This is a genomic window from Enterobacter sp. BWH52 (assembly GCF_001037565.1).
Classification (GTDB): Bacteria; Pseudomonadota; Gammaproteobacteria; order Enterobacterales; family Enterobacteriaceae; genus Enterobacter; species Enterobacter hormaechei_C.
Genome location: NZ_KQ089854.1, coordinates 2,572,643 through 2,687,985, shown reverse-complemented (window position 1 = coordinate 2,687,985; position 115,343 = coordinate 2,572,643). Strand labels below are relative to the sequence as shown.

97 protein-coding genes and 6 pseudogenes (2 of these 103 running past the window's edge) are annotated in these 115,343 nt (G+C 54.8%); 73 read left to right on the top strand and 30 right to left on the bottom strand.

What is annotated here, in order from left to right:
* The 5 genes from SK47_RS12660 to SK47_RS12640 all read left to right on the top strand — a co-directional run.
* Positions 1–618: the final stretch of a host specificity factor TipJ family phage tail protein gene (locus SK47_RS12660; RefSeq protein WP_048244351.1), read on the top strand. The gene continues 1,860 nt to the left of window position 1, outside the view; only the last 618 of its 2,478 coding nucleotides appear in the window; the start codon falls outside the window, past its left edge; the stop codon is at positions 616–618.
* A 58-nt stretch (positions 619–676) separates the two neighbouring features.
* Positions 677–2,734, top strand: coding sequence for a tail fiber/spike domain-containing protein (locus SK47_RS24345; RefSeq protein WP_048244349.1), 2,058 nt, complete (start codon positions 677–679; stop codon positions 2,732–2,734).
* Between the two features lie 121 nt (positions 2,735–2,855).
* The gene (locus tag SK47_RS12650; RefSeq protein WP_048244347.1) at positions 2,856–4,148 is read left to right on the top strand and encodes a WzyE family oligosaccharide polymerase; all 1,293 of its coding nucleotides are present in this window, start codon (positions 2,856–2,858) and stop codon (positions 4,146–4,148) included.
* A gap of 367 nt (positions 4,149–4,515) precedes the next feature.
* A complete protein-coding gene (locus tag SK47_RS12645) occupies positions 4,516–4,821 on the top strand; it encodes a hypothetical protein (protein ID WP_045328603.1) in 306 nt (101 codons plus the stop codon).
* On the top strand, positions 4,821–6,089 hold the full coding sequence (locus tag SK47_RS12640) for a Y-family DNA polymerase (RefSeq protein ID WP_045288351.1): 1,269 nt from the start codon (positions 4,821–4,823) through the stop codon (positions 6,087–6,089). Before SK47_RS12645 ends, SK47_RS12640 begins: the two co-directional genes overlap by 1 nt.
* Before the next feature lie 429 nt (positions 6,090–6,518).
* Here SK47_RS12640 and SK47_RS12635 read toward each other — a convergent pair whose 3' ends face one another.
* Entirely contained in the window at positions 6,519–7,499 is a 981-nt protein-coding gene (locus SK47_RS12635) for a VirK/YbjX family protein (protein WP_003859879.1), read from the bottom strand.
* Positions 7,500–7,666: 167 nt separating this feature from the next.
* On the opposite strand from SK47_RS12635, the gene pphA reads away from it, so the two are divergent.
* Positions 7,667–8,311 carry a protein-serine/threonine phosphatase gene (pphA, locus tag SK47_RS12630; RefSeq protein WP_045337547.1) on the top strand — a complete coding sequence of 215 codons (645 nt, stop codon included), beginning with the start codon at positions 7,667–7,669 and terminating at the stop codon, positions 8,309–8,311.
* 34 nt (positions 8,312–8,345) lie between these two features.
* On the opposite strand, the gene SK47_RS12625 is transcribed toward pphA, so the two are convergent.
* The 4 genes from SK47_RS12625 to yebS form a co-directional block, all read right to left on the bottom strand.
* The gene (locus tag SK47_RS12625; RefSeq protein ID WP_003859885.1) at positions 8,346–8,585 is read right to left on the bottom strand and encodes a YebV family protein; all 240 of its coding nucleotides are present in this window, start codon (positions 8,583–8,585) and stop codon (positions 8,346–8,348) included.
* A 106-nt stretch (positions 8,586–8,691) separates the two neighbouring features.
* Entirely contained in the window at positions 8,692–10,155 is a 1,464-nt protein-coding gene (gene rsmF / locus SK47_RS12620; protein WP_045347138.1) for a 16S rRNA (cytosine(1407)-C(5))-methyltransferase RsmF, read from the bottom strand.
* A 56-nt stretch (positions 10,156–10,211) separates the two neighbouring features.
* Positions 10,212–12,845, bottom strand: a complete 2,634-nt coding sequence (locus tag SK47_RS12615) for a PqiB family protein (RefSeq protein WP_048244344.1) — start codon at positions 12,843–12,845, stop codon at positions 10,212–10,214.
* Positions 12,814–14,097: a membrane integrity lipid transport subunit YebS gene (yebS, locus tag SK47_RS12610; protein ID WP_003859890.1), complete on the bottom strand. Its 1,284-nt coding sequence runs from the start codon at positions 14,095–14,097 to the stop codon at positions 12,814–12,816. Before yebS ends, SK47_RS12615 begins: the two co-directional genes overlap by 32 nt.
* A 132-nt stretch (positions 14,098–14,229) precedes the next feature.
* On the opposite strand from yebS, the gene SK47_RS12605 reads away from it, so the two are divergent.
* The 4 genes from SK47_RS12605 (at position 14,230) to htpX (ending at position 18,653) form a co-directional block, all read left to right on the top strand.
* Entirely contained in the window at positions 14,230–14,727 is a 498-nt protein-coding gene (locus tag SK47_RS12605; protein WP_006811006.1) for a GAF domain-containing protein, read from the top strand.
* A gap of 96 nt (positions 14,728–14,823) precedes the next feature.
* Complete coding sequence (gene proQ, locus SK47_RS12600) at positions 14,824–15,510, top strand: RNA chaperone ProQ (RefSeq protein ID WP_003859895.1); 687 nt, start codon at positions 14,824–14,826, stop codon at positions 15,508–15,510.
* A gap of 19 nt (positions 15,511–15,529) precedes the next feature.
* Complete coding sequence (gene prc / locus SK47_RS12595) at positions 15,530–17,578, top strand: carboxy terminal-processing peptidase (RefSeq protein ID WP_003859896.1); 2,049 nt, start codon at positions 15,530–15,532, stop codon at positions 17,576–17,578.
* A gap of 193 nt (positions 17,579–17,771) precedes the next feature.
* Positions 17,772–18,653 carry a protease HtpX gene (htpX, locus tag SK47_RS12590; protein ID WP_048244343.1) on the top strand — a complete coding sequence of 294 codons (882 nt, stop codon included), beginning with the start codon at positions 17,772–17,774 and terminating at the stop codon, positions 18,651–18,653.
* A 51-nt stretch (positions 18,654–18,704) separates the two neighbouring features.
* On the opposite strand, the gene SK47_RS12585 is transcribed toward htpX, so the two are convergent.
* Complete coding sequence (locus tag SK47_RS12585) at positions 18,705–20,078, bottom strand: MFS transporter (protein ID WP_023314330.1); 1,374 nt, start codon at positions 20,076–20,078, stop codon at positions 18,705–18,707.
* Positions 20,079–20,256: 178 nt separating this feature from the next.
* Between SK47_RS12585 and kdgR the strand changes: the two genes are divergently transcribed.
* Positions 20,257–21,048 (top strand): DNA-binding transcriptional regulator KdgR, encoded by a 792-nt coding sequence (kdgR, locus tag SK47_RS12580; RefSeq protein ID WP_003859903.1) that lies wholly within the window; start codon positions 20,257–20,259, stop codon positions 21,046–21,048.
* A gap of 63 nt (positions 21,049–21,111) precedes the next feature.
* On the opposite strand, the gene SK47_RS12575 is transcribed toward kdgR, so the two are convergent.
* Positions 21,112–21,351, bottom strand: coding sequence for a YobH family protein (locus SK47_RS12575; RefSeq protein ID WP_003859905.1), 240 nt, complete (start codon positions 21,349–21,351; stop codon positions 21,112–21,114).
* Positions 21,352–21,511: 160 nt separating this feature from the next.
* On the opposite strand from SK47_RS12575, the gene mgrB reads away from it, so the two are divergent.
* The 6 genes and pseudogenes from mgrB (at position 21,512) to rlmA (ending at position 25,869) form a co-directional block, all read left to right on the top strand.
* Positions 21,512–21,655, top strand: coding sequence for a PhoP/PhoQ regulatory lipoprotein MgrB (gene mgrB / locus SK47_RS12570; RefSeq protein ID WP_003859906.1), 144 nt, complete (start codon positions 21,512–21,514; stop codon positions 21,653–21,655).
* Between the two features lie 74 nt (positions 21,656–21,729).
* A complete protein-coding gene (locus SK47_RS12565; protein WP_003859907.1) occupies positions 21,730–22,017 on the top strand; it encodes a YebO family protein in 288 nt (95 codons plus the stop codon).
* Positions 22,018–22,685: 668 nt separating this feature from the next.
* A pseudogene (locus tag SK47_RS12560) lies at positions 22,686–22,830 on the top strand (DUF2627 domain-containing protein).
* Between the two features lie 12 nt (positions 22,831–22,842).
* The gene (gene cspE, locus SK47_RS12555) at positions 22,843–23,052 is read left to right on the top strand and encodes a transcription antiterminator/RNA stability regulator CspE (RefSeq protein WP_001062678.1); all 210 of its coding nucleotides are present in this window, start codon (positions 22,843–22,845) and stop codon (positions 23,050–23,052) included.
* A gap of 216 nt (positions 23,053–23,268) precedes the next feature.
* A complete protein-coding gene (gene ftsI / locus SK47_RS12550; protein ID WP_003859909.1) occupies positions 23,269–25,014 on the top strand; it encodes a peptidoglycan glycosyltransferase FtsI in 1,746 nt (581 codons plus the stop codon).
* A gap of 39 nt (positions 25,015–25,053) precedes the next feature.
* Positions 25,054–25,869, top strand: a complete 816-nt coding sequence (gene rlmA, locus SK47_RS12545; protein ID WP_045329821.1) for a 23S rRNA (guanine(745)-N(1))-methyltransferase — start codon at positions 25,054–25,056, stop codon at positions 25,867–25,869.
* Here rlmA and mntP read toward each other — a convergent pair.
* The 5 genes from mntP to manX all read right to left on the bottom strand — a co-directional run bounded on the left by mntP (position 25,866) and on the right by manX (position 30,021).
* Positions 25,866–26,432, bottom strand: coding sequence for a manganese efflux pump MntP (gene mntP, locus SK47_RS12540; RefSeq protein WP_003859911.1), 567 nt, complete (start codon positions 26,430–26,432; stop codon positions 25,866–25,868). The genes rlmA and mntP overlap by 4 nt on opposite strands.
* 401 nt (positions 26,433–26,833) lie before the next feature.
* On the bottom strand, positions 26,834–27,292 hold the full coding sequence (locus tag SK47_RS12535; RefSeq protein WP_003859912.1) for a DUF986 family protein: 459 nt from the start codon (positions 27,290–27,292) through the stop codon (positions 26,834–26,836).
* 54 nt (positions 27,293–27,346) lie between these two features.
* On the bottom strand, positions 27,347–28,198 hold the full coding sequence (locus SK47_RS12530; RefSeq protein ID WP_006810994.1) for a PTS mannose transporter subunit IID: 852 nt from the start codon (positions 28,196–28,198) through the stop codon (positions 27,347–27,349).
* Between the two features lie 12 nt (positions 28,199–28,210).
* Entirely contained in the window at positions 28,211–29,011 is an 801-nt protein-coding gene (gene manY, locus SK47_RS12525) for a PTS mannose transporter subunit IIC (protein WP_003859914.1), read from the bottom strand.
* Between the two features lie 47 nt (positions 29,012–29,058).
* Positions 29,059–30,021, bottom strand: a complete 963-nt coding sequence (gene manX / locus SK47_RS12520) for a PTS mannose transporter subunit IIAB (protein ID WP_022651434.1) — start codon at positions 30,019–30,021, stop codon at positions 29,059–29,061.
* A 463-nt stretch (positions 30,022–30,484) separates the two neighbouring features.
* On the opposite strand from manX, the gene yoaE reads away from it, so the two are divergent.
* The gene (gene yoaE, locus SK47_RS12515) at positions 30,485–32,044 is read left to right on the top strand and encodes a CNNM family cation transport protein YoaE (protein ID WP_003859916.1); all 1,560 of its coding nucleotides are present in this window, start codon (positions 30,485–30,487) and stop codon (positions 32,042–32,044) included.
* Between the two features lie 6 nt (positions 32,045–32,050).
* On the opposite strand, the gene SK47_RS12510 is transcribed toward yoaE, so the two are convergent.
* The 4 genes from SK47_RS12510 to pabB form a co-directional block, all read right to left on the bottom strand.
* Positions 32,051–33,649, bottom strand: a complete 1,599-nt coding sequence (locus tag SK47_RS12510) for an EAL domain-containing protein (RefSeq protein ID WP_048244341.1) — start codon at positions 33,647–33,649, stop codon at positions 32,051–32,053.
* 129 nt (positions 33,650–33,778) lie between these two features.
* On the bottom strand, positions 33,779–35,143 hold the full coding sequence (gene sdaA, locus SK47_RS12505) for an L-serine ammonia-lyase (RefSeq protein ID WP_003859920.1): 1,365 nt from the start codon (positions 35,141–35,143) through the stop codon (positions 33,779–33,781).
* 184 nt (positions 35,144–35,327) lie between these two features.
* On the bottom strand, positions 35,328–35,906 hold the full coding sequence (locus SK47_RS12500) for a CoA pyrophosphatase (protein WP_003859921.1): 579 nt from the start codon (positions 35,904–35,906) through the stop codon (positions 35,328–35,330).
* Positions 35,903–37,237, bottom strand: a complete 1,335-nt coding sequence (gene pabB / locus SK47_RS12495) for an aminodeoxychorismate synthase component 1 (protein ID WP_048244339.1) — start codon at positions 37,235–37,237, stop codon at positions 35,903–35,905. Before pabB ends, SK47_RS12500 begins: the two co-directional genes overlap by 4 nt.
* Before the next feature lie 61 nt (positions 37,238–37,298).
* Between pabB and SK47_RS12490 the strand changes: the two genes are divergently transcribed.
* Positions 37,299–37,481 carry a YoaH family protein gene (locus tag SK47_RS12490; protein WP_003859925.1) on the top strand — a complete coding sequence of 61 codons (183 nt, stop codon included), beginning with the start codon at positions 37,299–37,301 and terminating at the stop codon, positions 37,479–37,481.
* Positions 37,482–37,486: 5 nt separating this feature from the next.
* Here the strand turns inward: SK47_RS12490 and SK47_RS12485 are convergent, their stop codons facing one another.
* Positions 37,487–37,831, bottom strand: coding sequence for a RidA family protein (locus SK47_RS12485; protein ID WP_003859927.1), 345 nt, complete (start codon positions 37,829–37,831; stop codon positions 37,487–37,489).
* 133 nt (positions 37,832–37,964) lie between these two features.
* Here SK47_RS12485 and SK47_RS12480 point away from each other — a divergent pair, with 133 nt between their 5' ends.
* From SK47_RS12480 to rnd, 5 genes are all read left to right on the top strand, one after another.
* Positions 37,965–39,875 (top strand): ATP-dependent DNA helicase, encoded by a 1,911-nt coding sequence (locus SK47_RS12480; RefSeq protein WP_048244337.1) that lies wholly within the window; start codon positions 37,965–37,967, stop codon positions 39,873–39,875.
* Between the two features lie 66 nt (positions 39,876–39,941).
* The gene (gene tsaB / locus SK47_RS12475) at positions 39,942–40,637 is read left to right on the top strand and encodes a tRNA (adenosine(37)-N6)-threonylcarbamoyltransferase complex dimerization subunit type 1 TsaB (protein ID WP_032609494.1); all 696 of its coding nucleotides are present in this window, start codon (positions 39,942–39,944) and stop codon (positions 40,635–40,637) included.
* A gap of 37 nt (positions 40,638–40,674) precedes the next feature.
* Positions 40,675–41,256 (top strand): Slp family lipoprotein, encoded by a 582-nt coding sequence (locus tag SK47_RS12470; protein ID WP_015570309.1) that lies wholly within the window; start codon positions 40,675–40,677, stop codon positions 41,254–41,256.
* 203 nt (positions 41,257–41,459) lie between these two features.
* Complete coding sequence (gene fadD / locus SK47_RS12465) at positions 41,460–43,145, top strand: long-chain-fatty-acid--CoA ligase FadD (protein WP_003859933.1); 1,686 nt, start codon at positions 41,460–41,462, stop codon at positions 43,143–43,145.
* An 83-nt stretch (positions 43,146–43,228) separates the two neighbouring features.
* A complete protein-coding gene (rnd, locus tag SK47_RS12460) occupies positions 43,229–44,344 on the top strand; it encodes a ribonuclease D (protein ID WP_122959317.1) in 1,116 nt (371 codons plus the stop codon).
* Between the two features lie 86 nt (positions 44,345–44,430).
* Here rnd and minE read toward each other — a convergent pair whose 3' ends face one another.
* Genes minE through minC form a run of 3 tightly spaced genes read right to left on the bottom strand, consistent with a single transcriptional unit; the run spans position 44,431 to position 46,243 of the window.
* Positions 44,431–44,697, bottom strand: coding sequence for a cell division topological specificity factor MinE (gene minE, locus SK47_RS12455; RefSeq protein WP_003859937.1), 267 nt, complete (start codon positions 44,695–44,697; stop codon positions 44,431–44,433).
* 3 nt (positions 44,698–44,700) lie between these two features.
* Positions 44,701–45,513: a septum site-determining protein MinD gene (minD, locus tag SK47_RS12450; RefSeq protein ID WP_003859938.1), complete on the bottom strand. Its 813-nt coding sequence runs from the start codon at positions 45,511–45,513 to the stop codon at positions 44,701–44,703.
* Positions 45,514–45,535: 22 nt separating this feature from the next.
* Positions 45,536–46,243, bottom strand: coding sequence for a septum site-determining protein MinC (gene minC / locus SK47_RS12445; RefSeq protein ID WP_022651428.1), 708 nt, complete (start codon positions 46,241–46,243; stop codon positions 45,536–45,538).
* A 123-nt stretch (positions 46,244–46,366) separates the two neighbouring features.
* Here minC and SK47_RS12440 point away from each other — a divergent pair, with 123 nt between their 5' ends.
* From SK47_RS12440 to SK47_RS12430, 3 genes are all read left to right on the top strand, one after another.
* Complete coding sequence (locus tag SK47_RS12440; protein WP_006810982.1) at positions 46,367–46,642, top strand: YcgL domain-containing protein; 276 nt, start codon at positions 46,367–46,369, stop codon at positions 46,640–46,642.
* Between the two features lie 46 nt (positions 46,643–46,688).
* On the top strand, positions 46,689–47,348 hold the full coding sequence (locus SK47_RS12435) for a fumarylacetoacetate hydrolase family protein (protein WP_003859945.1): 660 nt from the start codon (positions 46,689–46,691) through the stop codon (positions 47,346–47,348).
* A gap of 93 nt (positions 47,349–47,441) precedes the next feature.
* Positions 47,442–47,882 (top strand): YcgN family cysteine cluster protein, encoded by a 441-nt coding sequence (locus tag SK47_RS12430; protein ID WP_015570314.1) that lies wholly within the window; start codon positions 47,442–47,444, stop codon positions 47,880–47,882.
* Positions 47,883–47,981: 99 nt separating this feature from the next.
* Here SK47_RS12430 and dsbB read toward each other — a convergent pair whose 3' ends face one another.
* Positions 47,982–48,512, bottom strand: a complete 531-nt coding sequence (gene dsbB / locus SK47_RS12425) for a disulfide bond formation protein DsbB (protein ID WP_017693268.1) — start codon at positions 48,510–48,512, stop codon at positions 47,982–47,984.
* A 46-nt stretch (positions 48,513–48,558) separates the two neighbouring features.
* Entirely contained in the window at positions 48,559–50,097 is a 1,539-nt protein-coding gene (nhaB, locus tag SK47_RS12420) for a Na(+)/H(+) antiporter NhaB (protein ID WP_023314322.1), read from the bottom strand.
* A 201-nt stretch (positions 50,098–50,298) separates the two neighbouring features.
* Between nhaB and fadR the strand changes: the two genes are divergently transcribed.
* On the top strand, positions 50,299–51,018 hold the full coding sequence (gene fadR, locus SK47_RS12415; RefSeq protein WP_003859951.1) for a fatty acid metabolism transcriptional regulator FadR: 720 nt from the start codon (positions 50,299–50,301) through the stop codon (positions 51,016–51,018).
* Between the two features lie 114 nt (positions 51,019–51,132).
* Here the strand turns inward: fadR and SK47_RS12410 are convergent, their stop codons facing one another.
* Complete coding sequence (locus SK47_RS12410) at positions 51,133–52,665, bottom strand: SpoVR family protein (protein ID WP_045350789.1); 1,533 nt, start codon at positions 52,663–52,665, stop codon at positions 51,133–51,135.
* A 321-nt stretch (positions 52,666–52,986) separates the two neighbouring features.
* Here SK47_RS12410 and SK47_RS12400 point away from each other — a divergent pair, with 321 nt between their 5' ends.
* The 3 genes and pseudogenes from SK47_RS12400 to SK47_RS24340 all read left to right on the top strand — a co-directional run.
* Positions 52,987–54,285, top strand: a complete 1,299-nt coding sequence (locus SK47_RS12400) for a D-amino acid dehydrogenase (protein WP_015570317.1) — start codon at positions 52,987–52,989, stop codon at positions 54,283–54,285.
* Between the two features lie 9 nt (positions 54,286–54,294).
* The gene (dadX, locus tag SK47_RS12395; RefSeq protein WP_032658963.1) at positions 54,295–55,365 is read left to right on the top strand and encodes a catabolic alanine racemase DadX; all 1,071 of its coding nucleotides are present in this window, start codon (positions 54,295–54,297) and stop codon (positions 55,363–55,365) included.
* Between the two features lie 105 nt (positions 55,366–55,470).
* Positions 55,471–55,575 (top strand): annotated as a pseudogene (locus SK47_RS24340) (hypothetical protein); the annotation flags it as partial.
* Here SK47_RS24340 and SK47_RS12390 read toward each other — a convergent pair.
* Together SK47_RS12390 and ldcA are read right to left on the bottom strand one after the other, a co-directional pair.
* Positions 55,528–57,195 (bottom strand): annotated as a pseudogene (locus tag SK47_RS12390) (potassium/proton antiporter); the annotation flags it as partial. The pseudogenes SK47_RS24340 and SK47_RS12390 overlap by 48 nt on opposite strands.
* Before the next feature lie 97 nt (positions 57,196–57,292).
* Positions 57,293–58,207 carry a muramoyltetrapeptide carboxypeptidase gene (gene ldcA, locus SK47_RS12385; RefSeq protein ID WP_045332140.1) on the bottom strand — a complete coding sequence of 305 codons (915 nt, stop codon included), beginning with the start codon at positions 58,205–58,207 and terminating at the stop codon, positions 57,293–57,295.
* Between the two features lie 107 nt (positions 58,208–58,314).
* Between ldcA and emtA the strand changes: the two genes are divergently transcribed.
* Positions 58,315–58,926 carry a membrane-bound lytic murein transglycosylase EmtA gene (gene emtA / locus SK47_RS12380; protein WP_017384310.1) on the top strand — a complete coding sequence of 204 codons (612 nt, stop codon included), beginning with the start codon at positions 58,315–58,317 and terminating at the stop codon, positions 58,924–58,926.
* Positions 58,927–58,963: 37 nt separating this feature from the next.
* Here emtA and SK47_RS12375 read toward each other — a convergent pair whose 3' ends face one another.
* Positions 58,964–59,695, bottom strand: a complete 732-nt coding sequence (locus SK47_RS12375; RefSeq protein ID WP_023314318.1) for a flagellar brake protein YcgR — start codon at positions 59,693–59,695, stop codon at positions 58,964–58,966.
* A 160-nt stretch (positions 59,696–59,855) separates the two neighbouring features.
* On the opposite strand from SK47_RS12375, the gene SK47_RS12370 reads away from it, so the two are divergent.
* Entirely contained in the window at positions 59,856–61,958 is a 2,103-nt protein-coding gene (locus SK47_RS12370) for a TonB-dependent siderophore receptor (protein WP_048244335.1), read from the top strand.
* 85 nt (positions 61,959–62,043) lie between these two features.
* Here SK47_RS12370 and SK47_RS12365 read toward each other — a convergent pair whose 3' ends face one another.
* The 3 genes from SK47_RS12365 to SK47_RS12355 all read right to left on the bottom strand — a co-directional run bounded on the left by SK47_RS12365 (position 62,044) and on the right by SK47_RS12355 (position 66,009).
* The gene (locus SK47_RS12365; protein ID WP_045332135.1) at positions 62,044–63,726 is read right to left on the bottom strand and encodes an alpha,alpha-trehalase; all 1,683 of its coding nucleotides are present in this window, start codon (positions 63,724–63,726) and stop codon (positions 62,044–62,046) included.
* Positions 63,727–63,939: 213 nt separating this feature from the next.
* On the bottom strand, positions 63,940–64,950 hold the full coding sequence (gap, locus tag SK47_RS12360; protein WP_023314315.1) for a type I glyceraldehyde-3-phosphate dehydrogenase: 1,011 nt from the start codon (positions 64,948–64,950) through the stop codon (positions 63,940–63,942).
* A gap of 78 nt (positions 64,951–65,028) precedes the next feature.
* The gene (locus SK47_RS12355; RefSeq protein WP_023314314.1) at positions 65,029–66,009 is read right to left on the bottom strand and encodes a GlxA family transcriptional regulator; all 981 of its coding nucleotides are present in this window, start codon (positions 66,007–66,009) and stop codon (positions 65,029–65,031) included.
* A gap of 848 nt (positions 66,010–66,857) precedes the next feature.
* Here SK47_RS12355 and SK47_RS12350 point away from each other — a divergent pair.
* The 37 genes and pseudogenes from SK47_RS12350 (at position 66,858) to SK47_RS12165 (ending at position 112,534) form a co-directional block, all read left to right on the top strand.
* Positions 66,858–67,352, top strand: a complete 495-nt coding sequence (locus tag SK47_RS12350) for a hypothetical protein (RefSeq protein ID WP_006810964.1) — start codon at positions 66,858–66,860, stop codon at positions 67,350–67,352.
* A 23-nt stretch (positions 67,353–67,375) separates the two neighbouring features.
* Positions 67,376–67,879 carry a type VI secretion system lipoprotein TssJ gene (tssJ, locus tag SK47_RS12345; protein ID WP_015570327.1) on the top strand — a complete coding sequence of 168 codons (504 nt, stop codon included), beginning with the start codon at positions 67,376–67,378 and terminating at the stop codon, positions 67,877–67,879.
* A 28-nt stretch (positions 67,880–67,907) separates the two neighbouring features.
* Complete coding sequence (gene tssK / locus SK47_RS12340) at positions 67,908–69,251, top strand: type VI secretion system baseplate subunit TssK (protein WP_022651416.1); 1,344 nt, start codon at positions 67,908–67,910, stop codon at positions 69,249–69,251.
* Positions 69,252–69,268: 17 nt separating this feature from the next.
* Positions 69,269–70,507 (top strand): DotU family type VI secretion system protein, encoded by a 1,239-nt coding sequence (locus SK47_RS12335; protein WP_003859963.1) that lies wholly within the window; start codon positions 69,269–69,271, stop codon positions 70,505–70,507.
* Positions 70,508–70,509: 2 nt separating this feature from the next.
* Positions 70,510–74,130: a type VI secretion system membrane subunit TssM gene (gene tssM, locus SK47_RS12330; RefSeq protein WP_048244332.1), complete on the top strand. Its 3,621-nt coding sequence runs from the start codon at positions 70,510–70,512 to the stop codon at positions 74,128–74,130.
* Positions 74,131–74,146: 16 nt separating this feature from the next.
* Complete coding sequence (gene tagF / locus SK47_RS12325; RefSeq protein ID WP_006810959.1) at positions 74,147–74,863, top strand: type VI secretion system-associated protein TagF; 717 nt, start codon at positions 74,147–74,149, stop codon at positions 74,861–74,863.
* An 11-nt stretch (positions 74,864–74,874) separates the two neighbouring features.
* Positions 74,875–75,891: a type VI secretion system protein TssA gene (tssA, locus tag SK47_RS12320; RefSeq protein ID WP_003859964.1), complete on the top strand. Its 1,017-nt coding sequence runs from the start codon at positions 74,875–74,877 to the stop codon at positions 75,889–75,891.
* 75 nt (positions 75,892–75,966) lie between these two features.
* A complete protein-coding gene (tssB, locus tag SK47_RS12315; RefSeq protein WP_008502644.1) occupies positions 75,967–76,491 on the top strand; it encodes a type VI secretion system contractile sheath small subunit in 525 nt (174 codons plus the stop codon).
* Between the two features lie 3 nt (positions 76,492–76,494).
* A complete protein-coding gene (tssC, locus tag SK47_RS12310; protein WP_006810956.1) occupies positions 76,495–77,994 on the top strand; it encodes a type VI secretion system contractile sheath large subunit in 1,500 nt (499 codons plus the stop codon).
* 374 nt (positions 77,995–78,368) lie between these two features.
* Positions 78,369–78,851, top strand: a complete 483-nt coding sequence (locus SK47_RS12305) for an Hcp family type VI secretion system effector (protein ID WP_014884229.1) — start codon at positions 78,369–78,371, stop codon at positions 78,849–78,851.
* A gap of 58 nt (positions 78,852–78,909) precedes the next feature.
* The gene (locus SK47_RS12300) at positions 78,910–79,392 is read left to right on the top strand and encodes a type VI secretion system amidase effector protein Tae4 (RefSeq protein WP_048244330.1); all 483 of its coding nucleotides are present in this window, start codon (positions 78,910–78,912) and stop codon (positions 79,390–79,392) included.
* Complete coding sequence (locus tag SK47_RS12295) at positions 79,389–79,742, top strand: T6SS amidase immunity protein Tai4 family protein (RefSeq protein WP_032658941.1); 354 nt, start codon at positions 79,389–79,391, stop codon at positions 79,740–79,742. Before SK47_RS12300 ends, SK47_RS12295 begins: the two co-directional genes overlap by 4 nt.
* A gap of 42 nt (positions 79,743–79,784) precedes the next feature.
* Positions 79,785–80,774, top strand: a complete 990-nt coding sequence (locus SK47_RS12290) for a hypothetical protein (RefSeq protein WP_006810951.1) — start codon at positions 79,785–79,787, stop codon at positions 80,772–80,774.
* Between the two features lies 1 nt (position 80,775).
* On the top strand, positions 80,776–81,174 hold the full coding sequence (locus tag SK47_RS12285; protein WP_045332127.1) for a hypothetical protein: 399 nt from the start codon (positions 80,776–80,778) through the stop codon (positions 81,172–81,174).
* A 112-nt stretch (positions 81,175–81,286) separates the two neighbouring features.
* Entirely contained in the window at positions 81,287–83,062 is a 1,776-nt protein-coding gene (gene tagH, locus SK47_RS12280; RefSeq protein ID WP_022651410.1) for a type VI secretion system-associated FHA domain protein TagH, read from the top strand.
* Positions 83,059–83,856, top strand: a complete 798-nt coding sequence (locus SK47_RS12275; RefSeq protein WP_003859969.1) for a PP2C family protein-serine/threonine phosphatase — start codon at positions 83,059–83,061, stop codon at positions 83,854–83,856. Before tagH ends, SK47_RS12275 begins: the two co-directional genes overlap by 4 nt.
* 16 nt (positions 83,857–83,872) lie before the next feature.
* Positions 83,873–84,859: a hypothetical protein gene (locus SK47_RS12270; protein ID WP_022651409.1), complete on the top strand. Its 987-nt coding sequence runs from the start codon at positions 83,873–83,875 to the stop codon at positions 84,857–84,859.
* A gap of 11 nt (positions 84,860–84,870) precedes the next feature.
* Positions 84,871–85,683, top strand: coding sequence for a type VI secretion system accessory protein TagJ (locus tag SK47_RS12265; protein WP_048244328.1), 813 nt, complete (start codon positions 84,871–84,873; stop codon positions 85,681–85,683).
* Positions 85,676–86,239: a type VI secretion system baseplate subunit TssE gene (gene tssE / locus SK47_RS12260; protein WP_015570336.1), complete on the top strand. Its 564-nt coding sequence runs from the start codon at positions 85,676–85,678 to the stop codon at positions 86,237–86,239. Before SK47_RS12265 ends, tssE begins: the two co-directional genes overlap by 8 nt.
* 2 nt (positions 86,240–86,241) lie before the next feature.
* Positions 86,242–88,113: a type VI secretion system baseplate subunit TssF gene (gene tssF, locus SK47_RS12255; RefSeq protein ID WP_032628408.1), complete on the top strand. Its 1,872-nt coding sequence runs from the start codon at positions 86,242–86,244 to the stop codon at positions 88,111–88,113.
* Positions 88,110–89,153 carry a type VI secretion system baseplate subunit TssG gene (gene tssG, locus SK47_RS12250; RefSeq protein ID WP_048208542.1) on the top strand — a complete coding sequence of 348 codons (1,044 nt, stop codon included), beginning with the start codon at positions 88,110–88,112 and terminating at the stop codon, positions 89,151–89,153. Before tssF ends, tssG begins: the two co-directional genes overlap by 4 nt.
* 38 nt (positions 89,154–89,191) lie before the next feature.
* On the top strand, positions 89,192–91,807 hold the full coding sequence (gene tssH / locus SK47_RS12245) for a type VI secretion system ATPase TssH (RefSeq protein WP_048244326.1): 2,616 nt from the start codon (positions 89,192–89,194) through the stop codon (positions 91,805–91,807).
* A gap of 24 nt (positions 91,808–91,831) precedes the next feature.
* Positions 91,832–93,265, top strand: a complete 1,434-nt coding sequence (locus tag SK47_RS12240) for a serine/threonine protein kinase (protein WP_022651404.1) — start codon at positions 91,832–91,834, stop codon at positions 93,263–93,265.
* Positions 93,266–93,290: 25 nt separating this feature from the next.
* Positions 93,291–94,757, top strand: a complete 1,467-nt coding sequence (locus SK47_RS12235) for a hypothetical protein (RefSeq protein ID WP_032609467.1) — start codon at positions 93,291–93,293, stop codon at positions 94,755–94,757.
* 11 nt (positions 94,758–94,768) lie between these two features.
* Complete coding sequence (locus SK47_RS12230; protein WP_048245075.1) at positions 94,769–95,515, top strand: ankyrin repeat domain-containing protein; 747 nt, start codon at positions 94,769–94,771, stop codon at positions 95,513–95,515.
* Between the two features lie 197 nt (positions 95,516–95,712).
* Positions 95,713–97,671: a type VI secretion system Vgr family protein gene (locus SK47_RS12225; RefSeq protein WP_048244324.1), complete on the top strand. Its 1,959-nt coding sequence runs from the start codon at positions 95,713–95,715 to the stop codon at positions 97,669–97,671.
* 21 nt (positions 97,672–97,692) lie between these two features.
* The gene (locus tag SK47_RS12220; RefSeq protein WP_048244322.1) at positions 97,693–98,763 is read left to right on the top strand and encodes a PAAR domain-containing protein; all 1,071 of its coding nucleotides are present in this window, start codon (positions 97,693–97,695) and stop codon (positions 98,761–98,763) included.
* Positions 98,764–98,787: 24 nt separating this feature from the next.
* Positions 98,788–99,234: a hypothetical protein gene (locus SK47_RS12215; protein WP_023314298.1), complete on the top strand. Its 447-nt coding sequence runs from the start codon at positions 98,788–98,790 to the stop codon at positions 99,232–99,234.
* 14 nt (positions 99,235–99,248) lie between these two features.
* A complete protein-coding gene (locus tag SK47_RS12210; RefSeq protein ID WP_023314297.1) occupies positions 99,249–100,322 on the top strand; it encodes a hypothetical protein in 1,074 nt (357 codons plus the stop codon).
* Positions 100,323–100,804: 482 nt separating this feature from the next.
* Entirely contained in the window at positions 100,805–100,888 is an 84-nt protein-coding gene (locus tag SK47_RS24415) for a hypothetical protein (protein WP_230246519.1), read from the top strand.
* A gap of 209 nt (positions 100,889–101,097) precedes the next feature.
* Positions 101,098–102,167: pseudogene (gene tri1 / locus SK47_RS23730) on the top strand (ADP-ribosylarginine hydrolase Tri1).
* A gap of 159 nt (positions 102,168–102,326) precedes the next feature.
* Positions 102,327–104,909 carry a type VI secretion system Vgr family protein gene (locus SK47_RS23725; protein WP_048244320.1) on the top strand — a complete coding sequence of 861 codons (2,583 nt, stop codon included), beginning with the start codon at positions 102,327–102,329 and terminating at the stop codon, positions 104,907–104,909.
* A complete protein-coding gene (locus SK47_RS12190; RefSeq protein WP_022651393.1) occupies positions 104,899–105,417 on the top strand; it encodes a hypothetical protein in 519 nt (172 codons plus the stop codon). Before SK47_RS23725 ends, SK47_RS12190 begins: the two co-directional genes overlap by 11 nt.
* 208 nt (positions 105,418–105,625) lie before the next feature.
* Positions 105,626–106,066, top strand: coding sequence for a DcrB-related protein (locus tag SK47_RS12185; RefSeq protein ID WP_048244319.1), 441 nt, complete (start codon positions 105,626–105,628; stop codon positions 106,064–106,066).
* Positions 106,067–106,069: 3 nt separating this feature from the next.
* Positions 106,070–110,494, top strand: coding sequence for an RHS repeat-associated core domain-containing protein (locus SK47_RS12180; RefSeq protein ID WP_156172557.1), 4,425 nt, complete (start codon positions 106,070–106,072; stop codon positions 110,492–110,494).
* Between the two features lie 8 nt (positions 110,495–110,502).
* Positions 110,503–111,066 (top strand): hypothetical protein, encoded by a 564-nt coding sequence (locus tag SK47_RS12175; RefSeq protein WP_017384278.1) that lies wholly within the window; start codon positions 110,503–110,505, stop codon positions 111,064–111,066.
* Between the two features lie 949 nt (positions 111,067–112,015).
* Complete coding sequence (locus tag SK47_RS12165) at positions 112,016–112,534, top strand: hypothetical protein (protein ID WP_023314290.1); 519 nt, start codon at positions 112,016–112,018, stop codon at positions 112,532–112,534.
* A 648-nt stretch (positions 112,535–113,182) separates the two neighbouring features.
* Here SK47_RS12165 and SK47_RS24335 read toward each other — a convergent pair.
* Positions 113,183–113,359 (bottom strand): annotated as a pseudogene (locus SK47_RS24335) (hypothetical protein); the annotation flags it as partial.
* On the opposite strand from SK47_RS24335, the pseudogene SK47_RS12155 reads away from it, so the two are divergent.
* The 3 genes and pseudogenes from SK47_RS12155 to SK47_RS23715 all read left to right on the top strand — a co-directional run.
* Positions 113,318–114,541 (top strand): annotated as a pseudogene (locus SK47_RS12155) (RHS repeat domain-containing protein); the annotation flags it as partial. The pseudogenes SK47_RS24335 and SK47_RS12155 sit on opposite strands and share 42 nt — an antisense overlap.
* 1 nt (position 114,542) lies before the next feature.
* The gene (locus SK47_RS12150; protein WP_032628402.1) at positions 114,543–115,019 is read left to right on the top strand and encodes a hypothetical protein; all 477 of its coding nucleotides are present in this window, start codon (positions 114,543–114,545) and stop codon (positions 115,017–115,019) included.
* A 71-nt stretch (positions 115,020–115,090) separates the two neighbouring features.
* Positions 115,091–115,343 carry the start of a hypothetical protein gene (locus SK47_RS23715; RefSeq protein ID WP_232926983.1) on the top strand. Its footprint extends 299 nt past the window's final position, so 253 of the gene's 552 nt are visible here — the first part of the coding sequence; its start codon is at positions 115,091–115,093; its stop codon lies beyond the right edge, outside the window.

Below are 115,343 nucleotides of genomic sequence, written 5' to 3'. Positions count from 1 at the left end.
GTGCAGGTGTCATACGTCCACCCGACCACGAACAACAAGACGTACATCAACTACCGCGTGCTGAACGGCGCCATCGTCGAGCAGGAAGCGGAGAATCCGAACAAGCTTGAAATAGTCGGCTTCCGTAATGAGTATCAGGCCCGGGATCGCGCATTACGCGAAACCAAGCGCCTGATCTACTCGCGCGTGAAGATGAACGCCAAAGTGTTTGAGGACGGAATTATCCAGGTTGGAAGCGTCATTCAGATGCCTGACATCTACGATAGCAACCAGCAACAGGGTTACATCACCGGGCGTGCCGGTAATAACTTTGATACCAGTGAGCCGATCACGTTTACCGGTTCGATGTATGTGCTGGTGACAGACAGCCTAGGTAACCCGACGCTGCGCTATCCAGCGGCGGCGCGTGGCGACACGAAGTACGGATTCACCGCGGCTATCCCTAACATTCAGCTCAACATATGGAACGGAGACACTGTGCAGCTTCCGTCGCGCTACCTCATTGCGACCGTGGAGGAACTGGACAGTCAGCTATGGACGGTCAATAGCATCAAACCGAACACAGATAACACGGTATCTCTGACCGTCGCAGAATACAGCGACGCCATCTACCAATAAGAACCGTCCCCGATCAACCATACCCGGCCACCGCGCCGGGTTTTTTTATGGAATCAATATGGCTACCACACCTACTCAGAAACCGGTCCCGAGCGAATCACCGATTGATCTGAAATACAACGCCGGGAAAATTGACGAGTTCGTTACCTCGATGGGATGGACTTACATTGACCGTTTCGGCAATAAGCATTATACGATCGAGGGCCTGCGCTGGCTGGCACAGCAGGCCATCTCCCAGTTCGGGTATATCACCCTGGACAGCTTTGAAGACGGAAATACGCTTACGCTTCCAAACCAGGTTCTGCGACTTGAAGCGACCGGCGAATATTATCGCTGGGACGGTCCTTTCCCGAAGGTGGTGTCTCCTGACTCCACTCCAGAATCTACAGGCGGCATAGGTCCTGGAGCATGGTTAAGTGTTGGTGACGCATCTCTTAGAACACAATTAGGGAATACTGATGGGTTCAGATTGCTTGGTGAGTGTCCAGATTTATCCACCCTCCGTGAAACTGAACCAAAGAGCATTGGCCAGTTAATCCGGGTACAAAATTATTACTCAGACAAATTTGGTGGTGGGGGATTCTTCCGCAGTGTTAATCCCGGATCGCTGGTAGACGATGGCGGTCTTTATATCAAAACGTCCGGCGGAGCTGTGTGGCGTCGGTGCGTCAAAAATAAACAGGTCAGCACAGAAGAATATGGATGCTGGGATGGGAATACAGGATCTGACAACTCTGCACGCCTGTTGAAAGCATGCGCCTCTGGTCTTGACGTGAAAATGATGGGGGAGAATTATAATGTCGTTAGCATCCCTTCAAGTCGCTTCAGCCTGACCGGTAGAATGAAAGCCTCTACTACTGATTTTTCCACAGCATACGGTCGTACGCTCCTGACATTGACCGGAGCGAATGTAACTTATGATATCGATATCGACATGCAGAATTTCGGCGCTGGTGGTTTTATCAACCAGGGTACAGACACTGTTGGTCGCATCAAGGTTTCGAATATCTATGGTGCTAACAGAACGACTTATGGCCTCCAGAACGCAGTAACGGATGAAGGAACAAGAAACACCATTTCTGCCATTATTCGTAATATTCAGAAGGGGGAAACTGGTGTTGATCCGCAGCCTGCTGCATTCACCGTAGGTGCTACAGCTCAGCGAGGAAACTACCCAGATGTTAACATCTATGACAGTCAAGGTGGGGTAATCGTTGCAGCCACCACTGAAACGGTATTCGGTGTTATCACTGCCAGGTTGATCCACGATAATGGAATTTACTGCCTTGATGGTAGTCGCGTTTCGATCTCTGAAATGGTTGTTGATAACGGATTAGGCGAGCCCGTTGTAAATGCTGGCGGGATAGTAAACATAGGGGTTCTGCGTATCAGAGAGTGCTCTGGATATGGCATTACATACTCGTATAGTGGAACAATGCGCATCGATGCCCTGTATATCGACAACACCCTAAGTTCATCTATTATGCCAATTCTTCGTAGCAGGCCTGATAATGTTAGCAGCACAATCCGGATAGGCCGAATCGAGGGAACATGCGTTCTTGCTGGAGTTACTGCTAGCATTCTTCATTCTATGTTCTCTATAACGCAGGGTGTGACAGATTTGTTCATTGGCGATGTAAACCTGCGAGTGAATTATGTAACCGGATCATATCTTGGCATGGCAGATTTCTCGGGTTGCTCAAGGATCCAGTTAGGTAACTGGACGATAGATTTCAACGACACCACAGGCACACTCACATCAGCAAGCATCGCTTACTTCGCTCTACCTTCGACAGCTCAGCTCGCCGGTTCTCAGGTTGGGTATCAGAACTACAGATCAACCACAGCCACAGTGCGAATGACTAATGTCGGCAACGACACAATAGATTTTGCTGTAGGTCAGGCGCTACAGGTAAATGCAGGACCCTACATCAGTAGCGCTGTTACAGCCAACTGTCGCATATTTCACGCGGCGGCAGTACCAACAGCAGGCAAGTGGTATAGTGGAGATAAGATATTTATCATCACTCCGGGTACAGCAGTGAAACTTGGCTGGGTTTGCACGCAAACTGGAGACTTCTCAGGCACTGCGCCGACATTCCAGTTGATGGTGTAAAAGAAAAGGCGGCTAATGCCGCCTGTCTTTCGATGCGAAGAGGACATGCTTTGACTAGATTTGGCTTTACTTGCAATCGGCATGGGATACAATGCGGTGATTTGCTGTCTGGTGCTTGCAAATGTCAGATTACACATCGATATTTACGTACATATTTCCGATCATATACTTTACTATACTTTTCTTTCTTGCTGCTCATTCTTTCATCAGGAACGGGATCAGATTCAAATCTGTAGGTCTGATGTTCCTTGTGATAACTCATTTCGTTGGCTACGCGTCTTTACCTTTCCGTGTTGATGCGCTTGTTCCCGCTGAAGTATATATGCCAGTAGAGTATATAAATGATGTTTCACTAAAATCATTCATCGGAATCATAATATTTTATCTGTCATCTCATTTACTATCGCCTAAGCCAAGAGGAATGGCGAGAGGGAAGATATTTTTCGGATCTGCAAACCTATTTGTAGCAATATCATTGTCGGTATCTATCCTTGCAATGATCATCTTCTACATAACCAAAGGTTCATCATTCGACTCAGATAACTACGCATCTAAATTAGGGGAAAATGCGGGAAGCGGGCTTTTGCTTATGCCTATGTCAGCTTTTGTTCCCGCCGTTATTGTCTATAGCTTCACATCTAAATCAAAATATGCATTTGCCAAGTCATGTGGCATTTCTATCTTGTTTGGTGTTGCGTTTTATATACTGATAGGTGGTTCAAGAAACGTAATGTTCTCAGCGTTATTAATGGCAACCTTGATATGCTTCGTAACAGGAAAGATAAATAAATTTAAGTTTCTGATTATTGGATGCATAGGTCTTTTCCTTGTGGCGGCACTCGGGATGCTTCGCTACTCAAACTCCATGTCCAGTTCCGGTGCCGCGCTAAGTCTAGCTATACAGTACCTCACTGACAGCCTCTCGCCAATAAACTACCAGTACGAGGCGGTAAAATACTACGACAATACAACTAATCCTGACGCTGTTGGCGGCATATATTACATGTTTAGTCAGTTTTCGGGGTTCGTGCCGCGCTTCCTTTGGGAGGAGAAGCCAATCGTTACAATGAATAGCTCATACTATTTTACGACGAACATACTGGGTATGAGTAGCGGATTGAACATGGCCTCGACATTGCTAGGGTCATCACTTGTTCTGTTCGGCGGATATTTTTATTGGCTGGCTTATGCGTTATCAGGTCTGGTTGTAAGGACGTTGGATATAATAATAAACAGTAATAAACTTACAGTCATGTCAATAGCAGGTTTCGTAACGGTGCCTTTCACTTTCTTTATGGCACGAGAAAGCCTTGAGCTATTTATGTTCATCTACTTTAAAAACCTAATTGTCGTAAGCTTTGTCTACCTTTTATTCAAAGTGGCCTCATCTATTATCCCAAAGAAAGCCGCTTGACCTATTAATTCACCCCTCAAATATCGAGGGGTGCATCTAACCCTTCATCTTATTAGTTACTTCAAGCGCCAGCCAGGCCGCTATAAGCAGCAAGAATATGGCAACAACCCACTTGTTATCTACAGAGCCGGTGACAAGCAAGCAAACCATTGAGACGCCCAACACTCTGGGTAGGTTTATCCCGTCCTTCATATATCAGTACCTGGCAGCGCAAAGACGAACAGCACAACAGCCATGATGAGTAGCCACTCCATCTTTTTCTCCTTTAAAAAAATCAGTTTACCACATGGCTGAGAATGATCACTTGATCAGTTCTTCTGAATGATAATACTGTATTAATATACAGTTGTGTTTTAAGGGGTGGGAAATGGAGGCAAAAGCACAGAGATACAGGCTTGAACAGTTATGTGGGGTTAACCGCTACTCATGCCTGGTTGAAACGTCAGGCGGTTATGCGCTTTTTCAGCCTGATCTTGTGCCATCCAACGGAACACGCGTGCTGGTGCATGCGTTCGGACAGCTACAGTTCGCGGTCGTTATGGGCGGTGCGCTCATCACAGAAGACGGTGAAAGCATAGAAGGCGATGGTTTAGATGAAGTTGAAGTCATGGGAGTGGTGACCTTCTTTATAAACGGCGCTGCGGCGTTCACAGACGACAATCCGGTGATGTGATGTTTGCCCTGGTCGATGTGAACTCATTTTATGCCAGTTGCGAGACGGTATTCAGACCAGACCTGCGCGGGCGGCCTGTTGTCGTTCTGTCGAATAATGACGGCTGCGTAATAGCACGTAGCGCCGAGGCAAAGGCAGCCGGGATAGCGATGGGTGAGCCGTTCTTCAAGCAAAAGGAGTTGTTCCGGCGCGCTGGTGTTGTTTGCTTCAGCAGCAACTACGAGCTCTATGCAGACATGTCCAGCCGGGTAATGACTACGCTGGAAGAAATGAGCCCACGCGTGGAAATTTACAGCATAGACGAAGCATTCTGCGATCTGACCGGCGTAAGAAACTGCCGGGACCTGACTGAATTTGGGAAAGAGATACGCGCGACTATTTTACAGCGGACGCATCTTACAGTCGGCGTCGGGATAGCCCAGACCAAGACGCTGGCGAAGCTGGCTAACCATGCTGCGAAAAAATGGCAGCGGCAGACGGGAGGAGTGGTCGATCTCTCAAACGTCGACCGGCAGCGCAGGTTAATGGCACTGGTTCCGGTAGAGGATGTCTGGGGCGTTGGTCGTCGCATTAGCAAAAAGCTGAACGCCATGGGCATCAAAACCGCACTGGACCTCTCAGAGCAGAGCACGTGGATTATCCGTAAACACTTCAACGTTGTGCTGGAGCGAACCGTCCGGGAGCTGCGCGGCGAGCCATGTCTGGATCTGGAGGAGTTCGCGCCGGTAAAGCAGGAAATTGTATGCAGCCGATCGTTTGGCGAACGCATTACAGACTATGAGCAGATGAGGCAGGCTATTTGCAGCTATGCGGCCCGTGGTGCTGAGAAGCTGCGCGGCGAGCACCAGTATTGCCGTTTTATATCAGCCTTCGTTAAGACCTCTCCATTTGCCCTTAATGAGCCGTACTACGGAAACAGTGCATCGGTAAGGCTGCTCACGCCAACGCAGGACAGCAGAGACATCATCAACGCCGCGGTAAAGTGTCTGGACAAAATATGGAAGGACGGTCACCGGTACCAGAAAGCGGGCGTCATGCTGGGTGACTTCTTCAGCCAGGGCGTGGCCCAACTAAACCTGTTCGATGACAGTGCTCCCCGAGCTGGTAGTGAGAAGTTAATGGAGGTACTGGATCACCTGAATGCAAAGGACGGAAAGGGCACGCTCTATTTTGCCGGGCAGGGTATACAGCAGCAGTGGCAGATGAAGCGTGAAATGCTGTCACCTCGATACACTACGAGATTTTCAGATTTGCTTGTTGTCCGATAAAAGAGGTGCGCACCTGATAAATCTTACAATCGGATCGGTGGTGATTATGCTGATGGCAGAGGTAGGCGTAAAGCTGCATGTTGCGAAACTGGAAGGAGCTACGCAAAGTTGGGGAGATTTCGGATCGAAGCGATCCCGAAGTTCACTCGTCGCCCACTCGAAAAAGATGGCAACGGTTTGATCTTGAATGGATGTATTGGTAAGCATTGAAACCCGTTTTTAACGGGTTTCTGATATGTAAGTGTTTGAATAAATTCAAAAAGGACTGGTTGAAGCGGAAACAGGAATCGTATTCGGTCTCTTTTTATCCGCATGAAAATAAACGATAAAATCCGGTTTTCGTCTCAGCAGAAGGTTCACTTCCTGTGCGCCTGCCTCAAACATACCACAACCCGGCAGGCGTAAGTCCAGTCCTTTTTGGCTGTTTTGTTAAATTTTTGTTTGTATTTTGCCTGAGACGACTGCGGGATCAATGCGCGCCTGTACGGAAGCCGCAATATCATCAAGTAACGCAAAGCGGCGACGGTATTCGGCGCGTTTTTTGCTGGCAATCTCCTCCAGTGCTTTACGCTCCATCTGGAGCGGCAACTGCCAGCAGAAGGGGGAGAGTTTCTTTCCGTTCAGGCCTTCCCAGAACTCGTCGTAGCTGGCGTGAAAATGACGGCCTTTGCTCAGACGGTAGCGCAGCGCGCGGAAAACATGGCCTTCATCGCTGACGGCAAAAATCGCGCTGATGTTCGAGCGTGAGGCAAGCTGGAAGATCACCTCCATCAGCACGCGTTTCGGGAAAAGACCATGGCAGGCACGGGTAGCCTGCTTAATCACCTCCCGTGAAACATGACGACGTGGACCCTGAAGGCCGCCGATCACCAGCACCGTACGGCCGTTACTGCGTGCGACACAGAACGTCAGGCTGGCAAGCAGCGTATTGTCATTGTCGTGCAGCCAAAGCGTGCTTTCGCCTTCGCGTTCGGCCTTACCTGCGGACGAGGCGTGGACGGTATAGATTTCGCCGTTTTTTGCCTCGAACCGGACAACCGGCACCTCTTGCGGGCTGGTCAGCGCGTGGGCGAGGGCGATGTTTTTCAGACTATCAATCCACTGATAGTGGCTGACGATAGCATCGGCCCGGTCGTTTGAGTTCAGGCCGCGCATCAGATACTGGCGGTGAGTTTTGCTCGGCAAGGTAATTTGAGAGGTGAGCAGCCTGTCGAAATCATCGCGCCCGGACAGGGCCTCCAGCATGCGATGGGTGGAGGACCAGAATAAAAGCGAGCGCAGAAGGAACTTTAACCGGTAATCACGTTTGTGCCAGATTGGGCCGGGAACGCGTTTTCCTCTCACCAGTTCAGAAATAATATTTGTGCGATGCGGATAAAAAACATCGTTTTGCAGGTGTATGTTTGACACGTGAAAATCCCTCTTTTTATTCCGCTCTATTTTAAAGGCCAGGGAATAAGGGATTAATAGCGCAGCGATCTTTATTTCCGGCTGGTTTATGGTTTGTTTGGATTCGCGAAATCCGACGCCAGTTCATGACATTTTCTGTGGCAGCTATACTTCTTACAGGAGGCGTTATGTATCAGAAAATAGAGGGAGAACACTGGCGTCATGTCTGGGTTGTCAGCGATATTCATGGTTGCTATCAGTGGCTTATGGATGAGCTGAAACGACGACATTTTAATCCTGATACGGATCTGCTGATCTCGGTGGGGGATATTATCGACCGCGGGCCTGACAGCGTAAAATGTTTACAGCTGATGCAGGAAAACTGGTTTTATGCGGTACGCGGTAATCACGAGCAAATGGCGTTAGATGCGCTTAAAAATAATGATTTTAGTCTCTGGTCGATAAATGGTGGTAACTGGTTTACCGGGCTTAAGGACGCTCAACAAAAACAGGTGAAGGGTTTACTCAACGCGTGTCGGGACTTACCGCACATTATTGAAATAACCTGCAAAAACGGTCTCAACGTGATTGCTCATGCGGATTATCCCTCCGCCGAATATGGCTGGCATAAGCCGGTGGATGCCCAGCGCGTGCTGTGGGATCGCGACCGGTTAATGGGCTTTATGGTGGGCAAAGGGCAGGGCATTAGCGGCGCGGATCACTTCTGGTTTGGACATACGCCTGTGGACAAACGCTACGATTTTAACAATCTGCACTACATTGATACGGGGGCAGTATTCGGGGGCTTTCTGACGCTGGCGCAGCTTCAGTAATAAATAACCCGCCTTCGGGCGGGTTCTCTTTGGGTCAGGCAAGACGCAAGACCCAGGCATCGGTTTTACTGTCGTAATGCTCACGGTACAGAACGGAATGTTCCCCATCAAGGATTGCCGGGACGCTGGTATCTGCATCCCAGGCGTCCAGCTGCATGCACAAATCCGGATCGGATTTGCAGGGAATACTTAACGTTCGTTCGCCTTGTGATTCGCCGCGCAATTCAGCGTCGTCGATTTCAAAAGCGCCAATGCGTACGCTGGTTTTCGTCATAATGCTCTCCGGTTTGTTGCCCAAAATCTGGTATGACCAGTGCAGTCACCCATTTTTGATCCTAGACAAGGAGAGCGAAATCGCCAGTAAAAAAATGCGCTTTTTTTCAGGCGCTGCGGTTGTTACCGGTAAACAGGCGGCCATCGCGTACCAGTTCGCGCGGATAGCTGTTTTTCAGCCGCGAGCCGACTTTTTTCGCCAGCCCCAGCGGATAGCCCTGATACGTCACGATGACTTCATCCTGTAACGGGCCGTCTTCCGGGTAAACGTCACGACCGCGATACCACTCTTCCGCTTCCTGATGCGTCAGGGCAAAGGTGTTCTCACTGCCGGCCAGCGCAATGACCGCTTCGTGCTGCCAGCGATAGCCTTTGTTGTGGATCTCCGCCAGGCGAATACCGAGGCGGGAGAAACGCACCTTACCAATCAGCGGTTCGATGTTGACCGGGAACAGCCACAGCTCTTTGTCACGCATCCAGAGGCGCAGGCTCTCATCCCAGTGCAGGCCGACTTTGCTCGCAGCCGCTTGCGCCTGTGCCGCCTCACGGCCTTTGACCGGCGCGAACGGGAAGTTGCCGACCTTAAACTTAGGGGCAGGCAAGGGATCGACGGCGCGGGTTTTACGCAGACGGGCAACAAAGAAGCCTTCGCAATCGTAAATCTGCGGGAAGACATGCAGGAAGCCTTCAGGCGTGGCCGCATGGCTGGCCGAGTCGAAGAGGGTGTCCAGCGGCAGAAACTCGACGGCATCCACATAGCGTTGCTTGAGCCACAGGCAGACGTCCTCGTTTTCATCGCGATTCAGCGTGCAGGTAGAGTAAACCAGCGTCCCGCCTGGGCGCAGGGCATGAAACGCGCTGTCGATCAGTTCGCGCTGCGTGGCGGCGATCTGCAGGTTGCTTTCAACGGACCAGTTTTTTAACGCATCAGGATCTTTACGCACCACGCCTTCGCCGGAGCAGGGCGCGTCGAGCAGGATGGCATCAAAGGCTTCCGGCAGGGCAGCGCCAAACACGCGACCGTCGAAGTGCGTTAACGCGACGTTGTGGATCCCGCAGCGGCTGATATTGGCGTGCAGGACTTTGACGCGGCTGGCGGAAAATTCGTTGGCGAGGATCGCGCCGCGGTTGTTCATCCGGGCGGCAATCTGCGTGGTTTTAGAGCCCGGCGCCGCCGCGACATCCATAACCCGCTCAGGCTGGTTCCCGTCGGCAAACAGCGCAGCAACCGGCAGCATGGAGCTGGCTTCCTGAATATAAAACAGCCCGCTCAGGTGCTCGGCGGTGCTGCCGAGCGGCAGGCTCTCCTCTTCATCCCGTTCGATCCAGAAACCCTCTTCACACCACGGCACTGGCGTTAATTGCCAGCCGTAGGGGGAGACGAGATCCAGAAACGCCCCGACGCTGATTTTCAGCGTATTGACGCGAATACTCCGGCGCAAAGGGCGCTGGCATGCGGCGACGAAATCGTCGAAAGAGAGATGAGCTGGAAGCGCCTCGCGCATCTGTGCGAGGAATTGTTCGGGAAGAAATACGGAGTTTTGAGCCACGGGCACACCACAGGGAAACATTCAGGTGCGCAGTGTAACATAAAGGCTCCGGCGCGTTGACACCGGAGCCTGCGAGATTAACGCGGCAGCGCCGTTCCCCATTCGCGCCACTCTTTCGGTTCACTTTCCAGCAGCAGGAAGTGTTTACCTGCCTGCGCCTTAGGCGCCAGAGGCGTGCCAGGCGGCGTCGCGAAGGCAATGCCGCCGCGAATGAACTGATTAAAGGTCCCCGTTTTGACCACGCCACCGGTCAGGCCGAAGTCCAGCGAGTAGCCTGAAGCGAGCCAGAACACCGAGTTGTTGCGAACCAGATGCTGATAACGCTGGCTGATGCGCAGGCCGACCATCACGCGATCGGACAGATTACCCAGCGTCAGGCTTGTTACTGTCCCCACTTCAATGCCGCGGAACAGGACCGGCGTACCGATGCCCAGCGAACCGGCTTCCGGCACTTCAACCACAATGCTCAGACCGTCCAGATAACGGGAGTCGGTGATGGTTGCCTCCTGCAACTCAAATTCACGACGCGCGTTGCCGCGACCCGGTTCAACGTTTATGTACGGCTGAAGTATGGTGTCGAGATGCTCAACCCCTGCGGCAGAAATTTGCGGCGTAACCACCGAGAAGCGCGAGCCTGCCCGGGCGAACGTCTGCACATATTCCGGATAAAGCACGGCGGTCGCCTGAACTTCGTTGCGCGCGGTGATCAGCGTCAGCTTCTGGATCTGCCCGATATCAATGCCGAGATAGCGGATGGGCATGCCTTCAGCCAGTTTACCGGCATCAAAGGTGTGCAGGGTAATCTGCCCCCCGACTGCGCGCGCCGCGGTTTCGGACGGGAAGAGGATCCGCTTGTCACCTTTACGCATGTTGCCGCCCGCGCCGCTCAGGTTATCGAAGCTGATCGCACCGCGCAGGGCACGGGAGAGGGGAGACGCCTGTACGGTCAGCCCGCTGCCGTTGAGCTGCACTTTCGCGCCGCCTTCAGCCCAGAACACGCTGTTTGGCGTGAGCAGCTTGCGGTACTCCGGCTTGATATGCAGTTCGATATCAAACGCGTCTGCACGAGGACGAACGGTGATCACTTCCCCGACTTCAAACTTACGATAAAGCACGACGGAGCCTGCCTGGACGTCCGGCAGCGTTTCAGCGCTTAAGGTCAGCGTGGTGGTCGGCAGGTCGCCGAGGCTGTTTTCAATGGCTTTGTCCAGATTGGCGAACAGCGGATAACTCTCGCGCAGCGCACCTTTGCTGCCCGGCAGAATGCGGATCCCGCCGTTAACCCACTCGCTGGCGCTGGCGCCGAGGAACTCAACGCCGTCCAGACCCACCTTCACGTCGACCCGGCTGTTAACCACAAATTTACTGTCGCCGTGAACCAGATTGCTGTACTGCGGATCGATGGCGGCGGAGAAGGAGACCCCTTTTTCTGTCAGCTTACGTTCGAGGACCTGGCCCACCTGCACACCGTGCAGGATCAGCGGTTGCCCGGCTTCGATACCGTAGCTTTCCGGCGCATTCAGCGTAACCGTCAACACGCCCGGTTTTTGCAGCAGGGCTTTATCCGCCGGGGCGATAACAAAGTTTTTGTTCGGCGCGCCTTCACCGGGGATCAGCTCAAAGGTGCTTCCCGTCAGCAGGGAACTGATGCTGGCGTCGCTGAGGGAGAGCTTCGGATTACGCAGTTCAATGCGCGTTTTTTCCCGCAGGAGATCCACCACGCTCGGATCCACCGTCATTTCGCCGGTAACGGAGCCGCCCGCATTGAGGGTTAATTTTGTCAGTTGCCCGACCTCTAAACCCTGGTACATCAGCGGGGTCGAACCGGCTTTCAGGCCTTTGGCATCCGGCAGGGTCAGCTTGACGATGACGCCGCGCTGGCTGTGCGCCAGGTCGGCGTACAGGCCAAAGGTATCTTCTGCGGCGGCAGGGCTGGAGTCAGCAGGTGAGTCGAAGGCGATAGCGCCATTCACCAGCGCCGCCAGGCTCTCAAGCTTCACTTTCGCACCGCTTAAGCTCAGGTCGGCATCGACGCCGGAGACGTTCCAGAAGCGACTGCCTTTTTTCACCAGGTTGGTAAAACGGCGCTCGATGAGTACATCAATGGTCACGCCATCTTTGTTCGGGTTAATGGCGTAGTCGTAAACGCGACCAACCGGAATTTTGCGGAAATAGACCAGAGAACCACTGTTCAGCGAGCCCAAATCCGGCGCACGGAGGTGGATCATCAAATCGCCGTTATTCAGCCGATATTTCGGCTGGGTGTCCAGCGCAACAAAGTGATCCTGTGGTTCGCCTTTGCCGGGCATCATGCCGATATAGTTACCGCCCACAAGCGCATCCAGCCCGGAAACGCCGGCCAGGGAGGCTTTAGGCGTGACCAGCCAGAACTGCGTTTCGGCGCGCAGGGCATCCTGCATATCAGACTTAATGCTCGCCCGGACCTGAATTTTGTTCAGCCCTTTGCCGAGGGAAATATCCTGCACGGTACCCACTTCCACCCCCTGGAAGCGAACGGGGGTACGTCCGGCGACAATGCCGTCCGCAGACTGGAAATCAATCGTGATGGTACTTCCGCGATCTTCATAGCTCGTCCAGATAAGCCAGCCTGCGATCATCAGCGCGATGACAGGTAGCAACCAGAATGGCGAAATGCGGCGTTTTGTTTTAATTCTCGCTTCAGTCGGCGAAGCGGGCGTTTCCTGACTCATGTGCGTCCCAAAGTAAGCGGCTGTCCAGCCATTCCACTGCAAGAATAGTCAATATCACCGCAGAGCCGAAATAAAAAGCTGCGGGTCCCATGGTAAAAGCAAGTAACTGATCGCGATTGATGAGCGACATCATCAGCGAAATCACGAACAGATCCAACATCGACCAGCGACCAATCCAGGTCACGAATCGCAGAAGCAGGATGCGGGTGCGTAGTCCTTGTTCGCATTTAAAGTGAATGCTGATAAGCAGCGTAAACATCACCACCACTTTGGTAAAGGGCACCAGAATACTGGCGATGAAAACAATGGCGGCGACCCCCACGTTACTGTGCGCCAGAGAGATAATCCCTGAAAGGATAGTATCTTCCTGACGGGCGCCGTTCACATAAATTACGGAGATCGGCAGCATGTTGGCCGGGAACAAAAATACCAGGGAGGCGATAAGCGCCGCCCAGCATTTTTGCAGGCTGTTGTTGCGTCGCAATCTTAACGGAATGTGGCAGCGCGGACATCTCCCGCGTTTATCCGGAAAACCGGTGTAATGGCACCCCAGGCAGACGCGCAGGTTGTCATCAGGCCGGGTCGCGGGACGCTGCGGGTAAAATCGCTCCCAAAGCTGTTCAACATTGAGATGAATCAGGGTCAGAATACTCAGCAGGACCAGTGAAATAAACGCAAAAAGGCCAATGCCAGGTTGTAAAAATGCATAATCCTGCACCTTGATAGACGCCACGCCGACGCCCACCAGATAGATGTCCAGCATCACCCACTCCTTGAGCTTTTCCAGCATGAGCAGGACGGGGCGCAGGTTCATCCCCAGTATGTTGCCAAACCACAGGTAGGCAATTGCCGCGACCAGCACCAACGGCGCGCCGACGACGCAGAACAGCACCATGGCGGCCGTAAGCGGATCGCCCTGGCGCGTCATCTGCCAGATCCCCTGCAACACGTTAGCGTCAATACGCACGCCAAGCAGGTAGAGCTTTAACAGCGGCTCGGTCCAGGCGAAGGGCATCAGCAGCAGCATGGTGACCGCCATTGCCGCCAGACGCGTCAATGACCAGTCCCGGCCATCGCGAATTTTGGCATCGCAGCATGGACAAAAAGCACTTTGGTGCGATTTCATCTTCGGCAACATAAAAAGCGTATCGCACTGGGGACAACGCTGATAATGTGCACGGGGCAGAGCCTGGCTTACCGTACGGACAACGATCTTTCGTGTCGGCGTAATTTGGGGTGTTTTTAGGGCCATCAGTCGCAAACAGATTAGTATTGTTGAAAGTTATAATAACTCATGAACGGATTCATCTTGAGCATGAGCGCATTTAATGCTTATTTTAATAGGCTATGCGGTAACTATGTAAGATAACTAAGTGATTGAATAATGAACAAAACAGAATTCTACGCGGATCTGAATCGCGATTTTAAGGCATTAATGGCAGGGGAAACCAGTTTCTTAGCCACTCTGGCAAATACCAGTGCGTTACTGTTCGAACGCCTTTCTGACGTGAACTGGGCGGGCTTTTATCTGCTGGAAGGCGACACGCTGGTACTGGGGCCTTTCCAGGGGAAACTCGCCTGCGTGCGTATCCCGGTAGGTCGCGGCGTGTGCGGTACCGCAGTGGCGACCCGTCAGGTTCAGCGTGTCGAAGATGTTCATGCGTTTGACGGCCACATCGCCTGCGATGCCAGCAGCAATTCTGAAATCGTACTGCCGCTGGTGGTTAAAAATCAGATTATTGGCGTTCTGGATATCGACAGCACGGTCTTCAGTCGCTTTACTGCCGAGGATGAGCAGGGGCTGCGCGCGCTGGCCGCAAACCTGGAAAATGTTCTGGCAGAGACCGATTATCATAAATTCTTTGCGAGCGTCGCAGGATAATCAACGGATAACGTAGCATTTACTGATAGCGTCATTATAATGTCGCCTGTTCATGCCTGCGCTTGTTGGCAACGTCCGTTGTAATCAGGAAATTTCATGGAAAATCAACCTAAGTTGAATAGCAGTAAAGAAGTTATCGCATTTCTGGCCGAGCGTTTCCCGCAGTGCTTCAGCGCTGAAGGTGAAGCGCGTCCTCTGAAAGTCGGTATCTTTCAGGATTTGGTCGCGCGCGTTGAGGGGGAGATGAACCTCAGCAAAACGCAGCTTCGTTCTGCCTTGCGCCTTTATACCTCGAGCTGGCGTTACCTGTACGGTATCAAGCCGGGTGCGACCCGTGTCGACCTTGACGGCAACCCGTGCGGTGAGCTGGACGAGCAGCACGTAGAACATGCGCGTAAGCAGCTTGAAGAAGCCAAAGCTCGCGTGCAGGCACAGCGTGCGGAACAGCAGGCGAAAAAACGCGAAGCCGCAGCGGCAAACGGTCAGGAAGACGCCCCTCGTCGCGAGCGTAAACCGCGCCCGGCACCGCGTCGTACTGAAAATAACGATCGCAAACCGCGTGCTGACAAACCAGCAGCTAAAGCCCCACGTGCGCCGCGCGAAGAGCCGCGCCACACCCCGGTTTCTGACATCAATGCGCTGAGCGTAGGTCAGTCTCTGAAGGTGAAAGCGGGTAACAACGCGATGGACGCCACCGTACTGGAAATCACCAAAGATGGCGTTCGTGTACAGCTGACTTCTGGTATGTCAATGATTGTACGCGCAGAACACTTGTTGTTCTGAAACGGAGGCCGAGCCTGGCATGAACACTTTTTTTAAGCTCACCGCGCTGGCTGGCCTGTTTGCTATAACAGGCCACGCTTTCGCTGTGGACGATATTACGCGTGTTGATCAAATTCCGGTTCTCAAGGAAGAGACTCAGCACGCGACGGTGAGTGAGCGCGTGACGTCGCGCTTTACTCGTTCGCACTATCGTCAGTTCGATCTCGATCAGGCCTTTTCGGCCAAAATCTTTGACCGTTATCTGAACTTGCTGGATTACAGCCATAACGTACTGCTGGCCAGCGATGTCGAACAGTTCGCTAAACGCAAATCCGAAGTGGGTGATGAGCTGCGCTCCGGAAAACTCGATCTGTTCTACGATCTGTACAACTTATCGCAAAAGCGCCGTTTTGAGCGTTATCAATACGCGCTGAAAGTGCTGGAACGTCCTATGGACTTCACCGGCAACGACACCTTTAATCTGGACCGCAGCAAAGCGCCATGGCCGAAAGACGAGGCTGAACTGAATGCGCTGTGGGATGGAAAAGTCAAATATGACGAACTGAGCCTCAAGCTCACAGGCAAAGACGAGAAAGAGATCCGTGAGACGTTAAACCGTCGCTACAAGTTCGCTATTCGCCGTCTGGCGCAGACCAACAGTGAAGATGTTTTCTCGCTGGCGATGACCGCGTTTGCGCACGAAATTGATCCGCACACTAATTATCTCTCTCCACGTAACACCGAACAGTTCAATACCGAAATGAGCCTGTCTCTGGAAGGTATCGGTGCTGTGCTTCAGATGGACGATGACTACACCGTAATCAACTCCATGGTGGCCGGTGGCCCTGCATCGAAAAGCAAAGCGATCAGCGTAGGCGACCGTATTGTCGGTGTGGGCCAAACCGGAAAGAGCATGGTGGACGTGATTGGCTGGCGTCTTGATGACGTAGTTGCGCTGATCAAAGGGCCGAAGGGCAGCAAAGTTCGCCTGGAGATCCTGCCAGCCGGTAAGGGGACCAAAACCCGTATCGTTACTCTGACCCGTGAGCGTATCCGTCTGGAAGATCGCGCGGTGAAAATGTCGGTGAAAACCGTGGGTAAAGAGAAGGTTGGCGTTCTGGATATCCCTGGTTTCTACGTCGGCCTGACCGATGATGTGAAAGTGCAGCTTCAGAAGCTTGAAAAGCAGAATGTCAGCAGCGTGATCATTGACCTGCGCAGCAACGGCGGCGGGGCATTGACCGAGGCCGTCTCGCTGTCCGGGCTGTTTATCCCGTCTGGCCCGGTGGTACAGGTGCGCGATAACAACGGTAAAGTGCGTGAAGATGCGGATACCGATGGTGTGGTCTACTATAAGGGGCCGCTGGTGGTGCTTGTCGATCGCTTCAGCGCCTCTGCATCGGAAATCTTCGCTGCTGCCATGCAGGATTACGGCCGGGCGTTAATCGTCGGCGAACCGACGTTTGGCAAGGGCACCGTTCAGCAGTACCGCTCTCTGAACCGTATTTACGACCAGATGCTGCGCCCTGAATGGCCGGCGCTGGGCTCAGTACAGTACACCATTCAGAAGTTTTACCGCGTCAACGGCGGCAGCACGCAGCGCAAAGGCGTGACGCCGGATATTATGATGCCGACAGGTACCGAAGAGACGGAAACGGGCGAGAAGTTTGAAGATAACGCGCTGCCGTGGGATAGCATTGATGCCGCGACATTCGTGAAATCGGGTGATATGAAACAGTTCGGACCGGAACTGCTGAAAAATCACAACGATCGCATCGGGAAGGATCCGGAATTCCAGTACATCATGAAGGACATCGCGCGTTTCAACGCCCTGAAAGCAAAACGGAACATTGTGTCTCTGAACTACGCTCAGCGTGAGAAAGAGAACAATGAAGATGACGCGACACGTCTGGCGCGTATCAACGATCGCTTCAAACGTGAAGGCAAGCCTCTGCTCAAAAAACTGGACGATCTGCCTAAGGATTACCAGGAGCCCGATCCGTATCTGGACGAGACGGTGCATATCGCGCTTGATCTCGCGAAGCTGGAAAAAGAGAAACCTGCTGTGCAACCTGCTCCGACAAAATAATCCCCCAACAGGCACAAGCAATTGTGCCTGTTTCTTTTTGTTCCTCATCCTTCCGTCAGGCAGATTTCCAATTGTGTAAAGTTGTGTCTTTCTGGTGACTTACGCCGTCTGGATGCTTGAAAATAGCCGTAATACCCATACGATGTGGGTAATCGCATAGTGCGTTTTGTTAAACTGAGGTTAAAAGAATATTATGATGCGAATCGCGCTCTTCCTGCTCACCAACCTGGCGGTGATGGTGGTATTCGGGCTGGTGCTAAGCCTGACGGGAATTCAGTCGAGCAGCGTTCAGGGTCTGTTGATTATGGCGCTGCTGTTTGGTTTCGGTGGCTCTTTCATTTCACTGCTAATGTCGAAGTGGATGGCACTGAAATCCGTGGGCGGTGAAGTTATTGAGCAACCGCGTAACGATATGGAGCAGTGGCTGATGAGCACGGTTGCTCAGCAGTCAAAGCAGGCGGGCATTGCCATGCCGCAGGTAGCCATCTACCACGCGCCGGATATCAACGCGTTTGCTACCGGTGCGCGTCGTGACGCGTCCCTGGTGGCCGTCAGCACCGGTCTGCTGCAAAACATGAGCCGTGACGAAGCGGAAGCGGTTATTGCTCACGAGATCAGCCACATCGCCAACGGCGATATGGTCACCATGACCCTGATCCAGGGCGTGGTGAACACCTTCGTTATCTTTATTTCCCGTATTCTGGCGCAGATTGCTGCCGGGTTTATGGGTGGCAACCGTGATGAGGTTGAAGAGAGCAACGGCAACCCGCTGATCTATTTTGCTGTTTCAATGGTGCTGGAGCTGGTGTTCGGTATCCTGGCAAGCATTATTACCATGTGGTTCTCCCGTCATCGTGAGTTCCATGCGGATGCCGGTTCCGCGAAACTGGTGGGTCGTGAAAAGATGATTGCTGCGCTGCAACGTCTTAAAACCAGCTACGAGCCGCAGGAAGCAAACAGCATGATGGCCTTCTGCATCAACGGCAAGTCAAAGTCGCTGAGCGAGCTGTTTATGTCTCACCCGCCGCTGGATAAACGTATTGAAGCGCTGCGTAGCGGCGAATATCTGAAGTAACGTAATCGGGTTGAAAACAACCGGGCAGGAGTCCTTCTCCGCCCGGTTTTTTTATGCCTGCGCCTTTGGCTGGGTGACACGAAGACCGCTAATGACAGCCGCGAGGGTCGCCAGTGTCCCTGCGGTAATCAGCGCAACGTGTGTCGCATTCTGCCCGGCCAGGTTAAACATCAAGGCTACCAGTGCGGCCCCGGTGCTTTGCCCTAACAGTCTTGCCGTGCCCAGCATCCCGCTGGCGCCACCGCTGCGATGACGTGGGGCAGAGGTGATAATCGTGTGGTTATTAGGGGACTGGAACAGACCAAAACCGGCCCCGCACAGGATCATGCGCCAGATAATATCCAGATCCCCTGGCGAGGCGGGCAGGAGCGCCAGTGCAAACAGTCCCACCGCCATGACAACCAGCCCAATCGCCCCCAGAAGCCCGGCATGAACGCGCTCAATAAGGTAACCGGCCAGCGGGGCCATCACCATGGTTGCCAGAGGCCAGGGCGTGAGCAGCAAGCCTGTTTCCACTTCCGAACGGCCAATCACGCTCTGCAAAAAGAACGGCAGCGCAACCAGCGCCAGCATCTGTGCGCAGAATGAGCAAATGGAGGTACAAATGGATAGCGAAAACAGCGGAATACGCAGCAAATCCACCGGCAGTAACGGCACGGGCAGCGCCAGCTGACGTCGTACGAAGAAAAATCCGATGATAAGCATGGCAACGATTTCTGCGGCAATGAGCGACAGAGACTGCCCCTGAGCAAATCCGCTCAGCGCGGTAATCAGCAGGCCAAAGGTCAGCGCGTTCATCACGGCGCTGGGCAGGTCAAAACGCGGCATGGTGTTTTTCGGACCATTTTCCGGAAGATAGCGCAGGGCGAAGAAGATCGCCACAATACCCAGCGGCACATTAATGGCAAACAGCCACTGCCACGAGGCAACGGACAGAATGGCGGCGGCAATCGTCGGCCCGGCAGCGGACGACACGGCCACAATAAAGGAATTAATGCCCATGCCGCGCCCCAGGTGGCGGTGAGGATAGATAAGCCGTATGAGGGCCGTGTTCACGCTCATTAGCGCCGCGCCGCCAAAGCCCTGCGCGATACGCGCCAGGGTGAGGGTGTGCAGTGAATCGGAAAGGGCACAGAAGAGCGAGGTGAGGGTAAAGACCACCAGCCCGCACTGGTAAACCCGGCGATAGCCAAACATATCGCCCAGGAAAGAGAGTGACAGGAGGGAAATCACAATTGCTATCTGGTACGCGTTCACAATCCAGATAGAGCTTGCGGGAGAAGCATTAAGGTCTTTTGCAATGGTAGGAAGAGCAACGTTGGCAATCGCACCGTCAAGGACAGCCATCGAAATACCGATGACAATAGTGGCAATTGCCCCGTACCGCTGCGGTAAGGGCAGGCCATCAGAAACGTTTTTTTGCATGGGAAAAGAATGACTCAGCGTGAAATTATTTTCAGAGTAACTATTTTAGCATCGTTATTTCGGTTTTATGTCGCAGATTTGTAACGAAGTAAACCCAGATAGATTGCAGCACGCATCACACGAATTTATAATAAAAACCGGTTCTGATTTTTATAAAACACTCTCCATGAGGTGATAAATGGCAATCGCAGATTTGGATAAGCAGCCAGATTCTGTTTCTTCCGTGCTGAAGGTGTTTGGCATCTTGCAGGCGCTCGGAGAAGAGCGTGAAATTGGTATTACAGAGTTGTCGCAGCGTGTGATGATGTCGAAAAGCACCGTTTATCGCTTTTTGCAGACGATGAAATCATTGGGTTATGTCGCGCAGGAAGGAGAATCAGAAAAATATTCTCTGACGCTGAAACTGTTTGAACTGGGCGCCCGCGCCTTGCAGAACGTGGATCTGATCCGCAGCGCTGACATTCAGATGCGTGAACTTTCACGACTGACGAAAGAGACAATTCACCTCGGTGCGCTGGATGAAGACAGCATTGTTTACATCCACAAAATTGACTCCATGTACAACCTGCGCATGTATTCACGCATCGGTCGTCGTAACCCGCTCTACAGCACCGCAATTGGTAAAGTACTGCTGGCCTGGCGCGATCGCGAAGAGGTGAAGCAGATCCTTGACGGGGTGGAGTACAAACGCAGCACCGACCGCACCATTACCAGTACGGATGAACTGCTGAGCGTGCTGGATAACGTGCGTGAGCAGGGTTACGGGGAAGATAACGAAGAGCAGGAAGAGGGGCTGCGTTGCATCGGTGTGCCGGTATTTGACCGCTTCGGCGTTGTCATTGCGGGCCTGAGCATTTCGTTCCCAACGCTGCGTTTCTCTGAAGAGCGTCTTCATGAATATGTGGCGATCCTGCATACCGCAGCGCGCAAAATTTCAGAGCAGATGGGATATAACGATTATCCGTTCTGATCGACGCTTTCAATAAAAACGCCGCAACAGTGCGGCGTTCTTGTAAGCGAAATTCAACGCTGATTAACCGTTATCAATCACATCAGATGATTTACGCAGCACAGGACAGTTGGTTAACCCGATGATCCCGCTGTCGGAATGAATGTACTGCGCCGTGCTTACCCCCCGGGCGGTAAGATATTTACACTGGATACCCAGACCCGCGGCATTTTCTTTGCTTCCCATTAATACGCCGTACCCACTTAATAACAGGCCGATCCACACAATGGCCAGTACAATTACTGTACGAATAAGTAAACGCATCGTTGCCTCTTTTTTCTTTGTTGTCATGGAGTAAGCGTAACGGGTTTACGCAGTGAAACAAGTGCACGATTCCGAAAAGCGTCTGTTGAAGGTACAGTTAGCCCCTGTTTAAGATAACCGTGATAACCTGGCTGCATCAGGTCATAAGACGGAGTGTGGAGTGAAAAAAATACGCTGGGTAATTCTGATTATAGTGTTGATAGCTTGTGTGGTGCTGTGGACGCAGACTATCAATGTGATGTGCGATCAGGATGTACAATTCTTTAGCGGCATTTGTTCAATCAATAAGTTTATCCCCTGGTAGAGGCCATTTTTACGCTGAGTGATGTCCTTACGTGGCGGCAGTGGTAAAATGACTGTTTTTACTGAGGTGGTGAAATGGGTGAGTTACTGAATTCGGGGCTGCTGAGCATTGCATCCCTGGTAATGTCTTTGGTGGTGCTGGTCGTTGGGCTGGTACTGTGGTTCTTCGTTAACCGCGCCAGCTCCCGCACAAACGAGCAGATTGAACTGCTGGAAGCATTGCTCGATCAGCAGAAACGGCAGAATGCGTTGCTGCGTCGTCTGTGCGAAGCCAACGAGCCGGAGGAGAAAGCGGTACCTAAGGACGCTGTTGCTCAACAACAGGACGAGGAAGACTTCATTCGCCTGGTAGCCGAACGATAGTTTGCCCGGAAAGGGAGGTGGCCTGACGTACGGCGTAAATCCCCTCCCTTATCAAATGTGATCCACAACATCCCAACATATAATTAAGCAGCAGTTAAGTATTGTTTCAGCATACTGAAAACTGGTGAATATTTATCCTTATTCGATAATTACCGTTTCGTTGAATAAATTGTGTGTTTTATCTTTCCCGAAGTGTTTTATTTTTATCGAAACGTTTTGCTTGCCTTGTTTTGAGGCAGAGTCATAAAAATTTCATTATTTTGGTGCAGAATAACGCTAATTAAATGGTGGATTTTAATACAATTAGCAAAATGTAATTAACATCGTATATTCCCTGACACATGTCGGTGCGTTGCAATGTTTTCAGCATAACTTTTCACAAAATGTTCTAACTCAGTCATTCTTTTAAAGAAAATCAGGGATTGGGATGGACGCTTTGAAATGATTGAGCTATGTTTAAAAAGTCTTTGATTACAGGGCGCGTCAACGCACCCTGCGGGCAGTGAGGTCAGGTAGCGCTTCATTTGACAATTCGCATAACTGTGCAGATTGTTATGGAGTAACACCTGAATTTGTGCGGCGGATCGAGACATGTTTAAAAATGGCTTGCCATATTAAACGTTGTGTGTGATAACACGTTTTGGGTCAAACGAGGTACAGTTCTGTTTATGTGTGGCATTTTCAGTAAAGAAGTCCTGAGTAAACACGTTGTCGTTGAATACCGCTTCTCTGCCGAACCTTATATTAGTGCCTCAAGCAGTAATGTCTCAGTTTTATCTAAGTCAAAGCCTGCGGGCTAAGAAAACACTCTAAGGAATTTTGCAAATGGCAAAGATTAAAGGTCAAGTTAAGTGGTTCAACGAGTCTAAAGGTTTTGGTTTCATTACTCCTGCTGACGGCAGCAAAGATGTGTTCGTACACTTCTCTGCAATCCAGGGTAACGGCTTCAAAACTCTGGCTGAAGGCCAGAACGTTGAGTTCGAAATTCAGGATGGCCAGAAAGGCCCAGCTGCGGTTAACGTAACTGCTATCTGATCGAATCACTGCTGACTGAAGTGCTCAGCGCTTCGATCCCAGACATAAGCCTCGCCGATGCGGGGCTTTTTTATTCGCTTATTTTTCAAAATATTACGTAATCCTCCGCTGTTATTATCTTGTTGCAAACCCTCGAGATTATTAGCATTGTTTTCCCGCCTTCTTATCCGCTTTTCCCGTTAAATCAGGGCGTTGATCAACAGCCCTGGGGTTAAGGTGAAAAAAAAGACAATAACGACCACCGGAAACTTTACTCCGGCACGTTTTGCACTTCTGTGTCTCGCTATCTTTTGTAGTCTTGCGTTTCTGCTGGGCCGCGTGGCGTGGCTGCAAATTATCAAACCGGATAATCTGGTTAAGCAGGAGGATATGCGCTCCCTGCGCGAAGTGGCGATAGACGCCCCGCGGGGGATGATTGTGGACCGTGAAGGACGACCCCTTGCGGTGAGCGTACCTGTCCAGGCCGTCTGGGCCGATCCCAAAACAGTGCTGGAAAAAGGGGGGATCGGTTATGATTCGCGCTGGCAGGCCCTGGCAAATGCCTTACACCTTTCTCTGAGCACGCTCGCATCGCGAATCAACAGTAACCCGCACGGGCGATTTATTTACCTTGCCCGTCAGGTTGATCCCTCCCAGGCAAAGTGGATCGATAAGCTGCGTCTTCCGGGTATCAACCTTCGCGATGAGTCCCGCCGCTTTTATCCTGCCGGGCACGTGGCGGCGAACCTGATTGGCTTCACCAATATTGATGGTCAGGGCATTGAGGGTGTCGAGAAAAGCTTCAACACGCAGCTTACCGGGAAGGCAGGCGTGCGGCTGGTCAGGAAAGATCGCTACGGACATGTGGTGGAGAACCTCACGGAGGTGGCTCCCGTACCTGCACATAATATCCAGCTTAGTATCGATGAACGCCTGCAAACTATCACCGAAGACGCGCTGGATAATGCCGTGGCGTGGAACAAAGCTGAGTCAGGCGCGTCGGTGCTAATTAATATCCAGACGGGCGAAATTCTGGCGATGGCGAGCTTCCCCGACTTCAACCCCAACAACCGGGAAGGGGCAACGCTGGATGATTTTCGCAATCGCGCGATCAGCGACACCTTTGAACCTGGCTCGACCGTTAAGCCTCTGGTGCTGATGACGGCGCTACAGCAGGGGCTGGTACAGCCTGACAGCGTCATAGACACGCATCCCTACACCATTGATGGCCATCGTATCCGCGACGTGGGCTACTACCCCGAGCTGACGATGACCGGCATCCTGCAAAAATCCAGTGACACGGGCGTGTCCCGTCTTTCGCTGGCGATGCCTGTGCAACGGTTACTGGATACCTATAAACACTTTGGCTTTGGCGAGAGTACCGGGCTTGGCTTAACGGGAGAAAGCGCAGGTTTACTGCCGCAGCGGAAATTCTGGAGCCAGTTAGACCGGGCGACCTTTGCCTTTGGATATGGCCTGATGGTAACCCCCCTCCAGCTGGCGCATGTGTATGCCACCATCGGCAGCTATGGCATTGAACGGCCTCTGTCCATCACCCGAATCGATCCGCCGGTGATTGGCAAGCGGGTGATGCCCGAGGAAATTGTTCACGAGGTGGAGCACATGATGGAGAGCGTCGCGTTACCCGGCGGTGGTGGAATCAAAGCGGCGGTGCGTAACTATCGCGTGGCGATAAAAACCGGGACGGCCAAAAAAATCGATGAACACGGTAAGTATGTGGATAAATACGTCGCCTATACCGCAGGCGTTGCGCCTGCCAGCGATCCCCGTTTTGCGCTGGTGGTGGTGATTAACGATCCGCAAAACGGTGCCTATTACGGCGGGGCCGTTTCCGCGCCCGTTTTCAGCGAAATCATGGGGAACGTTCTGCGTCTGGAAAACGTAAAGCCTGACGGGCTGCCGGCAGATTCTGACCATCTGATCGTGATGCATCACCCAGCCGTTTATAACCCTGGCGAATAGCGGTACACTTCGCCTTTTGGTTTACGCCCTGGAGCTGTCATGTCTTTCAGTTGTCCCCTTTGCCACGCGCCGCTGACGCGCGCGGAGAAAACGTTTATCTGTCCACAGGGACATCAGTTTGACCGGGCGAAAGAGGGCTATGTAAATCTTCTGCCGGTACAGCACAAGCGCTCCCGGGACCCGGGTGACAGCGCGGAGATGATGCAGGCGCGCCGGGCGTTTCTCGATGCCGGGCATTATCAACCGCTCAGGGATGCCGTTGTCGCCTTACTCCGTGAATATCTGACAGAAGGCGCATCCGCCATGCTGGATATCGGCTGCGGCGAAGGTTACTACACCGCCACGTTTGCTGACGTGGCGGCTGAGAAGGGCGCCGAAACGTACGGGCTGGACGTATCTAAAGTGGCTATCCGTGCGGCAGCCAAACGCTACTCAGCGGTAACGTTCTGCGTGGCCTCCAGCCACCGCCTGCCGTTTGAGGAAGCGAGTATGGACGCCGTGGTGCGTATCTATGCGCCGTGCAAGGCTGAGGAGCTGGCGCGCGTCGTTAAGCCCGGTGGCTGGGTTATCACCGTCACGCCAGGGCCGCGTCATCTGCTGGAGCTAAAAGGGCTGATCTATGATGAAGTTCACCTGCATGCGCCTCACTCTGAACAGCTGGCAGGCTTTGCGTTAAAGCAGGCGCAGTCGGTAGCGTATGAAATGATGTTGCAGGGAAGTGAAGCGGTGGCGTTACTGCAAATGACGCCGTTTGCGTGGCGGGCAAAACCAGAGGTGTGGGAAACGCTGGCAGCGCAGACAGAATTTCGCTGCCAGACGGATTTCAGCATCCATTGCTGGCAGCGCGAAGGTTAACCCGCGAAGTGTGCCCAAAGGATTTGGGCACCAATCCCGATCAACACGATACCGCCCAGAATTTCGGCGCGTTTGCCTAACAGCGGGCCAATGAACCGACCCACCATCATCCCCAGCGTTGACATGATCAGCGTGGCGCAGCCAATCGCCAGCGCGGTGGCGATAATATTGACCTGCAAAAACGCCAGACCGACACCCACGGCCATTGCATCCAGGCTGGTTGCGATGGCGGTTGTCACCAGAAGCCAGAAGCCGTGGCGTTGCAGCGGCGCATCATCTTCATCGCCGTTGCCACGAAAACCTTCAATCACCATACGTCCGCCGAGGAACACCAGCAGCACGAAAGCAATCCAGTGATTCCACTCCAGCACAAACTGGCTGGCGAGCATCCCCAGTCCCCAGCCGATAAGCGGCGTCAGCGTTTCGATAGCGCCAAAGATGAGACCGGTACGCAGGGCTTCGGAAAATTTAGGTTTATGGAGAGTGGCACCTTTGCCGATAGAGGCGGCAAATGCGTCCATGGACATGCCAAAAGCCAGAAGGATCGTAGCGGAGATATTCATAAGAGCGTCCAGACCGGGGATATCCATATGACACATCACTGCCCCCAGTAAACAGCAGTTGATGTATCTATGGTCTCGCCTGATCGCTTCTGGCACAGTAATTGTGCTTAAAAACGATCCGTACGCGCCACGTTTTTCAACGAGTATGTTGACACGTACATTTCCCGCAGGCAGGAAATCGGCTACTCCCCAACGACGGGCGCAACCTTAACATATTTTGAGAATATAAAACAACAACGAAGATGGCTTTATATAGCCACTATGTTGATAACGATTTTCATTTAGATTTATGCGTGAAAATATCGTTAATAAATATAAGTCAATTAACAGTGGAGATATAGCACCGGCTATATTGCTGGTTCAAGAATAATGCAATATATAGCCGATGCTATAATGATAACTCATTGAGTTTTAACAAGTAATTTGTATATCTTTTCCAGGTCATCAATATTTCTGACCCGGATGAGCAGGCGGCGTTGTTCTAATTGCATCACCAGAACCCCGTCTTCGGATAAATTCATCTCTTTAATACGGTTATATTCTATCCAGACATTGGCGAAGAAGAATCCGTGTTTTTTAAAAATGAGTTTTGGCGAGCGGATCCAGAACAGGTAAATCGCCATTAATGCCAGCGCACATAATAACCATGTGGTTAATATTGCGCCGTGGCTGGTCACATTATTGTAAATGAGGATGACTACCAGACCGGCGAAGATAAACGCATCAATACGTCCACGGCGTAAGAGGGGAAGGGTCAGCAGCGTCTCGCCGTGGCGGCGAGGCATAATAAACTCGTCATAGATCGCGTAAGCCAGAAGGGCAACAATAAATAAAACCAGTACGGTGTCCGTGACAGTCATTCATCCTCCAGATAAAAAGACCGGGGGCAAGCCCCCGGTCAGTAACGCATTTTATTACAGACCCAGCAGGCCGACAGCGTAGCCCGCGATACCGATGACGAAGAAGCCAACGATGATCCAAAGCGGGTTCACTTTCTTACGCAGCAGCCACATACAGGCGAAGGTTAACAGCAGCGGTACCAGGCCCGGCATCAGCTGGTCCAGAATGGTCTGCACGGTGGTAACGCGCGTCTGACCATCCTGACCGGTGATCGTTGATACCACCAGCGGGATGTTTACGTGCGTCCACTTGTTAACCAGCGCCCCCATTACAAACAGGCCGAGAATTGACGCCCCCTCAGTCAGTTTTTGCAGGAAGCCGCCGCCCATATCCTTAACGATATCCACACCTTTACGATAGCCGTACGCCACGCCGTAGTAACGGGTCAGCAGACGCACCGCGTTGAACAGGATGAAGAACAGCAGAGGACCGAGCAGGCTGCCGCTCATGGCGATCCCGGCGCCCAGCGCCGCAAAGACCGGACGCACGGTACCCCAGAAAATCGGGTCGCCCACGCCTGCCAGCGGCCCCATCAGACCAACTTTGATACCGTTGATGGCACCATCGTCGATTTCAGCCCCGTTCGCACGCTGCTCTTCCATCGCCAGCGTCACGCCCAGAACCGGCGCCGCAACATAAGGATGGGTGTTGAAGAATTCCAGATGACGCTTAATTGCCTGACGGCGTGCTTCGTTGTTTTCCGGATACAGGCGTTTGATGGCCGGCACCATGGAGAAGCAGAAGCCGAGCGCCTGCATACGTTCGAAGTTCCATGAACCCTGAAACAGGTTAGAACGGATGAACACGCCACGAATATCACCCGGAGTGAGTTTTTTCTCAGTGGTAGTTTTTGTCATATCAACCATTTCGCTCACCTGTTAGTCCAGTTCGTTATCGAGATCGTTGTTACCAGCAGCCTGCGCAGGGGCACCCGCGACACGGTTGTATTTCGGGCTGAGCTGGATATAAAGAATCGCCATCACCGCACCAATCACACCCAGCGCAACCAGGTTGAAGTTGGTGAACGCAGCGGTAACGAAGCCGAGGTAGAAGAATGGCATCAGGTAGCCCGCGCGCATCATGTTGATGACCATCGCATAACCGACCACCACGATCATACCCCCGGCGATATTCAGACCGCTGGTGACCACTTCAGGGATCGCATTCAGCATGCCCTGAACTTCGCTGGTACCGACAGAAATCGCCACGATAACTGCAGGGATCGCGATACGCATCGCTTGCAGGAACAGGGAAGAAACGTGGATCCAGGAGAGCGCGGTGAGGTTGCCGTTTTCGGCCGCCTTATCCGCCGCGTGCTGGAAGGCCACGGTAATAGTACGGACAATAATGGTCAGCACCTGACCCGCTGCGGCCAGCGGGATGGCCAGCGCGATACCGGCACCAATACTCTGATGACCGGCGATAACCAGAACGGTCGAAATAATGGACGCCAGCGCGGCATCTGGCGCAACTGCCGCACCGATGTTCATCCAGCCGAGGGCGATCATTTCCAGGGTACCACCGATGATGATACCGGTTTTCATGTCACCGAGAACGGCGCCAATCAACGTACAGGCCACCAGAGGGCGGTGGAACTGAAATTCATCAAGTACGGACTCCATACCCGCAATACACGCGACGATGAACACCAGCACAATCTGAAGAGTAGTAATCTCCATTGCACTTCTCCTATTACATAAGCTCTATATGAAAAACCGGCCCGGGCTTATTTCCCCACTTTGCCGATCAAATCCATCATTTTCAGTTTCTGATCCGTGGAAACCTTACGGGCTTCCAGCTCGATACCGCGTGCATTCAGCTTGTTGAAGGCCTCGATATCTTTCGCATCCACTGAAATCGCGTTGTTGACCTGCGTTTTGCCCTGACGGAAAGCCATACCGCCAATGTTAACGGAGGTGATTTTCACGCCGCCTTCAACAATGCGTTCGACGTCTGTCGGGTTGGTGAAGAGAAGCATCACGCGCTCACCCGCATATTTCGGGTTGTTGTAAACGCGGATCATCTTGGCGACATCCACGACGTGCGCGGTGACGCCCGGCGGTGCAACCTGGGTAAGAAGGGTTTTACGGACAGTGTCGGCGGCCACTTCGTCACTGACCACGATGATGCGTTGTACGTTGGTCTCTTTGGTCCAGCGCGTCGCCACCTGACCGTGGATTAGACGGTCATCAATACGCGCAAGGCCGATAACCATGTAATCGTTCGGACCCATTGGCTTCGCCGGTGCAGCGGCTTTTGGTGCAGCAGGGGCAGGGGCAGGTTTTTCAACCGGCTGCGCTTTCAGCGCCTTCACCCCTTCGCGACCGGTTTCCACCGCCAGCGCCACCAGCTCGTCAAAGCCTGGGTTGTCGTCACGCGCCATGAAGGTTTCCACCAACATCGGGATATTCACCCCGGCGACGACTTCATAATGTTCTTTATCGACGACAATGCGGCTGGCAGCGTTGAACGGGCTGCCGCCCCATGTATCCACGAGAAACAGCACGCCTTTGCTGGTATCCAGTTTCTCAAGCTGAGCAGTGTATTTTTCAATCAGCGTCTCGGCATTTTCACCGGGAACGAAATCGATCCAGCCGACGTTTTCCTGCTCGCCCAACAGCATTTCTGCCGTTTTGAGTAACTGCTCCGCAGCCCAACCATGTGTGCCTATGACAATAGCAATGGTCACTTGCTACCTCCTTTTATTATCATTTATACGTCTGCCAGGCAGGCGTACTGAGAATCGTATTGGCGAACCGAATCGATTCAGATAAGGGTTAGAGTTCAAAAAAACTAAGACTTCCGCGAATTATTTTAGATAGTGAAAAAATAATTTATGTGATGAAGATCCGTAATTTAGCTACGCCTTACAGATTTTTCTCTAAGATAATCCGCGTGTGTTACAGAAGTTTGCAAAGGAACGTAAATCTTTGCTAAAAACCAATTGTCTCTGATATGTTTAGCGTCCGTTTAATTATTCAGGAGTATAGGGCTACAGCCCACTATATGGACCGTCACCGACGTCAGTCATCTTCCAGGCCATTCCGCGCCTTAATCACCGGCGATCTTCGCCACGCATCGACTCTCATTCCCTTTGAAATGCCCGACATTAGCGGGGCACCGTTTTGTCATTCCTTTAGCAGGAGCGTGTCATGGAATTCTTAATGGACCCGTCAATCTGGGTAGGCTTGCTTACGCTGGTCGTGCTGGAGATCGTTCTCGGTATTGATAACCTGGTGTTTATCGCCATCCTCGCAGATAAACTGCCGCCGAAACAGCGTGATAAAGCCCGTCTGATCGGCCTCTCACTGGCGCTGATCATGCGTCTGGGCTTACTGTCTGTTATCTCGTGGATGGTCACCCTGACGAAGCCCCTGTTCACCGTCATGGATTTCACCTTCTCCGGCCGCGATTTAATTATGCTGGTAGGGGGACTGTTCCTGCTGTTCAAAGCCACAACAGAGCTGCATGAACGGCTGGAGAACCGGCAGCACGATGATGGCCACGGTAAGGGTTATGCCAGCTTCTGGGTGGTTGTTCTCCAGATTGTGGTGCTTGATGCGGTCTTCTCACTGGATGCGGTGATTACGGCGGTCGGCATGGTGAACCATCTGCCGGTGATGATGGCGGCGGTGGTGATTGCGATGGCGGTAATGCTGCTGGCGTCGAAACCGCTGACGCGTTTCGTCAACCAGCATCCGACGGTCGTTGTGCTGTGTCTGAGCTTCCTGCTGATGATTGGTCTGAGCCTGGTGGCAGAAGGGTTTGGCTTCCATATTCCGAAAGGCTACCTGTACGCCGCGATTGGCTTCTCGATTCTGATCGAGCTGTTTAACCAGATTGCGCGCCGTAACTTTATTAAGCAGCAGTCGAATCAGCCGCTGCGAGCCCGTACCGCAGATGCGATTCTGCGACTGATGGGCGGGCGTCGTCAGGTGAACGTGCAGGCTGATAACGAGAACCGCAACCCGGTTCCGGTGCCGGAAGGCGCGTTTGTGGAAGAAGAACGCTACATGATCAATGGCGTGCTTTCGCTGGCTTCCCGCTCCCTGCGCGGTATTATGACGCCGCGCGGCGAAATCAGCTGGGTGGACGCCAACCTGAGCGTCGACGAAATTCGTCAGCAGCTGCTCTCCTCGCCGCACAGCCTGTTCCCGGTCTGCCGGGGTGAGCTGGATGAGATCATCGGTGTGGTACGCGCGAAAGAGATGCTGGTGGCGCTGGAAGAGGGCGTTAACGTCGAGGCCGTAGCGGCCGCGTCGCCCGCAATCGTGGTGCCTGAAACGCTGGATCCGATCAACCTGCTGGGCGTATTGCGTCGTGCTCGCGGGAGCTTTGTTATCGTCACCAACGAATTTGGTGTGGTACAGGGCCTGGTGACGCCGTTGGACGTGCTGGAAGCCATTGCCGGTGAATTCCCTGATGCGGATGAAACCCCGGAAATCGTTGCCGACGGTGACGGCTGGCTGGTGAAAGGCACCACCGACCTGCACGCGCTCTCGCACACGCTGGGCGTCGAAAACGTGGTCAATGATGATGAAGACATTGCCACCGTGGCGGGGCTGGTGATCTCCGTTAACGGGCAGATCCCGCGTATCGGTGATGTGCTGGAGCTGCCGCCGCTGCAAATTACCATCGTCGAAGCCAACGACTATCGCGTTGATATGGTGCGTATTGTTAAAGAGCACTCTGCGCACGACGAAGAAGAGTAACGTTATCTAGCGTAACGGCAGTAAGGGCACGATGTGTCCGTTGTGACGGGCTGGCGGAGAGTGGCTTTCCGCCAGCCATTTCGGAAACTCGCGCAGCGGCATTGGCCGCGCATACAAGTACCCCTGCAAAATATGTACGCTGTGACGGCGCAGGTAGCGTGACTGCTCCTCGGTTTCCACCCCTTCCGCAACCAGTTCAATATTCAGTCGCTGGCCAAGCGCAATAATAATATCTGTTACCGTTGAGTTCACGGCGTCGGTGCCGATCGCGGTGGTGAAGGATTTATCAATTTTCAGCACATCCGGATGCAGTTTTTCTAGCCATGAAAGTGAGCTGTTGCCGGTACCAAAATCATCAATCGCAAGTTTCACCCCTTTGCGGTGCAGCTCCCGCACGATGCGGTAATCCACATCCAGCAACGCATCGCGTTCGGTTAACTCCACGATCAACTGTTGAACAGGGCTGGCGTTAAACCAGATGCGGTTGAGATCCTGGATAAGCGCAGCGCGGCGAAAATGGCTGGCGGCCACGTTAATGCCGATATGGAAATCGCGCGAGGCAGGGAAATAGCCTATCTGCCGCACCGTTTCGCTGATGACGTAGCGGGTAAGCGGAACAATCAGGTTATGTTCTTCGGCCAGAGGGATAAAGACATCGGGCGAAATCCATCCCTGACGCGGGTTGTTCCAGCGCAGGAGGATCTCGACGCCGGCGCATTCCCGGGTGCGGGCATTCACCAGCGGCTGGCAGAAGAGTTCAAACTCCCGGGCCGCAATTCCCATGTTGATTTCCCAGGTGAAACTGATTCGCCGCGCCGTGGCGAGCCAGGCGATATAGCCCATCAGTAAGCTGAGCATCAACGCCAGCGGCAGCTGGGTGGGCAGATTTTTTAACGCCATTTCGCCAGGCCCGGGGCCGCTCACCGTGACGCTGAAAGGGTAATGTTGTGACGACTGTTCCAGCAGGGAGGCGTTTTCATCGAAGGTCGGCGTAGTCGTCACCTGTTGCCCGTCGCGGAGGAAGTTATCTCCTACTCTCAGGACAACGTCGGTGATCTGCGGCCGCTGCGGCTCGAGAATCATTTTAGTGATGAGATCGATATTCACCACCTCCATCACCCCGTCGTTGCCGTCGCCCGCAACGGGAGACCACTGAATCAGTACCGGGCTGCCTTTTACCAGCCACCGGTCAGTCGACAGCAGCAGCCTGGATTCACTGACTGGAAGCTCCGGCACAAACTCACTGACGAGCACATTACGGCTGCCAAAGACGCTTGAGCAATACAGTATTCCGTCTTGAATGAGGGCGATGGAGCGTACGGTCTGGAGGATCGCCGCCTGTTTTCGCAGGATCAGATTTGCTTCGGAACAGGGTATGCCAACCAGTGAAAGTAGCGTTTCACGCTGGGCCTCTAACGAGAGAAGCACCTTATCAAGCGCACGCACGGTGTGTTGGGTAAAGTCGTGGATCCGATCCTGATTTATGTTGCGCTGTGAAATAAAGCGAATGCCCAGCGTCAGGACGAGCGTAACGAGCGCAACCGTGACACAGACGATAACGCGTTTTCGGCGATAGTCTTTAATGATCGTTTGTGCAGTTTGCATGAACGGTCGCCTGTTAAGCACCGGCCAGAAAAGCCAGACGCAACAGTGACAGTGTAGTGGGGAATACGTGAAGCGACGAGACGAGAGGGGAAAATTCGCCCATCCGTTGCAGATGGGCGAAAGGAAGGCTTAGTCGCACTGCACCTTAATGGCCAGACCGCCGCGCGAGGTCTCACGGTACTTCGCGTTCATGTCCTTGCCGGTTTCGTACATGGTTTCAATAACCTTATCCAGCGACACGCGTGGCTCGCTGGTACGGCGCATCGCCATACGCGAGGCGTTGATCGCTTTGACGGAGGCGATGGCGTTACGCTCAATGCACGGCACCTGCACCTGACCGGCAACCGGGTCACAGGTCAGACCGAGGTTGTGCTCCATACCGATTTCCGCCGCCACGCACACCTGCTCAGGGCTGGCGCCCAACAGTTCCGCCAGACCCGCTGCCGCCATAGAGCAGGCCACGCCCACTTCACCCTGACAGCCTACTTCGGCACCAGAGATGGACGCATTCATTTTGTACAGCGCGCCGATAGCGCCTGCCGCGAGGAAATAACGGATATAGATATCCGGTGTCACGGGCTCAATAAAGTGATCGTAATAGGCCAGCACCGCCGGAACGATACCGCACGCGCCGTTGGTCGGCGCCGTCACCACGCGACCACCCGCTGCGTTCTCTTCGTTAACCGCGAGGGCAAACATGTTCACCCAGTCGACCACGTTCATTGGGTCATTGGAGAACTTGTCGGTGGTGACCAGCATGCGGCGCAGCGCAGAGGCACGACGCGGTACGCGCAGAGGCCCAGGCAGAACACCCTCGGTGTTCATCCCGCGGTCAATACAGGCGCGCATGGTTTGCCACACGTTAGCAAAATAGTCTTCGATCTCTTTCTTGCTGTGCAGCGCCAGTTCGTTCTGCATCACCATGCCGGACAGGGACAGTCCGGTCTCTTTGCAGTAGCCCAGCATCTCGGTGGCCGATTTAAACGGATAGGGCACATTGACGTCGCCCGCGCTCTCTTTACCAAAGTGTTCTTCGTCAACGATAAAGCCGCCGCCGATGGAGTAGTAGGTTTTACTGTAGATCTCTTTTTCGCCGCTCCAGGCGTGGATGGTCATGCCGTTTTCATGCAGCGGCAGGTTGTCGCTACGAAAACGCATCCCGTCATCCTGCGGGAAGTCCACTTCGTGCTGACCGTTAGCCAGCAGTAAGCGTCCGCGCGTTTCCACGTCGCGGATAAATGCCGGAATGGCATCAATATCAACAGTGTCCGGCATATTGCCTGCCAGACCCATAATAATGGCGATATCGGTGTGGTGGCCTTTACCCGTTAATGACAGTGAACCGTAAACGTCTACGGCGACACGGGTAACGCTTTCCAGTAATCCTTTTTCGACCAGATCATCGACGAACTGTTTACCGGCCTTCATCGGCCCTACAGTGTGGGAAGAGGAAGGACCAATCCCCACTTTGAACATGTCGAATATACTAATCACTTTCACACTCCTGACAGGGTTACTGGGGTTCCAGTAACGATGTTATAACTGCGCATAGTGTAAGAGGGAACACCAACCTCGGCTTAACTATTCACATGAATTAAACTAATGGTTAACGATGGTTTTGCTAATAGCGCGACGCCGATCGCAAACCTGCCAGAAAAGGGTGGAATGTAAAGTATAGTCAAGGCTTCAGGCCGATTTGCAGGGCCAGCTCACGAATGATGCCTGCCGTCATGCCCCAGACAAAATAATGCTGATACCACGACAGCCAGACCCGATGATCGTGTCCGCGGCGGTGAATATCCAGTGGGTGATAGCGGCCCAGACGAAGGGCCTCTTCCAGCGGCATTTCGAACACCGCTGAAACTTCATCGACGCTGGCGTGATACTGAAGATCGGGCGGAATAATGCCAACGACCGGCGTGACCTGAAAACCGGTTACGCTGTCCACTGGCGGCAGCACGCCGATCACCTCGACTGTCTCCGGGGGGATCGCCACTTCCTCATGCGCTTCACGCAGTGCGGCGGCAATCAGGGATGCATCGGTGCTGTCCACCGCGCCGCCCGGAAACGCAACCTGACCGGCGTGTTTTCGCATATGCGGTGAGCGCTGGGTAAGCAACAGACCCGGCTGCTCACGGCGCACGACCGGGATCAGCACCGCCGCCTGACGTTGATTCAGCGTGGCGCGGCTAACCTGGGGCCGCAGAAGCTGAAAGCGCGACAGAAAATCATCCAGCGTCAGGTTGTCTTTCTTCACCGTAAATTCTCCAGTTGTTTCAGGATACGATTCACTTTATCAAAGGTTTCCTGATATTCCGCCTCGACCTGGCTATCGGCCACAATGCCACCGCCTGCGGAACAGTACAGGTTACCGTCGCACGCCGTCAGGGTGCGAATAGTGATGCTGGTATCCATGGTGCCGCACAGACTCACATAGCCGATGCTGCCGCACCAGGCGTTGCGGCGATGTGGTTCCAGTTCGTCGATGATCTCCATCGCCCGGACCTTCGGCGCGCCGGTGATGGAGCCGCCCGGAAACGCGGCGCGGAGCAGATCGCAGGCGGTTCGCGAGGCCGGCAGGCGTGCGGTGATGGTGCTGACCAGATGATGCACCGCCGGGAATGGCTCCACGACGAACAGCTCCGGCACGCGCACGCTGCCCGGCTCGGCGACGCGACCAATATCATTGCGCATCAGATCGACAATCATCAGGTTTTCAGCGCGATCTTTGGGAGAGGCCGCCAGCGTCTCCGCCTGCTGGCGGTCGGCGTCGGCGTTGGCAAGGCGCGGCAGTGTGCCCTTTATCGGGCGGGTCTGAATCATACCGTCAGCCAGGTGAATAAAACGCTCAGGCGAAAGGCTGAGGATGGCGCCGTGTTCAAGGCGTAAAAATGCACTGAACGGGGCCTTATTGCTGGCATTGAGGCGGGTAAACGCCTGCCATTCGTCTCCCTTGTACGCCGCCTGGAAACGCTGGGCAAGGTTGACCTGATAACAGTCGCCACTGTGAAGATACGCCTGCACACGGGAGAATTTTTCCGCGTATTCCTCCGCGCTCATGTTCGAGCGCCAGCCGGAGGTCAGCATAAAGTGTTCCGGGGCGGCGGGCCGTTGCGCCTCAAGCCAGGCCAGACGCGCCTGTACGTCCCGGTGGCTCAGCAGAGAAACCGTCTGCTTACGGTGATCCACGATCAGCGCCCAGTCATACAGCCCCACCGCCATATCCGGCAGGGAAATATCCGCCTGCGCATGCTCAGGCAGCGTTTCGAAACGGCGACCCAGATCGTAACCAAACAGGCCCAGCGCGCCCCCCTGGAAAGGCAGATCCGGATCAGGTGTGGCAGTTAAGCCCAGAGCATCGATCTCGTTCTGAAGCCGCATCAGCGGATCGTCCGTTGGCGACAGCGCATCGGTCGTCAGCGTTTTAACCGGGTCGGCCACCAGAATATCAAAGCGGCTGTAGGGGTGATCCGCATGGCCGGAGTGCAGCAGCATGGCAAAAGGAAGGTGGCTCAGACGGGCAAACCAGAACTCCGCGGCGTCAGCACGCCAGGGCAAGGTCATAACAGTGGGGAAGCGCATGTTCATGTATGGCATACTACCGGGCAGCGTGAAATAATTAGCGCGAATAATTTAGCAGGAGTTAACGATGTTTGCAGGTTTACCTTCTCTCAGCCATGACCAACAGCAGAAAGCCGTTGAACGTATTCAGGAGCTGATGTCCCAGGGGATGAGCAGCGGACAGGCAATTTCCCAGGTCGCGGAAGAACTTCGCGCCACCCATACCGGCGAGCGGATCGTGGCGCGCTTTGAGGATGAAGATGAAGAATAACCGGCTTACACTGCCGCGATAATCTTGATCTCAACCTTATATTCCGGTTTCATCAGCGTGGCCTGTACGGTGCAGCGTACAGGCGCGTGACCCGCCACCACCCACGCATCCCATGCTTTATTCATCGCCGCGAAATCGTCTTTATTCGCCAGAAAAATCGTCGCATCCAGAATGCGGGATTTGTCGCTGCCCTGTTTTTCCAGTACGGCGTCGATCTGCGCCAGGGTGTTGGCGGTCTGCTCGAAGGCGTCGGCGTCCAGATTGGCAGGGACGCCGGTGTAGTACAGCGTCTGGTTGTGGATCACCACATCAGACCAGCGGGCTTCGGCATCAATGCGCGTAATTGTCATAAACGTATCCTCGTTATCTTTCGTCGTCAGGCGGCAAGACTGCCATAATGTTCCGCCGTCGTCACTATTTGGGGTGGCACCGGAGAGAAGGGGCTGACATAATCCCTGTGCAAAAATACAGTGAGAGAACACCGTGGCAGACGATTTTTCCCCAGAGGGTCAGTTAGCACAGGCTATTCCCGGCTTTAAACCGCGCGAACCCCAACGTCAGATGGCGCATGCCGTTGCGCACGCTATCGACAAGGCGCAGCCGCTGGTCGTGGAGGCCGGTACCGGTACGGGGAAAACGTATGCTTACCTCGCTCCTGCGCTGCGGGCGAAAAAGAAGGTGATCATCTCTACGGGATCAAAAGCGCTCCAGGATCAGCTCTACAGCCGCGATTTACCCACGGTGGCGAAAGCGCTGAAATACAAAGGGCGTCTGGCCTTGCTGAAAGGGCGTTCTAACTACCTGTGTCTGGAGCGTCTTGAACAGCAGGCGCTGGCGGGCGGCGACCTGCCGGTACAAACCCTGAGCGATGTGATCGTCCTGCGCGCCTGGGCCAACCAGACGGAGGAGGGGGACATCAGCACCTGCGCGAGCGTGCCGGAAGACTCCCCGGCCTGGCCGCTGGTGACCAGCACCAATGACAACTGCCTCGGCAGCGACTGCCCGCTGTATAAAGACTGTTTTGTGGTGAAAGCGCGTAAAACCGCGATGGACGCCGACGTGGTGGTGGTGAACCATCACCTGTTTCTTGCGGATATGGTGGTCAAGGGCAGTGGTTTCGGCGAGCTGATCCCGGAGGCGGAGGTGATGATCTTCGATGAAGCCCATCAGCTACCGGACATCGCCAGCCAGTATTTTGGTCAGTCGCTCTCCAGCCGTCAGCTTCAGGATCTGGCGAAAGATATTACCATTGCCTATCGCACCGAACTCAAAGATACCCAGCAGTTGCAGAAGTGCGCGGACCGCTTGGCGCAATGCGCACAGGATTTCCGCTTACAGCTTGGCGAGCCGGGCTATCGCGGCAACCTGCGCGAACTGCTCGCAGACAAAAATATCCAGCGCGCGCTGCTGCTGCTCGATGATGCCCTTGAACTCTGTTACGACGTGGCGAAGCTGTCCCTCGGACGTTCAGCGCTGCTGGACGCCGCCTTCGAGCGCGCCACGCTTTACCGTGGGCGGCTGAAGCGGCTGAAAGAGATCAACCAGCCGGGCTACAGCTACTGGTACGAATGTACCTCGCGCCACTTCACCCTGGCGCTCACGCCGCTGACCGTTGCTGATAAATTTAAAGAGGTGATGGCGCAAAAGCCCGGCACCTGGGTCTTTACCTCGGCCACGCTGTCGGTCAATGACGATCTGCACCACTTTACCGAGCGCCTCGGCATTGAGCAGGCGGAATCCCTGCTTCTGCCGAGCCCGTTCGACTATGAGAGACAGGCGCTGCTGTGCGTGCCGCGCAATCTGCCGCTGCCTAACCAGCCGGGCGCGGCGCGCCATCTGGCGGCCATGCTGAAGCCGATGATCGAGGCCAACAACGGGCGCTGCTTTATGCTCTGCACCTCACACGCCATGATGCGCGATCTGGCCGAGCAGTTCCGCGCCACCATGACGCTACCGGTGCTGTTGCAGGGAGAAACCAGTAAAGGCCAGCTGCTCCAGCAGTTTGTCAGCGCCGGTAATGCCCTGCTGGTGGCGACCAGCAGCTTCTGGGAAGGGGTGGACGTGCGCGGCGACACGCTCTCGCTGGTGATTATCGATAAGCTGCCGTTTACATCGCCGGACGATCCGCTTCTGAAAGCGCGCATGGAGGACTGCCGTCTGCGCGGGGGCGATCCGTTCGACGACGTCCAGCTGCCGGACGCGGTCATCACGCTTAAACAGGGGGTAGGGCGACTGATCCGCGACGTCACCGATCGCGGGGTGCTGGTGATCTGCGACAACCGCCTGGTGATGCGTCCCTACGGCGCGACCTTCCTCGCCAGCCTGCCGCCCGCGCCGCGCACGCGGGATATTAAACGCGCGGTCCGCTTCCTGGCGAACCCGACGGCGGAGTAATTCTTCCCGGAGTGTGTTAAGATGCGCGCCATTTTGTGACTGACCATTGCGAGAGCGCGACGACTGATGCGAATTCTGGCTATTGATACCGCGACAGAGGCCTGTTCCGTTGCCCTGTGGAACGACGGTACGATTTTTGCTCATTTCGAAGAGTGCCCACGGGAACACACCCAACGTATTCTGCCCCTGGTAAAAACCATTTTAACCGAGGGCAACACCGCCCTGACTGACCTCGACGCGCTGGCCTACGGCCGTGGTCCGGGCAGCTTTACGGGCGTACGTATCGGGATTGGCATTGCGCAGGGGCTGGCGCTGGGCGCTGACCTGCCGATGATCGGCGTCTCCACGCTTGCGACCATGGCCCAGGGAGCATGGCGCATGACCGGCGCCACCAGCGTGCTGGCTGCGATTGATGCCCGCATGGGGGAAGTCTACTGGGCGGAGTACACCCGTGACGAAAACGGCGTCTGGCACGGCGAAGAGACGGAAGCGGTGCTTAAACCTGAAGCCGTCACCGGGCGCCTGAAACAGCTCTCCGGTGAGTGGGCGACGGTCGGAACCGGCTGGGCGGCATGGCCTGAGATGGCGAAGGACACCGGCCTTACGCTGGTGGACGGTAACATGCTCCTGCCCGCCGCAGAAGATATGCTGCCGATTGCCTGTCAGCTACTTGCCGCAGGAAAAACCGTGGCGGTTGAACACGCTGAACCGGTTTATTTACGAAACACCGTCGCGTGGAAGAAACTTCCTGGCCGCGAGTGAATCTCAGTAACAGGAACTGAGAAAAAGGAGTCGCATCATGGCGGTTCAGACTAAAGTTGTACGCTTTCTTATGGCAGGCGCGGTTGCCATAGCACTGAGCGGGTGCGTCACCGTTCCTGATGCGATCAAGGGCACCAGCCCGACGCCACAGCAGGATCTGGTACGCGTGATGAATGCCCCGGAGTTGTATGTCGGGCAGGAAGCGCGGTTTGGCGGCAAGGTGGTTGAAGTGCTAAACCAGCAGGGGAAAACCCGGCTGGAGATTGCCACTGTCCCGCTGGACGACGGCGCGCGGCCTGTTCTGGGTGAAGCCTCGCGCGGGCGGATCTACGCTGACGTCAGCGGCTTCCTCGATCCGGTAGATTTCCGCGGGCAGCTGGTGACCGTCGTCGGGCCGATTACCGGTTCGGTGGCGGGGAAAATCGGCAATACGCCATACAAATTTATGACCATGCAGGTGAACGGCTACAAACGCTGGCGTATCGCCCAGCAGGTGGTGATGCCGCCACAGCCAATCGATCCGTGGATGTGGGGACCGCATCCGTATCGTTACGGCTACGGTGGCTGGGGGTGGTACAATCCAGGCCCTGCACAGGTTCAAACAATAGTAACTGAGTAAGTTACTGTTATTGCTAGGAAAGAGACAGCGGCTCAGCCGCTGTCTCTGTTTTTTTACGGATAAAACGAAAAAAAAGAGTGACGCGCTTCGCAACCTGCAATCTGAACAATTAATAAACTGGTACGCTGAGTTAATATAATGTTAATAAACTGTTTATTATCGGGGCTGTGATGACGACGAACACTCATTTCAGAGGTGATGCATTGAAAAAGGTTTGGCTTAACCGTTATCCCGCGGATGTCCCTGCGGAGATCAATCCTGACCGTTATCAATCCCTGATTGAATTATTTGAACACTCGGTACGGCGCTACGCTGACCAGCCCGCGTTTGTGAATATGGGCGAAGTGATGACTTTCCGTAAGCTGGAAGAGCGCAGCCGGGCGTTTGCGGCCTATTTACAGGAAGGGTTGGGCTTGCAGAAAGGGGATCGCGTCGCGCTGATGATGCCAAACCTGCTGCAATACCCGGTGGCGCTGTTCGGCATCCTCAGGGCAGGGATGATCGTGGTTAACGTTAACCCGCTCTATACCCCGCGCGAGCTGGAACATCAGTTGAATGACAGCGGCGCGGCGGCGATTGTGATTGTCTCCAACTTTGCCCACACGCTGGAAAAAGTCGTTGAAAAAACTCAGGTTAAGCACGTCATCCTGACGCGCATGGGTGACCAGCTCTCTACCGCGAAAGGCACGCTGGTCAACTTTGTCGTTAAATACGTTAAGCGGCTGGTGCCGAAATACCACCTTCCGGATGCCATCTCCTTCCGCCGCGCCCTGCATGCGGGCTACCGGATGCAGTACGTGAAGCCGGAGATCGTGTCCGAGGATCTGGCCTTCCTGCAATACACGGGCGGCACCACCGGCGTGGCGAAAGGGGCGATGCTGACCCACCGTAACATGCTGGCGAACCTTGAGCAGGTTAACGCCACCTACGGGCCGCTGCTGCACCCGGGCAAGGAGCTGGTGATCACCGCGCTTCCGCTGTATCACATTTTTGCGCTGACCATGAACTGCCTGCTGTTTATCGAGCTTGGCGGTCAAAACGTATTGATCACCAACCCGCGCGATATCCCGGGGCTGGTCAAAGAGCTGGCGAAATACCCGTTCACCGCCATGACCGGCGTGAACACCCTGTTTAACGCGCTGCTTAACAATAAAGAGTTCCAGCAGCTCGATTTCTCCACGCTGCACCTCTCCGCGGGCGGCGGGATGCCGGTTCAGCAGGCGGTTGCCGAGCGCTGGGTGAAACTCACCGGGCAGTATCTGCTGGAAGGCTATGGCCTGACGGAGTGCGCCCCGCTGGTCAGCGTTAACCCGCATGACATCGACTACCACAGCGGCAGTATCGGTCTGCCGGTCCCGTCGACGGAAGCAAAACTGGTGGATGATGAGGATAACGAAGTGCCTCATGGTGAGCCAGGGGAGCTATGCGTCAGAGGGCCGCAGGTGATGCTGGGCTACTGGCAACGTCCGGATGCCACGGATGAGATCATCAAAGACGGCTGGCTGCACACGGGCGACATCGCGGTGATGGATGACGAAGGCTTCCTGCGCATCGTCGATCGCAAGAAAGACATGATCCTGGTGTCAGGGTTTAACGTCTATCCGAACGAAATCGAAGACGTGGTGATGCAGCACAGCGGCGTGCTGGAAGTGGCGGCGGTGGGCGTTCCTTCCGGCAGCAGCGGTGAAGCGGTGAAGATATTTGTGGTCAAGAAAGATCCTTCTCTGACCGAGGATGCGCTGATAACGTTCTGTCGCCGTCAGCTGACGGGCTATAAAGTGCCGAAGCTGGTGGAATTCCGGGATGAGCTGCCGAAATCCAACGTCGGGAAGATATTACGACGAGAATTACGTGACGAAGCCCGTGCCAAAGTGGACAATAAGGCCTGAGCTTCACGTTAATCGCCCAGACGCCGGTTAAGCCGGCGTTTTTTATGGGCGCAAACAAAAGAGAGTCCGATTTGAATTACCAGATGATCACTACCAACGACGAGCTGGCTTCGCTGTGCGAGGTGACGCGTGAATTTCCCGCTATCGCCCTGGATACGGAATTTGTCCGCACCCGAACGTACTATCCGCAGCTGGGTCTGATTCAGATGTATGACGGCAAACACGTGTCATTGATTGACCCCCTCGGCATTACCGACTGGGCGCCAATGCGCGAGCTGTTGCTGGATACCGCCGTGACCAAATATCTGCACGCGGGCAGTGAAGATCTGGAAGTCTTTCTCAACACTTTTGGCATCATGCCGCAGCCGCTGATTGATACCCAGATCCTCGCGGCGTTCAGCGGTCGTCCGCTCTCCTGGGGCTTCGCCGCGATGGTGGAAGAGTACACCGGTCTGACGCTGGATAAGAGCGAATCGCGTACCGACTGGCTCGCGCGTCCCCTAACGGCGCGTCAGCTTGAATACGCCGCGGCAGACGTCTTTTACCTTCTTCCAATTGCCGGCCAGCTTATGAAAGAAGCTGAGGCGTCCGGCTGGCTGTCTGCCGCACTGGACGAGTGCCGCATGACGCAGCAGCGTCGTCAGGAAGTGGTTGATCCGAAAGAGGCCTGGCGTGACATCACCAACGCCTGGCAGCTGCGCACCCGCCAGCTGGCCTGTCTGCAACTGCTGGCTGACTGGCGTCTGCGTAAAGCACGTGAGCGCGATCTGGCGGTTAACTTCGTGGTGCGTGAAGAACACCTGTGGGCGGTGGCGCGCTATATGCCGGGTAGCCTTGGCGAACTGGACAGCATTGGCCTTTCCGGGAGTGAGATCCGTTTCCACGGTAAAACGCTGCTCGCGCTGGTAGAGAAAGCTCAGCAGCTGCCGGAGGACGCACTGCCAGAACCACTGCTTAACCTGATGGATATGCCGGGCTACCGCAAGGCGTTCAAAGATATCAAAGCGCTGGTGCAGACGGTGGCGGGGGAAAGCAAACTGAGTGCCGAACTGCTGGCTTCACGTCGTCAGATTAACCAGCTGCTGAACTGGCACTGGAAGTTGAAACCGCAAAATGGTTTACCGGAGCTGGTCGCCGGATGGCGGGGGGAACTGATGGCCGAACGCCTGAATACCCTGCTGGAAGGGTATCCGCGCTAAAGAATTGTAGCCCCGGTAAGCGCAGCGCCACCGGGGAAATTGCCGGGTGGCGCGTTGCTTGCCCGGCCTACAAAACCACAACCGGATTAACGCGACTCTTCCGCTTCCGGAAGCGTGACGTTCAGCTCCAGAATCGAAATATCCCCGTCTTTTTGCTCCAGCTGAACGGTGACCATTTCCGGGTCAATCTGCACGTATTTGCAGATCACTTCCAGAATGTCTTTGCGCAGCTGCGGCAGGTAGTGCGGTTCGGCGTCGCTACGACGACGTTCCGCCACAATGATTTGCAGACGTTCTTTTGCGATGTTGGCGGTGCTTTTTTTCCGCGAGAGAAAAAAGTCCAGTAATGCCATAACTTATCCTCCGAACAGGCGTTTGAGGAAACCTTTCTTCTCTTCTTCAATGAAGCGGAAAGGACGTTCTTCTCCCAGCAGACGGTCAACGGTATCCGCATACGCTTTACCCGCGTCTGCCTGTGTATCCAGGATCACGGGCTCGCCCTGGTTAGAGGCGCGCAACACGGACTGATCTTCCGGGATCACGCCAACCAGTTTGATGCGCAGGATCTCCAGCACGTCTTCCATGCTCAGCATGTCACCTTTGTTCACCCGGCCCGGGTTGTAGCGGGTCAGCAGCAGGTGCTCTTTGATTGGCTCCTGGCCATTTTCCGCGCGACGGGATTTCGAGGCCAGAATGCCGAGAATACGGTCGGAATCACGTACTGACGAGACCTCCGGGTTGGTGGTGATGATGGCTTCATCCGCAAAGTAGAGCGCCATCAGCGCGCCGGTTTCGATACCGGCCGGGGAGTCGCAGACCACGAAGTCGAACTCCATCTTTTTCAGATCGTCGAGCACCTTTTCCACGCCTTCGCGGGTCAGGGCGTCTTTATCACGGGTCTGGGACGCCGGAAGAATGTAGAGGTTCTCGGTACGCTTATCTTTAATCAGCGCCTGGTTAAGGGTGGCATCGCCCTGAATGACGTTCACGAAGTCATACACCACGCGACGCTCGCAACCCATGATCAGGTCCAGGTTACGCAGACCGATATCGAAGTCGATTACGACGGTTTTCTTTCCCTTCTGGGCCAAACCAGTAGCGATGGCCGCGCTGGAGGTGGTCTTGCCAACGCCTCCTTTACCCGAAGTCACAACAATAATGCGTGCCATAGAAATTCCTTGTTAAAAGGGATCAATTTAACGGTTGAACGGTCAAAGCGTTATCTGCCAGTTGCAGACGGGCCGCTTTGCCATAAAATTCGGCTGGGATTTTATCGCTCAGCCAATATTCACCTGCGATAGACACCAGTTCTGCCGTCAGGTGAGTACAAAAAATTTGTGCTTCTCGATCGCCGCTGGCGCCCGCAAGCGCACGTCCACGCATCATACCGTAAACGTGAATATTGCCATCAGCAATCAGTTCAGCGCCCGCACTGACGTGGCTTGTAACAATCAGATCACAGTTTGGCGCATAAATGCGCTGACCGGAACGAACCGGCAGATCAATCAATCGCGTTTTTGTGACTGGGGCTACATTTTGCGCCGGAGGCGGGGGAGCGGGAACGGTTGCAGGCGTTGCACGTGGGGCTTTTTCTTTGCCCTCGTTTAACAAGGGCAAACCCGCGCGTTCAATTTCGGCTTTTAACTCTGCGTCTTTGCAGCCGCTAATGCCCACGATGCGCAACCCCGTGGAGGCGACGGCCTGCTGGAGCCGCTTCCAGTTAATCGGCCCCTCAAGGTCGCTTACATTGACGACGACAGGAGCATGCTTAAGAAAAGCGGGAGCCTGCGCGATTTTGTCTTCTAACGCCTGACGAATAACCTCGGGTTTTGCATCATGCAAATGAACCACTGATAAGGTGAAGCTACTGCCTTTAAGCTCGATGGGCGTATTTGACATCCTGGCCTTACTCAATTTGCTATTAACCGCAACACATCGCCGCGATATTCCGAAGAGTATCAGGCATGTTATAGTCAGGAGTATATTGAGGCAAGCAACCACCCGTTAATTCAGAGTAAAAACATGTTTTGTGTGATCTACAGAAGTACCAGCCGCGACCAGACCTACCTTTATGTCGAAAAGAAAGACGATTTTTCCCGCGTGCCTGAAGAATTAATGAAAAGCTTTGGCCGACCGCAGCTGGCGATGCTGCTGCCGCTGGACGGCCGTAAGAAGCTGGTGAACGCCGATCTGGAGAAAGTCAAAAAGGCGTTAACCGAGCAGGGCTATTATTTACAGCTTCCGCCGCCACCGGAGAATTTATTAAAACAGCATCTTGAGGTGAGCGGAAAGAAATAAGCCCGGGTCCTTCCGGGAACAACTCATCAACCGATTGGGGTCGACCATGTATCAACATCATAACTGGCAAGGTGCATTACTGGATTATCCCGTCAGCAAAGTGGTCTGCGTGGGCAGCAACTATGCAAAACATATTCAGGAGATGGGCAGCGCCGTGCCGGAAGAGCCGGTTCTGTTTATTAAGCCAGAAACCGCACTGTGCGATATTCGCCAGCCGCTGGTTCTGCCGCAGGGACTGGGCTCGGTGCATCATGAAGTGGAGCTGGCGGTGCTGATCGGCGCGACGCTGCGCCAGGCGACCGAAGAGCATGTAGAGAAAGCGATTGCGGGTTACGGTGTCGCGCTTGACCTGACGCTGCGTGATGTTCAGGGCAAAATGAAGAAAGCGGGGCAGCCGTGGGAAAAAGCGAAGGGTTTTGATAATTCATGCCCGATTTCCGGTTTCATTCCGGTGAGTGAATTTACCGACGATCCGCAGAACACGCCGCTCAGCCTGAAGGTCAACGGCGAGATCCGCCAGCAGGGAACGACCGCTGACATGATCCATAAGATCGTTCCGCTGATTGCCTACATGAGCCGCTTCTTCACCCTGAAACCTGGCGACGTGATCCTCACCGGCACTCCGGAAGGTGTGGGGCCGCTGCTTAGCGGCGACGAACTGGATGTCAGTTTTAACGGCCTGTCGCTGAAAACCCGCGTGCTGTAAAAGCACCTTGCCGCCTGAAAAGGGCGGCAAAACTTGCATCAACGTGCCAGACTCGTTATAAGGTGCGCTCTATTTTGACGTGTGGACATCCCGATGAACGATATTCCTTTCTGGCAAAGCAAAACTCTCGACGACATGACCGACGCGGAGTGGGAATCGTTGTGTGACGGCTGCGGGCAGTGCTGCCTGCATAAGCTGATGGATGAAGATTCGGACGAGATCTATTTCACCAACGTAGCCTGCAAGCAGTTAAACATCAAAACCTGCCAGTGCCGCAACTATGAGCGCCGTTTCGAATATGAGCCGGACTGCATCAAGTTAACCCGTGAAAATCTACCGACCTTTGAGTGGCTGCCGCATACCTGCGCGTATCGCCTGCTGGCGGAAGGGAAAGATCTGCCCACATGGCATCCGCTGTTGACGGGGTCGAAAGCGGCGATGCACGGCGAACGTATTTCCGTGCGCCACATTGCGGTGAAAGAGTCCGAGGTGCGGGACTGGGAAGACCACATTATGAATCACCCTAATCGGTGATAATAAAAAACCCGCCGAGGCGGGTTTTTTATTGTTCACAATTGTGTCGAGTGGCGCTGCGCTTACCCGACCTGCAAAACTGACGTTGCCGTTCTGCTTTTACCTTCCAAAAAGATCGCGTTTCTTTGGTTTGAACGGCTGGGCAATCAGCACCAGCAGCGCCACCACAAAGTAGGCGACAAAAATGCCCACCAGCCACTGCGGCATCTCCAGCGTCAGGAATTCCCACTGGCGTACAGAGCAGTCACCGGAGGCCACAAACACCTGCGGCAGCCATTTATCCAGCGGCAGCCAGCTCGGGAAGCGGGCGGCAAAATCGCAGGTCATAAACGGCGACGGGTGAAGCTGCATTTGGGTGTGCTCCCAGGCAAGCGCAATGCCTTTCCCGGCGCTGTACAGCCAGATGGCAATTGCCGCATAGCGTAACGGTGATTTGGGTGCAATCGCACCTACCAGACCCGCGCCCATAATGCCGAACAGCGCACAACGCTCATAAATACACAGTACGCAAGGTTTCAGCCCCATCACATGCTGAAACCACAGCGCGACCATTTCCAGCGCAAAGGCGGTCAGGGCCATCAACAACCACGCTCCGCGACCGCGTGAGCACTGGTTCAAAAATCGCAACATAATCATTTCCCTGGAACATGCTTAGACAGCGCAGTGTAAACGAATTTTAATGCGCCGCAAGTATACCTGCTTGCAATAACCATTGCGTACAGGGAACGAGAGTAATTTTGATGCACAGTAAACCAACCAGGGTAAGCACCAGCGTATACGGCAGCGCCATCCAGACCATTCTTCCATAAGAAAGTCGTATGAGTGGCGCCAGCGCCGAGGTCAGCAGGAAGAGGAATGCCGCCTGACCGTTCGGGGTTGCCACGGAGGGGAGGTTGGTTCCGGTGTTGATCGCCACCGCCAGCAGCTCGAACTGTTCACTGCTGACAATCCCTTGCTCCATCGCGGCTTTGGCCTCATTGATGTATACCGTCCCGACAAAGACGTTATCGGATATAGAGGACAACAGACCGTTAAACAAATAGAACAGCGTTAGCTGCGAATCTGGCGTGGCCTGAAGCACAAACGCGATGATCGGCGCGAACAGATGTTGGTCAATAATCACCGCCACGACGGCAAAAAACACCGCCAGCAGGGCGGTAAACGGCAGCGCTTCGGTAAAGGCTTTTCCGATAGCATGTTCGTCCGTAACGCCGCCCAGGCTGGTTGCAAGGATAATTACCGACAGGCCAATCAGCCCCACCTCGGCAAGGTGGAAGGCCAGCGCAGCGATAAGCCACACGCCGATGAAGCCCTGTGCAATCAGGCGCAGCGTCTCCTGGCGCGTGCGTTGTTTGCGGCTCTGCTCGTCAAACTTATGCAGCTCCTGGCGGACCTGATCGGGCAACGTCGCGCCATACCCAAAGAGGTTGAATTTTTCGACCAGCACACAGGTGGCTAACCCGCAGACCAGCACGGGTACGCTGACCGGCGCCATGCGCAGGAAAAATTCGCCAAAATGCCACTCAGCTGCTTTGGCGATAATCAGGTTTTGCGGCTCCCCGACCATGGTCATCACGCCGCCCAGCGCCGTCCCCACGCCTGCATGCATCATCAGGCTGCGCAGAAATGCGCGGAACTGTTCCAGCACATCGCGGTTGTGCGCCTCAACGTGGCTGTCGTCCTGCAAGTTATCGCCAGGACGAGACGAGGCCACCCGGTGGTAAATCCCGTAAAAGCCGACGGCGACGCTGATCACTACCGCCACGACCGTCAGCGCATCCAGGAAGGCAGAGAGGAAGGCTGCGGCGAGGCAAAACGCCAGCGAGAGCAGCGTTTTCGACGGAATGCTCAGCAGCAAACGGGTGAAGATAAACAGCAGAAGCTGCTTCATAAAGTAGATCCCCGCCACCATGAAGATCAGCAGCAGCAGGACTTCAAGATTCGACGCTATCTCGTTTTTAACATGCTCCGCGCTGGTCATTCCAATGACCACGGCTTCCAGCGCCAGCAGCCCGCCGGGCAACAGCGGATAGCACTTCAGCGCCATCGCCAGGGTAAAGATAAACTCGGCGACCAACATCCACCCGGCAACGAAGGGATCCAGCAAAAAGATAACGGGATTAACGACCAGGAATACCAGTAAAGTGAGTTTGTACCAGTCAGGTGACTGACCTAAAAAGTTGCGCCACAGCGCGCGCCCAAATGAAATTTCCACGACAGACGTCCTTTCCCCGTCAAATAAGACAAGACATCAGTATACGCAAAAATGGCGGCAGAGCGGGGGATTAAGCCATTTGTAAATTTCATAAAAATGAAACGGCGATCCCTCTTTTCTGTCTCTGCTGCGCTATCTGCCTCTGCACGCCTCTGGTATGATGAGTGCAATTTGCTAAAGCTGTGTAATGGAAATCTCACTATGGTCATTAAGGCGCAGAGCCCGGCGGGTTTCGCGGAAGAGTACATCATTGAAAGCATCTGGAATAATCGTTTCCCTGCGGGATCAATTCTACCTGCTGAACGCGAACTCTCTGAACTGATTGGCGTCACCCGTACCACGCTGCGAGAAGTGCTCCAGCGTCTGGCGCGCGATGGCTGGTTGACGATACAGCATGGCAAACCCACTAAAGTGAATAACTTCTGGGAAACGTCCGGGCTGAACATTCTGGAAACGCTGGCGCGTCTCGATCACGAAAGCGTACCGCAGCTGATTGATAATCTGCTTTCCGTGCGCACCAACATCGCCACCATTTTCATCCGCACCGCGTTTCGCCAGCACCCTGAAGATGCGCTGAAGGTACTTGCTACCGCCAATGAGGTGGAAGACCACGCGGATGCCTTTGCGACCCTGGATTACAACGTGTTCCGTGGTCTGGCGTTTGCTTCCGGCAATCCGGTTTACGGTTTGATCCTGAATGGAATGAAAGGGTTATATACGCGCATTGGTCGTCACTACTTTGCTAACCCTGAAGCCCGCAGTCTGGCGCTCGGCTTCTATCATAAACTGAGCAAACTCTGCACCGAAGGGCTGCACGATCAGGTCTATGAAACCGTGCGTCGTTACGGCCACGACTCCGGTGAAATCTGGCACCGGATGCAGAAAACGCTGCCGGGTGATTTAGCGATTCAGGGCCGGTAAAAGAAAAAACCTCTCGATTGAGAGGTTTTTTTTCGCCGGGTGGCGGCTTCGCCTGACCCGGCCTACAGGTCCCGTAGGCCCGGTAAGCGTAGCGCCACCGGGCAAAAAATCCCACTACAGCGTATTCAACCGCGCCGGACACCGCTCCAGCAGCTCCACGCTGCCATCTTCGTTCTGCTGCTCCAGCAAGACGTCAAATCCCCACAGGCGATGCACATGCTTCAGCACTTCCTTACGCCCCTTATCCAGCGGTGCGCGGTTGTGCGGAATATAGCGCAACGTCAGAGAGCGATCGCCGCGCAGATCCACGTTCCACACCTGAATGTTCGGTTCAAGATTACTCAGGTTGTACTGGGACGACAGGCGCGAGCGGATCTCGCGATAGCCCTCTTCGTTGTGGATCGCGGAGATCTCCAGGAAGTTGTTGCGGTCATCATCCAGTACGGTGAAGAAGCGGAAATCACGCATGATCTTCGGCGACATGAACTGGCTGATAAAGCTCTCATCCTTAAAATCACGCATCGCGAAGTGCAGCGTTTCCAGCCAGTCGGAACCGGCAATATCCGGGAACCAGTATTTGTCCTCTTCGGTGGGCGACTGACAAATACGCTTGATATCCTGGAACATGGCAAAGCCGAGCGCGTACGGGTTAATGCCGCTGTACCACGGGCTGTTATATGCCGGCTGGAACACCACGTTGGTGTGGCTGTGCAGAAACTCCATCATAAACCGCTCGGTAACTTTCCCTTCGTCGTACAGGTGGTTCAGAATGGTGTAGTGCCAGAAGGTCGCCCAGCCTTCGTTCATCACCTGGGTTTGCTTCTGCGGATAGAAATACTGGCTCACCTTGCGCACGATGCGCAGGATCTCACGCTGCCAGGGCTCCAGCAGCGGGGCGTTTTTCTCCATAAAGTAGAGCAGGTTTTCCTGCGGCTCGGAAGGGTAGCGACGCGCCTCGGCGACGGTTTTCTCCTCTTCACGTTTTGGCAGGGTGCGCCACAGCATATTCACCTGGCTTTGCAGATACTCCTCGCGGCTTTTCTGCCGGGCTTTCTCCTCCTGCAAGGAGATCTTCTGCGGACGCTTATAGCGGTCAACGCCGTAGTTCATCAGCGCGTGGCAGGAGTCCAGCAGTTTCTCAACCTCGTCCACGCCGTAGCGCTCTTCGCAGTCGGTAATGTAGTTACGGGCGAAGATGAGGTAATCAACGATTGAGCTGGCGTCCGTCCAGCTGCGGAACAGATAGTTATTTTTGAAGAACGAGTTATGTCCATAGCAGGCGTGCGCCATCACCAGCGCCTGCATGGTAATGGTGTTCTCCTCCATCAGATAGGCAATACATGGGTTAGAGTTAATGACGATTTCATACGCCAATCCCTGCTGCCCGTGCTTATACAGCCGCTCTGTCTCAATGAATTTTTTACCAAACGACCAGTGCGGATAGTTAATCGGCATCCCGACGCTGGAGTAAGCGTCCATCATCTGTTCCGAGGTGATGACTTCAATCTGATGGGGGTAGGTATCCAGACGATAGAGTTTGGCCACCCGGTCGATCTCCGCCAGGTAGACATCCAGCAACTCGAAGGTCCAGTCGGGTCCATCGCTCAGACGGGTGCTGTCCCTGGACATGGAATCTAGTGTAGCCATTAGCGCGCCCTCGTTGTTGGTCGCTCTCTCTGACTGGAGAGCCTCCTTTCAAGCATAGATCACCCCATTCAAATACGCGGGGCGCAGAAATTTTTTCTTTGCGATTTCACGTTTTCGATACGGCAAAAAAAGCGGTGCTCACAGAATTTTCTACTGGTTAAAAATAACGCGCAGCAGGAGATCCCAAATAAGCGCTATCCCCTGATACAGCGGGATATGTGAGTTGAGTCACCATAAAAAAGTCATATGTTGAATAATATTTTCAACTAGGTTATCAATCTGTAATTAGATGATTGTTCTTTTGCTCATAATGGAGTGGCTATGCGTGTTGTCATACTGGGAAGTGGTGTCGTTGGCGTAACCAGCGCCTGGTATTTAAGTCAGGCGGGACATGAGGTTACCGTTATCGATCGCGAATCCGGTCCGGCGCTGGAAACCAGTGCGGCGAATGCGGGGCAAATCTCCCCGGGCTACGCTGCGCCGTGGGCGGCCCCGGGCGTTCCGCTGAAGGCGATCAAATGGATGTTTCAGCGACATGCGCCGCTGGCGATCAGCCTCGACGGCACGCAGTTCCAGCTTAAGTGGATGTGGCAGATGCTGCGCAACTGCGACACCCGCCACTATATGGAAAACAAAGGGCGCATGGTGCGTCTGGCGGAATACAGCCGCGACTGCCTGAAGGCGCTGCGTGCCTCAACGGGCATTGAATATGAAGGACGCCAGGGCGGCACGCTTCAGCTGTTCCGTACCGCGCAACAGTACGAAAACGCGACCCGCGATATCGCCGTGCTTGAAGATGCGGGCGTACCGTATCAGCTGCTGGAAGCCAGCCAGCTGGCGCAGGTGGAGCCAGCGCTTGCCGAGGTCGCGCACAAGCTGACGGGCGGTCTGCGTTTACCGAACGATGAAACCGGCGACTGCCAGCTTTTCACCCAGCGTCTGGCGCGCATGTGTGAGCAGGCCGGGGTGAAATTCCGCTTCAATACTTCTGTCGACAAACTGCTGTCGGAAGGGGAGAAGATTTACGGCGTGAAGTGTGGGGAAGAGGTAATCAAAGCCGATGCCTACGTGATGGCGTTTGGCTCCTACTCAACCGCGATGCTGAAAGGGATCCTGGATATCCCGGTCTATCCGCTGAAAGGCTACTCCCTGACCATTCCTGTGAAAGAGGACAGCGGTGCGCCGGTCTCGACCATTCTTGATGAAACCTACAAAATCGCCATCACCCGCTTCGATAACCGGATCCGCGTCGGCGGCATGGCGGAAATCGTGGGCTTTAATACTGAGCTGCTTAAACCGCGTCGTGAAACGCTGGAGATGGTCGTGGGCGATCTCTTCCCGCGCGGCGGCTTCATTGAGCAGGCGACGTTCTGGACCGGCCTGCGCCCAATGACCCCGGACGGCACGCCGATTGTGGGCCGTACGCCATACAAAAATCTGTGGACCAACACCGGCCACGGTACGCTTGGCTGGACCATGGCCTGCGGTTCGGGCCAGCTGCTGAGCGACCTGATCTCCGGGCGGACGCCGGCAATTCCGTTTGACGATTTGAGCGCCGCACGCTATCAATCAGGGTTTACCCCATCGCGTCCACAACACCTGCACGGCGCGCATAATTAAGGAGTCGCAATGTCCCGTCCTATTCTGGCCCAGCTGGATTTGCAGGCGCTGAAGGATAACCTGCAAATTGTTCGCCGTGCTGCGCCGGGTTCTCGTGTCTGGTCGGTGGTGAAAGCCAACGCCTACGGTCATGGTATCGACCGTATCTGGAGTGCGCTCGGCGCCACCGATGGTTTTGCCCTGCTGAATCTGGAAGAGGCCATCCTGCTGCGCGAGCGCGGCTGGAAAGGACCGATCCTGCTGCTGGAAGGATTCTTCCATGCGCAGGATCTGCCTCTGCTGGATAAGTACCGCCTGACGACCAGCGTTCATAGTAACTGGCAGATCAAGGCGATTCAGGACGCGAAGCTGCATGCCCCGCTGGATATCTATCTCAAAGTGAACAGCGGGATGAACCGTCTGGGCTTTCAGCCTGAACGGGTGCACACGGTCTGGCAGCAGCTTCGTGCGCTGAAAAACGTCGGTGAGATGACGCTGATGGCGCATTTCGCCGATGCGGAAAAGCCGGACGGAATTGCCGATGCCATAGTCCGCATTGAGCAGGCGGCAGAAGGGCTGGACTGTCCGCGCTCGCTGTCGAACTCAGCGGCAACGCTCTGGCATCCTGAAGCGCACTACAACTGGGTGCGTCCGGGGATCGTTCTGTACGGCGCGTCACCCTCAGGTCAGTGGCAGGATATCGCCAACAGCGGCCTGAAGCCGGTGATGACGTTACGAAGCGAGATTATCGGCGTGCAGACGTTAAAAGCGGGCGATACGGTGGGCTATGGCAGCCGTTATCGGGCAGCGGGCGAACAGCGTATCGGTATCGTGGCGGGGGGCTATGCAGATGGTTATCCGCGCATCGCCCCGAGCGGCACGCCGGTGTGGGTCGATGGCGTGCGCACCGGCACGGTAGGCACCGTCTCAATGGACATGCTGGCCATTGATTTAACGCCGTGTCCCCAGGCGGGGATCGGGTCACCGGTTGAGCTGTGGGGCAACGAAGTTAAAATTGATGATGTGGCCGCTGCGGCGGGCACCGTTGGGTATGAGCTGATGTGCGCGCTGGCACCCAGAGTGCCTGTTGTGACGGTGTAACTTGTGTATGTGCCGGGTGGCGGCTTCGCCTTACCCGGCCTACAAAAGCCCGAAAGTAGGTCGGGTAAGCGTTAGCGCCACCCGGCAAAAAAGCAGCTACTCCGCCTCTTCCTCCATCGGCCTTACGCCGACTTTGCGCACCGCATTATCTTCTTTCTCGGCTACCGTCCAGATCATCCCGGCAAACTCCACCTGGTCACCGACGACCGGCGCAGCCCCTAATAATTGCTGAATAATTTCACCCAGTGTTTGCTGGTTATCGCGATTCTCCAGTCCACCTTCCAGGCCATAAATCAGCGCCACATCCGCAAAGCGGGCGCTGGCTTCGAGGATAAAATCGCCGAAGAAACGCTGGTCCAGCGCCACCGGGGGCGACTGGCTGAACAGCTTGCCGAGGGCAGGCAGGTCGCGCTCGCGGCCAATCACGCAGAGAATATCGTTCTCACGCAGCCGCGTGCTGCCGGTCGGGTGAAGCAGGGCGTTATCCCGGAACAGGGCGGCAATGCGCGTTTCAGCGGGCATATGCAGATCGCGCAGGGACGCGCCCACGCACCACTTATCGGAGCTTAGCTGGTAGACAAACTGTTCCCAGGGATTCTCAGGGTGAATATCTAGCCCCACGCGGGAGACCGGCCAGCCAATGGGCGGTACCACCACTTTGGCTTTTTTCGCCGCCCAGCCCAGCGACGTCCCCTGGAACAGCAGCGACACCAGCACCACGAAGAAGGCGACGTTAAAGAACAGGCGGGCGTTGTCCAGCCCGGCCATCATCGGGAACACTGCCAGAATAATCGGCACCGCGCCGCGCAGACCCACCCAACTGATAAATATCCGCTCACGCAGGTTAAACCCGCGGAACGGTAGCAGCCCGGCAAACACCGACAGCGGACGGGCGAAGAAGATCATCCAGGCCGACAAAAGCAGCGCCGGTACGGCGATAGGCAGCAGGTCCGACGGCGTCACCAGCAGGCCCAGCACCAGGAACATGGCAATCTGCGCCAGCCAGGCCAGACCGTCGAAGTTCTGCAAAATGGCGTGACGGTTGCGAATCGGTCGGTTGCCCAACAGGAAACCGCAAAGGTAAACCGCCAGAATACCGCTGCCGTCCAGCGCGGTGGTGACGGCAAAGATCAGGATCCCGCCGCTCAGGGCCAGCAGCGGGTAAAGGCCGGAAGGCAGCGTAATACGGTTGATCGTCTGCTGTAACAGGTAACCGCCGCCGAGACCAATGATAATCCCCAGGCCAAACTGCTGGAGGATGTGCCAGGCGAACATCCAGCTCAGGCCGGTTTCGTGCTGCTGGATCATCTCAATCAGAGTGATGGTCAGGAACACCGCCATCGGATCGTTACTGCCGGATTCAATCTCCAGCGTGGAGCCAACACGTTCGTTCAGCCCCTTGCCGCCGAGCAGCGAGAAAACCGCTGCCGCATCGGTCGAGCCGACGATCGCGCCAATCAGCAGGCCTTCCATAATATCGAGGTTAAACAGCCAGGCCGCCATCATACCGGTCAGGCCGGAGGTGATCAGGACGCCGACGGTCGCCAGAGACAGCGCCGGGCCTAAGGCAACGCGAAACGAACTTGCCTGGGTGCGCATACCGCCGTCCAGCAGGATGACCGCCAGCGCGAGGTTACTCACCATATAGGCGAAAGGGTAATTATCGAAGGGGATACCGCCGATTCCGTCGACTCCCGCCAGCATGCCGATAGCCAGGAAAATGACAAGAATAGGTATGCCAAGGCGCGATGAAAATGAACTTAATAAAATGCTGAAGGTTACCAGGATGGAACCCAGAATGAAAAGACTGATTATCGCTGTGGCACCCAATGTCGTCTTACTCCCACCTCAATGTGAACGCTGTTATTAAAACCCTAACATATTAACAACGGTAACAGCGTTTTATTGAGGGGGAATAACGGCTTTTTTATGCCTTTAAGACCGGATGACCGCTGATTGTTAACCGACTGCCTGAATTATCGTGTACAAGGTGCGCCCGGACACCCAGCGGCAGCGTAACGGTTTGCTGCTCATGGCCGAAATCCAGGCCGGCGATCACCGGGATATCCAGGCGGGAACGAATGAAATCAATCATCGTTTCCAGGGAATAGCCTGCATCGTAATCGTTGGGGGCTGAACCGCTAAAACTGCCCAGCACAATGGCCGACTGCCGATCCAGGATCCCGGCGTGATACAGCTGCAACAGCATGCGTTCGACACGGAACGGGTGTTCATTGATATCTTCCAGCACCAGTATGCCATCCGTGATCTGCGGCAGCCACGGCGTACCAATTAGCGACACCAGCATCGCGAGGTTGCCGCCCCACAGCTGTCCTTCACATTCCCAGTGCGGTCCATTGCCTTGCCACTCGATGGTGAACGTCGGGTTTTGCAGGGCGCGCCAGAAATGGTCCTGCGTAAACGCATCCAGCTCCGGCGCGCCAAAGTTACCGGCCAGCATCGGGCCGCTAAAGGTAATGACGTTATGCAACGCCAGCAGGCCGAGCTGGATCGCCGTGAAATCGCTGTGTCCGCAGATTAACAGCGGATCCTGCTGCTGGCGCGCGGCCAGCCCGGCCCAGTCGATGCTCTCCAGCAGCCGGCTTGCGCCATAGCCGCCGCGCACGGCCAGCACAATGGTGTTTTCACCTTCCAGCGTCGCCAGGCTGTTGATATCGCTCAGTCTCTGCGCCTCCGTACCGGCAAAACGCTGCATGCGGCGGGGGATAATTGTCTGATTTTCTACCTGATGGCCCATTTCCAGCAGGCGTTGAACGCCCCGCTGTGCCGCCTCCTGATTGATGCAGTAGCCTGACGGTGCGATGAGATGAAACTGAGGCATGGCAATTCCTTGCTGAATGAGAATCTAATTGTCTATATCATGCCGCTTATACGCCGCCTGCTTCAAGGGGCGACGTACCGCGATGACCGGCTATAAGGATAGATGACGTGAAATTGAGATGGTTTGCTTTTTTGATTGTGCTGCTCGCTGGCTGTAGTTCAAAACATGATTATCAAAATCCCCCCTGGAACCCTGAAGTGCCGGTAAAGCGGGCCATGCAGTGGATGCCGATCAGCGAACAAGCCGGAAAGGCCTGGGGCGTGAGCCCGCGTCTGATCACGGCGATCATTGCCGTGGAGTCCGGCGGCAACCCGACGCTGGTGAGTAAATCGAATGCGGTGGGGCTGATGCAGTTAAAAGCCTCGACGGCGGGAAGAGAGGTCTATCGCTACATGGGCTGGAAGGGACAGCCATCCACCAGCGAGCTGAAAAACCCGGAGCGTAATATCTCTATGGGAACCGCTTACCTGAGCATTCTCGAGCATGGCATTCTGAAGGGGATTGACGATCCGGAAGTGATGCAATATGCACTGGTGGTGTCGTACGTTAACGGAGCCGGCGCGCTGCTCCGAACCTTCTCATCCGATCGCAAAGAGGCGATAGAAGAGATTAACGATATGGATAAAGATGAATTCTTCGAGCACGTTGTGAAGAATCATCCGTCAGCACAGGCTCCACGTTATATCTGGAAAGTCCAGAAAGCGATGGACGCTATGTAACGCCTTTGTCGGGCGGCAGCACGCTGCCCGACGCCTATCAGCGCACTTTATTCGCGCGTTCCCGCGCTTCACGCTCCAGTGAGAAGATGATGCGCTGTAGTTCGCGTTCGGCGCCTGGCCCGACATTCAGAAAGCGAAAGCTCAGTCGCGGCGTGGTAATGGTTTCGTTTTTGCCGTCCACCACCTTGCGCTCGCTGATGGCAATCAGCTGGGCGTCAAACCAGAAGCGTCCCCATCCGCCCATATCCAGCTCAATCTGACTAAAACGCATACCTTCCACCAGCCCTTCCGGCTTCGGCGTATCCATTAACGCGCCCATCCCGCCCAGTGACAGGTCGAAGAGACGAAAGCGAATCTCTTTTTTGTCCGGCATTTTTGCCTTACAGAAATAGGCCGGGTGAAGCGGAGCGCTGATGCGAAAAAACTCCCGGCGTTGCACGAACCAGAGGTTAGCGGGCAGGGGAGCGATAAACGCAGGCAAACCCTGGTACGCGATCGTGGTCAGACGAGGCAGCACAAACTCGACTTTCGCCCCCTGCGTTTCGGCCATCACCGAGAGATTCTCTGCCTGTAGCGCGGCACGGTTTTCATCGCTCTGGCTACCCAGATCGACGATCAGGTGCTCTGCCGTCACGTCCAGGATCTTGCTGATAAACTGGCTGGTTGACCAGTTGATGCGCAGCGGCACCTCGCCTTTTTTCAGGTCGCGTAACACCCCTAATACAGCCAGCGGATTTTGTTTCAGGAACTGCTCACTGTAGCTACTCACGCCAGATGGCTCCTCGATAGATGACAGACTGTCTCTGGGTTATCGGCACGCGGGCATGAAACTTAATACAAACGATCTGTTTTTCTCCGCCGATATTGATTTGCTAATGGAAATGATAATAATTGCCGTTCCCAATACCATCTAATAACAAGACGACACTATGAGCACTTCACGTTTTGCGTTATGCGCGTTGGCAGGCGCCGTCACGCTGGCATTGCAAACACAGGCTTTCGCAGAAGAATCCACCATCGTGGTGACAGGCACAGAGCAGGGCAGCGCGCTTCCTGCCTGGACCAACAGCGCCACGAAATCAGCCGTCGCGGAAAGTAAAACGCCGCAGGTGATCAACACCATTGCCGCTAAAGAGATTGAGCAGCGGCACGCCAGTTCGGTAAACGAGATCCTGCGCTATGCGCCGGGCGTTTCCACGGAGGTGCGCGGGAGCACCTCTTACATGAGCGAGTACAAAATCCGCGGGTTCAACGTCGATCAGGAGTTCTACAACGGCCTGCAACTTCCCTATAACGTCACCGGGAACACCAAAGCGCGAATCGATCCGCTGCTGATTGAGAGCGTCGATATCCTGAAGGGGCCGTCATCCGTGCTGTATGGCGGCGGCTCACCGGGCGGGCTGGTCAATATTCAGAGTAAAAAGCCGCAGAAAGAGGCGAAAACGGAACTGGGCTTTAATACCGGAAACCGCAATCTGAAGGAGGGATACCTGGACTCCACGGGGCAGATCGCGAACAGCGACTGGAACTATCGCCTGCTGGGCAAAGCGACGGAAAGTGACGAACAGGCGCACACCACGCGCTATGAAAACTATCTGGTGGCCCCCTCCCTGACCTGGCAGCCTGATGACAAAACGCGCCTGACCATTGACGCGCTGGCGCAAAATACGCCGAGCCTGACGCCGTCTGATCCGATGCCGCTAAGCTATCTGCGGTCTAAATACGCCGATCGTCGTGACTATGCCGGGGATGAGTGGAGCGGCTTTAAGCAGCGCCAGTGGATGCTGGGATACAGCTTTGAGCATGAGTTTGACAGTGGCTGGGGCTTTAACCAGAAAGCGCGCTACTTTGACGTGGACACCCACCAGCGCAGCGCCTATTCCACCGGGACGGGCAGCGAGGTCTACCAGCTTAACCGCTTCGCCTATACCACGGATGAAGATTTGCAGAGCTTCAATATTGATAACCAGGTCACCCGAACCGTCGCGCTGGGGGACTGGAAACATCATCTGCTGGCGGGCTTTGACTACCAGAAGCTGAACTCTCACTTCCATTATCGTTACGCCTCATCCACCCCGGGTATCGATATGCGTCATCCGGATCACTCGCAGATCGATAACGATGCGCTGGGGCTTGAAACCGCGCAGAAAAACCGACTCAGCTATCAGCAGAATGGCTATTACCTCCAGGATCAGATTGCGTTTGGCGGGCTGAACGTGCTGGCCAGCCTGCGCTATGACGACTACCGTTCCGTCACCACTAACTATCTGCAAAACGGTGACAAAGCCTGGGTATCGCAGGATCGCCTCACCAAACGACTGGGCGCGCTTTATGCCTTCGACAATGGACTCTCGCCGTTTATCAGCTATTCAGAAGGGTTCGCCCCAGTATCGCCGCAGGGCACGCTGACCGCGAAAGACGTTAAGCCCACCACCAGCAAGCAGGTGGAGGGTGGGGTGAAATACCTGCTGGCGGAATACGCAACCACCTTCACCGCCTCGGTGTTTAACATTCGTCAGAAAAATGTGGTGACCAGCGATCCGGGCTTCCTCAACTATCGCCAGACCGGGGAAGTGGAATCGAAAGGCGCGGAGCTTTCCGCTATGAGTCGTCCAACGGATAACCTGACGCTGATTGCCAACTATGCCTACACCCACGCCATCAATACCGAAGATGACAAGTACCAGGGCAAACGACCGACGCAGGTCCCTGAGAACGCCTTTAATCTGTGGGGCGATTACACCTTCGACAGCACGCCGCTGAGAGGGGTAACGCTGGGGGGAGGCGCACGCTACACCGGGCCGATGGAGATCTCGCCAGCCAACGACGCAGGCAAGCTGGGCGGTACGACGCAGTACGATCTGGCGGCATCTTACCGCATGGGTGAACTGGCGCCATCGCTGGAGGGGCTGACGCTGAAAGCGAGCGCGCAGAACGTCACCAACAAAGAGACGCTCACCTGCTATGACGCGACCAACTGCTGGATAGGCCGCGACCGCACCTTCCAGGTCGGGGCGAGTTACAGCTTCTGAAAAAAGCCCGGTGGCGCTAGCGGGTCACTTTATTGCACGGAACCTGACCCTCGCCCCTTTGGGGAGAGGGTCAGGGTGAGGGGCGCTACTGCGCCGCCTGTTTCGCAGGTGCAACATCATCGTTTGCCGCAGGCTGATTCTCCGGTACGGTGTCGCATGGCTTCTCTTTCGGGCAGACCATGTCCAGCATCCTGAGCGTCACGCCGTTACTCCAGCCGAAACCGTCCTGCAACGGATACTCACCGCCGCCACCGCCGGTACCGGTCGAAGAGACATCGTACTTCTCAACCAGTTTCTTCTCGCGATCGTAGGTATGCTGAACGTTTTTCAGGAAACGCCAGGTCACGTCCATCGCCACTTTCTGCTGACCATAGTTCTGCAACCCTTCCACCGCTACCCACTGCAACGGCGCCCAGCCGTTCGGCGCATCCCACTGCTGCCCGCTGTTGATGGTGGTGGTAGAAATACCGCCCGGTTTCAGCAGGCGCGACGATGCGGCTGCGGCCACTTTATCGGCGCGATCCTGTGATGCGGCCTTCACATACAGCGGGAAGAGGGCCGCGGCAGTCAGCTGATTACGCACCTTCCTGGTTTTCAGATCGTAATCCGCATACCAGCCCTCTTTATCGTTCCACAGGTGGCTCTCTATGGCTTTCTGACGCGCGGAGGCCAGCGCGTCATATTTACTTGCGCTGGCGGTATCCCCGTCTTCCTGGCTGGCACGGGCCAGCAGTTTTTCCATCTTAAACATCAGCGCATTCAGATCCACCGGCACGATGCTGGTGGTGCGGATGGTATCCAGCTTCTGAGGATCGTCCATCCAGCGGGAGCTGAAATCCCAGCCCGAGGCCGCGGCAGAGCGCAGATCGCGATAGATCTCGGTGGCCGGACGGTTAGGGTTATTTTTGGCGGTGGTGACGTCATCCAGCCACGACTCAGGGCGCGGCGTGTCCCGATCGTCCCAGTAGCGGTTGAGGATCGCGCCGTCATCCAGCTTCACCACGCGTTTGTTCGCCTGACCAGGCTGGAGCCCATCAGCCCCCTCCATCCAGTAGGCATACTCTTTTTCCATCTGCGGACGGTATTTCTTTAACGCGTCGCTGTCATGCGTGGCCAGCAATTCCACCATCAGCGAGAAGAACGGCGGCTGAGAGCGGCTCAGGTAGTAGGTGCGGTTACCGTTAGGGATATGGCCCCAGGTATCAAGCTCGTAAGCGAAGTTGTCCACCATGTCGCCGATCTTATCCCAGTGGCCGCTCTCGGCCAGCCCCAGCATGGTGAAATAGCTGTCCCAGTAATAGACTTCGCGGAAGCGTCCTCCCGGCACGACATAGGGTTTTGGCAGAGGCAGGAGGGAGTCCCATTTGTTCGCTTTGTCGGTGGTGCGGGTCAGAACAGGCCACAGATCGTCTATGTGTTCGCGCAGGCTCTGGCCCTCAGGGGGAACATATTTCTCACCCTCCTTCGGCAGGATAAAGTTCATCTCCACGAAGTGGCGCAGGTCAAAACCGGACTGGGTATGCTGCATCCGGTAATCCGCCAGGATCATTAGCGGGTCGCTTTTGGGAACGGCATCCGCGAAGGTTTTCTGATCCGGGAACAGTTTGGCGCTCTGTACGTCATTAAAGAGGGGGCCAAGAAGAATATCAGGTGAGCTTTGCTGGCTCGTTGGCTGGTCTTCAGCATAACCAAATGCGGTAACACCGAGTAGTGCGCCTGCCAACGCAAGGGGTAAAAAAGCGGGGCGTCGTGCGCGAGGTCTTATCATCGGTTCGTCTCCTGTCTTCACTGAGCAGCGTGACCGCTGTTGTCAATTACCTGAAAACCTTAGACGAATATCGTTAACTTCGCGTGTTGAATATCCCATTTTTCACATAACCAGATAATTCGGGTGCGCTTTCACAACACCGGGGGTGGATTACTTAATTTTTAACCACCTCACAGAAAGGCCGGGTAAGCTTCAAGCCACCCGGCTTAAGCCCTACAACCCTTTTTTATCCATAAGCACCGCCAGATCCACCAGACGGTTCGAGAAGCCCCATTCGTTGTCATACCACGACAGGATCTTCACCATATTCCCGCCAATCACCAGCGTTGAAAGCCCGTCGATGATCGATGAGCGCGGGTCGCCCTGATAATCACGGGAGACCAGCGGTTCATCGCTGTAGCCCAGGATGCCTTTCAGCGGCCCGCTGACGGCGGCCTGACGGAACGCGTCATTCACCTCTTCGGCGGTCACGTTGCGGCTCAGCGTCACCGTCAGATCGACAATCGACACCACCGGAACCGGTACGCGCAGGGAATATCCGGTGAGTTTGCCGTCAAGTTCGGGGATCACTTTCCCGAGCGCTTTTGCCGCGCCGCTGGAGTAAGGCACAATGGATAATGCTGCCGCGCGCGCGCCGCGCAGATCTTTTTCCGGCTGGTCATGCAGCGCCTGGCTGTTGGTGTAGGCATGCGTGGTGTTCATCAGCCCGTGTTCAATGCCAAATTGCTGGTGCAGCACCTGCGCCGCTGGCGCCAGACCATTAGTGGTGCAACTCCCGTTGCTGACTACAAAATGCTGGGCCGGATCGTACAGCGTGTGGTTCACGCCCATTACCACCGTCAGATCATCATTTTTAGCCGGGGCGGAAATAATGACGCGTTTTGCGCCGCCGCTCGTGATATGCACCGCTGCTTTTTCACGTTCGGTGAAGAAGCCGGTGGCTTCGATTACCACCTCAACGCCCGCGTCTTTCCACGCAATGTTTGCCGGGTCGCGTTCACTGAATACGGTGATGCGTTGCCCGTCAACCTGTAGCGCGCCGTCCGCCGCTTCAACGGGCACCGGCAGCGTGCCGAGCAGAGAGTCATATTTCAGCAGATGGGCGAGGGTTCTACTGTCCGTCAGATCGTTAATGGCCACAATCTGGAGATCCGGGTTGCCCAGCGCCGCGCGAAGAACATTACGTCCGATACGGCCGAAACCGTTAATACCGACCTTAACCATGATGCACTCCTTATCTGTGTTGTCTGGAGTGACTTTAGGCGTCAGGTCGGATGGCGTAAATGACAAAAAAGGATCAGATTACGCCATTCTGCGGCAGTGGAAGCGCTGGCGATATTCGCCCGGCGTGAGATGAAGCTGCTTTTCAAAAACGCGGCGCAGGTTGATGCTGGTCCCAAACCCGCTTTTTTCGGCAATGACCTCAAGCGGATACGAGGTCTGCTCCAGAAGCTGTCGTGCGGCGGCCAGGCGCGCTTCGGTGACATAACGGGCCGGAGGTACACCGACGTCACGCGTGAACACGCGGGTGAAATTGCGCGGACTCATGGCGACCCGTTCGGCCAGCCTTTCGACGCACAAATCTGCGGTGAGGTTTTGCAGGATCCAGCTTTGCAGTTCGCTAACCGGTCCGGTCGCGCCGGACTGCTCCAGTTTATAGCGGCTGAACTGTAGCTGGCCGCCAGGCCGACGCAGGTACATCACCATATCCTGCGCCACGTTGCGGGCGAGGGTGAAGCCGTAATCATCCTCCACCAGCGCCAGCGTCAGATCAAACCCGGAACTGACGCCGCCGGACGTCCAGACGGGGCCATCCTGAACATAGAGCGGGCCGCCCTCAACGTTGACCGCAGGATAGCGGGTTTTCAGAGTTTCCAGCAGCCGCCAGTGGGTCGTCGCCCGGCGCCCATCGAGCAGTCCGGCCTGTGCCAGCAGCAGGGCCCCGCCGCAGACAGAGGCGACGCGGCGCGCATGCGGCGCGGCCAGGTGCAGCCAGTCCACCACCGCGGTGCTTTCCTGTTCATTCATGCCACGACCGGTAATGATGATCGTATCCAGCGGCTCGCGCGGATCCAGCTCCGGCAGGCGATAGTCCGCCAGCAGGTTTAAGCCGGACTGGCCGTGGATCACCAGGTGAGGCTGGGTGGTGGCGATAATGATGCAGTAGCGGGGCTGCGCCAGGCCGTCCGGGTGCAGCCGGTTGGCCTGCATCAGAATGTCGGCGATACCGGCAGCCTCAAACAACATGCCACCGTCAGGTACGATAATCAGGATCTTCTTCATGTCCTGAAAAGTACCTTTATCACAAAATAAGTCAAGCGGCAGACAAACACCGTCGCAGAGACAAATGAGGCGTGCCGGGTGAAAGCGTGGAACGGCAGATGTTGGAAAGAAGTAAAAGAAATATGTAGTAACGGTAAAACTTTTTGCGTTAGGTTTACTGTTACTGCCGCTGAAACCCCCAGTTTATGGGCTGCAATGAAGTGTTCTGAACAATAAGAGAACAAAAAGATGTAGCCATGCTTAATTATTAAGGCTCAAAAAATAACCTCGGAGGATAATTTCGGCTAGGTTATTTCGGATCGCGAAATTAAATCCCTGCCATTTTCTTCACCGTCATTTGTTAATGCGGGACGCTCGCACCCAATAAAAGTTATCTTCCAGATGCAACAATGAAAATATCCCAGATATATCCCACAGCGCACAGAAAAAATGAAATTCTACTAATTATGGTAGTGGCGATAATAAGGGGTTACGTTAATGATAGTGGTTCTCTTTTGCCTTTTTAGCCATTAATTTTCATACAGTTACGCTAGAAATTCGTCTAAGAAAAAGACGATTTCAGCTAAGTGCGCATTTTTTATGAGATTAATCCTATAATGCATTGGGCGTATCATTAAACGCCATTAAGCAGGCAAGAAATATTGAATTGATGACAAGCTCATGTAAACTTGTCTACCGTTTGTCAAAATATGTCAGGAGCATGCTGGGCCCATTTCTGTTGGGTTCGTGCGGTAGCTATGCCTTAAAATAGTTACCTGCTGAAAATATCCCGACTATTTTAACAATAGCACCTAAGTCAAATTTTATCCCCCTCTCTTCATCCTCTAAATATCGCTACGGAAAAGCATATGAAACTGCGTGTATTGTTATCACTTCTGTTTGTTATGGCGGTGGCGGGCTGTAAGGCGCCGCAAAAACCAGCGATCACCGATGATACGATTGTGACCAGCCAGGTGAATGGCATCACGCTGACGCACCGTCACGCTGTTACCCCTCCGGCGGAGTTCACTCAAGTGAATGAACCGTATCGTGCCATGTACCCGGCATCCCTGATGAGCCGTCCTGACTACGGTGGAAAAGTGATCCGTACGCTTGAGACCGGCAAAACTTACGTCGTGCTGGGGCAGGTTGAACATTTCTGGATGGCGCTGGCCGATGAAGGGAGTGAACAGCTGATTGGTTATGTGCCGATGCGTGCCGTGATCAAGGCTGACCAGTACGAAGCCACCGTGCGTAAACAGGCACTGCGCCCGAAAGCGCGTAAGAAAACCACCTGTGTTGATGTCGATGGCAACAGCAAAGCCTGCAAAGACAGCGCGAACGGTACCTGGATCCTGAACTAAACGGGTTTCACGAGCATATTTTTATGAATAATAAAAATTTTCATCGGATGTGGTTCCCTTTTTTTGCGTTGATTTTCGCGCTGATCGGTGGTTGTACGTCGTCTTCACACAGCGACCCCTCCCGCTACAATCTTCAGTTTCAGGCTCATCCTCAAATCAATGATTCTGCGCCGCTTAAGGTCAGAGTGTTGCTGCTGAAATCCGATGCGGATTTCATGTCCAGTGACTTCTACTCCTTACAGAACAACGCGTCAGCCACGCTTGGCGCGAATCTGCTGAACAGCGATGTGTTCTTCCTGATGCCGGGCCAGCTTTCGAAAACCCTGAGCGGGCAAAGCTCACCGGAAGCGCGTTATATCGGCGTGATGGCGGAATACCAGGCGCTGGACGGCAAAAAATGGCGCGTCTCACTTCCTTTGCCTGTTCCCGGCGAAAACGCGATTTACCAGTTCTGGAAATGGTCCGCAGATGAACTCCAGGCCAGCGTCTTCCTTGACGTAAATGGTATCCGGGTCATCAGCCAGTAACGCCCTTCATAACAGGAAAGAGATCATCATGACGAAAGCAGAAAAGGTCGTCTGGACCGAGGGCATGTTCCTGCGTCCCCACCATTTTCAGCGGACAGAAAGTTACCTCCTCAACCACGTTCGTGAGTGGGGGGCCTTGCAGCGTTCGTATCTCTGGGGCTTTCTCGACCTTGAGCTGGATGAAGCGATGCTTCGCCAGGGCTGTATTGCCCTCAGCTACTGTAGCGGTTTGCTGCCTGACGGCACCTTTTTCCAGGTGCGCAGCGACCGCAACGGTCCGGCTCCGCTAAAAATCCCCGATAATCTCACCAATGAAAAGGTGGTGCTTGCGCTGCCGGTTCGTCGCGGTGGCCGTGAAGAGGTGATTTTCAGCGAGGAGCAGTCTTCTCTGGCGCGTTTTATTACCTTTGAACAAGAGGTGGAAGACGACAACGCGATGTCGGTCGGGGAGGCGACGGTTCAGTTTGGCCGCCTGCGTCTGACCCTGATGCTGGAGAAAGATCTGACGGCAGAATGGACCGCCATCGGCGTGGCGTACGTCGCTGAAAAGCGCAACGACAACCACGTGCGGCTGGATAACAGCTACATCCCGCCAATGCTGAACGCCAATAACAGCCCGCAGCTGTACGGCATGATCAATGACCTGCACGGCTTGCTGGTGCAGCGTAGCCAGCAGATCGGCGGCCGCCTGCGTCAGCCGGGGCGTTTCAATACGTCTGAGATGGTTGAGTTCACGCTTCTCTCGCTGATCAACCGCCACCTTGGCGATGTCTCACATTTAAAAACGCTGCCGCTGCTTCATCCGGAAGCGCTCTGGCGCAGCTGGCTGCCGTTTGCCACGGAGCTCGCCACCTGGACGCCGCAGCGTACCGCAGAGAGCATACTGCCGGTATACGACCATGACGATCTCGCCGTTTGCTTCAGCAAACTGATGCTGATGCTGCGTCAGGGACTGTCGCTGGTGATGGAAGATCATGCCATCCAGCTGCCGCTGCACGAACGCTCCCACGGTCTGAACATCGCCACCGTGCCGGAGACCAGCATGGTCCGCGAATTTGGCTTCGTGCTGGCGGTAAAAGCCAATGTCCCCGGCGAACACTTGCAAACCCATTTTCCTGCCCAGATGAAGGTTGCGCCAGTCTCGAAAATCCGCGATCTGGTTCAGCTTCAGCTGCCGGGCATCATGCTTCGGGCAATGCCCGTCGCGCCGCCGCAGATCCCGTGGCATGCAGGCTACAGCTATTTCGAACTCGAAAGGGGCAGCGAACTGTGGCACGAGATGGACAAGTCCGGGGCATTCGCGCTGCATCTCGCAGGGGAATTCCCGGGTCTCGATATGGAGTTCTGGGCCATCCGTAGCCCGACAGAATAATAAAGCGAGCGCTTAATATGCAGGAACGACAGGATACCGGCAGTGATGCCGTGTTTACCGGAGCCAGTGGGAACAATCAGCTGGTGGCGGCCGCCAATCCGCTGCTCAATGCGATTCCGCAAATCCGTCATTCGGTTTCCCACGACGATCAGGTCGGGCTGCGCCAGCGCCTGATTGACGAAATTCGCCGTTTCGAGGTGCGATGCCAGCAGGCGGGCTTACCGTATGAAGTGATTGTCGGCGCGCGCTACTGCCTCTGCACGGCGCTGGACGAAGCCGCCGCGCTGACTCCCTGGGGAAGCAGCGGCGTCTGGTCAAGCAATGGTCTGCTGGTGACGTTTCATAACGAAACCTGGGGCGGCGAGAAGTTTTTCCAGCTGCTGGCGCGTCTGTCGCAGAATCCGCGCGAACACATTCTGCTGCTGGAGATGATCAACTACTGTCTGCTGCTCGGCTTTGAAGGCCGCTACCGCGTGCTGGACAATGGCCGGACCCAGCTTGAAACCATCAAACAGCGCCTGTGGCAGATGATCCGTGGCGTGCGCGGCAGCTACCCGCCGCCGCTCTCGCCGCACCCGGAAGATCGCCCCGTTCTGCGCAAGCTCTGGCGGCCGATGATCCCACTCTGGGCGTGCGTGGCGCTGGTCGGTTTTATCGCCTGCCTGTTTTATATCGTGCTGAACTGGCGTCTGGGTGATAACACCAGCCCGGTACTGGCGAAAATTTACCAGTCCCAACTGCCGGAAACCACGATCCAGCAGCCTGCGCGTCAGCTGCCGGCAGTGCTGAACCTGCGCGGCTTCCTGAAACCGGAAATTGATGCCGGTCTGGTGGCCGTTAAGGATGAGGCGGATCGCAGCGTGGTGATCCTGAAAGGGGACGGACTCTTTGCCTCGGCCTCAACGGTGGTGCGCGATCGCTATGAGCCGGTCATCGACCGCATCGCCCAGGCGATGAATAACGTCAGCGGCAAAATTCTGGTGGTGGGGTACAGCGACAACGTGCCGATCCGCAGCGCACGCTTCGCCTCCAACTATGAACTCTCGCTTGAGCGCGCCCGTTCGGTGCAAAAACAGCTCCAGGGTAGCCTCTCGCAGCCTGAGCGCGTCAAAGCCGAAGGGCGGGGCGAGATCAACCCGGTAGCGCCTAACACCACGCCTGAAAATCGCGCCCGTAACCGCCGCGTGGAGATTACGCTGCTGGTGTCGCCTGACAATACCCAGGCCGAGCTGAACGGATTGCCGCAAGGAAACTAAGGATGCTGACTACTCTACTTTCTATACTGACCAATCGCATTCTGTGGAGCTTCCTGGGCGTAACGGCGCTCGCGGCGGTCATCTGGATGATTGGCCCGCTGTTGTCCATCGTAGATACCCGCCCGCTTGAATCAGAGCAGAACCGCGTCATCAGCATTGCGGTGGTCTACCTGATTTGGGCCCAGAGCCATATTCTGCCACGGCTGTATAACGCCTGGCTGAACCGTAAGCTGATGGACAAGCTCAACGAAAATACCACCAGCCCGGAGGCGGCCGATCCGCAGAAACGTCTGAACAGCGAGGAGCAGATCCTTGCCGGGCGTTTCGATGAAGCCGCCCAGATGCTGAAAAAAGCCCACTTCAGCAAAGCGGGACATGGCGCACAGTGGACGCAGCGCTTCAGCACGCAATACCTCTATCAGCTGCCGTGGTACGTCATTATTGGCGCGCCGGGTTCCGGTAAAACCACCGCGCTGGCCAACTCCGGGCTGCAATTCCCGCTGGCGGATCGCTTCGGTAAAACCGCGCTGCGCGGCATTGGCGGCACGCGCAACTGTGACTGGTGGTTTACCAACGAGGCGGTTCTGCTGGATACCGCGGGGCGCTATACCACTCAGGAGAGTGAGCAGGTTCAGGACGCCGGGGAGTGGCTGGAATTTATCAACCTGCTGCGTAAATACCGCCGTCGCCAGCCCATCAACGGCGTGATTATTACTATCAGTATTTCCGACCTGCTTTCGCAGTCCGCTGAGGCCTCCCGACAGCAGGCGGTCAACCTGCGCCAGCGTCTCTCCGAGCTGCATGAACAGCTGGGTATTCGCTTCCCGGTTTATGTGATGGTGACCAAAGCGGACCTGCTTAAAGGCTTCCGCGCCTGGTTTGCGGATTACGACAAAGCCCAGCGCGACCAGATCTGGGGCTTTACGCTGCCGTGGGAGCAGACCAAACACGCCGATTACGATCTGATGGGCAACTTCCAGCAGGAATTTTCCCTGCTGCAACAGCGTCTGGATGCTGGCCTTCCGGAAACCATGCTCAAAGAGCATGACGCCAAAACCCGTGCGGAAGCCTATCTCTTCCCGCAGGAGTTCGCCGCGCTGCGTCCGCTGCTGGCAGACTACCAGAGCACGGTCTTTGCCCGCTCAAACTTCGAAACCGAATTTTCGCCGCGCGGCATCTACTTCGCCAGCGGCACCCAGGAAGGGATGCCGTTTGACCGCGTGATGGGCGAGCTGAACCGCGCGCTCTCCTTACCTGAAGGGGAGGAAAGCACGCGCTGGGATTCGGTGAGCAAAGAGGCGCCGATACCGGGCGCGAAGGGTCAAAGCTTCTTCATTAAGAACCTGCTGCAAAACGTGATTTTCCAGGAAGCGGGTATCGCCGGGGAAAACCGCTGGTGGGAGCTTCGCAACCGCGCCGTGATGTGGTCCGGCTACGCGGCGCTGCTGGCTCTGCTGGTGATCCTGGGTGGCCTGTGGCTGACCAGCTACGCTAAAAATAAAGCCTATCTGGAAGAAGTGGACGCAAAAGTGCCGATGCTGGAGCAGCAGAGCAAGGCGCTGCAAAACCAGCCCCAGCGCGATCTGTTTGCGCTTCTGCCGCTGCTTAACAGCCTGGTGGATCTGCCGAAAAGCGATGCCTTCGACGTTAACGACCCGCCGGTTTCCCGCCGCATGGGGCTTTATCGCGGGGATGACGTCAGCGATGCCTCGCAGTCTCTGTATCAGAAGGCGCTGGATCAGATGCTGCTGCCTGCCGTGGCGATGCACATTACCACCTGGCTGCGCAACGACAACGGCAGCGACGTGGAATACAGCTATGAGGCGCTGAAAGCCTATCAGATGCTCTACCAGCCGAAGCACTATGACGGCAAATTCCTGCACTCGTGGGTGATGCTCAACCTGCAACGCAACCTGCCGCAGAACGTGACGCAGGCGCAGCTTCAGGAGCTGGAATGGCACCTGACCCAGCTGCTGGAGCCAAAAATTCAGGCTTCACCGTATGCGCAGGATGAGGATCTGGTGGCCCGTGAAAGGGCGCTCATCAACCAGCAGCCGCTCTCCACCCGCGTATATGGCCGCCTGAAACGTCTGCTGGAGCATGATGAGAACCTGAAGCCGGTTTCGCTTTCAGATCTCGGCGGCCCGCAGAGCGAGCTGGTGTTTTCCCGTAAGAGCGGCAAGCCGGTGAGTGAGGGCGTGCCGGGGCTCTATACGCCGGACGGCTACTGGAAGAGCTTCAACGACCAGATCGACAGCGTGACCACCGCCCTGCACGAAGATGATGCCTGGGTGCTGGGAGCAGCCACCGCCCAGGAAGATAAACAGCAGATCGATAACGCCGTGCGCCAGCTCTACATGCGCGACTTTATCGTCAACTGGGATCGCTTTCTCGCGGACATACAGCTCAACAACAGCGCCGATCTTTCCCAGCGCATCAACACCGCGCGCCTGCTTTCAGGCACCAACTCGCCGCTGCGCCGTCTGGTACTTAACCTGAGCAAGGTGCTGACCCTGTCGCGCACTGCGCCTGCCCCGGAAGATGCGCAGAAAGCGGAAGACCAAAGCAACCGCGCCACCCGTACGCTGGAAGCGCTGTTCAGCAACGGTGACAATGCCCCGACGCAGGGCGCGGTTGTGACGCAGGCGCCTGAGCAACTGGTGACCGACCACTATGCGCCGATGATTGAGCTGGCGCAGCCGCTGGAGAAGGGCGGTAAGACCATCGTCTTTGATGATTTTCTCAAGCAGGTTGACGAGCTTTATCGCTACCTGACAGCCGTTCAGGATGCAGCAAACAGCGGTATGCCCGCGCCGGGCGGCGATGCCATCAGCCGCCTGCAAGCCAGCGCGGGCCGTCTGCCGGGCGGGCTGCAAACCATGTTCAGTAATATGGCCGTGGGCGCAAGCAGCGATACCCAGCGTCGCGATCTGGAGAACGTGCGTAAGCGCATCAACGTGGAAGTGGGCGGGTTCTGCCGTCAGGCGATTGCCGGGCGTTACCCGCTGGTGCGCAGCGCCAGCACCGAGGTGACGCCGGACGATCTCGCCCGCATGTTCGCGCCGGGCACCGGACTGATGGACACCTTTTTCCGCGACAACCTGACCAACAAGGTGGACACCACCCAGGCGAACTGGCGCTTTATGCCGGGCATCGACGGTAAAACGCTGCCGGGCAGTGAAGGGCTGCTGCGTCCGTTCCAGCAGGCGCAGTCTGTCCGCGATGCCTTTTTCGCCAACGGCGCGACCACGCCATCCTTTAAGGTGACGGTGCGCACCGTGCGGATGGACAACACCATTCTGAACCTGACGCTGGACGTGGACGGCCAACTGCTGCGCTACAGCCACGGTCCGCAGGCGGTGCAGATCATGAACTGGCCGGGGCCGGGCGGGACGAACCAGGTGCGTATGCAGCTCGGTCTGGCCAATGGCAGCACCGCAACGCTGGTGACTAACGGTTCCTGGGCGCTCAACCGCTTTTTCGACAAGGCGCGCACCAGCCCTGGCGCGGGTAGCCTGAGCCGTCAGGCCACGTTCAACGTCGACGGACATCAGGTCACGCTGGAGTTTGCCCCGAACAGCATCCGCAACCCGTTCCAGCTTCCCCGTTTCTCATGCCCATAACCGCAAGGACAGCCGTATGACGAATACCCCTGCGATGAACCGTTATAGCTGGTATGGCAAATTACCCAGCGCCGGAGATTTTTTGCAGCGTCGCTTTCCGGATACCCTGCAACGCCAGTGGTCGCACTGGTTCCAGGTCGGCCTGCTGGCCTGGCAACAGGAAGAGCAGCGCAGCGGCGAGCGCCCGTTTTCTAAAGCCCCGGTGTGGAACTTTGTCGTCCCGCCGATGCTCGGTAGCCAGATGATTCAGATGGGCTGCCTGCTGCCGGGCCGTGACAGCGTAGGCCGCCACTATCCGGTATGCCTGCAACTGAGCTTCACCCCCGCCGAGTGGTCATCCCGCCTGCTCGGGCAGGCTGAGAGCTGGTACCAGCAGCTTGGTCGTCTGGGGCTGCACGCGGTGCGTAACAGCTATTCTGCCTCCCAGCTGGATGAAATGCTGATGACCATCCCGGCGCCCCAGCCGGTTGAGCCGCAAAAGCGTTCCGACATTCTCGACGTGATTGGCTATGACGACGAGGGTCAGAGCACGCTGGGCTGGCCGCAGGCGGCGGAGTGTTTTGATCCGCTGCGCCAGACCAGCTACTGGTGGACAAACCGCTGCGACGGCTATCCGCTGTACACCCACGTCCACAGCGGAAACTTCACCGGGCAGCTCTTTACGCTGCTGTTCGATCCGGCAGGCGGCGCCCGTCCGGGCCGCCACGGTCTTTACCCGCCTATGTTTGAATAAGCAGGGATCTTATGAATATCGATGAATTTCTCGCGCCGATAAGCCCCGACAACCCCTGCGGTGAAAACCTGGAGTACGACGCTGATTTCCAGGCCATGGGGCAGGCCAGTCAGGGCAAAGCCGAGCAGCAGTTTGGCGACACCATCATTCCGGCAGAGCCTGCCGACTGGAACACGGTGGAAAAACTCGCCACCAGCCTACTGGGACGCACCAAAGATCTTCGCGTCATGCTGGCGTTAACCCATGCCTGGACACGTCGTCGCGGGCTGGCAGGTTACGCCGACGGGCTACTGCTGGTGCAGGAAGCCCTGTCCCGTTACTGGGAGCAGCTTTACCCGCTGCTGGAAGAGTATGGCGAAACCGATCCGTTCTACCGCATCAACGCCCTCGCCGGGCTGAGTGATAAATCTGACCTGACGGTCGCGGTACGTAACGCCTCACTGCTCCGCTCAAACGGCGATGAGATTTCGCTCCGTGACGCCCAGGCGCTGCTTGACGGCAGTAAAACCGAGTGTCCGGATTATCCGGGCGGGCGTCCACGACTGATCGATGAGCTGGCCCGGGGCGATCAGCCCGGCACCGAAGCGGTAATCGTGATCAACGAACGCCTGCTGGCCATCCGCGAACTGCTTACCGGCTATCTCGGGGAAAGTGGCGTACCGGAGATGGAACAGCTGCTGAAAACCGTCGGGCTGGTCGCCAGCGCGTGTCAGGTGACCGACATCAGTAAGCTGCTGCCGAACCGTGACGCGCAGGCTGAACAGCACGCTGAGCCGCAGCCTGCGGCAGCGCAGCCCGTTCAGCCGGTCACCGACTGGCGCAGCGTGCAGGTGACCAGCCGCGCCGACGCGCAGCTAATGCTGGAAAAAGCGAAACAGTACTTTGCGCAGTACGAACCCAGCCATCCCGCACCGCTGATGATTGAACGGGTGCAGCGGCTGTCTGAACTCAACTTTATGGACATTATTCGCGACCTGGCGCCAGACGGCGTTAACCAACTGGAAAACATCTTTGGACGCCGCGAATGACGCGTCCTGGCATTATGACGACAGGCATGGAGTCTGCCGTTTCACCTTCACCGCGCATCTTTGATGGAGAACATCATGGCAATGAGTAACAGTGGACAGAAATTCATCGCACGCAACCGTGCTCCCCGCGTGCAGATCGAATACGACGTAGAGATCTACGGTGCAGAACGCAAAATTCAGCTGCCGTTTGTGATGGGCGTTATGGCCGATCTGGTTGGCAAGCCGGTGGAAAACCTGCCAGCCGTCGACGAGCGTAAATTCCTGGAAATCGACATCGACAACTTCGACGAACGCATGAAGGCGCTGAAGCCGCGCGTGGCGTTCCAGGTGGATAACACCCTGACCGGCGAAGGTAAGCTCAACGTCGATCTGACCTTTGACAGCATGGACGACTTCCTGCCGGACGCGGTGGCCCGTAAAGTAGAGCCGCTGAACAAGCTGCTGGAAGCCCGCACCCAGCTCTCTAACCTGCTGACCTACATGGACGGCAAAAACGGCGCGGAAGAGCTTATTGCAAAAATCCTTCAGGATCCGACGCTGCTCAAATCCCTGAGCCAGTTGCCGAAAAATGACGAAAGTGCGAAAGGTAGCGAGGAATAATCGATGAGCAACCAGACTCAACAACACGATCAGCAGGCGGGCCAGGCGTTCAGCCAGGACGAGTTCAGCGCGCTGCTGAATAAAGAGTTCCGTCCTAAAACCGATCAGGCGCGCTCTGCCGTAGAAAGCGCGGTTAAAACCCTGGCGCAGCAGGCGCTGGAAAACACCGTGACCTTCTCAAACGATACCTACCGCACCATTCAGAACCTGATTGCCGGTATTGACGAGCAGCTTTCGCAGCAGGTGAACCAGATCATTCACCACGAGGAGTTCCAGAAGCTGGAAAGCGCCTGGCGCGGCCTGAGCTACCTGGTGAACAATACCGAAACCGACGAGATGCTGAAGATCCGCTTTATGAGCATCTCCAAGCAGGAGCTGGGCCGCACCCTGAAGCGCTACAAGGGCGTGGGCTGGGACCAGAGCCCGATCTTCAAAAAAATCTACGAGCAGGAGTACGGCCAGTTCGGTGGCGAGCCGTTTGGCTGCATCGTAGGCGACTACTACTTCGACCACAGCCCGCAGGACGTTGAGCTGCTGGGCGAGATGGCGCGCATTGGCTCCGCGGCCCACTGTCCGTTCATCACCGGTACCGCACCGGGCGTGATGCAGATGGAGTCCTGGCAGGAACTGGCTAACCCGCGCGATCTGACCAAAATCTTCCAGAACACCGAATACGCCGCCTGGCGTTCACTGCGTGAATCGGAAGATGCCCGCTATCTGGGCCTGGTGATGCCGCGCTTCCTGTCGCGCCTGCCGTACGGCATTCGCACCAACCCGGTCGACAGCTTTGATTTTGAAGAGCAGACCGACGGCGCGAACCACAACAGCTACTCCTGGGCGAACGCGGCCTATGCGATGGCGGCCAACATCAACCGCTCCTTTAAAGAGTACGGCTGGTGCACCTCGATTCGCGGCGTCGAATCCGGCGGGGCGGTGGAAAACCTGCCGTGCCACACCTTCCCGAGCGATGACGGCGGCGTGGACATGAAGTGCCCGACCGAGATCGCCATCAGCGATCGCCGTGAAGCGGAACTGGCGAAAAACGGCTTTATGCCGCTGGTTCACCGCAAAAACTCCGACTTCGCCGCCTTCATCGGCGCGCAGTCCCTGCAAAAACCGGCCGAGTACCACGACCCGGATGCCACCGCTAACGCGCGCCTGGCCTCCCGTCTGCCTTACCTGTTCGCCTGCTGTCGTTTTGCTCACTACCTGAAGTGCATCGTGCGCGACAAAATCGGCTCCTTCCGCGAGCGCGAAGAGATGGAACGCTGGCTGAACGACTGGGTGATGAACTACGTCGACGGTGACCCGGCGAACTCCTCCCAGGAAACCAAGTCCCGTAAACCGCTGGCGGCGGCGGAAGTGCAGGTGCAGGAAATTGAAGACAACCCTGGCTACTACGCCGCGAAGTTCTTCCTGCGTCCACACTACCAGCTGGAAGGTCTGACCGTTTCCCTGCGTCTGGTATCTAAACTGCCGTCGCTGAAGACGAAGGACGCGTAAGAGCGTCAGACTGCTGACTACGTGCGTTTTGTGAGTTTCGCCCGGCGGCGCTACGCTTGCACGGGCCTACAATCAAACGTGCAATCAATTGATATCGTTGCTCAATGTAGGCCGGGTAAGCACAGCGCCACCCGGCAAGAAAGACGGCTAAATTGCTAATGCTGTCCTTAACTGGTTCCACAATAAAGCACAGTAATAAAGACTTCACATTCATTCCGTTATTTCGGGGGAATGTAAGACTGTCAAATGACACGGGTCGTTTGATATGAGGCAGAGGTAAAATATGGACGGTTTTATTCAGCCCCATGCTTTCCTGTTTGCCATATAAGGGCTTTTTCGAAAGCAATATTGTTCATCCACGAAGAGTAGATATTATGGCTATTGATATGTTTCTGAAGGTCGAGGGTGTTACGGGCGAATCTAAAGATTCTAACCACACCGGCTGGACTGATATTACCTCCTTCTCCTGGGGCGCGTCCCAGCCAGGTAATATGAGCGTTGGCGGTGGCGGCGGTGCCGGTAAAGTTAACTTTAACGACCTGCACGTTAACGCTCTGATCGACAAATCCACTACAGCAATCCTGAAACACTGCGCAAGCGGTAAACACCTGACCAAAGTTGAACTGTCCGTCTGCAAAGCGGGTGGTCAGCAGGTTGAATACACCCGCATCACCCTGGAAGACGTTCTCGTGACTTCCGTTCAGTACACGGGTGCAGACAACGGCGATACCGTTGGCGTGACCTATGCATTCCAGGCTGCGAAAGTGAAACAGCAGTACTGGGAGCAGACCACTGCCGGTGGTAAAGGTGCTGAAAGCAGCGCTGGCTGGAACATCAAAGAAAACAAAGAAGCGTAACAGGAGTGGGCCCGAAAGGGCTCACTTTATCCTGTACTTTCTAAAAGGGAAAATATTTATGCGTCCTGCTTTTGGTGCCGCCTGGAACAGATTTAGAGAAGTTAATGTCAATGTCGAAACGGTGGGCAAATTATTGGGTGGAAAAGTCCAGCACAATATTGAAGCCGGAATTTTCCAAAATGCATGCCCCATTCGTATGAGCTACGTTTTAAAATATTGTGGCGTTCCAATTCCCTCCAACAGCAGATATGCGACGGTTACGGGGAGTGATAAAAAACGTTACATGTATCGCGTAAAGGATATGATTGCTTTTCTGCCAACTGTACTGGGTAATGCAGATATGACGGTGACGTCTCCAACACCAAGCCAATTTGCAGGTAAACAAGGTATTATTATCTTTAGCGGTCACGGCTGGAGCGATGCCACTGGACATGTCACGCTCTGGAATGGGAATATTTGCTCCGATGATTGCCATTTCTTGGGTTCTCCCGGTAATGGTTCGTTTATTCCTGGCAGCGCTACGCTCTGGAGCCTGAAATGAGACGTTTACTCGCTTTCGTACTCGCGTTAAATACCTCATATACCATCGCCCATACTCTCCCGGACGTTAACACCTTTTCTCAACAACAGATTTTTGAAAACTGGGTGCAGAATCGCTGTATCGGCAAGATTGCGGACAGTGCGACGCTGAAAAATGATGCAAAGGCAAGCGCCGCAGCATGGCTGGAAGTCAGTAACCTGCCTGCCGAGAATTTCGAAAAAGCCGACGAGGTTATTAACTCCTTACTGAAACAAAAGCTAGGTGGTACGGCACCGGCAAACTATGAGGTATTAAAGTGCAGCTTAATATCCCATAGCGATGCGATTCGCCAACTCAATGTCCAAAAATAAACTTTCTGCAAAAGCTACACATTAAAAATACAAGGAGTTTACATGGCAAGTCCGTCAAACGTTGCTCCAGGTTACTGTGTCGTTCAGCAACCCGGCACTCTGGATTTTCAGGCAAGACAGCTATTTGGCACTGCGCGCAATGAAAAATCCGAGTATTTTATGCAATTGAATAAAGACACTGCGTGGCTCAAACCCGGACAAATATTAATTGTTGCTGACCCGCTTGGCGATAATCAAACTCAACAGATCAATAGCTTAGCCATTGCAAAAAAGAAGGTGACCAACGCGCTTGCGACTTTGGATGGAGCCACCGCTGAGTTTTTGAAAAATAATTATGATAATATAAAAGCCATAACAGGCTGGGGCGATACAATCGTCGGGGGCGTGAGCGGTACAGGTGAGTCATATTTTAAGCAAATTGAAAATATTTTAATTAAAATTGAAGCCACCTATCAAAATCAGTACAGGACACAAGGTGCGCTTTTTGGCCAACAATTTTATGCTGAGCGCAATGCGCTTTTCGCGCAATTGAAACCCTTGTTAAATAAAATAACTAAAAAACAGCTTAAGTTTAAAGATTATGCGGATCTTAAGAGAGCATTAGGACTGTCCACGAAATCAATAGTCCATGAATGGAGTACAGTTGGTATTGGTGCAATCCCTGGCTACTCAACATATATTGACAGAGCAGCCAGAATATCCTCTTACCTGAAAGCAGGTGGATGGGTTGCTTTAGGTTTTTCTTTTATGAATACGTCTAACGAAGTTTATCATGCCTGCACTACTGGAAGAGAACATGAGTGCAGCAGAGTTGCAGTGACAGAATATAGCAAATTTGGAGGCGGTGTCGCTGGTGCTGCATTAGGCTCCTCCCTTGCGGCTCCTGTTTGTCTTGCATTAGGTGTGCCCACAGCGGGGACAGGTACACTCATCTGTGGTTTAGTGGTTGGTGCAGTCGGGGCAGCGGGCGGAACACAAATCGGTGGGTTTGCAGGAGAACAGCTAAACAATTTAATTTTTAGCGGAGAATAAAGTGATTTTTAATAATATTTACTCTGCTGTTATTATCTGTCTCTTTATTGCTTTTATAGGCATAGTTATTTCATTTTATATAGACTATCGGAAAAATTATCGCCAAGTTAATCAAATATATGCGATATTAACAAATCAACAGTTGCTCAAAAAAGAAGATTATCAAACCTGGCAAAATCTTGGGTTCTGGGGATTTGGTTTCCTCACCACAATTTTATCACGGGTCTTACAGGGTAAGCGTGTGAGATTAACTGAGTGTCGTTGGCTTGAGCCACAGTCGTGCAATAAAATTTTTTCTGATTTTGATTTGTCATGGGTTAAGTCGTATAGAAGAAAAATATTTATTGCCACTGTTATATTTTTACTGCTGTTAATTCTTTCGAGCATTAATAGTGTCTAATTTTATGTTGAAAATTTTAACGATGCCTTTCTGAATTAACCCCCAAACCCCGCCGTTTTCACCCCCGAGAGCGGCAGCGTTTGAGCGCTAATCATACCAGCAGGAATACGCCATGCGATTCACGATTATTTCTACGAAACCCGGTCATCAGCCGCCGCAAAGCAGCTGTGATTTTTATGCCCCGGGCGGCACCATTGGGCGCGGTACGGATAACAATCTGGTGCTGCCAGACAATGACCGCACTATCTCGCGTTTGCAGGCCATCGTTCACGTCGACGCCAGTGGCGAATGCCGCGTCACGAACCGCGGCAGCGTTACCCGCGTGGTACTGAATGATATCCCGCTGGAGCGTGGGCGTCAGGTTGAGCTTCAGGACGGGGATATTCTCGGTATTGATGATTATCGCATTGAAGTCAGCGAACTCATTCATGACACCCAGCCCGTAAGCCGCATGGCGGCCAGCATGCAGCAGGCGCGCCCAGCGGCGACACCTGCTCCGGCGCCACAACCGAAACCGGCCAGCGCCGCGCCTCGCGGAAAAGCTGAACCTACGGCCGTGCCGTCGGAAATCTGGGACAGCCTGATGCAGGAGTTTTCCATCTCCGACAGCATCTCCAGCAACCGGGCAAAACCACAGCCCGCGGCATCCCACGATCCGTTCTCTCAGCCTGCGGCCCCGGAGCGGAATGCCGAAGATCCGCTGTCAATGTTTAACGACGCCGAACCGTCGCTTGAACGTAAAAACGTTGACCCGGACACGCTGTTCAGCGATGAAGCGTTGTTTAAAAAAGAGAGCATCTTTGACGATGTCACCCCTTCAACGCTGGTACAGCCGGACGAAAGCAAACCTGCCCAGCCAAAGGAAGAGGCGTCGGACGAACTTGATCCGTTAGCCCTGTTTGGCGGGTCGGCGAGCGCACCTGCCGCGCGTCACGATGACCCCCTCGGCCTGATGGGTGGCGCGCCGTTAACCCATCCGGATGAAATCGTGGCCGATAAGCCGGAGCCAAAGCCTGAACCGCAAGCCGCACAGGAAGAGGATGCGCTGGCCAGCTCACCGCTGTTCGATCCGGAACCGACTGAACCACAGGATGCGCCGCGCGCGGAAGAAGAGCCCGCGCGTCCCGATTACGCTGGCTTCACCATGCCAACGCCGCAGGCCGTGGCGCGCAGCAACGCGCAGGCGCCTAAAGGCCGCCTGCGTATCGACCCGGTTAAAAACGCTGCTTCGCCTGCTGCCTCCGCGCAGACCGGCGAGCGGGGCGAGGTGCTTCAGGGCGAACTGCTGGAGGCGCTGCTGGAGGGCATGGGCCTGAGCGAAATGCAGCCGGTACCGCAATTCGACCGGGAAAATATGCGTCAGCTGGGGCAGATCCTGGGCATGTTCTCGCAGGGGACCGTGGCGCTGCTCTCCTCGCGCTCCATCCTCAAGCGTGGGGTGAAGGCCGATATGACCATGGTGCTCGACGATGCGAACAACCCGTTCAAACTGTTGCCGACCGGGAAAACGGTGCTGATCCAGATGTTCGGCACGCCGATGCCGGGCTTTATGCCGCCGACCAAATCGGTGCGTGATGCGCTAATCGATCTCCAGGCGCACCAGCTGGGGATGATCTCCGGTATCCGCGCCATTATCGCCGCCATGCTGCAATCCTTTAATCCGGAACAGCTGGAAGAGCAGGCGAAGCAGAACGGGATGACGTCACGCCTGGCGCTGCCGGGCAGCCGTAAAGCCGCGCTGTGGGATTATTTCGTTCGCAGCTATGGCGAGACGGCGGGCGAGATCGAGGACGACTTCCATACCCTGTTTGGCGAAGCCTTCCTCCATGCCTATGACATGGAGGTCAATCAGTACAAAGACTCACAAAGCGGATCGGAAGAAAAATGAATATCGCAACGGCTTCTCTCTCCCGCCAGGGGACGCGCGCCAGCAACCAGGATCAGACGGGAGAAACCATCGGGGAACGTTCAGCCTGCTTTGTCGTCTGTGACGGCATCGCGGGCCTGCCGGGCGGCGAGGTGGCCGCTGAGCTGGCCCGCAACAGCATTATTTCCCGCTTTGACGGCGACAAGCACCTGAATGCGCAGCATATTCGTGACTACGTCCAAACGGCGAACCGCACCATCCTCAGCGAACAACAGGCCGTGCAGGACTATCGCCGGATGGGCACCACGCTGGTCAGCCTGTTTATCGACAGGGATTACCGTCTGGCTTACTGGGCGCACGCCGGAGACAGCCGCCTGTACCTGTTTCGCCGCGGCTGGCTGTGGCATGTCACCACCGATCACAGCCTCGTCCAGCAGATGAAAGATGCCGGGCATCAGACCGACGATCTCAACAGCAACCTGCTGTATCTGGCGCTGGGTATTGAGAATGGCGGACCGGAAGCGAGCTACAGCGATGTCGTGCAGGTCGAGGACGGTGATGCCTTCCTGCTCTGCACCGACGGTTTCTGGCACGGCGTTAGCGAAGAGCAGATGAAGCAGTCGCTGCACATGGTCAATACGCCACAGGAGTGGCTGACCTTAATGAACCAAATCATTCAAAAGAATGCCGAACAGGAGGGCAATGCTCAGGATAACTATACCGCCGTGGCGGTGTGGATGGGCAACCCTCAGGACACCACTTTGCTGCATACGCTCTCTGACGCAGCACAATTTCTTCCCTGCGGAACTGATTAGACACACAAGGATTGATATGAAACTTTGGCTATCGGGTTTGGCTCTTCTGACGGTGGCGACCACCGCACAGGCTGAAAACTTCCGCATCGTGCAGTCTCCTGCGCAGAAGCTGGATATCTGGATCGACAACATTAAAGACAATACGCCGCAAAGCTGGTGTAAGGCGGACGTTGCGCTGCGTATCGTGGCGAACGGCAAGAAAGAGGTTTCGGTGCTGGAAAACTTCGTGCCGCGCCTTGGCTCGCTGCTGGAGCACCAGTGCAGCAAGCTGAATACCCTGAACTGGACGCTTAACGATCCGGAAGGCACGACGCTTGCCCGGGGCACAGCGGCTAAAGCACAGGACTGGGCGCTGGTGGTGAAACAGCAGGAAACGGCGGCGGCAACGACCACCACCTCAGGCGCGCTGCTGCCGCCTGACCAGAATCCGGAGACGCACACCGTGGCGGCAGATCGTACGCCATGGCAGGAGTTCACCCTTCAGGACGGTTGCCACCTGCGCACCTTCTGGGAGGGCGGTTCCTCCGCGCCGGCGCTGTTTATTCCGGATTCCGACACCACCCGCTGCGGCAACGGTAGCTGGCTCAGCGGCCACACCGTGGTGACGCAAAATCGTAACGGGACGCAGAAAGCGATTCCGGTCACCTACATTCACGGCTTCCCGGTGATGGGACTGAACAACGCGGTCGATCCTGAAAAGGCGCTGATCACCTCCGTTAACAAAGAGCGCATGGTCTTCAGCACCCCGAACAGCGACCAGAGCTGGATGATCCTGCCGTACGACAGCACTCTGAACGGCTGGAAGAGCAACGGCACGGTGGCGGTGGAAATCACCCGTGAGATCGCCAGCGACGACGCCAGACTCCAGGCGCGTATCGCAGAGGTGAAGAAGATCTGGAGCGCATGGGTTGCACCGGGCGCGGAGCTGAACGTTGTTCTGATTGACACGCTGCGTCCGCAGCTGCGCGATCCGGCAGTGGGCGCCTGGCGCGCGGCGAATTAAGGGGGGGGGCTATGAATACGCTTTATCAACGTCTGGCGGGTGAGTCGATTAGCGACGCGCTGCTTCGCCTGGAAGCCGAAATCAAAGCTCGTCCGGCGGATGCCGATCTGCGCGCCGCGTTTGTGCAGTTTCTGATCCTCAGCGGCAACTGGGCGCGCGCCCTGACCCAGCTGAAGAGCTGGCTGGCGCTGATGCCGCAGGCAAAACCAACCGTAACGCTGCTGGAGCAGGCCATTCAGGGTGAACAGCAGCGGGCGCGCGTGTTCGCGGGAGAGGCGCGACCGGCAATGCCCGAGGCGCAGTGGCCGTGGCTGTCGACGTTAGCCCAGGCGCTGACCGAACGCGCCGGGCAAGCGCAAACGCTGCGCCTGGCGGCACTCGAACAGGCCCCGGCAAGCCGCGGGCAGGTCACGCTGGAGAATGAAGAGAGCCACACCTTTGAATGGCTGATGGACGGCGATGCCCGTCTGGGGCCGGTGTGTGAAGCCCTGGTCAATGGCCGCTATTTCTGGGTGCCGTTCTGCGCCATCGATGCGATCCGTTTTCAGGCTCCGGCCAGCGTGACCGATCTGGTGTGGCGTCATGCGCTGGTCCGCCTCACGGACGGCACCGAGCAGGTGTGTCAGATACCGGCGCGTTATCCGTTTGCTGACGGCGCTTCCGATAGCGTTAGACTGGGGCGCACCACCGAGTGGCTCCCGCTCGACGACGACGGTGTCCTGTATGAAGGCATGGGGCAGAAAGCCTGGCTGAGCGAGCAAAGCGAAAGCCCGCTGCTCACCCTGAGCCTGGTGACGTTTGCTGCGGATGGTGCGGATGAGTAATCCCGCTGGCGAAGGCGATCTGCTGCGCAGCGGCTGGCAGGCCCGCAGCAGGCAGGAGAAGGTGGGGGCGCGGGACAAAATGCAGCCCTCACTGCTGGATCGCCTGACGGATAACGATCCGGAAAAAAAACGCGAGTCCGCCAACAGCAATCTGATTACCCACGCCGCGCTGCGTCGTAACGTCCTGCGGGATTTACAGTGGTTGTTTAATACCATCAACCACGATGCCTCCAGCGATCTGAGCGGGCTGACGCAGGTGAGCCGTTCCGTCGTTAACTTCGGCGTCGCGCCGCTGGCGGGGAAAAGAATGTCTGATATCGAATGGCACGACATTCAGCGCAAGCTCACCGAAGCGATTATTAACTTTGAACCGCGGATCCTGCCCCAGGGGCTTCAGGTTCGCTGCGTGTCCGATACCTCCTCGTTAGATCTGCACAACGTTCTGTCTATCGAAATCAAAGGCCGCCTGTGGTGCGTGCCGTATCCGCTGGAGTTTCTCTTTCGCACCGACGTCGATCTGGAAAACGGCCATTTTGAACTGAAAGATGCGGGGTAATGATGGAAAGCAAACTGCTCGAATATTACAACCGTGAACTGGCCTATCTGCGCGAGATGGGCGCGGAGTTCGCCGAACGCTACCCGAAAGTGGCGGGGCGGCTCGGCATGCGCGGCATCGAAGTGGCGGACCCGTACATTGAGCGCCTGATGGAAGGTTTCGCCTTCCTGACCTCCCGCGTGCAGATGAAAATGGACGCCGAATTCCCGCGCTTTTCACAGCGTATGCTGGAGATGATTGCGCCAAATTATCTGGCGCCTACGCCGTCGATGGCGATCGCTGAAATTCAGCCCGACAGCAGCCGGGGCGACCTGAGCAAAGGCTTTATTGTGCCGCGCGGCACCATGATGGACAGCCTGGCGCTGAAAAAAACCGGCGTTACGTGCAGCTATACCACGGCGCACGAGGTGAACCTGCTGCCTTTAAAAATTGAGCGGATCGAGCTGGGCGGCGTTCCCGCCGATCTGCCGCTGGCCCAGCTCGGCCTGAGTCAGCGGGGGATCAGCAGCGCCTTACGGGTCCGCATTGCCTGCGATGGCCCGCAGCATCTCGGGCACCTGGATTTTGACCGCCTGGAGTTCTTCTTAAGCGGCCCGGACATCGAGGCGCTGAAGCTGCTGGAGCTGGTGATGGAGCACCACGCGGGCATCGTCTGCCAGACGGTCAGCAAGCAGCCCCAGCGCCAGCTGCTGTCGTCTGACGCCCTGCGTCAGGAAGGTTTTGATGCGGACCAGGCCCTGCTCCCGGACGATCTGCGTAACTTTGACGGCTATCGCCTGTTGCAGGAGTACTTCGCGTTCCCGGCGCGTTTTCGTTTCATCAGCCTGAGCGGGCTGGGCAAGTTGATCCAGCGCTGCGAAGACGAAAAAGCGTTTGATATCTTCATTCTGCTCGACAAGAGCGACGATCAGCTGGAGCGCGTGGTGGATGCCAGCCACCTGGCGCTGCACTGCACGCCGGTGATCAACCTGTTCCCGAAAGTGGCGGCCCGGCAGAAGCTGAGCGAAAGCCAGCATGAATACCACCTGGTGGTGGATAACATCCGCCCGCTGGATTATGAAATTTATGCCGTGAAAAAAATCTATGCCAGCGCGGATGGTCAGCGGGACGACCAGACGTTTCGTCCGTTCTGGAGTACCTGGAGCGGAGACGCGGGCAACTACGGCGCCTATTTTTCCCTGCGCCGTGAGCAGCGCGTTCTCTCCGAACACGCGCTGCGCTATGGCACCCGTACGGGCTATATCGGCTCGGAGGTCTTCGTCTCGCTGGTGGATGCGCAGCACGCGCCGTGGCAGGAAAACCTGCGCTATATCTCCGCCGAGGTGCTGTGCACCAGCCGTGACCTGCCGCTGATGCTCCAGCAGGAGCTTGGGCAGTTTATTATGGCCGACTCCATGCCGGTGAAGGCGTTAACCCTGCGTAAAGGCCCGACGCCGCCGCGTCCGGCACTGGCCGAAGGGTTCAGCACCTGGCGGCTCATCAGCCAGCTGCAAATGAACTACCTTAGCCTGATGGACAGCGAAAACGAAGAGGGCGCTGCCGCGCTGCGTCAGCTGTTAGGGCTGTACGCCAACCTCGCCGAGACGCCGGTTGCCCGTCAGGTGGATGGCGTTCGTCACTGCGTGCTGGAGCCGGTGCACCGCCGCGTGCCGGAACCCGGCCCGGTGGTGTTCGCCCGCGGGATCGGCATCACCCTGACGGTGGACGAACGCGCCTTTTCCGGCGCCAGCCCGTGGCTTTTCGGCAGCGTGCTGGAGCGCCTTTTTGCCCGCCTGGTCTCCATCAACAGCTTTACGGAGTTCACGCTCAAGAGCCAGCAGCGCGGCGAAATCGGCTACTGGGCGCCGCGTATGGGTAAAAGGGCGCTGGTATGAGTGAAGTTGCCCCTGCAACGCTGCGCGTGCATCGCCTGACGCCGCTGCCCGATGCGTTCTGGCGCGGGGTGCGCGAGACGCCGTGGCGCTACGATCTGTTCCAGCTGTTAAGACGCATTGATGCCCAGGGCGGCGAGCGTTACCCGCTGGGGCGCGCACCGCTGCCTAAATTTGAGCCGCTGCGTATTGGTCAGCAGCCTTCAATGGGCTTTGCGCCGTCAACGGTTGCTGAGGTCCGGCAGCGGGAAGAGAACGGACTGCATGAGGTTTCCATTCTGAGCTTCGGCATGTTTGGTCCTAACGGCCCACTGCCGGTGCACATGACTGAGTATGCCCGCGAGCGTATTCATCATCATCAGGATCACAGCCTCAGCGCGTTTGCCGACCTCTTTCACCACCGCCTGACGCTGCTGTTCTACCGCGCCTGGGCGGACGCGCAGCCTGCCGTTTCACTGGATCGCGACGACAACAGGCGCTTCGAAGGGTATCTGGCATCGCTGATTGGCATGGGGCAGCCTGCCCAGATGTCGAAAGGCAGCCTGAGCGCGCATGCCCGCTTTACTCACGCCGGGCACCTGACCCGTCACGGGCGGGACCCGGAAGGGCTGGAGAAAATCCTGCGCAACTATTTCAACGTGCCGGTCAGGCTGGTGGCCAACGTCCCGCAGTGGATGCCGCTCTCAACGCGGGAGCAGGCACAGCTGGGTGAGGGGCGTCGCCTGCCGCGCATGGGAGAGTCCGCTTTTCTCGGCATTGCGGTACGCGACGTGCAGCATAAATTCCGGCTCGAGATTGGCCCGTTGAGCGCAGACGACTACAACCGTTTTCTGCCGGGCGAAGGATGGGTCACCGAGCTGCGCGACTGGGTGCGACAGTACGCCGGGGTGGAATTTGAATGGGAAACACGGGTGATCCTGCGCGCCGATGCGGTGCAGGGCGCCACGCTCGGCAGCGCCGGGCGATTAGGGTACAACACCTGGCTCGGCCTTCAGCCTCAGCCTGTTCCGCGTGGCGATCTGGTGTATCGCGCAGAGCGATAATCCTTCCGTATACCGAATCATTGTTAATGGAAACTAACATGTCAGAAATTAGCCGTGCCGTGCTTTTCGGCAAACTGGATACGCTGTTATTTACCTCTCTGGAAAGCGCGACTGCCTTCTGTAAGCTGCGCGGCAACCCGTACGTTGAGCTGGTGCACTGGCTGCATCAGCTGATGCAGCAGCAGGATGGCGATCTGCAACAGGTCATCCGTCACTTCGCCCTTGATGAACAGCAGCTGACGCGCGATATCGTGGCGGCGCTGGATGCCCTGCCGCGTGGCGCGAGTTCCGTGTCTGATCTTTCCGAGCATATCGACAGCGCCGTCGAGCGCGCCTGGGTCTACGGCTCGCTGAAGTTTGGCGTCAGCCGCATCCGCGGCGGCCATTTGCTGATCGGCATATTGAAAACGTGGAATCTGGCTAACGTGCTGAAAAGTATTTCGGCGCAGTTCACCCGTCTTAACGTTGAGGTGCTGGTCGAGCAGTTCGACGCCATTTGCGCCAGCAGCAAAGAGAGCCAGCAGGCCGCCGCCGCTGCGGACGCGCCTGCCGGGGCAGTACCGGCTGCGCAGGGCACGCTGGCGCAGTATGGTCAGGATCTGACGGCGCGCGCCCGGGAAGGCAAGATTGACCCGGTGGTGGGGCGCGATGAAGAGATCCGCCAGATGGTCGATATCCTGATGCGTCGTCGCCAGAACAACCCCCTGCTGACCGGGGAAGCCGGCGTCGGGAAAACCGCAGTGGTGGAAGGGCTGGCGCTGCGTATCGCCGACGGCGACGTGCCGGAGCCGCTGCAAAACGTTCAGCTGTGGCTGCTGGATATCGGCATGCTTCAGGCCGGAGCGGGCATGAAAGGGGAATTTGAGGCGCGCCTCCAGGCGCTGATTAACGAGGTGCAGTCCAGCGCCACGCCAATTATTCTGTTTATCGATGAGATCCACACCCTGATTGGCGCTGGCGGTCAGCAGGGCACCGGCGATGCCGCTAACCTGCTCAAGCCTGCCCTGGCGCGAGGCCAGCTGCGCACCATCGGCGCGACCACCTGGGCGGAATACAAAAAATACATTGAGAAAGATCCTGCGCTGACCCGCCGCTTCCAGACCGTACAGGTTCACGAGCCGGATGAAGCGAAAGCCGTACTGATGCTGCGTAGCACCGTGTCGCCGCTGGAAACCCATCATCAGGTTTTACTCCTCGACGAAGCGGTCAGCGCGGCGGTGAAACTGTCGCATCGCTATATCCCTGCGCGTCAGCTACCGGATAAAGCGGTGGCGCTGCTGGATACCGCCTGCGCGCGCGTGGCCGTCAGCCAGAGCGCGCCGCCTGCTCAGCTGGAAGACTGCCTGCGCCATCTTGCCGCGCTGGATGTGGAAATTGAGATTGCTGAACGCGAAGCGCGCGTGGGGGCCGGTGATGCCGATCGCGTCACGGCATTACGCGCCGAACGCGACGCGTATGAGACAAAACGCGCAGCCCTGGCCGAGCGCTGGGAAGAAGAACGCAGCCTGGTGCAGGAGATTATCCGCCTGCGCGCCGCGCTGTTCGCGGCGGGCGAGGAAGATACCGCTGAGCTGCGCGGCAAGCTGGCGGAACAGCAGCAGGCGCTGAAAGCCTTACAGGGTGACGAGCCGCTGCTGTTTGCCGCGGTGGATGAAAACGTGGTTGCCGCGGTGGTCTCTGACTGGACCGGGATCCCGCTGGGCCGGATGGTGAAAAACGAGATCGACGCGGTTCTGAACCTTGCCGACACGCTGAACCAGCGTGTTATTGGCCAGCGTCACGGTCTGGATCTGATTGCCCGCCGCGTGAAAACCTCGCGGGCGAAGCTTGATGATCCGAACAAGCCGGTGGGCGTCTTTATGCTGTGCGGTCCGTCCGGCGTCGGTAAAACCGAAACCGCGCTGGCGCTCGCCGAATCCCTGTACGGCGGCGAGCAGAACGTCATCACCATCAACATGAGCGAGTTCCAGGAAGCGCACACCGTCTCCACCTTAAAAGGTGCGCCTCCGGGGTACGTAGGGTATGGTGAAGGCGGGGTATTAACCGAGGCCGTCCGCCGCCGTCCATACAGCGTCGTGCTGCTGGACGAAATTGAGAAAGCGCACCCGGACGTCCACGAGATCTTCTTCCAGGTCTTCGACAAAGGCTGGATGGAAGACGGCGAGGGGCGCCATATTGATTTCCGCAACACCATTATTATTCTGACCTCCAACGTCGGCACCGAGCTGATTAGCGCCATGTGCGCCGATCCGGACCTCATGCCGGAGCCTGACGCGTTAAGCGGCGCCCTGCGCCAGCCGCTGCTGGAGGTGTTCCCGCCTGCGCTGCTGGGCCGCCTGCTGGTGGTGCCGTATTACCCGCTGAGCGACGAGATGCTGGGGCAGATTGTGCGTCTTCAGCTCAGGCGCATTCAGCGTCGTCTGGAAGAGAATCACAACATTATTTCTGAATTTGACGACAGCGTGGTCGAACAGATTGTTCAGCGCTGTACCGAGGTTGAGTCGGGCGGGCGTATGGTGGATGCGATTCTGACCAATACGTTGCTGCCTCAGATGAGCCAGATTTTACTTACCGCCAGCCGCAGCGACGAGCAGTACCGACGTCTGCATGTCACCTGCGAGCAGGGCGAGTTCCACTGTCAGTTTGCCGCGTAATAATCATCAAGAGAACTGTAAAAGATGACGGATAATGATAACAATCGGACTGTCCCAAACGCGCTCCCGGTCGGGTACCGTTTCAATGAGTTTGAGATAAAAGAGGTGATTGGCGGCGGCGGATTCGGCATCGTCTATCGCGCCTGGGATCACCAGCTCGAACGCACTATCGCTATCAAAGAATTTATGCCTTCCTCCCTCGCCGTGCGCGGCGAGGATATGACGCTGGTGCTGCGCAGCGAGCGCTTCGGCAAAGCGTTTTCTGCCGGTCTGAACAGCTTCATCCAGGAAGCCCGCCTGCTGGCGCGCTTTAACCACCCGAACCTGCTGCACGTACTGCGTTTCTGGGTGCAAAACGACACGGCCTATATGGGAACGCTGTTTTACAGCGGCACCACGCTGTCGCGTCTGCGCGAAGAGAAACCGGAGCTGATTAACGAGGCGTGGATCCGCCGCATGCTGCCAATGCTCTTCGGCGCCATCAAAACGATCCACGACGAGGGTTATCTACACCGCGACATCTCGCTGGATAACATTCAGATTCAGGATAACGGCCTGCCGGTGCTGCTCGATTTCGGATCGGCGCGCCGCACCATCGGTAATCTCTCGGATGAGACGGAAACCATGCTGCGTCCGGGCTTCGCGCCTATCGAGCAGTATACCGACGACAATGAAAGCGAGCAGGGGCCGTGGACGGATATCTACGCGCTCGGCGCCGTATTGCGCACCCTCATCGTCGGCTCTCCGCCGCCGGTCAGCGTGGTGCGTTCGATTCAGGACACCTGCAAACCGCTGGTGGAGCTGATGCCGCAGGGTTATTCCATTCCGCTGCTTCAGGCCATCGACAAGGCGCTGGCGCTGCATATGGAAGACCGTCCGCAATCCATTGAGGAGTTTGCGGCGCTGATCGAGATGCCCGTCGCCGGTATCGACGAGGTGCTGACTGCGAAGAAGACCGGTACGATGCTGGTGCCGGTGGAAGAGGAGGCATCTGCTTCCGCGCTGGACTGGCGACGTTACAAGCTTCCGGGGCTGGTGGCCGCGGGCGTGCTGGTTGGGGTGGTTGCCGGTGCGATGCTGTTCGGCGGCGGCAGTCAGGAAACGCCAGAGCAGACGGCGCAAACCCCTGCCGTGAGCCCTCCGGCTGAGACCTCATCCCAATCGGAAACCAGACCGGCAACGGCAGACGTGAGCGAGCCGGTAGCGCCACCTGCTACGGCGCAGCAGAGTGCGCCGCCTGTCGACGCCAGCCCGGTCGCGCTGGTCTACATCCGCATGCTTGATGGCGAGACGCTGAAGGTGAACGGCGAGTCTAAAGCGCTGCGTCCGGGGAATAACGGTTACGCATCGCTGAAATTGCCTGCGGGCGAGACCCGCATTGAACTGGAAGGCAATGGAAGAACGCGTACCCAGACGCTGGATATTGCGAAGCCAGGCACCTGGCTGGTGAATCCGTAAGCCTGCGGGTAACAGGACGGAGCGAATGTATAACATCAAGTTTGTCTATCTGTTCCACGAGAACGTCTCGCCAGCGCTGTTTGCGAAAATAATCCGCCCGTCCGTTGCCGGACAGTGGATTATGTCGGTTCCCGACCATTCGCTGCGCTCACTCTTCACGCGCTACGATCTGCTGCGCACGATCACCGGTGCGAATCCTTATCAGTCCGGGCGCGATACCCGTACGCTGATCGCGCAGGATTTAGAGATGGGCAGAGTGGTTGCCATTGACGAAAGTTTTCGTGACTGGTCATCAGTAACGGAAATTTTTTATATCAACGCCAAAGGGCAACTCCAGGCTGCCTCGCTGGTCGGCCTGGGCTGGTATCCGGTGAGTACGATTGTTGACCGCTACGAAACTATGGTGAGAGCGTACGGATCTCGCCCTGCGCCAACGGTACTGCCAAAACAGGTGGTGAAATCTAAAACGGCACAGGTGCCGGATGAACCTACTCCGGGCAAGGACGGTAAAACCTATGCCGGGCAGCTTCAGAAGATGACCAAAGCAGAACGCTGGCAGGCGCGTAAAGATCTGATCGCGAAGGGGAGCAATAGCCTTTATCCGGATGCCCAGATCGCCGCGAAACGTCTGGCGGCGAATAATATCGCGGTGGAAAAAGCGAAGCTTGCGGAAAATATTTATAAGACCGTGAACCCGCTGGAAACCACACCGGGCGTGCCGGAGGGATGGACGGATATCAGTAATGACGATGTGCTGTTAGGAAAGTTCGGGCTGAATAAATCCATGCTCTTTGACGATGATACGTCCCCCAATTTTCTGGCGCGCGTCTATCAACCGAAGCCGGAAGTGTTTGGTGCAGATATGAACCCCACGCTGGTATTCAGGGGATCGCGCGAGCCTGGCTTCGCCTCTCTGTCTGAGAATGTCTCCTCTCTACTGACCAAAGGGGAACTGGCGCCGGTGGTAAACGGGGCTGACTGGTCGAACAACTTCTCACAGGGCATGGGTATGGCTTCAGATTATTATAAAAAGGCCGTGAGTATCGGTAAGGAGCTGGCAAGGTCAGGCCAGAATATTGATATTGCCGGTCATTCCCTTGGCGGTGGTCTCGCCTCTGCAACCTCTATGGGCAGCGGGAAAGCGGGGTGGACGTTTAACGCCGCCGGCCTCAATGCCGGAACCGTAGAAAAATACGGCGGTAAGATATTAGGCAGTACGGATAATATCCAGGCGTATCGGGTTGAAGGTGAACTGCTGACGAAGATTCAGGAAGTTAACCCCTGGGAAGATCTGAAAACGATGAAAGGGCATGTCCCTTCGTGGATCCTCAAAGAGGAAATCTCTGCGCTGAGCCCTAATGCTGCCGGAATACCCCATGACCTTCCCGGTGGAACCGGAAGTGCGCTGGACCGCCACGGGATTAATCAGGCGATTGATTGCATAGAGCAACAGAAGGATGAGGATATTTCGATAATCGGGAGTCGATTGTGAAAAAAGGGTTGATGGCTTTTGTCGCGTTATGTTTTTTATTCATGATTCAGGGGTGTAAGCAGGATATGGACCTTAATCCACAGGACTACTTCAGCGGTCAGCAGCTTGAACTGGCGAAAGCGATTGAAGAAGGCGATGTCGACGCGGTGAAGACGCTTGCACCAGACAGCGATCTTAATAAACCGGGAAAGCAGGATATGACCCTGCTTTTTTGGGCCATCGGCAACGCGATTAATGATAAAAAGACATCGCCCCATTTAAAGGTGATTACGTTGCTTGTTAAGGCTGGCGCAGATCCGCTCCAGCCTCGACCGCAGGGAAAAAGCAGTCCTGCCGAATTTGCCCTAAAGGGAGACAGTGCGGACTGGATCGACGCGATGCTGGACGGTGGCCTCTCACCCAACGTGAAAGATAAGGTTTTCCACGAACCCATCATCTTCCAGTCGCTAAAAGCGAAAAATACAGAGACGCTGGAAGCCATGCTCGATCGCGGTGCTGACGTCAACTCAACCAACTCACTGGGTAAAACGCTGGTGTTTGATGCGCTGGATAACCAGGCTTACGATCATGTCTTGTTGCTGCTCGATCGTGGAGCGGACCCGTCAGTTAAGGCTAAAAATGGCTGGTCAATGAGCAATGCGCTTGCGGACGCGCTGAGTGGACTTGATCGAGGCAGTGAGCAATACGAGAAGTTAAACGAAATAAAAGAGAAACTTATTCAGAAAGGGGGCGTGTGGCCACCTGCGCCGGTTAAGTGATTGCTCAACTTTCATGAAAGCCAGAGATAAGGTTTTTTCCGGAGTTTCCATAAGCCTGCACTCTTTGGATTTATAAAAACGAAAGTTCGTACCTCCAGACAAATCAACCCAGCATTGCATCAATCCAAAACCACCTCGTCGAAATTAGCTTTACGTTCATAAACGTTCCCAGCATAAACCATTACGGAATAAAGATTATGCTCAACCGAATTACCGTCCAGCTCCCGGTTGAGGGGCTGCTTTTCTGGAAACTCTCCGGCCGCGAAGCGATGTCCGAGTCGTTCGCGCTGACGCTGACCCTGCTTGGTATGGACGCGCGCATTGACCGCAGCAAGCTGCTGGGCCAGCCGGTCACGGTGACCATCCCCACGCAGAGCCTGCTCACCCCCCGCTATATCAACGGCAAGGTGACGCGCGTGGCGGTGAGCGCCGTGGAGCTGACGGGCACCCGCTACGCGGTGTACCAGCTGACGGTGGAGCCGGACCTGTGGCCGATGAAGCGCGACCGCAACCTGCGTATCTTCCAGGGCCAGACGGTGCCGCAGATTGTCAAAACCCTGCTGGGTGAGCATCAGGTTAACCTCGAGGACAAACTCACCGGCAGCTACCGCGTGTGGGACTACTGCGTGCAGTATCAGGAATCGAGCCTGGACTTCATCAGCCGCCTGATGGAGCTGGAGGGGATTGCGTACTACTTCAGCCACGAGGCCGACAAACACACCCTGGTGCTCACCGACGCCGCCACCCAGCACCAGCCTTTCAGCGGCTATGAGGTCATTCCTTACCACCAGACGCCGTCCGGCGGCAGTACGGATGAAGAGGGCATCAGCCAGTGGGCGCTGGAGGACAGCGTGACGCCGGGGATTTACAGCCTCGACGACTATGACTTCCGCAAGCCGAACGCGTGGCTGTTCCAGGCCCAGCAGAACCCGGCGTCACCGAAACCGGGCAGCATCGACGTGTACGACTGGCCGGGGCGCTTTGTGGAGACGGGCCATGCGGAATTCTACGCCCGCATCCGTCAGGAACGCTGGCAGGTGGAGCATCAGCAGATTCAGGCGACGGCCACGGCGGCGGGCATTGCGCCGGGCCACATCTTTACCCTGACCAACGCCCCGTTCTTCAGCGATAACGGGGAGTATCTGGTCACGGCGGCGGGTTACCACTTCGAGGAGAACCGCTACGCGAGCGGTGAGGGGGAAACCATTCACCGCACCGATTTCACCGTTATCCCGGCGTCGGTGTCCTACCGTCCGGCACAGTCCACGGCGTGGCCGCGGACCTACGGCCCGCAGACGGCGAAAGTGGTGGGGCCGCAGGGGGAGAGTATCTGGACGGACAAATACGGTCGCGTGAAGGTGAAGTTCCACTGGGACCGTCTGGCGAAGGGCGATGACACCAGCTCCTGCTGGGTGCGTGTGTCGAGCGCCTGGGCAGGCCAGGGCTACGGCGGGGTGCAGATCCCGCGCGTGGGCGATGAGGTGGTGGTGGACTTTATCAACGGCGACCCGGACCGTCCGATCATTACTGGTCGCGTGTACAACGACGCGAGCATGCCGCCGTGGGCGCTGCCGGCTGCTGCGACGCAGATGGGTTTTATGAGCCGCAGTAAGGATGGCCACAAAGATAATGCCAATGCCCTACGATTCGAGGATAAGGCTGGGCAAGAGCAGATCTGGATTCATGCTGAAAAAAACATGGACACCGAGATCGAGAACTGCGAGACACATGACGTAGGGGTAGACCGTAAAAAAATTATCGGCCGGGATGAGCACGTAACGGTTAAGCGTAACCGGGACGTGAACGTGGGGGCGAATTCAACCAGCAACACGGGTAATCAGCACAAATTCAATGTAGGTAAAAACCAAACCGTATTGACTATGGATAAAGAGGGAAATGCTCTGCTGGAAGCGACAACCTCGATTAAGTTAAAGGTGAATGATAACTACATTCTTATCACGCCATCGACAATTGAAATTATCGTTTCCGAAGGGACACTCAAGGCTGAGAGTATTACTGTGGCATCCTTCAAAGGGACGGAGTTGACGAAGTTAGGCGGCGGAATAAATGCCGAGATGAAAGCTAATGATACTCTTCATCTCAATGGTACAAACCTGACAGATATTAAAGGCGCTGTTGTTAAAATTAACAGCTAATATGTAGAAGGATTTTTGAACATGGGACAGCCTGCCGCCAGAGCGACCATAGATGTCAGCGCACATTCGGGGCCAATACAGTCGGGAAGCCCGGACGTCATCATCGGTGGTTTTCCCGCCGCTCGAAAGGGTGATACGTTATCCTGCTCGACGCACGGCAGCGGTATTATTGTGGGGGGCTCCGGTACTGTCTTCGTTAACGGTATGCCACTTGCACGTCAAGGAGACAAGACGAAGTGTGATGTTAGCGGCTTACCGGCACCTGCCATACCGAAAGCAGCAGCACCTCAATATTGGGGGGGCACGCTGGCGAAAAATGCCGGCGAAGATGGGATGATGCACGGCGAACATTTTGATGCTCGTGTTCTGGGTGCGTACGCCAGCCTCGAAGATAAAAACCTCAACGGTGATTTTGATACCGCTTCAGCTGGTTTTGCGTTGGCGGATATTACAATTGGGAATATGAAAAGTAAGGATCTGCTACGGGCAGAAATGCGTAATAAACTCGCCGTCGCCAATGCGACGGGGTCTCTGTATGGTGGCGGCAACGATATTTATGGCTTGAATGCGAATGCCGCTGCGACAGGTGAGCAATACGGTGGTTCGGTTGCTGCGGGTAAAGAAGGAACGTTGTATGGTGGACTATCAGGGGATGTAACTATTGGTACAGCAGAAGCTAAAGCCGTATTAGAAGTTTATACCGGCAATGATGGGAAGTATGGTTTGACTGCTGACGCCGGTGCGGAAGCGAAAGGAGTGAAAGGCGAAGTTTCGGGTAACCTTGATATTCTGGGCATCGTTTCCGGAGAAGCAAAAATCGACGGTAGCTTTGGGTCTGCTGGTCTCGCGGGAGGTGGAAGCGCTTTCTGGGACACTAAAGATTATTCCGTTAACGTCAGGGTGACTGGTGGGGCTGCAGGGCTTGTAGGGCTTAAGGGTGATGCAAGTCTGAAAGTGGCATTTAAGCCTATACTGGATTTCTTTGACTATTTGTATGGCGAAGAGGATGAGCCAGCCGTCACCTCTGTTCCGACAGAAAGCGGGGATGGGACAATTATTACCGGGTGTGTTACTGTTTTGATAGGCGATTAAGGGATGTGAGAGGACAATGAAATAATGAAATGGGCTGGCTTAACGATTTTTATTTTAATCACTTTGATCTATATCTGGAATGGAAAAGATCTGTATACAAAAGAAGAATGGCGTGGCTTTGGAATAAAATTCATTTCAGTACTGATTGGTGCATTTGTATTGGTCATTGTTTTGGTTGGCTTTTCTAAGTTCATCCCGTTGCTTACCAGAGAAACTGCACGATCATTATCAGTAATAATACCAGCTTCCTTTATGGCAGTGCTTCTGTCGAAGTTTTTTGTCGTGATGTTGAATAATATTTTCGATATTATTATGCGATTCCACAAGCGCTATAACACTGCAGCAAACTATACAAAATTATTATCACTATCTGGTAAGTATGGGGCAAAATTACGCCTGGTAGTAAAGTGTCTAGCCTCGTTAGGCTGTATCTTAATGTTCTATGGTATCTGGTTTGGCAGCACTGTCTGAGTTGAAGAGGTTTTATGAACACTGGTAATAATTATGCTTTTCCCATCGTCTCAACCGCAAGCAATGAAGAGATTAAGGCGAACTACTGGAAATGCCTGTATACCTCTGCTGATAAAAAAATGCTTCAGTACTGGGTGATTTTGCCAAATCGTGTTAAGCCAGCTGAACTGACCCCGCAGCACCTTCCTGAGGTCGGCTTGACTAACTTGGGTCGCTATGCCACCGATGATGCGCAACCCTATATGGAAGTTTGGGCCGCTTATGAACGCTGTCAGTGGGAGATGAATCCCTCTGATTGGCTGTTTAATAAACTGGAACTGATGGGCGAAAAAGTGTTGAATCAGCGCTTGATTGCGCATCCTTCCGGTAGTGGCCTTTTTGCAGATGTGCTAACTCTCAAAACGCACTCGTCCGGCGACGAGGTCATTTCACGTTATACCGTACAGAAAGATTACAATCCGCAAGAAGGAGGCGGAAATTATTTCCTGATTAAAGCGGCCTGTGCCGCTCGCGACTACCCTGCGCTGGCGAATGATATTTACTTTACTGTAGTGAACTGGGATTTACTGCATCGTAGTAACTTGGTTCTGGCTGAACTGCTTAAGACCGTGAACCTCAGTGCTAAAAACAGCAGTGGATTTAAAGTACCGGAATCCTGGCAGGTGAATCCCCTTACAGAAACGCGCCTGGTGGTCGAGCACTCGTTTGATGGCATTAACTACGGTGTCATTAATCTTTGCTTTTTTTCGCAGGAGATGTTGTTTACCGCGCAGGATGTTTTTAGCGTTTCGATTAAACGGTTTCACGATCGAGAACCTGCCGTTACGCTTAAGACTGAAGCACTTGCTACTATTCCAAATGAGTTTAATCCATCCCTCGGAAAAACACTGTGGACATGCCGGGGGGAAATGTTCAGCGCAGAGGAAGAAATGCGCGCTGTTTACCAGTGCTATATTTTTAGCGTGGGCAAAGTCTGGTGCTATGCAGAACTGATTGGCAGACACCGTAACTATCATGATTACCACTTCGAGGCGAATAAACGCTGCCTCGAAATCATCCTGTCAACATTCCATATAGAAAATGTCTAATCTTTGACTCGATATTCAGGACAAATTCATGCGTACGCGTAGCTTTTCTTTTTTTAGATGATCGGTGACTTTGTCGGTTTCCCTGCCCTGTCAATATCATCTCCACCATAAACCGTCACTATCAGGAGTCGAGCCTGGACTTCATCAGCCGTCTGATGGCGCTGGAGGGATTGCTATGCCGATATCCGTCAGGAGCGCAGGCAAGTAAGTCGGGCATCAGAAAATTCACACCACCACGGCGGCAGTGGTTACGCCAGAGCACGCTTTCAAAGATTCTTTCAAGTGAAAAGGATATATTTAAGTTGGATCATGAGTAAAGAAAATTATACCGCGCTGGATTATATCAATGATGCTATTGATGCAATTAATAGTCGATTAGAGAAATATCCTACATTTCTTTATATGTTATGGAGAAGAATCAGTAAGATTATATTAAATCTATTCTCATTGGTGTTGAAAAATATAAAAGTAAATTACACACATTGAATCTCGGAGTGCTTGCGTCCAAAGAGTTTGATACTACTGATGACGAAATTTCTCAGCATTGTCCAATGCTAGGTATATAGCTTCGCAAATGGTACAAGGATTTAAGATTATTCTTCCTCATGAGCAAGGCGTAGAATACTTAAAAAGGCAAAAAAGATATCGCAAGTGATGCGCAGTGTTTGATTACAATCTCCCTTCTTCAAATTAATCAAAGATTTTTTGGTAAGAGAAAAGATGAATAATGGTCTGTCATATGACCCCCCCTGTTGCTCTATTTAAAGGGTGTGTGATGCAAGATCTTCACAGTAAAGACTCAGTAATCAATCATTATGCCGATCGTTATCAATGTTATATGCCAATTGATGTCCGTAATGGATTAAGAAGCAATAGTATAGATGCGTCGAATTCATCTCTCCCATGGGATGTAACATTACCTTTAGTCACGACTGAAGATGTTTCACGTGATAAAGCGCTTGGGGCGTTTGTGGGATTGGCTGTTGGGGACGCCGTCGGCACCACTCTTGAGTTTAAGAAAAGAGACAGTGAACATGTAGCAGATATGATTGGTGGCGGGCCTTTTCAATTAAAACCTGGTGAATGGACAGATGATACGTCCATGGCATTATGTCTGGCAGAGACTTATCTTTCAGAAAACAGAATGCACACCGATGTGCTTAGAAAATATATCCTGAAATGGTATCTTGACGGAGAGAATAGCAGTAATGGTCGGTGCTTCGATATCGGCAATACGACGCGGTTCGCGCTTGAACAGTATATGCGTGTCGGACCTTCCTGGTATGGTAATACAGAGAAACACACTGCTGGTAATGCTGGGGTTATTCGTCAAGCACCGGTGTCTATCTTTTGTCGAAAATCACTGCGTGCGATTTACTTCGAATCACAGGCTCAGAGTCGAGCACGCATGGCGCGGTAGAATCAATTAACGCATGCCAATTTCTCGGATTGGTATTGCACTATTTAATCAACGGTTATCAAAAAGAAGAAGCTTTTTCGCCTCATGTTTTCCCACTGTGCGCGCGTGTAATGATCATAAACGCGGGTGAGTATAAGCAAAAAACTCGCGACCAGATTCGTTCAAGTGGTTACGTTATTGATACGCTTGAGGCCGCGATGTGGTCCGTATGGAATACGGATAATTTCCGTGATGCCATTCTGCTGGCAGCCAACCTTGCCGATGATGCTGACAGCGTTGCGGCGACGGCGGGACAAATAGCTGGAGCATTATATGGTTATTCCGGTATTCCGCAGGAGTGGAAAAACAATCTTGTACAACATGAACGTATCGCCAAAATGGCTGGTGAATTGTTCGATAGAGCCCCCGAAGACACTTTCTTATAACTGTTTATCTCAATGAAACTACAGGAAAAGTAGTTTTATTTTGTGGCAAGCGAAGTCAATCTTACAGCTACTCATTATCACATCAACGGCGTTTCCGCTTTGCATACTGAGATGAGTTAACTTCTGGCACTGAGATTCGTCCATAGTGGAATAAAGATTATGCTCAACCGAATTACCGTCCAGCTCCCGGTTGAGGGGCTGCTCTTCTGGAAACTCTCCGGCCGCGAGGCGATGTCCGAGTCGTTCGCGCTGACGCTGACCGTGCTCGGCACAGACGCGCGCATCGACCGCAGCAGGCTGCTCGGCCAGCCGGTCACGGTGACCATCCCGACGCAGAATCTGCTGACCTCCCGCTATGTTAACGGCAAGATTACCCGCGTGGCGGTGAGCGCCGTGGAGCTGACGGGCACCCGCTATGCGGTGTACCAGCTGACGGTGGAGCCGGACCTGTGGCCGATGAAGCGCGACCGTAACCTGCGTATCTTCCAGGGCCAGACGGTACCGCAGATTGTCAAAACCCTGCTGGGTGAGCATCAGGTTAACCTCGAAGACAAACTCACCGGCAGCTACCGGGTGTGGGACTACTGCGTGCAGTATCAGGAGTCGAGCCTGGACTTCATCAGCCGCCTGATGGAGCTGGAGGGGATTGCGTACTACTTCCGCCATGAGGCGGACAAGCACACCCTGGTGCTGACCGACGCCGCGACGCAGCATCAGCCGTTCAGCGGCTATGAGGTCATTCCTTACCATCAGACGCCGTCCGGCGGCAGTACGGATGAAGAGGGCATCAGCCAGTGGGCGCTGGAGGACAGCGTCACGCCGGGGATTTACAGCCTCGACGACTACGACTTCCGCAAGCCGAATGCGTGGCTGTTCCAGGCGCAGCAGAACCCGGCGTCACCGAAACCGGGCAGCATCGACGTGTACGACTGGCCGGGGCGCTTTGTGGAGACGGGCCATGCGGAATTCTACGCCCGCATCCGTCAGGAACGCTGGCAGGTGGAGCATCAGCAGATTCAGGCGACGGCCACGGCGGCGGGCATTGCGCCGGGCCACATCTTTACACTGACCAACGCCCCGTTCTTCAGCGATAACGGGGAGTATCTGGTCACGGCGGCGGGTTACCACTTCGAGGAGAACCGCTACGCGAGCGGTGAGGGGGAGACCATTCACCGCACCGATTTCACCGTTATCCCGGCGTCGGTGTCCTACCGTCCGGCGCAGAGCACGGCGTGGCCGCGGACCTACGGCCCGCAGACGGCGAAAGTGGTGGGGCCGCAGGGGGAGAGTATCTGGACGGACAAATACGGTCGCGTGAAGGTGAAGTTCCACTGGGACCGTCTGGCGAAGGGCGATGACACCAGCTCCTGCTGGGTGCGTGTGTCGAGCGCCTGGGCGGGCCAGGGCTACGGCGGGGTGCAGATCCCGCGCGTCGGCGATGAGGTGGTGGTGGACTTTATCAACGGCGACCCGGACCGTCCGATTATTACCGGGCGCGTGTATAACGACGCGAGCATGCCGCCGTGGGCGCTGCCGGCTGCGGCGACGCAGATGGGCTTTATGAGCCGGACAAAAGACGGTTCCGTGGACAACGCCAACGCCCTGCGCTTTGAGGACAAGGCGGGCGCAGAGCAGGTGTGGATCCAGGCCGAGCGTAATCTGGATACCAGCGTTAAAAATGATGAAACGCACAGCGTCGGCGGGGCGCGCAGCCATTACGTGAAGAAAAATGAGCTGCATCGCGTGGAGGCTAATCAGATCCAGGCCGTGAAAGGCGGAACCGAGATCCTGACGGGTAAAGGCAAGCTGGATGCGGCGGTAGAGCAGTATGTTATTGCTTCCGGGACGAAGCTGCGGCTGGTCTCTGGTGAGAGCGCCATTGAACTCAACGCGAACGGCAAGATTAACCTGATCGGCAAAGAGTTTAACTTCTTTGTCGAAGGGGATGGGTATATCACCACGGGCGGTAAGCTTCATCTGAACACGTCGGGAACCAAGCCGGGCACTACGGCGCCGGGATCGGGGCATAAAGGGGATATTGATGCGGCGGTGCAGGAGAAGTTTTCTCCGAATAAAAGTGCTAAGAATCCGGCTCCCGCAGCTTCAGCGCCAGCAGCAACCAGACCAAAACCAACAACAAAATTTGCATCAGCGCCACCATTAAAAGGGAGTTACGTCTATCAAAATAATTCCTACAACTCTGATGTGATGCCCTTCAGTGAAGATGTAGTTAAGGAAATCAATAAGTCACCAACGCTTCAGACACAATTAAAAGATCTAAAAGATAAAGGGTGGGCTATTCAGCCGGGAGCAGCAGGAGGGGGGAGTTACGCTGATACGAATAACAAATTGATTGTCATGGACCCTGAACACATGGAAGATACAGCCACAACGGTGCAAACTCTGGCACATGAGGCAGGGCATGCAACTTATCCTGTTGCGGTAGATTCTTCGAGTAAGGAAAGCTTCATCAACAGCCAGCTTATGGATGAAGGTGGAGCAACGCTGAATAACATTAAAATACAACGCGAGATCCTTGCAAACGGCGGTATTGATATTGATATAGCGGGAAGTGCCGAAAACCTAAAAGCATATAATTCTGCCTATGATAAAATGGTAAGTGGTGAGTTATCTCGCATTGATGCAGCCAAAGCAATAGGAAAAGTGTATGGTAAAGGGGAAATAGCCTCAGGGACTAATCTAAATTATAATGATTACTATGGAGGATTCTATGGAAAGTAGGATGATTAAAGCTACATTCCTCATTGTTCTTCCACTATTTTCAATATTTACCTATGCAGGGCATAATAAAATGAATCAAGATTCGTTGTGGCAAATGATTAAAGAAATGAAATCAGTGTGGGGTAAACAAGTTGAGGATGTCAGTAAACTGTTTAACCAACCGCTGATTAATAATACACAGGAGAAAGAAGACCGTTATACTTCAGCTCCCTTTACGTTAACTGATGGCACACGGATCAGTAATGTGGATGTTCGTTTATGGGGAAATGGTGATAATAGCGTATCTTTGGTTTCTTTCGTAGTTAATCAACCATGTATTACTCTTGATCAAGTCAAATCTCATTTTCCGGATCTAAAATTGTCTAATATCCCTCGCGGAAACACGCCGGGACAATCAGTTGGATATCGCACCCCTACCGATGAACGCGGGCTGGCATGGGCATTTAGCTTTCCAGTTCTGAATCAGGAATGCCTGGGCAGGGTAGTTATGTCACGCTACGAACAATAAGTTGCGAGGCAATTTTACGGGCTGTGAAAGAAGATAATTATCAAACGGCCAATAATATCGCTGCCCCTAAAGTTTTTGCGGAAAAAAAGAAAGTGCTAACGTTCTAATGATCATATTTCTCTGAGTCGCTAAGCAGTAATTAATATTGGCGGTATAAATTTTAGCGCTTTTAATTTTATTTTTCGAATAAATCATCCCGAGTTCACTTATGAAATACACCCTCCAGGAAGGTTCCTTTACCCTTTTTCCTGCCGCCTGTCAGGACAACAGCATGAACATCATTCGCGATGACGAAAGCGGGCTGTCCGTGGTGGTCAGCCGCGGCGTTATCCCCGATGGTAGCGATTACGAACAAGAGTTTCACCGCCAGTGGGACGTGCTGCGTCCTCAGATGGGGGAAATTGCACAGAGCGAATTTCAGCACGTAAAAGCCGGGCCAGACGGAAACATTAGCGGACTGGAAGTTGAGACCACCTTTGACCGTAACGGCCAGCGCCTGTGGCAAAAACAGCTGGCCGTGCAGACGCCGGGCAAACCGGTACTGATGATTTTTACCCTCTCGGCCTTAAAAGCCTTTACGGAAGAGGACGAGGCGCGCTGGAGCGCACTGAAGCAGAGTCTGACGCTAAACGACAACCGGAATGTGTAAGGCATGAGCGATAACAACGCGGCCCGTAAGGGCGACGAGATTATTCACTCCAGCATTTTTGCTGATATTACCAGCATTGTGGCGGAAGGTGCCGCCTATGCGGTGATTGGCGCGGCGGTGGGCGCGGCAGCGACCGTCGCGGCCCCACTGCTGGGAGCCGGGGCCGCAGCAGCAGGCGTGGCGGCGATTGGATCCAGCTGTCTGTTGAGCGGCATTATTGGTGGGGTTCTGGCGAACGTCGCCGGGATCACCGACGATATCAGCAACGCCGCTGAAGGATTAGGCAATGCGCTTTTCCCGCCGTCGCCCGCGGGTAAAATCACCACCGGTTCGAGCAATGTTCTGACAAATAAACTTCCCGCTGCACGCGCCGCCGGGACGTTAACGCCTGCCGATACCCCGTCCCCTGAGCCGCAGTCGCCGGGCAGCTTTGCCGACTACGCGGGTATGCTGCTCTCCGCTGCCGGACAGTTTGGCAGCGAAATGTGGCAGCCGAGCGTTGCCTCAGCCGCCGCAGGGACCTCGCCGCTGGAAGAAGACAAGGTGGCGTGTGATAAACACTCCGGGCCACAGTATCTGGCGGAAGGCTCCAAAAGCGTCTTTATCAACGGGCAGCCCGCGGTACGTGCGAAAGATCGCACCACCTGCGAAGGCACCGTTTCCGACGACGTCTCCCCGAACGTGATCATCGGCGGCGACACCCTCACGGTCCGCGATATCAAAAGCGGTAAAACGCCGGGTCTGGCGTTGGGGATGATTGCGCTCTCCCTGCTGCGCGGGCGTCCGGGCAAGATCCTGAAAAACATGCCCTGCGCGCTGGCTGCTGCCGGTGGCGGGATGCTGGCTGATATGGCCGTCAACGCCGTGTTCGGCTCCTCGCACCCGGTTCACGCCGCCACTGGCGTGAAGGTGCTGAACGACGACGATGAACTCGATTTCTCGCTGCCGGGGCGCTTTCCGCTGCGCTGGCAACGCAGCTACAACAGCCTGACCACCCGCGAAGGGCTTTTCGGTCTGGGCTGGGCTACCACCTTTGACAGCTATCTGACGCTGGAAGAAAACAATGCCACCTGGTTCGATGAAACCGGGCGCGAGCTGAGCTTCGAGCTGCCGCCGGTCGACCGCGCGTTTTACAGCATCAGCGAAGGCATCATTATCCGCCGCAATGAGAGCGGCGACGTGGCGATAGCTGACGATGACGGCGCGGTGTGGCGTCTGTATAAACCGACCCGCGCTAACCCAGCCATCATGCGCCTGGCCTCCCTCAGCGACGAATACGGCAACGCGTTGCTGACGGAATGGGACGAGCACGGGCGGCTGGTCGGTCTGCACGATGAGCCGCGGGCGATCGATGTCACCCTGCGCTATGACGATGAACGTTTCCCGCAGCGCGTTACCTCGGCGAGCCATTTTGACGGCAACCAGACATGGCCGCTGATGCAGTGGGGGTATGACGCGCGCGGCCAGCTGGCCAGCGCAACGGATGCCTCCGGCGTGGTTACCCGTGAATACCGTTATAACGATGATGGCCTGATGGTCTGGCACCGTCTGCCGGGCGGGCTGGAGAGCGAATACCGCTGGCAAAAATTCGACCACTGGCGCGTGGTGGAAAACCGCACCAGCACCGGCGACGGCTGTCGCTTTACCTATGATCTAGCCGCCGGGCTGACGACCGTCGAACACTACGACGGTCAGACGCGAAAGCATTACTGGAACGCGCAAAACCTGATTGTTCGCTACGTTGACGAGCGCGGTGAGAACTGGCGCTACGAGTGGGATGACAACGAACTCCTCACGCGTCGCATCGATCCGCTGGGTAATGCCGTTACTTTCGTCTATGACGAGATGGGCAACCGGGTGCAGGAGATCGACGCCGATGGCAATACCCGCACCACCACCTGGCTGGAGCACCGTGCGCTTCCGGCGTCCATCATCGAAGCCGACGGTAGCGCCACCCGGTTCCTGTATGACGAACATCACGGGCTGAAACGCGTGGTGGATCCGATGGGGCAGACCACGCTGCTGCGTCGGGACGAGTTTGGTCAGGTTGTGGAAGAAGTCGATGCCGCCGGGAACAGCCGCTACCAGGAGTACAACGAAGCCGGGCAGATGGTGCGTGTGACGGACTGTTCGGGCCGTGTGACACAATGCCGTTATCATCCGCTAGGCTGGCTGGTGGCTGAGATAAGCGCCGACGGCGAAGAGACGCGTTACCGCTACGACGCCGCGGGGCGTCCGGTGCAGCTCGACCGACCAGAAGGCTGGACCGAGTCGCTCAAATGGAACGAACGTGGCCTGCCGGTGAAGCATGCGGGCGCCGACGGGAAAGAGAGCGAGTTCAGATACGACGAGGCAGGGCGCTTAACCGCCACCCGTAATACGCAGGGTGAAGAGGTGCGCCGCCGCTGGGACAGCCGCGGGCGTCTGATTGCCCTGGAAAACGAGAACGGCGAAGCGTATCAGTTCCGCTGGGGGCCAGACTCGCTGCTGCTGGAAGAGGTGGGGCTTGATGGCGTGGCCTCGCAGTATCGCTATGACGCCTGCGGGCGCACGATTGCGCGCACCTTTGCCGCCGGTCATCCGGAGGCCATCACCCATGCCTTTGCCTGGAGCGCGAGCGGCCAGCTGGTCGCCCGCACCACGCCGGAAGGGCAGACCCGCTACCATTACACGCCGTCCGGCCTTCTGAGCCGGATTGGGCTTCATCCTGCGCTTTCAGCCGACGTGTGGACCACCGAGGCAGAGCAGGAGCTTGTGTTTGAGTATGACGCGCTCGGGCGCGTCACGCGCGAAGCGGGCGAGCATGGTGAGCTGGCGTGGGGATATGATGCGCTGGGCAACCGCACCTCCGTCACGCTGCCCGATGGCCGCGAGCTGAAACAGTTCTACTACGGCAGCGGGCATCTGCTCAGCATCGCGCTTGATAAGCTCTCGGTCTCCGACTTTACCCGCGACGAGCTTCACCGCGAGACCAGCCGCACGCAGGGGCTGCTGACCACCCGCAGCGAATACGACCGCCTCGGCCGACTGCACCGCCGGGACGTTTTTACCGGCAATGCCCAGCGCCCGTCGCCGCGCCGCTGGTCCCGCCGCTGGGATTACGACTACCGTCATAACCTGGTGCGCGAAGAGCGGGACGATAACCCGTTCAGCTGGTACCGCTGGCAGTACGACAGCGCAGGCCGGCTGCTGGTTCAGGACGGCACGCTGCCCGGCCAGGAGCAGTGGCGCTGGGATGCAGCCGGTAACCCGCTTGAAGGCTCTGCTGAGAAGGTCACGCACAACCGCCTGACGCAGCTGAACGGCATTCGCTGGCGCTATGACGTCCACGGACGCACCGTGGAGAAAGATAACGGACAGACCCGCTGGCACTACCGCTACGACGGTGAGCACCGCCTGACGGAGGTGATCAGCCAGCCGCGGGACCGCAACAGGCCGCAGACGCAGGTCAGCTTCCGCTACGATCCGCTCGGGCGACGCATCAGCAAAACGCGCCGCCAGATGCTGGGCGGCCAGCCAACCGGCAAGCCGGTCACCACGCGGTTTGTCTGGGAAGGGTTCCGGCTGTTGCAGGAGGTGCACGGGGACGTGCCGCTGACCTACGTCTACAGCGATCAGAACAGCTACGACCCGCTGGCGCGCATTGACGGCGTTGATGCTCCGGAGATTTTCTGGTTCCACTGCCAGCCCAACGGCACGCCGGAGCGGATGACGGATAGCGAAGGACAGGTGCGCTGGGAAGGGGTAAACAGCGCCTGGGGCAAGCTGCTGCGGGAAAGCGAGACGCAGGTATCAGGATATTCCCAGAACCTGCGCATGCAGGGGCAATACCTGGACCGCGAGACAGGGCTGCACTACAATCTGTTCCGGTATTACGACCCGGACTGCGGAAGGTTTACGCAGCAGGACCCGATAGGGCTGGCGGGGGGGATAAACCTTTACCAGTATGCGCCGAATGCGCTGGGGTGGGCAGATCCGTGGGGGTTGACTCCTGACGATCTCATTCGTTACCGGCCACATGATTCTCTTTCTGCTCAAGGTGGAGCTAGAAGCTCTGCTATTTCTAGGGCATGGGTGCAAGAAAAAGCCTTATTGCAGGATGGTGGGGCTGGCACAAGAAATTGGACAGCGCAAGAGAGGGATTTAATTTTGAAGACTCCCAACAAGAGCCTAACCTCTGTGATGTCCCGGGCAGGTTATACCGGGCATCATATCAATTCGGTAGAAGGCAATGGTACACTTGGTTCCAAATGGCAAGGTGATCCGAGGAACATTGTATTCTTGAAAAATCATAACCATCCCGACAAGTTCAATGAGCATGTCCATGGTGATCAAGGACATAGAGGGAATACTAAGAACTCGACGCGTGGGCGCTTAATCGATAGAGAAAGAACACTAAAATCTAGACAACGATGTAAGCAATTATAGGTGGAAAGATGAACATAAAAAATGCAGTCCAAGATCTTGTGAACAAATTTAAAATGAATGAATTGAATATGGGAGAGATAGACTATACAGACGATGAAAATGAGACTTCTTTTCCCGTGAATTTAAATGGGGAGGTTGATTTTTTTTATCGTCATTTGATTTTAAATGACAGTCCAACATTTGATGGTACTTTTTATTTACAGATTATTGAACCTCAAGATCTCAACGAAATATTATCCGGTTGGCGAGTTCAAAATGATACGGCTTGGCGCGATGAATATATAATCTTTGCTGAAAGAAATGGTGACGTTCTTTTTTGTGACACCCAAAATCTAACATCTCCTGTTTATGGTAGCATTCAAAAACGAAACTTTATAATTTCTGGTTCCTTAGCTGACTTTTTGAATGCTTTTTGTTCTGCTATTGAGATGGAACAAAATAATTATGATGGTGATGCTACAGATGATGAATTTAATTTAAGAGAAGATTTTCTGGAAGATATCGATGTGATGCTTAAAACTAAACTAAAAGATGTTGAGGTTGAAGGGTTTAAGAAATTCTTTTTTGGTTAGTTTTTAAGTTTTTTAATAATAAAGATTTACTGTCTTAGATACCTCCTTGCTTCTAAAAGCATTTATTTCTTATTCCCCTTTTTATAGGTGAGGAGGTTTATTTGCTATTGCTAATGAATAAACACATGAATAATATTTACATCTCTTGTAGAAAAAGGAAACGAATTTCATGATAAAAAAATAAGCCGAGGCTTTAGAGCAATAACAAAATGTCCGGCAGGCTCTTCCTGAGCCGCAGATCGAATGGAAAATTGCCAACTGCAACTCTGCGTACATGTACAGTGCTTGCTTTGCTCTCAAGGAGAACGATGAGGCGAAAAAATGGGGGGAGAGGATACTTAGTACACGTGGATCGGATATAGAGACAGCGCCGTTAATCGACCTCGGCATGGTTTTTTATGAGTTGAATCAATTTGATGAAGCGTACAAATATTTTAATGATTCTTATAACTACGTCAAAGAACGAACGTTTCAAGACAGAGCTGAAAAATACCTTGAGTTCTATTTTCCTAAGGGTGCGCAAGTTCGTTTTTTTCATAAAAAACAAATCAAACTTTAAACAAGAAGTTCATCCCATCGCCATTTTTAACGATTTGATTTTATGCTTTCTGCACGCAACTTACCTTTTTCTTTACGTCATGCTCATTCTTTTAAGTGTAAAGTCTTTAGATATTAGACTCTGAGCATTTAAAAGTCTTTTACCAGCTGTACGCAATAATGAAATTATGACAACTGCGATCGTCTGCTGGTAATCCACCTCGAACGACTTGCTGGAAAGGACACGCACAACCCCCTGACGCATGCTTAATCCGTTAAATCAAGGGGGATTGGCTCCTAAGCACGTTGATCCAACAACGCCAGGTAGATCGTATGTATTACCATCAGTATGGGCAGAATGGCTTGAAGAAGTAGCGATTCCAGGCTCCGGTAATGTAAAATAGGTTACTATATGAATATTAATAAAGATGATGATCTCCTTGTGATAGTAAAGAAAGAAGGAATATATTATTGGTTCGTGGCGTTCAAAGAAATGTGGGTTTTAGATAGAATTAAATGGATAGAGGATTTTGTGAAAAGTGGGGTGGAAATAAATCTACAGGATGTCCATAAGGAAAGATATAACATACCCGTAGTAAATGAAGAAAACGCGCAGATTTTTATTGATGGGTTAATTAAAGATGGCTATTCATTCGATAAGGATGACATAGCTGATGAGTTTTTTAGTAGGCTTTCGCAAAAAACAACTTGGTGGGATATATATGATCTTATGCTGGATTTGCTTATAGATTTTGATAATAAAAGACTATATTCGGAGTATGTTGAAAGTATGCATTATCAAAAATATGTTCCTGATGGTTGGCAAGGTGAGCTTGTTGATTTCTGCGGTAATGGAACGTTACCTCAAGATGAAATGTTCTGGATAAAGAATGGAACAAATCATAGAAACGTTATCATTGCTAAAGGGTAAAAAAATTTTCAGCATACCATTTTAGATTATGCAATGGTCTTACAACACGCGAGTTAATTTTTGTGTTAACCGATAAAAAGCCATTATTAACCGTTGTAACCCTATTTGATGCTTAGGGCAAAAGCTTCTTTGCCTGCACTGCCACGAGGCACATTTTTCTATTACTTAAAAATCATCTGAACGAAGAAGGGGTTGTTGTCTTTAGCTATGTGGAAAACCAAAATGGCTGGCATGATTGGTTTTATTTAAATGGCATGAAGCGTAACGCGTTGTCTCGATCAGGCCCTGCTTATTATGATAAAATGCGATTCAAAACTTTTAACGATTCCCGCTCGCAAAAAAAGGATTTAGAAGATATATTATTGTCGACCGGCAGACCTCTCCTAAGAAACGGTGGTGTCAGCCTCGCTAAGTATTAGAGTCTGGCCTTACTTGTTGAGTGATTAATCGAGGTGCCTTTTCAGACGTTAAAGCTTGCGACTACACAAATCATTTCTTTGGAGGTGAGCAAGAAGTCAGATCTCTAAGATATTTTTTTGACTCCCTAATAAAAAATGTACGTGAAAGCGTGGATTTTTCCCGTTCATAAAAATTAAACGTAAACAAGAAGTTCATCACATCGCCATCTTCAACAATGTAGTCTTTTCCTTATGCACGCATCTTGCCTCCTTCTTTCGCGCCTGGCCCTTCCTGACCCAGCTCTTCCATAAACTCTTCACGGTCGGCATCGTCCAGTTCAGTATTATCGGATTCAACCGTGGCGCAAACTACTAACACTAACGAACCCGCAGCGAATATGACCGTCTTGGCCGCCTGCATCGCCGGGATATAGTTACCGGTAATTTTCAGTGCTCTTGGTTGCACCGCTGGGATACTACCGGTAACCCGCTCGAAGGATCTGCTGAGAAGGTTACGCACAACCGTCTGACGCACCTCAACGGCATTCGCTGGCGCTATGACATCCACGGCCGCACCGTGGAGAAGGATAACGGCCAGACCCGCTGGCACTACCGCTACGACGGCGAGCACCGCCTGACGGAGGTCATCAGCCAGCCGCGGGACCGCAACAGGCCGCAGACGCAGGTCAGCTTCCGCTATGACCCGCTCGGGCGACGCATCAGCAAAACGCGCCGCCAGATGCTGGGCGGTCAGCCAACCGGCAAGCCGGTCACCACCCGGTTTGTCTGGGAAGGGTTCCGGCTGTTGCAGGAGGTGCACGGGGATGTGCCGCTGACCTACGTCTACAGCGATCAGGACAGCTACGATCCGCTGGCACGTATTGACGGCGTTGATGCCCCGGAGATCTTCTGGTTCCACTGCCAGCCCAACGGCACGCCGGAGCGGATGACGGATAGCGAAGGACAGGTGCGCTGGGAAGGGGTAAACAGCGCCTGGGGCAAGCTGCTACGGGAAAGCGAGACGCAGATATCAGGATATTCCCAGAACCTGCGCATGCAGGGGCAATACCTGGATCGTGAGACAGGGCTGCACTACAATCTGTTCCGGTATTACGACCCGGACTGCGGGCAGTTTACGCAGCAGGACCCGATAGGCCTGGCGGGGGGGATAAACCTTTACCAGTATGCGCCGAACGCGCTGGGGTGGGTGGATCCGTGGGGGTTAAAATGTGGTTTTTCTCAAAAAGATCGTATAACACAAAGATGGGTGGATAGATTAACAGGGAAAAAACCCGCTGATGTTCATAATATTTTGACATCCAAAGGTTGGACGAGAACATATCCACAAGCCAATAAACCAGGAGCTATCCAACATATTCAATATGTCAAAACAACAAAATCAGGTACTACGTACAAATTAGATTATCATCCCGGAGGGACTCCAACTCAACCTAATATTCATGGTAATGATTACTGGAAAGTTTATCGCGAAGTTGATGGTGCTGATGTAGTATATGGGAGAATTGGTCATGGAGAGTTTAAAAATTATGATTTAATAACCGATTCACCTGTTTATGTTGACGGAGTTTTACTTAATGGGGGGGTATAAAATGATTGATTTTAATGCTGATATTTTATCAGGAAGAGCACTAGGTAACGTTTTTTTGGGGGATAATATCAGTAAGTACATAAGCGAGTTATATGCTGGCTATAAGGTAACTTACTTTGATTATTTCTTGCCTGATGATAAGAAAAGGCTTGCATATATTGTAGATGACACAATGACAATCGCTACCCTTGAAGATGGAACGATCATTTCTATTGGTTGTAACGTAAACTATAAGGGGAGGTATAATAAAATATTACAAACAGGCCAAACGATGGGGGAAATAATAGGGTTGACTTACAAACAGCGTATATTTAATGGCTGTATTATTATAAATGACGACTTTGGTTTTTCATTCGAGTTGCCAGCGCCATATGATGAAATTGCAGATAGCATTGCACATGTTCCACTAGATCTTGTTCTTAATGAAATCCGTGTTGCTGATTACTCTGATTGGAACCCACAAAAAATAAAACGCTGAAGTGTGGGTTAGGGTTGATCCCTCGGATTATTTACTTTACATAAAACCCTAGGTAAGCATTCTCTGGCGTCATGACATCCACTGTCGTAAGTAAAATACCCAGCGCCCGTCGCAGCGCCGCTGGGATTACTACTACCGCAATAACTTGGTGCGCGAAGAGCGGGACGATAACCCGCTCAAATGGTACCGCTGGCAGTACGACAGACAGTGCCGGGCGTCTCCTGGTTCAGGACGGCACGCTGGCCGGAGAGGAGCAGGGGGTCTGGGATGCAGCCGCTAACCCGCTCGAAGGTTCTGTTGAGAACATTACGCACAACCGCCTGG

What these genes read in the sequence shown, in the direction of transcription:
- SK47_RS24345 (WP_048244349.1), top strand. Translation starts at nt 677, where the DNA reads ATGGCTACCACACCTACTCAGAAACCGGTCCCGAGCGAATCACCGATT.
- SK47_RS12650 (WP_048244347.1), top strand. Translation starts at nt 2,856, where the DNA reads ATGTCAGATTACACATCGATATTTACGTACATATTTCCGATCATATAC.
- SK47_RS12645 (WP_045328603.1), top strand. Translation starts at nt 4,516, where the DNA reads ATGGAGGCAAAAGCACAGAGATACAGGCTTGAACAGTTATGTGGGGTT.
- SK47_RS12640 (WP_045288351.1), top strand. Translation starts at nt 4,821, where the DNA reads ATGTTTGCCCTGGTCGATGTGAACTCATTTTATGCCAGTTGCGAGACG.
- pphA (WP_045337547.1), top strand. Translation starts at nt 7,667, where the DNA reads ATGTATCAGAAAATAGAGGGAGAACACTGGCGTCATGTCTGGGTTGTC.
- SK47_RS12625 (WP_003859885.1), bottom strand. Translation starts at nt 8,585, where the DNA reads ATGACGAAAACCAGCGTACGCATTGGCGCTTTTGAAATCGACGACGCT.
- rsmF (WP_045347138.1), bottom strand. Translation starts at nt 10,155, where the DNA reads ATGTTTCCCTGTGGTGTGCCCGTGGCTCAAAACTCCGTATTTCTTCCC.
- SK47_RS12615 (WP_048244344.1), bottom strand. Translation starts at nt 12,845, where the DNA reads ATGAGTCAGGAAACGCCCGCTTCGCCGACTGAAGCGAGAATTAAAACA.
- yebS (WP_003859890.1), bottom strand. Translation starts at nt 14,097, where the DNA reads ATGGCCCTAAAAACACCCCAAATTACGCCGACACGAAAGATCGTTGTC.
- SK47_RS12605 (WP_006811006.1), top strand. Translation starts at nt 14,230, where the DNA reads ATGAACAAAACAGAATTCTACGCGGATCTGAATCGCGATTTTAAGGCA.
- proQ (WP_003859895.1), top strand. Translation starts at nt 14,824, where the DNA reads ATGGAAAATCAACCTAAGTTGAATAGCAGTAAAGAAGTTATCGCATTT.
- prc (WP_003859896.1), top strand. Translation starts at nt 15,530, where the DNA reads ATGAACACTTTTTTTAAGCTCACCGCGCTGGCTGGCCTGTTTGCTATA.
- htpX (WP_048244343.1), top strand. Translation starts at nt 17,772, where the DNA reads ATGATGCGAATCGCGCTCTTCCTGCTCACCAACCTGGCGGTGATGGTG.
- SK47_RS12585 (WP_023314330.1), bottom strand. Translation starts at nt 20,078, where the DNA reads ATGCAAAAAAACGTTTCTGATGGCCTGCCCTTACCGCAGCGGTACGGG.
- kdgR (WP_003859903.1), top strand. Translation starts at nt 20,257, where the DNA reads ATGGCAATCGCAGATTTGGATAAGCAGCCAGATTCTGTTTCTTCCGTG.
- SK47_RS12575 (WP_003859905.1), bottom strand. Translation starts at nt 21,351, where the DNA reads ATGCGTTTACTTATTCGTACAGTAATTGTACTGGCCATTGTGTGGATC.
- SK47_RS12565 (WP_003859907.1), top strand. Translation starts at nt 21,730, where the DNA reads ATGGGTGAGTTACTGAATTCGGGGCTGCTGAGCATTGCATCCCTGGTA.
- cspE (WP_001062678.1), top strand. Translation starts at nt 22,843, where the DNA reads ATGGCAAAGATTAAAGGTCAAGTTAAGTGGTTCAACGAGTCTAAAGGT.
- rlmA (WP_045329821.1), top strand. Translation starts at nt 25,054, where the DNA reads ATGTCTTTCAGTTGTCCCCTTTGCCACGCGCCGCTGACGCGCGCGGAG.
- mntP (WP_003859911.1), bottom strand. Translation starts at nt 26,432, where the DNA reads ATGAATATCTCCGCTACGATCCTTCTGGCTTTTGGCATGTCCATGGAC.
- SK47_RS12535 (WP_003859912.1), bottom strand. Translation starts at nt 27,292, where the DNA reads ATGACTGTCACGGACACCGTACTGGTTTTATTTATTGTTGCCCTTCTG.
- SK47_RS12530 (WP_006810994.1), bottom strand. Translation starts at nt 28,198, where the DNA reads ATGGTTGATATGACAAAAACTACCACTGAGAAAAAACTCACTCCGGGT.
- manY (WP_003859914.1), bottom strand. Translation starts at nt 29,011, where the DNA reads ATGGAGATTACTACTCTTCAGATTGTGCTGGTGTTCATCGTCGCGTGT.
- yoaE (WP_003859916.1), top strand. Translation starts at nt 30,485, where the DNA reads ATGGAATTCTTAATGGACCCGTCAATCTGGGTAGGCTTGCTTACGCTG.
- SK47_RS12510 (WP_048244341.1), bottom strand. Translation starts at nt 33,649, where the DNA reads ATGCAAACTGCACAAACGATCATTAAAGACTATCGCCGAAAACGCGTT.
- pabB (WP_048244339.1), bottom strand. Translation starts at nt 37,237, where the DNA reads ATGAACATGCGCTTCCCCACTGTTATGACCTTGCCCTGGCGTGCTGAC.
- SK47_RS12490 (WP_003859925.1), top strand. Translation starts at nt 37,299, where the DNA reads ATGTTTGCAGGTTTACCTTCTCTCAGCCATGACCAACAGCAGAAAGCC.
- SK47_RS12485 (WP_003859927.1), bottom strand. Translation starts at nt 37,831, where the DNA reads ATGACAATTACGCGCATTGATGCCGAAGCCCGCTGGTCTGATGTGGTG.
- tsaB (WP_032609494.1), top strand. Translation starts at nt 39,942, where the DNA reads ATGCGAATTCTGGCTATTGATACCGCGACAGAGGCCTGTTCCGTTGCC.
- SK47_RS12470 (WP_015570309.1), top strand. Translation starts at nt 40,675, where the DNA reads ATGGCGGTTCAGACTAAAGTTGTACGCTTTCTTATGGCAGGCGCGGTT.
- rnd (WP_122959317.1), top strand. Translation starts at nt 43,229, where the DNA reads ATGATCACTACCAACGACGAGCTGGCTTCGCTGTGCGAGGTGACGCGT.
- minE (WP_003859937.1), bottom strand. Translation starts at nt 44,697, where the DNA reads ATGGCATTACTGGACTTTTTTCTCTCGCGGAAAAAAAGCACCGCCAAC.
- minD (WP_003859938.1), bottom strand. Translation starts at nt 45,513, where the DNA reads ATGGCACGCATTATTGTTGTGACTTCGGGTAAAGGAGGCGTTGGCAAG.
- minC (WP_022651428.1), bottom strand. Translation starts at nt 46,243, where the DNA reads ATGTCAAATACGCCCATCGAGCTTAAAGGCAGTAGCTTCACCTTATCA.
- SK47_RS12440 (WP_006810982.1), top strand. Translation starts at nt 46,367, where the DNA reads ATGTTTTGTGTGATCTACAGAAGTACCAGCCGCGACCAGACCTACCTT.
- SK47_RS12435 (WP_003859945.1), top strand. Translation starts at nt 46,689, where the DNA reads ATGTATCAACATCATAACTGGCAAGGTGCATTACTGGATTATCCCGTC.
- SK47_RS12430 (WP_015570314.1), top strand. Translation starts at nt 47,442, where the DNA reads ATGAACGATATTCCTTTCTGGCAAAGCAAAACTCTCGACGACATGACC.
- dsbB (WP_017693268.1), bottom strand. Translation starts at nt 48,512, where the DNA reads ATGTTGCGATTTTTGAACCAGTGCTCACGCGGTCGCGGAGCGTGGTTG.
- fadR (WP_003859951.1), top strand. Translation starts at nt 50,299, where the DNA reads ATGGTCATTAAGGCGCAGAGCCCGGCGGGTTTCGCGGAAGAGTACATC.
- SK47_RS12410 (WP_045350789.1), bottom strand. Translation starts at nt 52,665, where the DNA reads ATGGCTACACTAGATTCCATGTCCAGGGACAGCACCCGTCTGAGCGAT.
- SK47_RS12400 (WP_015570317.1), top strand. Translation starts at nt 52,987, where the DNA reads ATGCGTGTTGTCATACTGGGAAGTGGTGTCGTTGGCGTAACCAGCGCC.
- dadX (WP_032658963.1), top strand. Translation starts at nt 54,295, where the DNA reads ATGTCCCGTCCTATTCTGGCCCAGCTGGATTTGCAGGCGCTGAAGGAT.
- ldcA (WP_045332140.1), bottom strand. Translation starts at nt 58,207, where the DNA reads ATGCCTCAGTTTCATCTCATCGCACCGTCAGGCTACTGCATCAATCAG.
- SK47_RS12370 (WP_048244335.1), top strand. Translation starts at nt 59,856, where the DNA reads ATGAGCACTTCACGTTTTGCGTTATGCGCGTTGGCAGGCGCCGTCACG.
- SK47_RS12365 (WP_045332135.1), bottom strand. Translation starts at nt 63,726, where the DNA reads ATGATAAGACCTCGCGCACGACGCCCCGCTTTTTTACCCCTTGCGTTG.
- gap (WP_023314315.1), bottom strand. Translation starts at nt 64,950, where the DNA reads ATGGTTAAGGTCGGTATTAACGGTTTCGGCCGTATCGGACGTAATGTT.
- SK47_RS12355 (WP_023314314.1), bottom strand. Translation starts at nt 66,009, where the DNA reads ATGAAGAAGATCCTGATTATCGTACCTGACGGTGGCATGTTGTTTGAG.
- SK47_RS12350 (WP_006810964.1), top strand. Translation starts at nt 66,858, where the DNA reads ATGAAACTGCGTGTATTGTTATCACTTCTGTTTGTTATGGCGGTGGCG.
- tssJ (WP_015570327.1), top strand. Translation starts at nt 67,376, where the DNA reads ATGAATAATAAAAATTTTCATCGGATGTGGTTCCCTTTTTTTGCGTTG.
- tssK (WP_022651416.1), top strand. Translation starts at nt 67,908, where the DNA reads ATGACGAAAGCAGAAAAGGTCGTCTGGACCGAGGGCATGTTCCTGCGT.
- SK47_RS12335 (WP_003859963.1), top strand. Translation starts at nt 69,269, where the DNA reads ATGCAGGAACGACAGGATACCGGCAGTGATGCCGTGTTTACCGGAGCC.
- tssM (WP_048244332.1), top strand. Translation starts at nt 70,510, where the DNA reads ATGCTGACTACTCTACTTTCTATACTGACCAATCGCATTCTGTGGAGC.
- tagF (WP_006810959.1), top strand. Translation starts at nt 74,147, where the DNA reads ATGACGAATACCCCTGCGATGAACCGTTATAGCTGGTATGGCAAATTA.
- tssA (WP_003859964.1), top strand. Translation starts at nt 74,875, where the DNA reads ATGAATATCGATGAATTTCTCGCGCCGATAAGCCCCGACAACCCCTGC.
- tssB (WP_008502644.1), top strand. Translation starts at nt 75,967, where the DNA reads ATGGCAATGAGTAACAGTGGACAGAAATTCATCGCACGCAACCGTGCT.
- tssC (WP_006810956.1), top strand. Translation starts at nt 76,495, where the DNA reads ATGAGCAACCAGACTCAACAACACGATCAGCAGGCGGGCCAGGCGTTC.
- SK47_RS12305 (WP_014884229.1), top strand. Translation starts at nt 78,369, where the DNA reads ATGGCTATTGATATGTTTCTGAAGGTCGAGGGTGTTACGGGCGAATCT.
- SK47_RS12300 (WP_048244330.1), top strand. Translation starts at nt 78,910, where the DNA reads ATGCGTCCTGCTTTTGGTGCCGCCTGGAACAGATTTAGAGAAGTTAAT.
- SK47_RS12295 (WP_032658941.1), top strand. Translation starts at nt 79,389, where the DNA reads ATGAGACGTTTACTCGCTTTCGTACTCGCGTTAAATACCTCATATACC.
- SK47_RS12290 (WP_006810951.1), top strand. Translation starts at nt 79,785, where the DNA reads ATGGCAAGTCCGTCAAACGTTGCTCCAGGTTACTGTGTCGTTCAGCAA.
- tagH (WP_022651410.1), top strand. Translation starts at nt 81,287, where the DNA reads ATGCGATTCACGATTATTTCTACGAAACCCGGTCATCAGCCGCCGCAA.
- SK47_RS12275 (WP_003859969.1), top strand. Translation starts at nt 83,059, where the DNA reads ATGAATATCGCAACGGCTTCTCTCTCCCGCCAGGGGACGCGCGCCAGC.
- SK47_RS12270 (WP_022651409.1), top strand. Translation starts at nt 83,873, where the DNA reads ATGAAACTTTGGCTATCGGGTTTGGCTCTTCTGACGGTGGCGACCACC.
- SK47_RS12265 (WP_048244328.1), top strand. Translation starts at nt 84,871, where the DNA reads ATGAATACGCTTTATCAACGTCTGGCGGGTGAGTCGATTAGCGACGCG.
- tssE (WP_015570336.1), top strand. Translation starts at nt 85,676, where the DNA reads ATGAGTAATCCCGCTGGCGAAGGCGATCTGCTGCGCAGCGGCTGGCAG.
- tssF (WP_032628408.1), top strand. Translation starts at nt 86,242, where the DNA reads ATGGAAAGCAAACTGCTCGAATATTACAACCGTGAACTGGCCTATCTG.
- tssG (WP_048208542.1), top strand. Translation starts at nt 88,110, where the DNA reads ATGAGTGAAGTTGCCCCTGCAACGCTGCGCGTGCATCGCCTGACGCCG.
- tssH (WP_048244326.1), top strand. Translation starts at nt 89,192, where the DNA reads ATGTCAGAAATTAGCCGTGCCGTGCTTTTCGGCAAACTGGATACGCTG.
- SK47_RS12240 (WP_022651404.1), top strand. Translation starts at nt 91,832, where the DNA reads ATGACGGATAATGATAACAATCGGACTGTCCCAAACGCGCTCCCGGTC.
- SK47_RS12235 (WP_032609467.1), top strand. Translation starts at nt 93,291, where the DNA reads ATGTATAACATCAAGTTTGTCTATCTGTTCCACGAGAACGTCTCGCCA.
- SK47_RS12230 (WP_048245075.1), top strand. Translation starts at nt 94,769, where the DNA reads ATGGCTTTTGTCGCGTTATGTTTTTTATTCATGATTCAGGGGTGTAAG.
- SK47_RS12225 (WP_048244324.1), top strand. Translation starts at nt 95,713, where the DNA reads ATGCTCAACCGAATTACCGTCCAGCTCCCGGTTGAGGGGCTGCTTTTC.
- SK47_RS12220 (WP_048244322.1), top strand. Translation starts at nt 97,693, where the DNA reads ATGGGACAGCCTGCCGCCAGAGCGACCATAGATGTCAGCGCACATTCG.
- SK47_RS12215 (WP_023314298.1), top strand. Translation starts at nt 98,788, where the DNA reads ATGAAATGGGCTGGCTTAACGATTTTTATTTTAATCACTTTGATCTAT.
- SK47_RS12210 (WP_023314297.1), top strand. Translation starts at nt 99,249, where the DNA reads ATGAACACTGGTAATAATTATGCTTTTCCCATCGTCTCAACCGCAAGC.
- SK47_RS23725 (WP_048244320.1), top strand. Translation starts at nt 102,327, where the DNA reads ATGCTCAACCGAATTACCGTCCAGCTCCCGGTTGAGGGGCTGCTCTTC.
- SK47_RS12190 (WP_022651393.1), top strand. Translation starts at nt 104,899, where the DNA reads ATGGAAAGTAGGATGATTAAAGCTACATTCCTCATTGTTCTTCCACTA.
- SK47_RS12185 (WP_048244319.1), top strand. Translation starts at nt 105,626, where the DNA reads ATGAAATACACCCTCCAGGAAGGTTCCTTTACCCTTTTTCCTGCCGCC.
- SK47_RS12180 (WP_156172557.1), top strand. Translation starts at nt 106,070, where the DNA reads ATGAGCGATAACAACGCGGCCCGTAAGGGCGACGAGATTATTCACTCC.
- SK47_RS12175 (WP_017384278.1), top strand. Translation starts at nt 110,503, where the DNA reads ATGAACATAAAAAATGCAGTCCAAGATCTTGTGAACAAATTTAAAATG.
- SK47_RS12165 (WP_023314290.1), top strand. Translation starts at nt 112,016, where the DNA reads ATGAATATTAATAAAGATGATGATCTCCTTGTGATAGTAAAGAAAGAA.
- SK47_RS12150 (WP_032628402.1), top strand. Translation starts at nt 114,543, where the DNA reads ATGATTGATTTTAATGCTGATATTTTATCAGGAAGAGCACTAGGTAAC.